The sequence below is a fragment of the Paenarthrobacter sp. YAF11_1 genome (assembly GCF_052113445.1).
Taxonomy (GTDB): Bacteria; Actinomycetota; Actinomycetes; order Actinomycetales; family Micrococcaceae; genus Arthrobacter.
This window is the reverse complement of record NZ_JBFRDF010000015.1, coordinates 1-103,207: the sequence shown is the minus strand read 5'-3', so window position 1 is coordinate 103,207 and position 103,207 is coordinate 1. Positions and strand designations below refer to the sequence as shown.

Below are 103,207 nucleotides of genomic sequence, written 5' to 3'. Positions count from 1 at the left end.
GTCCCATTCCGAACCCGGAAGCTAAGACCCACAGCGCCGATGGTACTGCACCCGGGAGGGTGTGGGAGAGTAGGACACCGCCGGACACACATTAGGCAAGAGCCCCGACCACAGGTCGGGGCTCTTCCCCTTTAACCACCACAACACAAGAACTCGGGTCCACCACGGCCGGCTGAGTCATCGCGCAACACCAACAACCGAGCAAATTAGCATCTTTGCCACGCCTTCAAGCAGGCTGTTGGAGCGGCTGTGAGACTTGCCACGGGAGGCCACTATTCGGGTCCAGGCGTTCGGTGGTCGTGGTGACGTCGAATAGAATTGCATAAGACATACGAGTCGGTAGCTGAGTGCTGCCGGCGGCGTGACAACGAAATAAGGGTTATGAGCGACTACGCACGCGCCAGTGGTCGGCTCGCAACAGGAGGAATCCACCATGGCTGAGCACAACGGCGGCAATCGCGGCGGTAATCGCGGAAACTTCGGCGGTAACCGCGACGACCGCGGTTCGTACCGCCCCAACAACAACTCAGGCGGGGACCCTCGTGGGTTCCGTTCCAGGGAGAACCGAGACGGCAGTGACCGTCCGGCCCGTGATGGTGAGCGTCGTCCGTTCAACAACGACCGTGGTGACCGTAAGCCCTTCGGTGATCGCAGTGACCGTCCGGCCCGTGATGGTGAGCGTCGTCCGTTCAACAACGACCGTGGTGACCGTAAGCCCTTCGGTGATCGCAGTGACCGTCCGGCCCGTGATGGTGACCGTCGTCCGTTCAACAACGACCGYGGYGACCGTAAGCCCTTCGGCGACCGTCCCGAGCGTGGACCGCGGAACTTCGACGGCCCCCGTCGCGACAGCGATGACCGCCGCCCGTTCAACAACGACCGTGGTGACCGTAAGCCCTTCGGCGATCGCAGTGACCGTCCGGCCCGTGATGGTGACCGTCGTCCGTTCAACAACGACCGTGGTGACCGTAAGCCCTTCGGCGATCGCAGTGACCGTCCGGCCCGTGATGGTGAGCGTCGTCCGTTCAACAACGACCGCGGTGACCGTAAGCCCTTCGGCGACCGTCCCGAGCGTGGACCGCGGAACTTCGACGGCCCCCGYCGCGACAGCGATGACCGCCGCCCGTTCAACAACGACCGCGGTGACCGTAAGCCCTTCGGCGACCGCAATGACCGCGGTAACTCCTGGGAAGAGCGCCCGGCCAGGGTACCCAACGCCAAGGACATCCGCAGCTCAAACCGTCCTGACCGTGAGCGGTCTCCCGAGATCGATGAGGATGTCACCGGCAAGGAGCTCGACCGCGCCACGGGTCACCAGATCAAGACGCTCGAGGAGCAGAGCGCGGGCTGGGTCGCCAAGCACTTGGTCATGGCTGGCCGCCTGATCGACATTGAGCCCGAGTTGGCTTTCCAACACGCGTTGGCTGCAAGCCGTCGTGGCGGACGCCTTTCTGTTGTTCGTGAAGCCGTGGGCCTGACCGCTTATGCCGCGGGCCACTACGGGGAGGCGTTGCGTGAATTCCGTACGTACCGCCGCATCAGTGGATCCAACGTGCACCTGCCTGTGATGGCTGACTGCGAGCGAGGCCTCGGACGTCCGGACCGTGCGCTGGATATGGTTCGCTCTCCAGAAGCCCAGGACCTGGATGCTCCGGGCAAGGTGGAGCTCGCGATGGTGGCTGCCGGTGCCCGTGCGGATCTCAAGCAGTTTGATGCTGCTGTCACTGAGCTGGAGATCCCCCAGTTGGACATCAACAGGGCCTTCTCTTACAGCCCGCGGCTGTTCCGTGCCTACGCTGAAGCACTCAGCGCTGTGGGTCGCACGGAGGAAGCGGACAAGTGGGCCCGCCAGGCTTTGGTGGCTGAGAATGCTTTGGGCGTCGGCGACTTCGCTGAGCCGGAGATCCTTGACCTCGGGTGGGATGAGCAGGAAGAAGCAGCCGCGAGCAAGCCGCGCTTTGTCAAGTCGGCTCCGGAATCCGACGTCGTGAAGCCTGAGACCGAATCGGTTATTGCGGAAGCCGCAGCGGCTGACGTTGATCACGATGACGTTGAACTTGATGACGCCGAATCTGACTACTTCGAGTCGAACGACGCGGAGTCGGACATCGACTCCGCAGAAGACGACGCTGAGGAAGAAGAAGCAGAAGCCAAGGAAGAAGACGCCGCAAACCAAGGCACCGACTCCCAGCATGGCTGATTCACTCATCTCCTTCTTTGATGCCGTCCTCTCCGATCTGGATGGTGTGGTCTACGCAGGACCTCACGCCATCCCGGGGGCTGTGGAGTCGTTGCAGCGTCTCGAAACCGTCGGCGTGGGGCTTGGTTACGTCACCAATAACGCCTCACGCACCCCGGCCCAGGTCGCTGCGCACCTGCGTGAGCTCGGTGCGCCGGCAGAGGACCATCAAGTGGTCAGTTCCTCCCAGGCAGCAGGGGAGCTTCTGGCTTCCATGCTGCCTGCGGGGGCGCATGTGCTCATCACCGGCAGTGCGGCCCTGGCCCATGAAATCGAATTGGTGGGACTTAAGCCGGTACACAGTGCAGCTGAATCGCCGGTTGCGGTCGTCCAGGGATTCAACCCTGAGATCGGTTGGAAGGATCTCGCTGAGGCGTCCTATGTAGTGGCCGGTGGAGCCATGTGGTTTGCCACCAACACGGACATGTCCATCCCGCAGGCCCGCGGCATGGCACCTGGGAATGGAACGCTGGTTGCGGCCGTGGCGGCTGCCACGGGAAAGACTCCTTTGGTGGCGGGTAAACCTGAAGCGCCGCTTTTCCACGCCGCAGCAAAACGGTTGAACGCCGATCGTCCGCTGGTTGTGGGCGACCGTCTGGACACGGACATCCTGGGCGGGAATCGCGCGGGATTTGCGACGGCGGCCGTCCTCACCGGTGTGGACACCACCTACACCATCCTTGCGGCGCGGACCGACGAGCGCCCCACGTATCTTTTGGCCGACTTGGAGGGCCTTTACGCGCCCTATCCTGAGGTCACCAGCGACGACGGCACTTTCCGTTGCGGTGCAGCATCGGCAGTCGCCGGGGATGGGACCGTCACGGTCACCGGTGATGAGGGCGACCTTGACGCTTGGCGGGCGGCTTGTGCGGCATGGTGGGCCAGGCACCCCGACATCGCCGTTGCCCAGGCGCCGCAGGTGGAATGGCGAACTCACTAGACTGGTGCGATGACCGAGCCCATTAATCTACCGGCATCCGCGCCAGAAGCCCCGGAAGCGCCAGAAGCCCCGGAGGCGCCAGAAGCCCCGGAAAGCCTCGCGGGCCAAGACGGCCTCGTGCCGGAAAATTTGGGGCCGGCGCGTCCGGAGGTCCAGTGGCCCGATGCAGCCAGCTCCACGGGGGACCCGCTGGTGGACAGGGCCCTCGATGTCCTGGACAACGTGCCTGCGACCTCCGTGGCAGAACACGGAGACCTGTACGCAGCCATCCATGACTCCTTGCTGGAGGCCCTGGACGCTGAACCCGGTCTCCCTGCCGCGCCACAAAGTACTCCCCGCCCGGAAGGCGACAGCTAGCGTATGGCACGACTCGACCAGGAACTCGTCACCCGTGGGTTGGCGAGGTCACGCACCCATGCAGCAAAGCTCATCAGCGATGGCAAAGTCAGCTCCGCGGGGACTGTCCTCGCCAAAGCCGCACTCCAGGTGGACTCGGCTACGGACTTGGACGTAGAGGCCCATCTTGAGGACATCTACGTCAGCCGCGCCGGGCATAAGCTGGCAGGCGCGCTGGAGGCGTTTCCCGCCGTCGTGGTCGCCGGAGAGCGGTGTCTCGACGCCGGCGCCTCCACAGGTGGCTTTACCGATGTCCTGCTGCGGCAGGGGGCGGCAAGTGTGGTGGCGGTGGACGTAGGACACGGCCAGTTGGTGCCACACCTGCGGGATGACCCGCGCGTGGACGTCCATGAGGGTATGAACGTCAGATACATGGCCCCGGAGCAGATCGGTGGGCTCGCAAACCTGACGGTTGCGGACCTGTCCTTCATATCGTTGACCCTTGTGGTGGCGCCGCTGGCTTACTGCACTGAACCCGGCGGGGACATGGTCCTGATGGTCAAGCCGCAATTCGAGGTGGGCAAGGAACGGCTGAGCCGAACCGGCGTGGTGTCATCGGACGATGAGCGACGCCGGGCCGTCGCCCAGGTTGCCCGGGCGGCGGTGGATGCAGGGCTCGTCCTGATGGACCTCGCGGCCAGTCCGCTGCCGGGCCAGGACGGAAATGTTGAATACTTCCTGTGGATGAAGCGCGGGATGTCCGCGGTGTTGCCTAAGATCGAAGAGCGGGACGGGGACGTTGCTGCATTGATCAAGAAATTCTGGCCAAACCACTAGAAAGCAGAACCCGATGAGCAGGCGTGTACTTGTCCTTGCCCACACAGGGCGGGAAGAATCGCTCCGCGCAGCGTGGGATGCCTGTACGCAACTGCATTCCTCCGGCTTGGTTCCTGTGCTGCAGAAGTCCGAACTTGCCGATATTGAACGGTTCTTCGGTGCGTTGGATACACCCATCGAGATCCTCAACGACCACGTCAACCTGGAGGACGTGGAGTTGGTGATGGTCCTGGGTGGGGACGGAACCATCCTGCGGGCCGCGGAACTCGTGCGTGAGGTGGACGTCCCGTTGTTGGGAGTGAACCTGGGGCACGTGGGCTTCCTGGCTGAAAGCGAGCGTGCCGACCTGGCACAAACAGTGGAATGGATCGCGAGTCGCCAGTACACGGTGGAAGAACGCATGACCATCGATGTCCAGGTGTGGGTCAAAGGACAGAAGATTTGGCACACGTGGGCGTTGAACGAGGCTGCCATTGAGAAGGCCAACCGTGAGCGCATGCTGGAAGTGGTCACGGAGGTGGACGAGCGTCCGTTGACCTCCTTCGGCTGTGATGGCGTGGTCCTCGCAACTCCCACGGGTTCCACCGCATACGCGTTCTCCTCGGGAGGGCCTGTGGTGTGGCCGGAGGTGGAAGCGCTGGTGATTGTTCCGATCAGTGCCCATGCCCTGTTCGCCAAGCCGCTGGTGGTATCGCCGAGGTCCAAGCTGGCCGTCGAAATCATGAACCGGACCGAAGCCATAGGTGTCCTTTGGTGCGATGGCCGGCGTTCCGTGGACCTGCCGCCCGGGGCACGTGTTGAAGTGACCCGTTCAGCCACGCCGGTGCGGTTGGCGCGCACCCACAAGACACCCTTTTCTGCGCGACTCGTCCGCAAGTTTGAACTCCCCATCCACGGTTGGCGTGGACCGGCTCCCCGGAGCGGGGAAGTCCACACGGGCCCGCTTCCGGTCATCCGGACCCTGTCACCGGCTCCGTTGCCCAGTCCTCGGGATGTAGAAGGTCCCCGGGACGGTGACCCTTCCGACCCCACGAATGCGAAGTGAACCATGCTTGAAGAACTCCGAATCCGTGACCTTGGCGTCATCACCGATGCCGCCCTGCCGCTGGGCCCTGGCCTGAGCGTTGTCACCGGCGAAACCGGTGCGGGCAAGACCATGGTGGTGACCGCCGTCGGGCTCCTTCTTGGTGCCCGATCAGATGCAGGTGCCGTCCGTAGTGGAGCCAAGTCGGCGTCCGCTGAAGCGGTCTTGAAGCTCGATCCGGCGCACAGCGCTGTTGAGCGCGCCAAGGAGGCAGGCGGTGAGGCTGAAGAGTTCGACGGCGTTGCTGAGCTCCTGCTGGCCCGTACCGTGGGTGCCGATGGGCGCAGTCGTGCCTACGTTGGCGGGCGCGCCGCGCCTGTGGGGGTCCTGGCTGAGTTGGGAGAGAGCCTGGTGGTGGTCCACGGGCAGTCGGACCAGATCCGGCTCAAGAGCGCCACTGCGCAGCGGCATGCCCTGGATCGGTTCGCCGGTGCGCCCCTTGCCAAGACGCTGGGGGAGTACCAGGAGCTGTACAACCACTGGAAGAACATCCAGTCCGAACTTGAAACGCTGCGCAGCGAAGCCCGGGAGCGGCTGCGGGAAGCTGAGTCCCTGGATGCGGCCCTGAAGGAAATCGACGAGGTGGATCCCCAGCCGGGGGAGGACGAAACACTCAAGGCCGAGGCGGTGAAGCTCGCCAACGTCGAAGAACTCCGATTGGCCGCAGCTGCAGCCCATGAGTCCCTCATCGCCGAGGAATTCGGGGACGCCGGCGACGCAACCACCATGGTGGATGCTGCCAAGAGGACACTGGAGCACGTTGCCGATCACGACGAAGAGCTGCGTTCCGCCGCTGCCCGGCTCGCGGAGGTCGGGTTCCTCCTCAACGACATTGCAACAGAGCTGTCCAGCTATCAGGCCGCCCTGGATACCGAAGGTCCGGAGCGGCTCTCCGAAATCGAGGAGCGCCGGGCCGCCCTTGCCAAGTTGATCCGCAAATACGCCCCCAGCATTGACGAAGTGCTGGAGTGGGCGGCGACCGCAAGGACCCGGCTGGACGAGCTTCAGGATGATTCCAGCCGCATCGAATCCCTGGATGCTGAGGTGGCTTCGACGGAAGCGACTCTTCGGAAGCAGGCCGCGGCTATCTCCAAGGCCCGCCTCAAAGCTGCCAAGGATCTCTCAGCCAGAGTCAGTGCTGAGCTCAAGGCGCTGGCCATGGCTGACGCCACGCTGGTCATTGAGGTCGATGGGAATGGATCGTTGGGCCCTTGGGGCACCGACGAGATCGCTTTCCTTCTCCAGCCGCACTCCGGGGCTCCGGCCCGGCCTCTGGGCAAGGGAGCCTCGGGCGGTGAACTGTCCCGGGTGATGTTGGCCATCGAGGTGGTTCTCGCCGCGGTGGATCCTGTGCCGACGTTCGTGTTCGATGAGGTGGACGCGGGCGTGGGTGGCCGGGCCGCCGTCGAAATCGGCCGGAGGCTGGCCATGCTTGCCCGGCACGTCCAGGTGCTGGTGGTAACTCACTTGCCGCAGGTTGCTGCCTTCGCCGATCAACACATCCGAGTGACAAAAACTTCCGTGCGCGGTGCTGACGGTAAGACAACCACCGGGTTCACCTCCAGCGACGTACAGTTACTGAGCGACGACGAGCGCGTCAAGGAGTTGGCCCGCATGCTGGCAGGGCAAGAGGATTCCGAATCGGCGCAGGCCCACGCCCAGGAGTTGCTGGACGACGCGAAGCTCCTGCCGCAGCGCGCATAGTGCTGTTGGCCGGAATGCGAGCACCATCACATCGGCACACTTAATCCCGCCCGGCTCTTGCTTGGAATGCGGTGGTGAGCAACTATTGACCATTTGGGGAATCCGAACAGACGCGTGGAAGGCGTAATTGATGATAAGCTCGAATTCCGTGGTGCAGCGATCAAATTCCCGTGTAAATTCCCGGTTCCCGGGCTCGTCCAAGACGACCAAACACATCTTCGTCACCGGTGGTGTGGCGTCCTCGCTCGGTAAGGGTCTGACGGCTTCCAGCCTCGGTCACCTGCTGCGGGCACGCGGTTTGTCTGTAACTATGCAGAAGCTCGATCCCTACTTGAATGTGGATCCGGGCACGATGAACCCCTTCCAGCACGGCGAAGTATTCGTCACGGACGACGGCGCCGAAACCGATCTCGACATCGGACACTACGAGCGCTTCCTCGATGAAAACCTCGAAGGTTCGGCCAACGTCACAACGGGCCAGATCTACTCCACCGTCATCGCCAAGGAACGCCGCGGCGAATACCTCGGAGACACCGTCCAGGTCATTCCCCACATCACCGATGAAATCAAGCGCCGCATGCGCCTGCCTGCCGAGGGCAAGAACGCTCCGGACGTCATCATCACCGAAATCGGTGGCACCGTGGGCGACATCGAATCGCAGCCGTTCCTTGAGTCGGCCCGCCAGGTCCGTCAGGATGTTGGCCGCAACAACGTCTTCTTCCTGCACGTGTCCCTGGTTCCGTACATCGGACCGTCCCAGGAACTGAAGACCAAGCCGACGCAGCACTCCGTGGCAGCCCTTCGCTCCATCGGCATCCAGCCTGAAGCGATCGTGATCCGCTCCGACCGCGAAGTGCCCGACGCCATGCGCGAGAAAATCGGCCGTATGTGCGACGTCGACATCGACGCCGTAGTCAACGCAGCTGACGCCCCCAGCATCTACGACATCCCCAAGACCCTGCACTCACAGGGCCTGGACTCCTACATCGTCCGCGCACTGGACCTGCCGTTCAAGGACGTTGACTGGAGCAAGTGGGACAAACTGCTCGAAGCAGTGCACAACCCCAAGCACGAGGTCGAGGTTGCCCTGGTGGGCAAGTACATCGACCTCCCGGACGCGTACCTCTCGGTCACCGAGGCCCTTCGTGCCGGCGGTTTTGCCAACGAAGCCAAGGTCAAGATCCGCTGGGTCCCCTCCGACGAGTGCGAAACCCACGCCGGGGCTACCAAGGCCTTGGCCGGTGTGGACGCCATCTGCGTGCCGGGTGGCTTTGGTATCCGCGGCCTCGAAGGCAAGCTCGGCGCCTTGAAGTTCGCTCGTGAATCCAAGCTCCCGGTCCTTGGCTTGTGCCTCGGCCTGCAGTGCATGGTGATCGAGTACGCCCGCAACGTGGTTGGCCTCGAAGGTGCCTCCTCCAGCGAGTTCGAGCCCGACTCCAAGTACCCGGTCATCGCCACCATGGAAGAGCAGTTGGACATCGTGGAAGGCAAGGGAGACCTCGGCGGCACCATGCGCCTGGGCCTGTACGAAGCCAAGCTGGACGAGGGCTCGGTCATCGCCGAGACGTACGGCACCACCACGGTCAGCGAACGCCACCGTCACCGCTACGAGGTCAACAACAAGTACCGCGACCAGATCGCAGCAGAAGGCCTGGTGTTCTCCGGTACGTCGCCTGACGGCAAGCTGGTGGAGTATGTGGAACTTCCCCGCGAGGTCCACCCGTACTACGTGGCCACGCAGGCGCACCCGGAGCTCAGCTCGCGCCCCACGCGCCCTCACCCGCTGTTCGCAGGTTTGGTCAAGGCTGCCTTGGAGCGTCGCGGAGGTGCCCCCGTGGCCACCAAGACCGGTGCCCGCACGGTAGCTGCCAAGTAGACGCAAGTACTAACGAAGGACGGCGCGATGCCCGGTATTTCTGAAACCCCCCGCACATCAAGGCAGGTTTCGGACATGCCGAGCCCGCGCCGTCTTTTGTCTACCAGCAAGGTCTACGAAGGCCGTATCTGGGATGTTGTCAGCGACTCGTTCCAACTCAGCGATGGCACGGACACCCTTGTTCGTGACTACATTGACCACCCAGGCGCAGTAGCGGTGCTCCCCATGAACGTGGACGGTGAGATCCTGCTGCTGAAGCAATACCGGCATCCGGTCGGCATGGATCTGTGGGAAATCCCAGCCGGCCTTTTGGACGTCGAAGGAGAAGACTTCGTGGTGGGGGCGGCCCGGGAGTTGGCGGAGGAAGCTGACTTGGTCGCGGCTACGTGGAACGTCCTGGTGGACTTCTTCAACTCGCCCGGTTCGTCCAGCGAAGCAGTCCGGATCTATTTGGCGCGTGGCATCAGTGACGTTCCCGTGGCGGACCGCCACGTCCGCACCGATGAAGAGGCCGAAATTGAACTCCACTGGGTGCCGCTTGATGACGCCGTGAAGGCAGTGTTGGAAGGCCGCCTGCACAATCCGTCGGCGGTGCTGGGCATCCTGGCGGCCGCAGCTGCGAAAGCCGATGGGTTCACTGGGCTTCGTCCCGCCAATGCGCCGTGGCCGGCTCACCCGAGCCAGCGCTGAGCATGGCCGAGGCTGCCACCAGAACTCCCACTGGCATTGACCGCGCAGTAACCGACTACCTGCAGCATGTGGGTGTGGAGCGCGGCCTGGCAGCGAACACCCTTGCGGCGTACCGCCGGGATTTGTCGCGGTACTCCAACTTCCTCCAGGACCAGGGCGTGGAACGGCCCGGCGACATCACCCGGCATCATGTGACCGCCTTCGCCCAGGCGTTGTCGGATGGAAGCGATGGCGCCGCTGTGCTGGGTGTCCGCTCCGCTGCACGTACGGTGGTGGCGGTCCGCGGACTTCACAAGTTCTGGGCACTTGAAGGAACCACGACGGCGGACCCCGCCAGCGATGTCCACCCGCCCATGCCGGGCAAACGGCTTCCCAAGGCCATCAGCGTCGACGAGGTCACGCGGATCCTGGAAGCTGCCGGAGCCGACTCGCCCACAGGGCTCAGGGACCGTGCTCTCCTGGAATTCCTCTACTCCACAGGTGCCCGCATCAGCGAAGCCGTGGGGTTGGACGTCGATGACATTTCCCTCGAAGACACAGATGGGGATCCCGCGATCGTCAGGTTGTTCGGCAAGGGCTCCAAAGAGCGCTTGGTGCCCCTCGGCTCATACGGAGCCCGCGCCGTCGGAGCCTATGTTGTCCGAGGCAGGCCGCTGCTGGCATCCAAAGGCAAGGGAACACCGGCGCTGTTCCTCAACGCCCGCGGCGGTCGGATCAGCAGGCAGAGCGCCTGGACCATCCTCAAAGCGGCGGCTGAGAAAGCCAACATCACCAAGGACGTCTCGCCGCACACGCTCCGCCACTCCTTCGCCACTCATCTGCTGGAAGGCGGAGCTGACGTCAGGGTAGTGCAGGAACTGCTGGGGCATGCCTCCGTGACAACCACTCAGGTTTACACGTTGGTCACCGCAGACACCCTGCGCGAGGTCTATGCAGCGGCACACCCGAGGGCGCTGGGCTAAGAGGGCATTGGGCTAAGAGGGCGCTGACCCAAGCGTGTTCCGCGAACTACCCGAGCACGTCCAGCGTCAACTCCACGGCGTCCACGAACAGCGCCAACAGCGACGTCCCCAGGCCGGCCACCAGCAGGAGCCCCGGATGTGCCAGGCCCACCACAACGCGCTTGAGCCGGGGCCGTCCTTTGAGGAACTTCTTGGGAACCCTGGTCTTCACCGGCACCTGCCGCCAGCCGCGCAAGCGCCGCAGGAACCATGCACAACGCACAATGAAGGCCATCCAGAGGATGGAGAGCACCAGTGGAACGGCAGCCAGCATGAGGTTGAAGCCCAACGCCGTGACTTCCTTTTCGGAATCGCCGATCAGGGTTTGGACGGTGGTGGAGATTGAGGCGCTCATCACCACTGAGGCGGCCCACACCATGAACGCCGCCACGAGCGCCAGGAACCGTACAAAGAAGTGACCCAGTACTGTTGCGTCCACTGCCCTGAGATGGCTGCGGGGCGTGGCGTGCAGCACCGCCAGCGTGGAAATCAACGTGGGCAGTGCTGCCACGAGGACCAGCAGGTACCAGGTCCATCCGGCCAGGTCCACCACTTCGTCCAAAACGATCAGCCCGGCCCACACCACGGTCCAGGCCCACCCTGCGTAGAGGGGGTGTGCCACCAGCCAACGGGGTAGCCATGGGTCGCGTCCGGGCGTCGCTTTTGTGGCTGTTTCGGCAGCCGTGCTTCCGCCGGCGGACGGAGGAGCTGCAGCGTCATCGACGGCGGCCACATTGGCTGGCCGGTTACCCCCACCTTCAGTCATGGGCTCACTGTAGCAATGGCGGCAGTGGCAGGGGAGATCAGGTTAAGGTTGGCAGCATGACTGCAGCCCATGTGACTTTGTGCTTCCTCCTCCGTGACGGCGTGGACGGCGAGGATGTCCTCCTCGGAACCAAGAAGACCGGCTTCGGCAGGGGCAAGGTGGTGGGGGTCGGCGGGCACGTGGAGCCGGGGGAGACCGCCTCTGAGGCCGCATGCCGGGAGGTCATGGAGGAAATCAATGTGGTGGTTGCCGCAAAGGACCTGATTCCGGCAGGCACTGTTGACTTTGTGTTTCCGGCAAGGCCGGAGTGGAACATGGCCACCACTGTGTTCCTGACCCGTACGTGGGAGGGGGAACCTTCGGAAAGCGACGAGATCGCCCCCGACTGGTTCCCGGTGATGCACCTTCCCGTGGACCGGATGTGGGCCGACGCTGAACACTGGCTGCCGGCCATGATTGCCGGCCAGCGTATTGCGGTGCGGGTGGATTTGGCAGCAGATAACGAAAATGTGGCTGACGTCCACACCATCGATTGGGTGGACCAGCCGTAGCAGGAAACGTGGAAAAAACGACGCCGGGCCGGTCGCCTTTCGGTGACCGGCCCGGCGTCGTACGTCTCGTGGACTAACGGGAAACGTTAGGGAACGTGCCGTTCTTCCGGCCCGTTGTATTCGCTCAGGGGACGGATGAGGGAGTTGGAGGCTACCTGTTCCATGATGTGGGCGGTCCAGCCGGTGATGCGGCTGGCGACGAACAGCGGGGTGAACGTCTGGGTGTCGAAGCCCATCAGGTGGTATGTGGGGCCGGCGGGGTAGTCGAGGTTGGGCTTGATGGCCTTTGCCTCGTCCATGGCCTGCTCCAAGCCGTTGTACAGGCCCAGGAGTTCCGGCCGGCCGTAGTGCGCGATCATCTTGTCCAGAGCGGCTTTCATGGTGGGCACGCGGGAGTCGCCGTGCTTGTAGACGCGGTGCCCAAACCCCATGACCTTCTTCTTCTGGGCCAGGGCGTCTTCCATCCACGCCCGGGCCCGGGTGGCGGCTTCCTCCAGGGTCTCTTCGCTGCGGATGCCGATCTCATCGAAGGTGTGCATCACTGCCTCGTTCGCGCCGCCGTGCAGCGGGCCCTTGAGGGCGCCGATCGCGGCGGTCACCGCAGAGTGCAGGTCAGCGAGCGTGGAGGTGACGACGCGGGCGGTGAACGTCGAGGCGTTGAAAGAGTGCTCCGCGTACAGGATCATCGAGACGTTGAACGCCTCCACCACCTCGGGCACCTGCTCTTCGCCGAACGTCATCCAGAGGAAGTTTGCCGAGTAGTCCAGGTCCTCGCGCGGTTCCACGGGTTCCTGGCCGCGGCGGCGGCGTTGGTCATAGGCAACCACGGAAGGCATGGCAGCCCAGAGGTCGATTGCCTTCTTCATGTTTGCTTCGGGTGATGAATCTTCAGCCAGTTCATGCCGGGCACCGAGCACGGATGCTGCCGTGCGGCACACGTCCATAGGATGCGCGGTGGTGGGCAAGGTATCCACCACTGACTTGACCACGGGGTCCAGCGCACGGCCAGCGCGTTCCCGGGCGGTGAATTCAGCAAGCTCTGTTTCGTTGGGCAGTTCGCCGTTCCACAGCAGGTAAGCGACTTCCTCGAAGCTGCATTTGGCGGCCAGTTCCTGGACCGGATACCCGCGGTAGAGCAGCGAGTTGGTGTCCGGGTTGACCTTCGAGACTGCGGTGTAGTCCACCACGACTCCGGCAAGGCCTTTTTTGATGTCAACAGCTGCCATGCTGCTCTCCTTCGTTCATAATGCAGGCGCTCCGGTGTTCCGGACTGCCTGCTTTCCCCTTGATTAATCCGGTGCCTAGCGGACGCCAGGAACCTGGAAGTTAAAAACGCCGGTATCGAATTGGTTATAGGCCTCGTAGTCGACGAGTTCGTAGAGGCGTGCACGCGTGAGCATGTTTTCCACTTCCGCCTCTTGGGTCCCCGCAGCCCTGATCGATTCCAGAGTACGCTCTGCAGCGCCCATGGCAATGCGGAGGAGGGTGACGGGGTAGATGACCATGTTCACGCCCACTCCTTGGAGTTGGTCCACGGTGAAGAGCTCGCTTTTGCCGAACTCGGTCATGTTGGCCAGGATGGGCACGTCCACGGCATCGCGGATGGCTTGGAACTCGCCCAAATCACGCATGGCTTCGGGGAAGATCGCGTCAGCACCGGCGTCTACCAGGGCTCTTGCGCGGTCCTGGGCGGCCTTGATTCCTTCGACGGCGCGGATGTCGGTGCGGGCCATGATGAGGAAGTTCGGGTCGCGGCGTGCGTCTGCCGCAGCACGGATGCGTTTGGTGGCGGTGTCGATGTCCACGACGTTCTTGCCGTCCAGGTGGCCGCATCGTTTGGGGTTGAATTGGTCCTCGATGTGGCAGCCGGCCAGGCCCGCGTTCTCGAGTTCCTGGATGGTGCGGGCCACGTTCATGGGCTCGCCGAAGCCGGTGTCCGCGTCCACCAGGGAGGGCAGGTCCGTCATGCGGGCGATCTGTCCGGCCCGGGTGGCCACCTCCGTCAGGGTGGTCAAGCCGATGTCCGGGAGGCCGAGGTCGTTGGCCAGGACGGCGCCGGAGATGTAGACCCCGGCGAAGCCTTTTTCCTCGATTAGTCGTGCCGAGAGCGGGTTGAACGCTCCCGGGAACTGCTGCACAGTCCCGGAGGCCAGCAATTCCCGCAGCTTCAGCCGTTTCTGTTCCGGCGTGACTTTTGAGTACAGCATTTAGAACAGTCCCTTGGGTGCGTTGCTGAGGTCGATCACGCCGGGTGCTGCGGTGATGTTCAGCTGGTCCAGTTCGCCGTCACCGAGTTCGGTGACGCGTTCGACGGCGGCGAGGAACCTTTCGATTTCGGCTTCCTCCACCAGTCCGGCAGCGAGGGTGCGGAACTTGTTGATGTATTGCTCGCGGGCGAACGGCCGGGCTCCGAGCGGGTGGGCGTCGGCTACCGCGATGTCGTCGGTGATGACTGTGCCGTCGTTGAGGGTGATTTCAACAGTGCCGCCGAAGGCTTTCTCAGCGATGTCCAGGGAGTGGTACCGGCGGGTCCATTCAGGGTCTTCGACGGTGGTGACCTTGTGCCAGAGTTCCACGGTGTCCGGGCGGGCAGCGCGTTCGGGGGCGTAGGAGTCCACGTGGTGCCAGGCGCCGTCCTGCAGGGCGACGGTGAAGATGTACGGGATGGAGTGGTCCAGTGTTTCGCGGGACGCCGTGGGGGAGTACTTCTGGGGATCGTTCGCGCCGGAACCGATCACGTAGTGGGTGTGGTGGCTGGTCTTGATCAGCACGGACTTCACGTTGGCCGGGTCCGTGGTTTCCGGGTGCTCTTTGTTGAGCTTGCGGGCGAGGTCGATCCACGCCTGGGCCTGGTACTCGGCGGAGTGTTCCTTGGTATAGGTGTCCAGGATGGCGCGCTTGGCTTCACCGGGCAGGGGCAGCGGAACCTCGTAGGAGGCGTCCGGGCCGTCCAGCATCCAGGCGATCACGCCGTCTTCGCCTTCGTAGATCGGCACGGGTGAGGTCTGGCCGCGCATGGAGCGGTCCACGGCTTCGACGGCCATCTTGCCTGCGAAGGCCGGGGCGTGGGCCTTCCAAGTGGAGATTTCGCCCTTGCGGGACTGCCGGGTGGCGGTGGTGGTGTGCAGGGCCTGGCCCACGGACTGGAAGATCGTCTCCACATCCAGGCCAAGAAGGGTGCCGATGCCCGCGGCGGCGGAGGGTCCGAGGTGGGCCACGTGGTCGATCTTGTGCTTGTGCAGGCAAATGGCCTTGACCAGGTTCACCTGGATCTCGTAGCCGGTGGCGATGGCACGGACCAGGTCGGCGCCGCTGGAGCCGACGTGCTGGGCGACGGCGAGGATCGGCGGGATGTTATCTCCCGGGTGGGAGTAGTCCGCGGCCAGGAACGTGTCGTGGTAATCAAGTTCACGGACGGCCACTCCGTTGGCCCAGGCGGCCCACTCGGGGGAGACCTGATCGGTAATGCCGAACACGTGGGCGCCCTTGCCGTTGGCACTCGGGGAGTGGGTCAGTGCCTGCGCGCGGGCCGCGACGATCGGAGCGCGGTTCAACGAGGCGATGGCCACCGAGGCGTTGTCGATGATCCGGTTGATCACCATGTCAGTGACCTCGGGGGTGACGTCGACGGGGTCGGCGGCGACCACGGCGATCTTGTGCGCCAACTGCTCCGTGCGCGGGAGGTTCTCTTCGCTCTTGTAGACGCGGACGTGGTGGTTCTTAACCATGGTGCTCCTTCTAGTGAGGGGTGTGGGTGGCCTTGACGTGGGTGAGGCTGCGGTGCAGGTGGACTGTGGTGGCGGCTTCTGCCAGCCGGGGGTTGCCTGCGGCGATGGCCTCGGCAATGGCGGCATGCTCGGCGGCCGCGGCATGAAGCCGGGCGGTGTCGTCGGCTGCGAGGCGGCGGACTCTGACCAGATGGACGCGCAGGCCGCGCATGGCATTGGCCAGGTAAGAGTTGGAGATCGCGGCGTCAATGGCATCGTCCAGGCGGCTCACCAAGGCGTAGTACTCGTGCCGTGCGGGATCCTCGCTGCTGAGCAAATCAGGGGCCCGCAGCAATTGAGTGTGAAGCGCGGCGAACACCCCCGGCTCGCCTCGTTCGGCAGCGAGGGCGGCGGCCCTGACCTCCAAAGTTTCGCGAACCTCGAACAGTTCGTCGATGCTGTCCAGCGAGATATCGGTGACGACGACGCCGCGGCCGCCTGCCGCCGTCGTCAATCCTTCCGCAGTGAGCCGGCTTAGGGCCTCCCGGACCGGTGTTCGGGACACACCGAGCCGTTCGGACTGCTCCACTTCCGCAAGGACGGTTCCCGGCCGAAGACGCCATTCAATGATGTCTTCACGGAGGGCGTTGTAGGCCCGATCACTGGCGCGCATATCCCCAGTGTATACACAGGACGGGCTTGGCGGCACCTAAAGGGACAAATATTCATCTTTTGTATACATTAAGTCTCTGCGACGTTGTACGCCAGGACGGGATCCCAGGGCGCAACTACTGCCTAAGCGCGGTTCCATCCATACTCGTTTTCCGGCCGGCCCGGGGTACCGTACCGGGGCGCCCTGGTGACCGTTCCGGCGTCGGCAAGGTATTCCAGATACCGGCGGGCGGTGACCCGGGACATGCCCAAGGCGTCCATGACTTCGCTGGCGGAGACTGCTTCATGCCGCGCCCGCATCAGGTCCTTCACCGCTTCCAGGGTGGACCCCGAAAGGCCTTTCGGCAGCGGCAGTTCCGTCGGCGCGCGAAGGCTGGCAAAGGCCTGGTCCACGTCGCTTTGGGAGGCTCCTGCCTTGGAGATTCCTGACATTGAACCGGCCAGCTGTTCACGGAATGCCCGGTAGCTGCTGAGCTTGTCCGCGAACGTTGCATACGTGAACGGCTTGATGAGGTACTGCACGACGCCGATGGAGACGGCGCTGCGCACGATGTTCAGTTCCCGGACGGCCGTGATGGCAATGATGTCGGCAAAAACTCCTGCAGACCTCATGCGGCGGGCCACATCGAGGCCGTGAAGGTCAGGGAGGTTCATGTCCAGGAGGACCAGGTCCACGGGGGAGCCCGACGCAGCGAACTCCCCGAGGATGCGCAGCGCCGACTGGCCGTCCGGGGCCGTGCCCACCAGTGAAAACCCGGCCAGACGGCCGACATAGACGGAGTGGGCGTCCGAAGCTATGGGCTCGTCCTCCACTACCAGGACACGGATGTCTGTCATGCCTTCTCTTCCTCGGGAACCGGCGCGGGCAGCACGACGTGGAATTGTGCTCCGCCGGGATTGCTGATGGTCATCGTACCGTTGAGCCGGTCCACGGCCTGGCGCACCAAGGCAAGGCCAACGCCTCGCCCGTGGGAACCGCGCGGATTCTTGTCCGGAGACTTCGTACTGAAGCCGTACTGAAGTACGTCATCAATGGACTCAGAATTGATGCCGCTCCCGGAGTCCCGGACCGTGAACTCGACGGCGGCAGGTCCGGCTTCCACGTCCAGCTCCACCTTCCGCGGGAAATCACCGGCCGCCGCAGCATCAATCGCATTGTCCAGCAGGTTGCCGAGAATGGTCACCAGGTCCTGGATCTCCAAGCCGCGCACACCGGAGCTCCCTGACGTCCGGACCTCCAACTCCACCCCGCGTTCGTGGGCTTCTGACGCCTTGCCCATCACCAACGCACTCATGACCGGCTCATCCACCGATGCCACCATGTCGTCGGTGAGTTGCTGGCTGAGTTCAAGATCCTTGGTGGCAAAGTCCAAGGCCTGGGGTGTGCGGCCCAGTTCCAGCAGGGAGACGATCATGTGGAGCCGGTTTGCGTGTTCATGTGTCTGCGCGCGCAGCGCATCCGAGAGGGTTTTCATGGTCTGGAGTTCCGTGCCCAGGGATTCGATCTCGGTGCGGTCGCGGATGGTGGCCACGGTGCCGTAGACGGCGGGTTTCTGTCGGCTGCGCTCAGGGACCGGCCCTACTGCAGGGGCCTGGTTCACCACCAGGATCCGTGAGCCGGTCAGATGAATCTCGTCGTGTGCGGGTCTGCCCGATTCGAACAGCGCCCGCAGGCTGCCGTCGAAGGGAAGATCAGCGAGCTTCGGGGCATCGTCAGGGGAGCGGTCGGCGTCGGAAGGCTGCAGGCCCAGCAACTCGGCGGCTTGGTCGTTGTACATCACCGCCTTGCCGTGGGTATCGATCAGGATGACACCCTCACGTACCGAGTGCAGCACCGATTCGTAGTAGGCGAAAAGCTGAGCCAGCTGTTCCGGTCCCCAGCCTCGCGTCACCGATCTCAGATACCGCCCAAGGAGCCAGGAGGCCACGGACCCAAAGCTCAACACCACCAGGGCAATGCCGCCGATGACGCCCAGGCGCTCGGCCACATCCGTGTCTACTGTCCGGACGGTAACCCCCGCTGCCACGAGGGCTTTGACGGTCCCGTCAGCAGCTATGACCGGTGCGATGGTTCGGACCGACGGACCCAAGGTGCCCGCGGTGACCTCCGTGAACGTCTCGCCCCGCAGCGCGGGCTCAATCGTTCCGATGTAGGGCTTGCCGAGCTCCTCAACCCTTGGGTGCGTCCAGCGCGTCCTGTCGGGAGCCATGATGGTGATGAAATCGGCGTCAGCATCGTCCATGACGTCCAGCGCGTAAGGCTGCAATGCTGCTGTGGGCTCCGCAGCGGATGCCGCTTCCAGTACCAACGGATTGTCGGCAATGGATGTAGCCACTGCCAGCATTCGCCCCCCGGCGTTGTCATAGGCCCTGTCCCGGGCTTCCACCACGGAAAAGGCTCCAAATACCGCCGTCAGGACCAGGACAAACAGCAGGTTTGCCACAAACAGTCGGCGGGCGATGCTCCAGCTGTGAAACACGTGGACCTCCATGACCAATATGACCGCAACGGTGATGTGTGTCACCAACGGCTCAATGATGGATATCACACAAGGGCAGCGGATTGGACATCAGTGCAGGACCGCAGCGCCTTACACAGTATCCAAAGGAGAATCCCATGACCTCTCAACGAGGAGAGTCGGCAGTAGCTGCCAAAGCTGGACGCAAGGGGCTCGACAAGTCGCATTACTTGTACATCGCGGTCATTCTGGCCGTCGTACTCGGCGCCGTGATCGGCCTGGTGTTCCCCGAAGTTGGTAAGTCACTCAAGCCACTCGGCGATGGCTTTATCAAGCTCATCAAGATGATGATCGCCCCGGTCATTTTCTGCACCATTGTCCTGGGCATCGGCTCCATCGCCAAGGCTGCCACGGTTGGCAAGGTGGGCGGCCTCGCCCTCGGTTATTTCGTAGCCATGTCAACCTTCGCCCTGGGCATCGGCCTCGTCGTGGGCAACCTGATCCACCCGGGTGAAGGCCTCAAGCTGACCCCGTACGATCCCACCAAGAAAGCGGACACCAACAGCACCGTTGACTTCCTTCTTGGCATCATCCCCGGTGACATCCCGGTCCTGCCTACGCTGCTTGCTGCGATCCTGGTCGGGTTCGCCTTGCAGAAGATGGGCAAGCAGGGTGCTCCCATCCTTAACGCGATCGGACACGGCCAGCGCCTCGTCTTCCGCATCCTCATCATGATCATGTGGCTGGCTCCCGTTGGTGCGTTCGGTGCCATCGCCGCCGTCGTCGGCGCCACCGGTGCCCAGGCGATCCTCAGCATGTTCACCCTGATGCTTGCCTTCTACATCACCTGCGCACTGTTCATCGTGGTCATCCTCGGTACGCTGCTCCGCGCAGTGGCCGGCGTCAATATCTTCAGGCTCATGAAGTACCTGGCCCGCGAGTACCTCCTGATCTTCTCCACTTCCTCCTCCGAAGCTGCACTGCCCCGCCTGATCGCCAAGATGGAGCACTTGGGTGTGTCCAAGCCAGTGGTTGGCGTCACCGTTCCCACGGGCTACTCCTTCAACCTTGACGGCACGGCGATCTACTTGACCATGGCTTCGCTCTTCGTCGCCAACGCCATGGGCACCCCGCTGGATCTCGGCGCCCAGGTCTCCTTGTTGGTCTTCATGATCATCGCTTCAAAGGGTGCCGCCGGTGTCACGGGTGCCGGTCTTGCAACACTTGCCGCCGGTCTTCAGGCACACAAGCCGGAGCTCCTTGGTGGAGTCGGCATGATCGTGGGCATCGACCGCTTCATGTCGGAGGCCCGGGCCCTGACCAACTTCACCGGCAACGCAGTGGCGACCGTCCTGATCGGTACCTGGGTGAAGGAAATCGACAACGGCCAGGTAGAGCGCGTCCTCTCCGGCAGCGAGCCCTTCGATGAGCAGACCATGATCGCCCATGGCGGCGAAGAAGAGGCCGCTCCCGAGGCTGAAACCCGCGAAAAGGCAACCGTCTGACCCAAGCAGGGATCAACGCATCGCATCGCAGCCGAAGGCCGGCACCTCTCCAGGTGCCGGCCTTCGGCATGTGGCCGCCACTCAGCGGCTACGGGGGCAACCTTCTACCTCAGCTAGAGGGTAAAGGCTCACGAGCCGGACAAAGTCAAGTTCCCCAAATAACCGTGTCGGGCGCTGTAGCCTAGGTGGGTAGTAGCGCTGTAGCTGGGGGCCAGCGGCAGGGAAGATCGTCGTCGAAAGAGTGGTTAGATACGTGAGCATCGAACGGGGAACAGCTACGCTGGGAGGCACCGAGCTCGATCTGGAAGACGCCATCATGGGGCCAACAGGCCGCCCTTACCGCGAATTTCCGGAACCAGCTCCACTTGCTTCCCATGGCCCGGCAAGAGTCATCGCCATGGTCAACCAGAAGGGTGGCGTGGGTAAAACCACCTCCACCATCAATCTCGCTGCTGCGCTCGCCGAATATGGCCGGCGTGTCCTCCTGGTGGACTTTGATCCCCAGGGCGCCCTCTCCGCAGGTCTCGGCGCCAATCCGCACGAGCTCGACCTCACCGTGTACAACGTCCTGATGGACCGCAAGGTGAGTATCCGCGACGCCATCCAGCAAACCGGCGTCGAGGGAGTTGACCTTCTTCCCGCCAACATCGACCTCTCCGCCGCGGAAGTCCAACTCGTCAACGAAGTGGCACGCGAGCAGGTACTGGACCGCGCGCTCAAGAGCGTCGAGGACGATTACGACGTCGTGCTGATCGACTGCCAGCCGTCCCTGGGGCTGCTGACCGTCAACGCACTGACTGCCGCGCACGGCGTCATTATTCCGCTGATCTGTGAGTTCTTCGCCTTGCGGGCGGTGGCCCTTCTGGTGGAAACCATCGAAAAGGTCCAGGACCGACTCAACCCGCGGCTGCAGGTGGACGGCGTCCTGGCCACCATGTACGACGCCCGCACGCTGCACAGCCGCGAAGTCATTTCACGCCTCGTGGAAGCCTTCGGCGACAAAGTCTTCGAGACCGTTATCAAGCGCTCGATCAAGTTCGCGGATGCAACCGTGGCCGCCGAGCCCATCACCAGTTATGCGGGCAACCACATTGGCGCCGACGCCTACCGCCGGCTCGCCAAGGAACTGATCTCGCGCGGCGGCGCGCCCTAACCGACCGTGGGACCGTCTCTCGCTCCGGCTGCGGAAGCGGGCACTGCCGCTATTGCGGAAGCGCCCGACGCCGTTACCACCGAAGCCCGCAAACCCGGCTTTGAGGTACGGCTGGCCAACTTCACCGGCCCGTTCGATCTTTTGCTTGGCCTCATTTCCAAGCACAAGATGGACATCACTGAAGTGGCTTTGGCCACAGTCACCGATGAATTCATCAAGTACATCCGCCGGCTCCAGGAGTTGGGGGAGGACTGGGCGCTGGACGAAGCCAGTGAGTTCCTGGTCATCGCCGCTACGCTGCTGGATCTCAAGGCTGCGCGCCTTCTGCCCTCAGGCGAAGTCGAGGACGCTGAGGACATCGCGCTCCTTGAGGCCAGGGATCTGCTGTTCGCCCGCCTCCTGCAATACAAGGCCTTCAAGCAAATCGCCGGAATCCTCGGCGAAACGCTGGAACAGGAGGCGCGTCGTTACCCGCGCCAGGTTGCATTGGAAGGCCACTTCGCCGCGCTGCTGCCCGAACTCGTATGGCGCCATACACCGGAACAGTTCGCGGAACTTGCCGCCAAAGCGCTGAAACCCAAGGACTCCGCTCCTGCCGAGGTGGGCTTGGACCACCTGCACGCTCCGCCCGTAAGCGTCAAGGAGCAGGCCGAGATCATGGGCTACCGCTTGAAGCTGGGCGCACCTTTGTCCTTCCAGACGCTGATAGCCGACGCCGAAACCACGCTGGTGGTAGTGGCACGCTTCCTTGCGTTGTTGGAAATGTTCCGGGACCGTGTGGTGGCTTTTGAGCAGCCCGAACCCTTGGCGGAGTTGACCGTCCGCTGGACGGGCGACGACGACGGGTGGGACAGTTCCAGCCTGAGCGAAGAGTATGAGACCGGTGTGGTGCCGGACGGCAGGGAGAACAGCAGTGAATGAGCAGGAGACGGCACAGGATGGCTTGGCTGAGCTGGCAGCGATGCCCGGCGGCGCGCGGGCAGCCTTGGAGGCAGTGCTCATGGTCATTGACGAGCCCGCTACCTCGGAAGAGTTGGCCGCCGGACTCAACGTGACGGTGTCCGTCGTCGAGGATTTGCTGCATGACCTGCAGCGGGAGTATAGCGGCTATACTGTTAAAGCCCCGGACGTGGATGCTGTCGGCTTTGCCGATGCCAGCACTGCACCCCGGGGTTTTGAATTGCGGAATGTCGCCGGAGGGTGGCGCATCTATTCACGGTCGGATTTCGCCGACATCGTGGGCAGGTTCGTGCTCGAAGGGCAGACCACCAGGCTCACTCAAGCAGCGCTTGAAACTCTGGCGGTCATTGCCTACCGGCAACCGGTCTCCAGGGCCCGGGTGTCTGCCATTCGCGGCGTCAACGTCGATTCTGTGGTCCGGACCCTCACCCAGCGGGGTTTGATCGAGGACTCCGGAAACGATCCTGAATCCGGGGCTGTTCTGTACAGGACAACCTCGTACTTCCTGGAGCGGATGGGCATCGGCTCAGTGGCTGAACTGCCACAGCTTTCGCCGCACCTTCCAGGTCTGGAAGGTATTGACGATTACTACGACGCCAGCCGGATGTAGCCACAGGCCGCGCCCGGCACCGCAAGAGAACTTCATATGGATTCACGGCACCTTCAGGGTGCACAGCGACAAGGGGCAGACGATGTCTGCCCGGCTGGCTAGTGTTGATTGCAGCACGGAAGCCGGCCATTACTACACAAGGACGGGTCATGACACAGGCGGGACGCCAGAGTTCACCACGTAACAGTTCGGGACGCAACAGTTCTGGACGCAATGAGGCCAAGGGTGGCGCAGGTCGCCCCAACGCCGGCGGCTTCCCCGGCCGCGGCGGCAGCGCCGGCGCTGGAAAGCGCAACTTCACCCAGGGCGAGGGCCGCCCTTTCAAGGCTCCGAAGCCGCGCGAAGCGGCACCTTTCGATCCTGACAACCCCACAACTGCGGGCGATTTCGACCGCGGCCAGGCAGCCAGGCCCGCGAAGCCCTTCCGTAAGCCCGGCTCCAACAAGCCCGGCTTTGGCAAGGCACCTGGTACGCCGGGCGCATTAAAGCCCAAGGCCAAGCCGGCCAGGCAGTACGGTTCCAAGGCATTCGGCAGCGAACGGTTCGGTCAGAACCTGGGACCCATCCGCAAGCCAGGCCGCAACCGCGGTCCGCGTCAGGAAGTCCCGCAGTCGGACCTTCACGATGTTGACGGCGTACGCCTGCAGAAGGTCATGGCCCAAGCCGGCGTGGCTTCGCGCCGCGTCTGTGAGGAAATGATCCTCGAGGGACGCGTCGAGGTTGATGGCGTAGTGACCACCGAGCTTGGCATGCGCGTGGACCCCACGGCTGCCGTGATCCACGTCGATGGCATCCGGATCCAGCTCGACGAAACCCTCGTCTACATGGTCTTCAACAAACCCAAGGGCGTTGTCTCCACCATGGAGGACCCCGAAGGCCGTCCCTGCATCAGCGACTTCCTCAAGAACAACAAGAACAAGGGCGAACGCCTCTTCCACGTTGGCCGTCTCGACGTCGCCACTGAGGGGCTGCTGCTGCTGACGAACGACGGCGAACTCGCCAACCGCTTGACGCACCCTTCCTATGAGGTACCCAAGACGTACCTCGTCCAGGTGCGTGGCCCGTTCCCGCAGGGCGTGGGCGCGAAGCTGAAGAACGGCGTCGAGCTCGAAGACGGTGTTGCCGCAGTGGATTCGTTCCGGTTGGTGGACTCCACCCCGGGGCACGTCCTCATCGAGGTTGTGCTCCACTCAGGTAAGAACCGCATTGTGCGCCGTATGTTTGATGCCGTCGGGTTCCCTGTGGAGCGTCTTGTCCGCGTCAAGGTCGGCCCCATTGGTTTGGGCGACCAGCGCCAGGGCAGCATCCGCAACCTCGGCAGGCAGGAAGTCGGACACCTCCTGGCATCTGTGGGGCTCTAGGGCATGTCGGCATTCGGTACGCACGGCCGGGGCCATCTTGATGGCCCGGTCGTCGTTCTCGGTACAGGCCTGCTGGGGGCCAGCATCGGCCTCGGCCTGCGTGGCCGCGGCGTTCCGGTCTTCCTGTCCGATCCTTCGCCCACCAATCAGGCGGTCGCTGTGGATATCGGAGCGGGACGGCCGTTGGGCGAGTTGGGCGAAGAACCTCAGCTGGTAGTTGTCGCGGCTCCGCCGGACGTTACCGCCGACGTCGTGCAGAAGGCCTTGGCGGACTACCCGTCCGCCGTCGTGGTTGACATCGCGAGCGTGAAAGCGACCATTCAGGCGCAGCTGCGCGAGCGTGGTGTGGACCTGACCCGCTATGTGGGGACGCATCCGATGGCCGGCCGTGAGAAGTCAGGTCCAGTTGCTGCACGGGGTGAGCTTTTCACCTCCATGCCGTGGGTAGTCTGCCCGTCCGAGGAAACCTCGGATGGGGCGGTTCAGGCTGCCCGCTCGCTGGCCGGGGATCTTGGGGGCATCGTCTCCCAGTTCACGGCGGACGAGCACGATGAAGCTGTGGCACTGGTATCGCATTTGCCCCAGATCATGTCTTCCCTGCTGGCCAGCCGGCTGCAAGGCACGCCCCTGCCTGCCCTTTCCCTGGCGGGCAACGGGCTTCGCGACACCACCCGCATCGCCGCCAGCGATCCCACCCTTTGGGTGCAGATCCTGGGCGGCAATGCGGAGAAGGTGGTTTCCATCCTGCACGGCGTCCGCGAAGACCTGAACCGCTTGATCGGAACGCTTGAAGAGCCGCTGGCGCCCGGCGCCCGGCTGGATCTTGCGCAGTTGATCAGTGAAGGCAATGCAGGGCAGGCGAGGATCCCGGGCAAGCACGGCGGACCTCCTCAGGCCTACTCGTGGCTCACCATCCTGGTGGACGACAAACCGGGCCAGATCGCTCACCTCCTCACGGAGATCGGCGAGATTGGCGTGAACCTCGAGGACCTCCGGCTCGATCACTCCTCGGGACAAAACGTGGGCATGGTGGAGCTCTCCGTGCTTCCCAGCAAGCACGACCTCCTTGTTGAAGCTTTGACTGACCGTGGATGGCGGGTACTCCAGTAATGACGCGTGAATTTTTTGGACCGGAGACGGTAGCCCGCCCGGGCAAGCCGCTGGTGATTGCCATCGACGGCCCTTCCGGATCGGGTAAATCCAGCGTCAGCAAGGAAGTTGCCCGGCGCTTGAAGCTGGCTTACTTGGATACGGGCGCCATGTACCGGGCCCTGACCTGGTACTGCCTCAAAACAGGCGTTGACCTTCAGGACGGCGCAGCAGTGGAGCAGGCTTCCAAGGCCATGCCTTTGGAGATCAGCACAAGCACCGCTACGGAGTATGTGGCAGTGGATGGCACCGACGTCACGGACGAAATCCGGGATCCCTTGATCTCCTCGTCCGTCAGCGCTGTTGCTACTACGCTCGGTGCCCGCACCGAGCTCATCCGCCGCCAACGCGAGCTGATCGACCAGCACCACCACCGCATGGTGGTCGAAGGCCGCGACATCACCACCGTCGTCGTGCCCAATGCCGAGGTCCGCATGCTCCTGACGGCCAGCGAGGAAGCCAGGCTTCGGCGCCGGGGTATTCAGCTGGGTGGCACCCAGAGCAAAGAGCAGTTGGCAGCCCAGGTCATCCAGCGTGACGCCAAGGACTCCACGGTGGTGAACTTCACCCAGGCGGCTGACGGCGTGGTGACGCTCGATTCCTCGGACCTGAACTTCGAGGAAACAGTGGAGACCGCCTTGGCGATCGTCAGCAAGGTGATCTATGGCGACTAAGGAACAAGGACACGGGCTTCCCGCTCCGTGGACCAAAGTGTGGAGCCGCCCCGTCGGGTGGTTCCTCGATCACGTCATTTACCGGACCGTCGTGACGGGCAAGGGCAACATTCCTGCCGGCGGACCGGTGATTTTCGCTGCGAACCACATCAGCTTCCTTGATGGTCCCGTGATGTTCGGCGCCTCCCCGCGGTCCATGCACATCCTCGTCAAGAAGGAGATGTTCAGGGGTTTCCTTGGATCTGTCCTGCGGGGATCCGGACAGATTCCGGTGGACCGTACGGGGGACCGCGCCGCCCTGCACCTCGGCAAGCAACTGCTCGACGACGGCCGCTGTGTCGGGATTCTTCCGGAAGGCACGCGGGGGAGCGGTGCAGCCGAAAGCATCAGCAACGGGGTTGCCTGGCTTGCCATCAACTCCGGAGCAACAGTCATACCGGTCGCCATCCTCGGAACCCGCCAGGGCGACGAGCACCGCGACCATATCCCCAAACCACGCCGCAAGCTCCACGTGAGCTTCGGCGAACCCATTACGGTGAAGCGCCGGAAGGGCGAACCGGGGCGTGTTTCAATGGACAGGGCGGCTGCGGAAATCCGTGAAGCCCTGGCCGATCACGTCCAGGATGCCATCCGGGCCACAGGCCAGGGCCTTCCCCAGGATCCTGCGCCCGGAGAATCCACTCCGCAGCACCGCCATACAGCAGTAGCCGGGACGCCGGCAGACCACCCCTAAGGAAAGTGCAATGAGCGATACGACTCAAAAATCCGGCCTCCACGGAGCCGGCGACGACGAATACACGCCCACCGGCACCGACCAGGTGGCTGAAAACCTGGCTGCCCTGGACGATGACGAGGCCGAGCTCCGCGCGGCCACCCTCCGGGCCGGCTTGGACGACTACGATCTCGACGACGAAGATGCCGCACTTCTCAGCGGCGAATACGGCGACGAAGGCGACGAAGGTCCCCTCAAGCTGGACCCGGTCCTGGCCATCATCGGCCGCCCGAACGTGGGTAAGTCCACGTTGGTCAACCGCATCCTGGGCCGCCGCGAAGCCGTTGTCGAGGACACCCCGGGTGTTACCCGCGACCGCGTGATGTACTCGGCCCGCTGGAATGGCCGCAACTTCACCTTGGTTGACACCGGTGGATGGGAGCACGATGCCAAGGGCATCCATGCCCGCGTAGCCGAGCAGGCCGAGATGGCTGTTGAGCTTGCTGACGCCGTTCTCTTCGTGGTGGATTCCGCCGTTGGCGCCACGGCCACGGACGAAGGCGTCATGAAGATGCTCCGCAAGAGCAAGAAGCCGGTCATCATGGTGGCCAACAAGGTGGACGACTTCGCGCAGGAAGCTGACTCCGCAACGCTGTGGGGCCTGGGCTTCGGCGAACCGTACCCGGTGTCGGCACTGCACGGACGTGGCGTCGCCGACCTCCTGGACCACGTCATGGATACCCTTCCCGAGTTCTCCCTGGTGGAAGGCGTCGAGCGCTCCGGCGGTCCGCGCCGTATCGCCTTGATCGGCCGCCCGAACGTTGGCAAGTCCTCGCTGCTGAACAAGCTCGCAGGCTCCGAGCGCGTCGTTGTAGATCCGCTGGCCGGTACAACGCGTGATCCTGTGGACGAATTCATCGAACTTGGCGACCGCACCTGGCGTTTCGTGGACACCGCAGGTATCCGCCGCCGCCAGCACATGGCCCAGGGCGCCGATTTCTATGCTTCCCTGCGTACGCAGGCCGCGCTCGAAAAGGCGGAGGTCGCCGTCGTGCTTCTTGCGGTCGACGAGGTCCTCAGCGAGCAGGATGTCCGCATCCTTCAGCTGGCGATCGAATCCGGCCGTGCACTGGTCCTCGCCTTCAACAAGTGGGACCTCCTGGACGACGAACGCCGCCGCTACCTGGAGCGCGAGATCGAGCAGGACCTGGCGCACGTTGAGTGGGCGCCCCGCGTCAATATCTCGGCCAAGACCGGCTGGCACAAGGACCGCCTGGTTCCTGCCCTGGACATTGCACTGGAGAGCTGGGACCGCCGCATCCCCACGGGGCGCCTCAATGCGTTCCTGGGCGAGCTCGTCGCTGCGCACCCGCACCCGGTCCGTGGTGGCAAGCAGCCCCGCATCCTCTTCGGCACCCAGGCTTCCAGCCGCCCGCCGAAGTTCGTGCTCTTCACCACCGGGTTCCTGGATCCCGGATACCGTCGCTTCATCACGCGTCGCCTCCGCGAAACATTCGGCTTCGAGGGCACGCCCATCGAGGTCAACATGCGCGTTCGCGAGAAGCGTGGCAAGAAGCGCTAAGTGAGACGGGCATCACAGCCGAGTTTGGCTGTGATGGCGTCTCCGACCTCCAACTTCGTGTAAGCTTTTGGAGGTGGTTCGGCCGGACTGCTTAGGTGGGACTCTTCGGAGGAAAACTTAGGCGGAGAACGGTGGAACCAGCGGGCTGTAGCGCAGCTTGGTAGCGCACTTGACTGGGGGTCAAGGGGTCGCAGGTTCAAATCCTGTCAGCCCGACAATGAAGGACCGGAATCACGCGGAAACGCGGGATTCCGGTCCTTTTTTGTTTCCGGCCTTGTTCGTTTCACCCGGCGTTCAGCGGCGGGTGAAACGAACGAGGCCGGGGAAAAGGCTAAACCCTTTGCAGCGCTCCGAGTGCCCGCACCAGTGGTTCAAGCTCCGGGACGGATTCGGCGGCCTCAAGGGCGGAGGCCAGCGTCTCATCATGCACAGGCTTGGCGGCCTCGAGCAGTTTCTGGCCGGTCACTGTGAGCTCGGTGTAGATGCCGCGGCGGTCGTCGGCGCACAGGATCCGCGTGAGGAGGCCGCGGTCCTCCAGTCGGTTGACCAGACGGGTGGTGGCACTGCTGGACAGGGCGGTGGCCCGGGCCAGTTGCTGCATCCGCATATGCCAGCCGTCCTGGCGGCTCAGGGCATCCAACACCGTGTACTCCACTACCGACAGGTCACTTGAGGCCTGGAGCGCCTTCTCCAGTTCCGCCTCGATGCTTCCGTGCAGGGCGGCAAGGGTCCGCCAACCCTGTGCCCGTACTTCTACGGCGTCATCCTTGATGCCCATTTTTGCTGTGCTCCTGCCTTGATGTCGTGTAGATCGAGACGCCGTAAACTAGTTGCTTGCGCAAGTATCTAGCGTGTGCAACTATATATAGAGCGTCTGCAACTATATTCTACGGTTCCTGGCGGCGCACTTCCACTTCACGCGGGAACCAAACCATCTAAGGAGCTCCACATGCCCGCAGGGTTGATTGCCCTTGCCCTCGGCGGATTCGGCATCGGACTGACCGAGTTCGTGATCATGGGCCTCTTGCCCGAGGTTGCCGCCGATTTCCAGGTCAGCGAGGCTTCGGCCGGTTGGTTCATCTCCGGCTATGCCCTCAGCGTCACCGTGGGTGCCCTCCTGGTCACCGCCGCCGTCACCCGGCTGCCGCGCAAGCCCGTTCTCATCGGCCTCCTCGTCTTGTTCATCGCGGGCAACTTCCTGTCCGCAATCGCCGACAGTTACACGGCAATGCTCCTGGGACGCATTGTGGCCGCGCTCTGCCACGGCGCTTTCTTCGGCATCGGTTCGGTGGTGGCTGCCAGTCTGGTTCCGGCCCACAAGAAGGCCGGGGCCATCGCCATCATGTTTACGGGCCTCACCGCCGCGAATGTCCTGGGTGTGCCGTTCGGAACCTTGCTGGGCCAGAACTTTGGCTGGCGTTCAACGTTTTGGGCTATCACCATCATTGGTGTGATTGCCCTGGTGGGAATCGCGGTCATGGTTCCCAAGGCCTCCACTGAGCCCGCCAAGGGACTGCGCAGTGAACTCGGTGCCTTCAAGTCCGGCCAGGTGTGGCTTTCGATTGCCGTGACCGTTCTCGGATTCGGCGGCATGTTCGGCGCCTTCACGTACATCKCGTTCACGTTGACAGAAGTATCCGGATTCGAGTCCGGGGCTGTGCCATGGCTCCTGGTGCTCTTCGGCGGCGGCCTCTTTGCCGGCAACTTCCTGGGCGGCAAAGCTGCCGACAAGGCCCTCGACACCTCGCTCATTGCCATCCTCGCCGGACTGGTCGTGGTGCTGGTCTTCTTTGCGCTCACAGCGTCCAGCAGTATTGCCACGCTGGTATCCCTTGCGCTGATGGGCGGCTTCGGGTTCGCCACGGTTCCAGGTCTCCAGATGCGCGTCATGCACTTTGCGTCCACTGCACCTACGTTGGCGTCCGGCGCAAACATCGGTGCGTTTAACCTGGGCAACGCCCTCGGGGCGTGGTTGGGCGGCGTGACCATCACCGCTGGCCTGGGCTACACCTCGCCCATCTGGGCCGGTGCCGGCATAACAGTCGCTGCGTTGCTGGTGATGGTCTTCGCTGCCGCGGCCGCCAAGCGTGGGCGCGTTGCGTTGGCTGCTGCAACGCCCGACGTCGAGCGCGAGCCCCGCGAGGCCACCGTCGCCTGAGGTTTGCCGGAAGCAAAAGAAGCCCGCCACGGATTGTTCCGTGGCGGGCTTCGTGTTCTGTGGGTGGGTCTACGCGCTGGGCGCAGGGCCCTGCGTCTCTGTTGCAGCGGTCTTCGCGGCCTTGATGCGTTGGTTCTCCGCTTGCTTCAGGGCCTTCATTTGCTTGCCCCGCCGCCGCCAAAGAGCCCACAGGACTGTGACGGCGATGAATACCACCACTGCGGCAATGGCAGAAACGGCAGTCCAGGTTGTAAAGAAGCCGGCGTCCACGCTCAAAGTCCGCTGGCCCGCATGGGCTGATTCCGTGGTGCCAAAGGCAATGCCGGCCGTCAGGAGGTTCGGGGTGGCGATGGCAACTGCTACCAAAAGAATGGCGATCTTCCACGGCCAGGCGACTGCCTTCCGGGTGGCCTGCCAAGCCACAAGCAGTGGAATGAAGGTGAAAACAAAACCATAGAACATGCCTACCAGGACACTGGCTCCGAGATCCCGCTTGATCTGCCCGGCAATGACATCGGACCACCAGCGGGGGAGAATGGCCCCCAGAATAAAGTAGGCGGCCACAGCGACAAGCAATGCCACCAGGATCAGGATTATTTTGACGCCCCAATTGCGCTTTTTCTGAGCTGGTACTTGTGCTTGTTCAGTCATGGGTCAATCATGGCAGAGACCCCCTTGGGCGCAGGGGAAATGTGCCTATACTTTCAGCGGTGGCCACCAGCACAGGCCGCCGTCGAGGTTCGTCATTGTCCCGATGAAAGGCCACCCGTGAGCAATATTCCAGAAGAACTTTCCTATACCGCGGAGCACGAGTGGGTTACCGCTCCCGATGCCGAAGGTGTTGTGCGGATTGGTATTACCGACTTTGCGCAGGACGCACTGGGCGACGTCGTCTACGCCCAAATGCCTGAGCCCGGGACAAAAGTCACCGGCAATGAGGTGGTGGGGGAAGTTGAGTCCACCAAGAGCGTCAGCGACATTTACGCTCCCGTGAGCGGCGAGGTCATTAATCGCAATGACGCTTTGGACACCGATCCTGCGCTGATTAACTCGGATCCTTACGGCGAAGGGTGGCTCATGGAGGTCAAGCTCGCAGAAGCAGATGCAGTGGATTCCCTGCTCAGTGCATCAGAGTACGAACAACAGGTAGGCTAAAGTTATCTGGCCCGCCAGGCTGAATTTCCTTAGCAGGAAAAGTGCGACGGCGGGCCAGCAACCGATTTGCCCGGCGGTACCGGGATGCGGAAGTGGCTGGCAGGTATGTGAACTGCCGGCAGATGAGGAGGAAATTCCATGGTTGGCGGCGAACAGAACCAAGCCAATGTCGGGAACGGCGCGGAGGAACAGCCTACGTCGGAGACCACCTCCATCAGCATCACGCCAACGTGGGACGAGCCAAGCATCGCCCCCAAGTTGGCCCCTGAAGAGCGCGCATCCGTGGAAGCACTTCCGCCCAACTCGGCTTTGCTCATTGCCCATAGCGGGCCAAACGCCGGAGCACGGTTCCTTCTGGATGCGGATACCACCACTGCGGGCCGGCACCCGGACGCGGACATCTTCCTGGACGACGTCACAGTGTCCCGCAAGCACGTCCAGTTTCTTCGCACGGCATCAGGCTTCGAACTGGTGGACATGGGCAGCCTTAACGGAACGTACGTCAACCACGACCGCGTTGACCGCGTACACCTGAAGAGCGGCAACGAGGTACAGATCGGCAAGTTCCGGTTGACCTATTACCTGAGCCCTGTCCGCGCAGCAGGCCAAGTCTGACGGGGAACCTGCCTGTGGCTATCGCCCAGCCGGACCGCCGCGGACCGCAGGTCCTGAACATTGGGGAAGTCCTCGCCCAGTTGAGTGACGACTTCCCGGGCATGACTGCGTCCAAAATCCGTTTCCTGGAGGAAAAGGGGCTCATCAATCCCAAGCGGACCGCTGCCGGCTACAGGCAGTATTCGGACAGCGACGTCGAGCGCCTCCGTTTCGTCCTTGCGCTGCAGCGCGATCAGTACCTTCCGCTGAAAGTCATCAAGGATTACCTGGATGCCATTGATCGCGGAGAGCGCCCGGAGAATCTGCCACCGGGCATGACTGTGGCGCCTCAAGCTGTCTCGGCCGGAATGGCTGCCGAGATGCAGGGGCGGGCGCGGGCATTGACCGAGGAGCAGCTGCGCTCTGAGTCAGGTGCGAGTGTGCCCTTGCTGGAATCACTCCTGAGCTTTGGGCTGATCAGCCACATCGGCGGGCGCTTCGATGAACACGCCCTCCAAGTGGCGCGGGCCTGCGTGCAATTGGAAGGACACGGCCTCGAACCGCGGCACCTTCGTCCTTTCCAGGCTGCGGCAGACCGTGAGTTCGGCTTGGTGGAGCGGGTCGTAGCGCCTCTGACATCCCGCCGCGACGCCGCATCCCAGGCCCGCGCGGCTGAAGCTGCCCGTGAGATCAGTGAGCTTTGCCTTACCCTTCACAGGGCGCTCGTCCATGATCGCATCTCCCGGATGGACAGTTGATGATCGAAGTCGAAATCGTGGGCGTCCGCATTGAATTGCCGTCCAACCAGCCTTTGGTGCTTCTTCGCGAACTCAATGGCGAACGGCATGTGCCTATCTGGATCGGGACCCCTGAGGCCAGTGCCATCGCCTTGGCCCAACAGGGCGTGGTGCCGCCCCGCCCCATGACTCATGACCTCCTGGTGGACGTCGTGGAATCGCTGGGGCATTCCATCATCAGCGTCAACATCGTTGCTGTTGAGGACAACATCTTCTATGGACAACTGCAGTTCGACGACGGCACTGTGGTCAGTTCCCGGGCTTCGGACGCCCTGGCGCTGGCGCTCCGGGCCAAGTGTCGTATTTGGTGTGCGGACGCCGTGATGGAAGAAGCCGGCGTCAGGATTACCGAACACGACGAAGGTGAGGACTCCGAACCGGATCCCAGCGTGGACGAAGAACGGGAAATGCGCCGTTTTCGTGAGTTCCTGGACGACGTGGAACCCGAAGACTTCGAAGGCTGAGACACCCTAAGCCTAAAGTTGAGGGTGAAAGTTTCGACACGACTGGAAATTGGGGCCGAGGTCTTTGACCTCGGCCCTCGACGGGCCTAACGTCGAAGATATCAAGTTCCCGTTGCATACACTGCCTGCGCAAGTCACACTGGAAGGTGCGGACTTGTGGGAATTACACTGCTGCATTTCAGTGTTGTGCCAGAGTATGCACCGTCCCCAAGGGAACTGAGAACAAGGAGGTCACGTGAGTCCGAAAGGCGAAGCAGGCGAGCTGAAGCAGGCCTCGACCGGCATTGCTGCGCCCGCATCCGGCGCCCAAGGTTTACTCTTCACAGAGGACCTTCCTGTGCTGGACGAGGACGCGGGCTACCGCGGTCCCACTGCATGCAAAGCCGCAGGTATCACGTACCGCCAACTCGATTACTGGGCCCGTACGGGTCTGGTGGAGCCGGCTGTACGCGGCGCGGCCGGATCAGGGTCCCAGCGGCTCTACGGATTCCGCGACATCCTGGTTCTTAAAGTGGTCAAGCGACTCCTTGATACAGGTGTTTCCCTGCAGCAGATCCGAACCGCCGTGGAGCACCTCCGCGAGCGGGGCGTTGAGGACCTTGCGCAGATCACGCTGATGAGCGATGGCGCGAGTGTCTACGAATGTACCTCGGCTGACGAAGTCATTGACCTCGTCCAAGGTGGACAAGGCGTCTTCGGCATCGCAGTTGGGCGCGTATGGCGGGAAGTAGAGGGAAGCCTGGCCGCGCTTCCGAGTGAGCACGCCGTGGAGCAGTCCTTTCCCGACGACGAACTGAGCAAGCGCCGCGTGGCCCGCCGCATCAGCTAGACAACGGCACGCCGCAGCGAAAACTTAAAGAGAAAAAGCCTCTTCCCTTGAGGGAGGAGGCTTTTTCTGTTGCCGAAACTCTGCAGTTGTTCGGCCGTTCTGCTTCTCTTAGCGCTGGCGGCGGTCCCGCAAGGAAGGTTGTCCCGCCAGGAGGCTCTCCAGAAGCGCATCGAACAGCTTGGCGGAGTTCTTGGCCGAATCTCCGGGCCAGTGGTGCACAGCGTGGGCTGCACCCTGGATTTGCTGCCAATTCGCCTGTTCGGGAATGTGGGGAGTCAGCAGCAAGTCACCAAACATGGACTCCATCTCAGACAGGCGGAAGGTGTGCTCTGCGGACCCTGTCCGCACTCGGTTGGCTACGATGCCGGCGGGTGCCAGATGTGGAGCGAACTCCTGCCGGAAGAGTTGAATGGCCCTCATGGTGCGTTCGGTACCGGCAACGGAGAACAGCCCGGGCTCAGCCACAAGGACCACCCGGTCACTGGCGCTCCACGCCATGCGGGTTAACCCGTTGAGGGACGGCGGGCAGTCCACCAGGACCAGTTCGTAGTTGGTGGTGCCGGCCAGTACTGCTGACAGCCTGCGGAGGTCGCGCCGTCCCAGGTCCGGGCGGTCATAGATTCCAGTGAACGCCGACCCTACTGCGACATCAAGGGTGCCGCCGCTGGAACCGTTGGAGACCCAGCTGCTGCCCGCCACGTTTTCCTGGAGCCGGGCCTTACGGGGGCTTTTCAGCATCCGGCCGATATCCAGCTGTGCGCCCGGTTGGACACCCAGTGCCGTGGTGGCGTCGGCGTGGGGATCGAGATCGACCACCAGGGTAGGAATGCCGGCGGCAAGGGCCGCGGACGCCAGACCGGTGGTCACGGACGTCTTTCCCACTCCACCTTTGAGGCTGCTGATGCTGACTACTTGCACTTGAAAACCCAAAACCTAACGCCGGTTGCCGTATCGCGCTGATTCGGCTCCGGAAGCGCCGGAGCCGGGGCTTGCCGAAGCCCCCTCAACATCATATGGTGCATCGCGGCCGAATCCCGCTTTCTACGCGCCCGGCCGCGGGAGACAAGGCAGGCAATAGCATGCCGTCGGATCGCGCGCACGCATATACAGCCCAGATGACGATTCCTTTGTGATGGTTGCCACAAAGATTTGTGTTTGATGCTGGCGGCACTACACACTGTGACCACCGACCGATCCACCCGCAATGATGCAGGAGAAGTATGTTTTCGAAAATTCTGGTGGCCAATCGCGGCGAAATCGCGATCAGGGCGTTTCGCGCTGGTTACGAACTGGGCGCCAAGACCGTAGCCGTCTTTCCGCACGAGGACCGTAACTCGATCCACCGGCAGAAGGCCGACGAAGCTTACCTGATCGGCGAGGTGGGCCATCCCGTCCGCGCCTACCTTGACGTGGAGGAGGTTGTCCGCGTCGCCAAGGAAGCCGGCGCAGACGCCATCTACCCCGGCTATGGCTTCCTCTCGGAGAACCCGGACCTCGCCCGTGCTGCCAAGGCAGCAGGAATTACCTTTGTGGGTCCGCCCGCAGAGGTGCTGGAACTGGCCGGCAACAAGGTTGCAGCACTGGAAGCAGCCCGCAAGGCCGGCGTGCCCGTCTTGAAGTCGAGCAAGCCGTCCAAGGATCTTGACGAGCTCATCGCGGCCGCGGACGTCATTGGGTTCCCCATCTTCGCCAAGGCTGTCGCCGGTGGTGGTGGCCGCGGTATGCGCCGTGTGGAGACGCGCGAAGCCCTCCCCGAGGCCTTGCAGTCCGCCATGCGTGAGGCCGACGCCGCGTTCGGCGATCCCACCATGTTCCTTGAGCAGGCTGTGTTGCGTCCCCGCCACATCGAAGTGCAGATCCTGGCTGACGCCGAGGGCAATGTCATGCACCTCTTCGAACGTGACTGTTCACTGCAGCGCCGCCACCAGAAGGTGGTGGAAATCGCTCCCGCGCCGAACCTAGATGAGAACATCCGCCAGGCGCTCTACCGCGATGCCGTTGCTTTCGCGAAGGCCCTCAACTACGTCAACGCGGGAACCGTGGAGTTCCTCGTGGACACCGAGGGTGAGCGCGCCGGCCAGCACGTATTCATCGAAATGAACCCCCGTATCCAGGTGGAGCACACTGTCACTGAGGAAATCACGGACGTGGACCTCGTGCAGGCGCAGATGCGCATCGCTTCGGGTGAGACCCTGGCGGACCTTGGACTGAGCCAGGAGACCGTTTCCATCAAGGGCGCCGCGCTGCAGTGCCGCATCACCACGGAGGACCCCGCCAACGGGTTCCGTCCGGACGTCGGAAAGATCACGGGTTACCGCTCTGCCGGCGGTGCCGGTGTCAGGCTCGACGGCGGTACCGTTTACTCGGGTGCCGAGATCAGCCCGCACTTTGACTCCATGCTGGTCAAACTGACCTGCCGTGGCCGGGACTACCCGGCAGCAGTGGCCCGTGCCCGCCGCGGCCTCGCAGAGTTCCGTATTCGCGGCGTGTCCACCAACATCCCCTTCCTGCAGGCTGTCCTTGCGGATCCGGACTTCAACGCCGGCAACGTGGCCACTGACTTCATTGACAAGCGCCCGGAGCTGCTGAAGTCGCACATCTCCGCCGACCGTGGCACCAAGCTGCTCACCTGGTTGGCCGAGGTGACTGTGAACAAGCCGAACGGTGAGCTCACGGTCCGCTCGGACCCGGCCAGCAAGCTGCCGGCGATCGAGGGGCCGGTGCCTACCTCGGGTTCGCGCCAGAAGCTGATGGAACTCGGGCCCGAGGGCTTCGCCAAGGCACTTCGCGAGCAGCAGGCCCTGGCCGTCACGGACACGACCTTCCGTGATGCCCACCAATCGCTCCTGGCCACCCGTGTCCGCACCCGTGACCTCGTTGCGGCCGGACCGGCGGTTACTGCCCTGATGCCGGAACTCCTTTCCGTGGAAGCCTGGGGCGGTGCCACGTACGACGTCGCCCTGCGCTTCCTCGGTGAGGACCCCTGGGACCGTCTGGCTGCTTTGCGTCAGGCACTGCCCAATACCTGCCTCCAGATGCTCCTCCGCGGGCGCAACACCGTTGGCTACACTCCCTACCCTGAGGAAGTGACTGAGGCTTTCGTTAATGAAGCAGCAGCCACCGGCATCGATATCTTCCGTATCTTCGATGCCCTCAACGACGTCAACCAGATGGCTCCGGCCATCCGGGCAGTGCGGGCCACCGGAACCGCCGTTGCAGAAGTGGCGCTCTGCTACACGGGCAACCTCCTTGATCCCAACGAGGACCTGTACACCCTTGACTACTACCTGGACCTCGCCCAGAAGATCGTCGACGCCGGTGCACACATCCTTGCCATCAAGGACATGGCAGGCTTGCTGCGTCCGGCTGCAGCCACAAAGCTGGTCACGGCGTTGCGCGAGCGCTTCGACCTGCCGGTACATCTCCACACGCACGACACCGCCGGCGGGCAGCTCGCGACCCTCCTGGCCGCCGTCGAAGCCGGCGTGGACGCTGTTGACGTCGCTGCTGCCTCCCTTGCCGGGACCACCAGCCAGCCTGCCGCTTCCGCCTTGGTGGCAGCCTTGGCCAACACCCCGCGCGACACCGGCCTCAGCCTGACCAACGTCGGCGCCATGGAGCCTTACTGGGAAGCTGTCCGCCGCGTTTACGCGCCCTTCGAGTCGGGACTTCCGGGCCCCACAGGCCGTGTCTACCAGCACGAAATCCCGGGCGGCCAGCTGTCCAACCTTCGCCAGCAGGCTATCGCCCTGGGGCTGGGGGAGCAGTTCGAAGCCATTGAGGACATGTACACCGCTGCCGACCGCATTCTGGGCCGGCTGGTCAAGGTGACGCCTTCTTCCAAGGTGGTGGGAGACCTTGCCCTGCACCTGGTTGGCCTGAACGCCGATCCCGCGGACTTCAATGAGAACCCGCAGAACTACGACATCCCGGACTCCGTCATCGGTTTCCTGTCCGGCGAACTTGGAAATCCTCCCGGAGGCTGGCCCGAGCCGTTCCGTACCAAGGCACTCCAAGGCCGCAGCGTCAAGGTCCGCGATGTGGACATCAGCGCCGAGGACAGCGCTGCGCTCAAGGGTGATTCCAAGACGCGCCAGCACACGCTGAACCGTTTGCTCTTCGCGGGCCCCACCAAGGACTACCTGAAGAGCGTGGAGACCTACGGCAACATTTCCGTGCTGGACACCCGGGACTACCTCTACGGTTTCCAGCAGGGCTCAGAGCATGTGATCGAGTTGGAAAAGGGTGTCCGCCTTATTGCCCAGCTTGAGGCCGTGTCCGAAGCCGATGAGAAGGGCATGCGCACGGTGATGTGTACGCTCAACGGCCAGTCCCGTCCGGTGGTTGTCCGTGACCGTTCGGTGGTCAGCAACGTCAAGGCAGCAGAGAAGGCCGACGCTGCCCAGCCCGGCCAGGTTGCAGCCCCGTTCGCAGGTGCCGTGACCGTCACGGTCAAGGCGGGCGACGTCGTCAACGCCGGCGATACCGTGGCCACCATTGAGGCCATGAAGATGGAAGCATCCATCACGACGCCGGTAGCCGGCACGGTCTCACGCCTGGCTATTTCGTCGGTGGAGCAGGTCCAGGGTGGCGACTTGCTGCTGGTGATCGGCTAGCAATCCGCCCATAAAAGTACCCCGTCCGGAAACGTCCGGACGGGGTACTTTTTTGTTGTGGATTTCTACGACGCGCGCGGAGCCGAGTACATTTCCTCGATCACGGCGTCGAAGTCCTTCATGACCTGTGCCCGCTTGACCTTGAGGGACGGCGTGAGGTGCCCTGAGGCTTCGGTGAAGTCCGCCGGGACAATCCGGAACGACTTGATGGCCTCTGCCTGGGACACTGACTGGTTGGCCTTGCTGATGAGTTCCTGGACCGCAGCTTTTACTACTGCGTGGTCTGCGGCCTGGCCCAGCGTGGTGCTTGATGGCAGCCCGTGGCGTTCCAACCAGCCGGGGAGGGCTTCCTCATCCAGGGTGACCAGGGCACCGATGAACGGGCGGTTGTCTCCCACCACCAAAACCTGGGAGACCAGTGCATCAGCGCGGATCTGGTCTTCAAGCAACGCAGGAACCACGTTCTTGCCCCCGGCAGTCACAATGATCTCCTTCTTGCGGCCGGTGATCTTGAGGAATCCGTTGCTGTCCAGCTCACCGATATCGCCGGTGCGGAACCAGCCGTCGGCGAAGGTTTCTGCCGTGAGGTCTTGGCGCTTGTAGTAGCCCCGCATGACGCAGACACCCTTGGTGAGGATCTCGCCGTCGTCGGCTATCTTGACGGAGTTTCCGGGCAAGGGGGCGCCCACGGTGCCAATCCTGATCATGGAGGGCGTATTGACGGAGATCGGCGCTGTGGTTTCGGTGAGACCGTAACCTTCCAGGATCTGCAGGCCGATGCCCTGGAAGAAGTGGCCAAGGCGCTCACCCAGCGGGCCGCCGCCGGACACAGCATGGGCCACCTGCCCACCCATGGCCGCGCGGAGCTTGCCGTAAACGAGTTTGTCGAACACTGCGTGCTTGATCTTCAAGCCGAGGCCCAGGGACCCTGACTCGCGGGCCTTGGAGTAGGCGATCGCGGTGTCCACTGCGCGGTGGAAGATGGCTCCCTTGCCTCCGTCTTCGGCCTTGGTCAGCGCCGAGTTGTACACCTTTTCGAAGACGCGGGGGACAGCGAGGATAAACGTCGGTTGGAAGCTTTGGAGGTCGGCCAGCAGGTTCTTGATGTCCGGGGTGTGGGCTACCTGGACGCCGCCGGCCACTGCAAGCACGGAGATGAACCGTGCAAAGACGTGGGCCAGCGGCAGGAACATGATGGTCTTTCCCGACTCATTGATGATCTCGGGAAGGGACGCGCGGGCATTCTCGGAGAGCTCCACAAAGTTGCCGTGGGTCAATTCGCAGCCCTTGGGCCTGCCGGTGGTGCCGGAGGTGTAGATGATGGTGGCGAGATCGGCCAGGCCCGCGGAGGAACGGCGGGACTCGAGTTCGTCGTCGGGCACCCCTGCACCGGCTGCCCGCAGGGCATCCAGCCCCGCACCCTCAAGCTGCCAAACGTGGGCCACAGAGCTGATGTCCTCGGCTGCCACTGCCTGGCGTATGACGTCCTCGTGGTGTGCTGCTTCGCCGAAGGCTGCCACGGCACCTGAGTCTCCCAGGTTCCAGGCCACCTGGGAGGGAGATGACGTTTCGTAGATCGGCACCGAGACTGCACCGGCGAACCAGATGGCGAAGTCCACCAAGGACCATTCGTATCGCGTCCGGGACATGATGCCCACCCGGTCGCCGGTGGCCACGCCGCTGGCAATCAGGCCCTTTGCCAGGGCCCTGACGTCAGCGAGGAAGTCCTTGGCCCGGATGTCCTGCCACTGCCCATTGCTGTCCAGCTTGGAGAACAACGCTGGGTTTGAGGCCTTTTCAGCCTCCCGGATCACGAAGTCCGTGATGTTGGTTTCCGGGGCGATATTGACGAGGGGAGGAACACTGATTTCACGCACGGTAGCTCCTTTGATATCCACGGGCCACGAGGGGCTGCTTTCACTCTAGTATGCCCGCTCGCGGAGGTGTGTCCTATTTCACCTACTGGCGAGTAACTTTACGGTTGTGCCGTCATTTCAAGCAACTCGGGGCCTCTCCGACCCGCCGATGCAGGGGCCCGCAGTCCAGCGGAATATGATGATGGGATGCCCGCACTACGGTCCACTTTTCGTGCCAGACCCAAGCCACCGGCCTCAGCATGGAAGGACGTGCCGTGGGCTGCCCGCCGCAGCCATTTGGGCCGTCGCGGCCTGGCGATTGGAATAGACATCGGCGGCACCAAAGTTGCGGCCGGAGTGGTGGACGCCGAAGGGCGGGTCCTCGCCGAAGCCCGCAGATCCACTCCCGGTGCCGACCCCCGGGCCGTGGAACAGACCATCGTGGAGCTGGTGGATGAACTCAGCGCTGAACACCGCGTGGCCTCCGTCGGAATCGGCGCAGCGGGATGGATGGATCTCGACGGCGGGACGGTGCTGTTCAGCCCGCACCTTGCCTGGCGCAATGAGCCGCTCCGGGCCAGTCTGCAGAAGCTGCTGCGGCGTCCGGTCCTCCTGACGAACGACGCCGATGCCGCCGCCTGGGCTGAATGGCGCTTCGGCGCCGGCCAGGGTGAGAGCCGGCTGGTGTGCGTGACGCTGGGTACGGGCATTGGCGGAGCCATGGTCATGGATGGCCGGGTGGAACGTGGACGTTACGGCGTTGCCGGCGAATTCGGGCACCAGATTATCTTTCCCGGCGGACACCGTTGTGAATGCGGGAACCGCGGGTGCTGGGAGCAGTACGCGTCCGGCAACGCCTTGGGTCGCGAGGCCCGCCAACTTGTCCGGACCAACTCACCGGAAGGCCGGGCCCTTTTGGAAAAGGCCGGTGGAACGGCAGACAACCTCACAGGGGCAGCCGTTACGGCGTTGGCACTGGAAGGTGATGCGACCTCCCGCGAACTCCTGGCAGATCAAGGCGAATGGCTGGGATTGGGACTGGCCAACCTGGCCGCTGCCCTTGACCCCGGGATGTTCGTGATCGGCGGGGGACTCTGCGATGCCGGGGAATTGCTGGCCGGCCCGGCCCGGGAGTCGTTTGCGAAGAACCTCACCGGCAGGGGGTTCCGGCCCATGGCGGGGATTGAGCTCGCGGCCCTTGGTCCACGTGCCGGCATGATCGGCGCCGCGGACCTTTCACGTGTCAGCGGACGTGCCCACAGCTAAGCCGTTCGCCGCAGAGGGGGCGTCGGCACCTAGATGCGGGCGCCGTCGTCGTCCTCATTCTTTTCCTGCGGAAGCCGCATGATGAGGAAGACCACCGACGCCACAAAAGCGGCAACAATTCCCAGGATCGCAACAAGGGGAGCGGACCGCCAGAACATTGCGGTGAAGAGCAAGGCGATGGGTCCTCCCACTGCACCAACCCACGCCAGCATGGTCAAGGGCTCCGTGCCGGCAAGACTCGGAGGCTCCTCGGGAACGAAGGCGTCATCGTCGTCGTCCTCGACCTCGAAGTCACGTGGTCCCAAGGGGCGGCCGGCACCTTCGGAAGATTCGGGAACCGCGGCCGCTTCAGCGGGCGGTGTGGACAATCCCAAGGGGTCGAAATCCCTGAAGGCCTTGCTGGATTCACGCGGGGGCCTCCCGGCGTCGCCGGGAACCGGGTCCAGGGGGCCTGTCGACGGCGGGTTCCCGGCTTCGGAGGTTCCTGTCCCCTCCAGCCGGGCCACCAAGTCCAGCCACACGGCGTCGTCGTCCTTGTTGGCGCTCTGATCGGCAGAGTTGGCATCAGGCCTGTTCATGGGCTGTGTCCTTTTCGGGGGAGGGCCCGTGTCCGGCCAGGGTCGCTACGGTTTGTTGAATGAATTCCACGGTACCCGCGAAGATCTCCGGGGCATCGTTGTCAAGAGTCGCCACGTGGTAGCTGTTGTTGAGGTACCTGACGTCCACCGGTGCGTTGACCCGGGCGCGCAGGAAAGCCAGGCTCGCCTCCGAAATCACGTTGTCCACTGTGGATTTGTAGACCTGGACAGGGGAGTGGATGCGGGGCAGGATCGCGGCCGTGTCCTTGTACATCTTCTTCAATTGGTGCGCTGCGGCAACAGGTGTGCGGGCGTAGGCGCCTTCATTCTGGTCCGGTTTGAGGATGTCGTTGGCAATGGCCGGCGTTGTCTTCACCACATACTTAAGAGCAGCGACGATGACCGCCCGTGGATCATCGAGGACCAAACCGGGGTTGACCACCACGGTTCCTGCCACAGGGCGCGTCGCCGCGATGCGCAGCGCCAAAGTGCCGCCCATGGACAGGCCGGTGCTGAAGACGTAGTCGCATTCGGCGGCCAGTTCAAGGTAGGCGTCATCCACTGCGCGGTGCCACTCCTGCCATGAACGCGTCGCCATGTCCTGCCACGTGGTGCCGTGACCGGGCAGCAAGGGCAGCCTGACCGCATATCCGGCTGCGGCCAGGTGCTCGGCCCACGGCCTGACGCTGTGCGGACTGCCGGTAAAACCGTGGGACATGACGACACCGACGCGGGGGCCTATCCCGTTCCAACTGCTGAGGAACGGCGAGAAATCCGGAAGCATTTTCATGATGACTCTGAGGCTACTCTGTCCCCGGCGTGCTGACGGAAAAACGAGGCTGATTGTTCGAAAATGGTGGGCGCATCGACATCCAGTGTGGCCACGTGGCCGCTGTGCGGAAGCGTCACCACTTTCAAGCGGGAGGACGCAATGTGGCGCTCAATGGCGGCTACGGAACTCGGTGGTATGACACCGTCCACTGAGGACTTGAACACTAATGCCGGAGCCTGCACCGTGGGCAATCCCCGGGTCGCTGCGCGGAAGAGCTTCTTGAGTTCGTGCACTGATTTCAGGGGCGTCTTGGAATAATCGCCGGTCTCAGCCGTGGCCGGGGCCGGCGAGTCCTCCACTATGGGTGTGGTGGTGCGCATGACGTACTTGAGGGCGCCCACATACCTCACGCGCCGGTCATAGAAGCTGAGGCCCGGATTGACCAGGACCAGTCCTGGAACATCATGCAGTGAGGCTACCCGAAGGGCCAGTGCGCCTCCCATGGACAGTCCCGCGACAAAACAGCTCTCGGTCCGAGCGGCGAGGTCCAGATAGCTTTGCTCAAAAGTCCGGTACCAGTCCTGCCAACGTGTGGTCGCGAGATCCTGCCAACTGGTGCCGTGGCCGGGCAGGAGAGGTACGGAAACAGCAAATCCCTGGGAGGCCAAGTACTCAGCCCAGGGGAGCATGCTCAGCGGACTGCCGGTGAATCCGTGGCAGATGGCCACTCCGGTGCTGGCATTGGGGCCGTGCCCGGCATGGTGGAAGGCAAGCGGCGCTGCAGGTGTGTGGCGTTCCGTCATGTGTCCCATCGTGTCACTGTTCCGGACATTTCTCACTGGAGTAGGGTTGCAGTTGAGTGCCGGCCGGGTTGCCGGAAGCATGCCAACCGTCGGCCGTGGGAGGACAACCGTGTTCTATTGGGTCATGAAAAGGATCTTCCTGGGTCCCATCCTCAAACTCCTGTTCAGGCCATGGGTCAAGGGCCTGGACAACGTCCCTGAAAGCGGCGCCGCAATCCTGGCGTCCAACCACCTGTCTTTTTCGGACTCCATCTTCCTGCCTCTGATGGTGCACCGGCCGGTGATCTTCCTGGCCAAGTCCGAGTACTTCACCGGCAAAGGCTTCAAGGGGCGGCTAACGGCGCTGTTCTTCAGGCTGAGCAACCAGCTCCCCATGGACCGTTCCGGAGGGGCGGCGTCCGAGATGTCGTTGCAGGCCGGCAAGGATGTCCTCGCCTCCGGGGGCCTGCTGGGAATTTACCCTGAAGGCACCCGCAGCCCTGACGCCCGGCTCTACCGCGGCAAGGTGGGTGTAGCGAGGCTCGCACTGCAAACGCGGGTCCCAGTGGTGCCGGTCGCCATGATCGGGACGGAGAAAGTCCAGCCCATCGGTAAGCGGCTGCCCAGCATCCGCCGGGTTGGCATCATCTTTGGACAACCCCTGGACTTCAGCCGCTACTACGGCCTAGAGGACGACCGCCTGGTCCAGCGGGCTGTGACGGACGAAATCATGTACGCCTTGATGCGTCTCTCCGGCCAGGAATACGTTGATGAGTACGCCGCCGTGGTCAAGGCCCAGCTGGCCGGCAAGGGCCCGGAGCCTGTCCACCAGCTCGAGGTGACGGAGGAGGCCACCGAAGACATTGCGGAGGACAGGGATGAACCGGGGGCCGGCGGGGACGGGGCGTCACGGAAACTGTGACGCGGGCGGCAGCATCGGTTACGGCCACTGTCCCGCAACCTTGCCGGAGGCTACTACTCTTGAAGGGTGACTGAGCTAACCGCGAACACCGCATCCCCCACAGCAGATCCCCTCGCCAGCACCGCCCAAAGCGGGGCTGCGAACTATCCCGGGCTCGACGCCTGGCGGGACCTGCCGATTTCCCAGCAGCCCACTTGGTCCGACGCCGGCGTTTTCGAGGCTTCCGTCAAGGAACTTTCCGTGGTGCCGCCGCTGGTTTTCGCCGGGGAAGTGGACGTTCTCCGCGAGCGTCTGGCCGCTGCGGCACAGGGCAAGGCCTTCCTCCTGCAGGGCGGCGACTGCGCCGAGACGTTTGAGGCCGCCACCGCGGACAAGATCAGCGCCCGCGTCAAGACAATCCTGCAGATGGCGGTGGTGCTCACCTATGGTGCTGCCATGCCCGTCATCAAGATGGGCCGCATGGCAGGCCAGTTTGCCAAGCCGCGCTCGTCCAATGACGAGACCCGCGACGGCGTGACGCTTCCGGCCTACCGCGGCGACATCGTCAATGGCTACGACTTCACCCCGGAGTCCCGCGCCCATGACGCAGGCCGCATGCTGAAGGCTTACCACACCTCTGCTTCCACACTGAACCTCATCCGTGCGTTCACCCAGGGTGGCTTCGCGGACTTGCGGCTCGTTCACCAGTGGAACAAGGGCTTCACAGAAAACCCGGCGCACGCCCGCTATGAATCGCTGGCACGCGATATTGACCGTGCCATCAGCTTCATGGACTCCTGTGGTGCCGACTTCGAGGCCCTGAAGCGGGTCGAGTTCTTTGCCAGCCACGAAGCGTTGCTGCTCGACTACGAGCGTGCCCTGACCCGCATCGATTCACGCACCGGCCTGCCTTATGACACGTCTTCACACTTCCTGTGGATCGGCGAGCGGACCCGTGAACTGGACCATGCCCATGTCGATTTCCTCTCCCGTGTCCGGAACCCGATCGGCGTCAAGCTTGGCCCCACCACCAGCGGTGACGATGCTTTGCGCCTGATCGACAAACTGGACCCCAACCGGGAACCGGGTCGCCTGACGTTCATCACGCGCATGGGCGCCACGAACATCCGCGAAAAGCTGCCCGCCGTCGTCGAGCGTGTCACGGCCTCGGGTGCGCAGGTGCTGTGGGTCACCGATCCCATGCACGGCAACACCGTCACGTCGCCGAACGGCTACAAGACGCGCAACTTCGACGACGTCATTGATGAGGTCCGTGGCTTCTTTGAGGTCCACCACTCGTTGGGTACTGTCCCCGGCGGCCTTCACGTCGAAATGACCGGCGACGACGTCGCCGAGTGCTTGGGCGGTGCCGATCCCATCGACCAGGACGCTTTCCTGGACCGTTACGAGTCAGTGTGCGATCCCCGCCTGAACCACATGCAGTCCCTCGAGATGGCCTTCCTGGTGGCAGGAGCCCTCTCCAAGCAGTAGGCAATGCATCAAAAAGGCGCGGTCCGGATGAATCCGGACCGCGCCTTTTTCATGTATTCAGGTAACTGGAGTGGAATGCTAGACGACAGTCAGCGTGACAACGGAGTCTTCCGGCACTTCAGTATTGACGGGGCTTTGGTCACGGACGGTTCCGAAGAATCCGCCGAGGATCTTGTTGGTCTCGACCTTGAACCCAAGCTTCTTCAACTCCCTTTCAGCTTCGTCGGCCTGTTTGCCAATGAAGCTGGGAACCTTCACCATCTTGGGCCCCTTGGATACGGTCAGCGTCACGGACCCGCCTCGGATGAGAGTGCCGTTGGCCGGGGCCTGGGAGACCACGGCGCCCTTGGGGACCGACTTGTCGTTGACGGTCTCCGGAGCTATCACTGCTTTGAGCCCGGCGTCCTGGAGGGCCTTGACCGCGGCGTCCTGTGCCATGCCGCGGACGTCCGGCACTGGAATCGGCTGCGGACCCTTGGAAACCACCAGCGCCACGGGGGTCCCGTGCCGCACTTCTTTGCCCTTGGCTGGGTCCTGGGAAATCACGACGCCGGCAGGAACCTTCTCGTCAAAGGCTTCGGTGACGTTCCCCAGGGCCATTTCAGCGGCATTGAGTGCCGTCTTGGCCTCGTCCAGGGTGCCGCCGGTCAATCCCGGCAGCGCGAAGAGCTGGGCCCCTTTGGAGACGAAAAGGGTGATGGGCTGGAACTTCCGCACCTCAGCACCGGATTCCGGCTCCGTTCCGACCGCGAGTCCGGCAAGGATGTCGTCGTCGAAGACATCGCGTGGCTCCGATTGGAAACCCGCAGTACGGAGAAGCTGCTGTGCCTCCGCGACGGTCTTGTTCTTGACTTCGGGTACGGTCCCGGGTGAGCCCGGCCCCATGCCGAAGAACCACCCGGCGGCTGCCGCGAGCATCGCCAGAATGATGATCACGACGGTCCAGATCACACCACGGCGGCGGGGATTGCCTTCCCTGAGGGGGCGGACAGGGGTCGCCGCAGCGCGTGCGCGGTCCTTGGTCTGCTGCCTTTCGAGCCTCTTCAGCTCACGCTTGCCGGGCTGGCGAAGATCCTGGTCAGCGTCCATGCCTGCCGCTGCCTGGGAGTGCTGAAGGGCAGAACCGCCGGCGGCCATGATGGTGGTCGGGTTGCTCTGGTGGCTGATGAACTCGGTGGGTGAGGCAGTGGTTGCCAGCGCTTCCGTGGGATTCCCGGCGCCGCTACCGGTCGCGGTGGTTGCGGGCGCGGCAGGGAAGGGGGCGGGTCCTGGGTTTTGCCGGTGGTCCAACTGCTCGTCGGTCAGTGTGGTTCGGATGTGGCGGAGTTCGGCCAGGAGGGCAGTGCCGTCCACGGGCCTGTTTTCTGCATCGGCTGCCGTGCACCACTGCACCAGTTCGTCAAGGTCTTCGGCCAGTCCGGGAACAACGTCCGAGGGGCGGCCCACCACTGCGTTGACGTGCTGGTAGGCCACCTGGATGGGGGAGTCGCCGGCATAGGGCTGCTTGCCGGTCAGCATTTCGTACAGCATGATGCCCGCCGAGTAGATGTCGCTGCGGGCATCTGCGGGTTGTCCGAGTACCAGTTCGGGAGCCAGATAGGCCACGGTGCCGATCAGGGCGCCGGTACTGGTGTTGGCTGAGACCGCCCGGGCCAGGCCAAAATCGCCCACCTTGATCCTGCCGTCGTCGGCGATCAGGACGTTCTCGGGTTTGATATCCCGGTGGATCAAGCCGGAGCCGTGGGCGGCGGCCAGTCCTTCTATCACGGGATCAATCAGTGCCAAGGCAAGCCTCGGCGCCAGGACGCCTTGCTCGGTGAGGACGTCGCGGAGGGTGTGGCCCTTGACGTATTCCATGACCAGGTAAGCGATGTGTCCGTCTTCGCCTTGGTCCAGGACGCCCACAATGTGGGGGTGGGAAAGGCTGGCGGCGGCTTTTGCTTCGCGGCTCAGCCGCTGCAGGAAGGTGGGATCGTTTGCCAGGTGTGGGTGCAGGACTTTGAGGGCCACGTCGCGCTCAAGGCGCTGGTCCGTGGCCAGGTAGACGGTGGACATTCCGCCCTTGGCGAGGCGGGAACGGACCAGGTAGCGGCCGTCCACCATAGTCCCAATGAAGTGGTCCTGCGTTGGTTCTTGCACCATACGATCCTAAACGAGGCAGGGAAGGGGCCCGAATCCACATTGGTTTGGCCAATGGGATCCGGGCCCCTTCAGAGGTGCTGCTGAAGCCTAGCCGAACGTGCGCTGGCGGGCCTTGATCGATTCGACGTAACGCTTGGTGTCGTCGTACATGCCGTACTTACTGACTGAGTACTGGCCCTGGTAGTAACCGGCAATCGCGGTGTCCAGGTCCTTGCTCGTGGCAATCAGTGCGCGGATGATCGCGACACCTGCTGTGGCGTTGTCGTACGGGTCCAAAAGGTTCAGCTTGCGACCCACCAGGTCCGAGGCCCACTGGCCGGACGACGGAATGACCTGCATGGTGCCGATGGCGTTGGCAGGTGATACCGCCCGCTGGTCAAAGCCGGATTCCTGTTCCGCGAAAGCAAGTGCCAGGGAGGGGCTGACACCCATGCGCCTGGCCGTATCTGCCACGATGCTCTTCATTTCGGCCCGGCTGGGCACCGGCGACGCATTGAGGAGGGCCTTGTTCTCGTTGGCCGAGCTCACCACAGCCGCCGGGTAGGTGAAGCCCAGGAAGGTGCTGGGAACCAGCGGCTTGGTCTCACCGGCCGGCTGAAGTCCGGGGCCTGGGATGCTGAGCTTCTGGCCCGGGTAGATGACCGTGGTGGCAGAGACCTTGTTGGCGGTCATCAGCGCGCTCAGGGAGACGCCGTGGCGTGAGGCGATGGAGCTGAGGGTATCGCCGGCCTTGATGGTGTAGGAACCTGTGCTGGCCAAGGGGGCAGGCGAGGGCGCAGGGGCCGGCGCGGGAACAGCGGGCGTGGAGGGTGCGGAACCGCCGCTGATCTTGATCTTCTGGCCCGGATAGATGATGGAGCTTCCATTGAGGTTGTTCCAGCTGAAAATGCTGGACAGGGGCACGCCATGCTTGGCGGCAATCGCGCCCAGGGTGTCACCGGAGACCACTGTGTAGATGGTGGCGTTGCTTGGGGCGCTCGGAGCCGCCGGCGCGGAGGGCTGGGCCGGCGCGGGCGTGGCCGTGCCCGTGAGTTTGATGGTCTGGCCCGGGTAGATCCACGTGGTGGCCGCGAGCTTGTTCAACTGGAGGACCGCAGCGGTGTCCAGATTGAAGCGGCGGGCGATCGCGCTGATGGTGTCGCCACGAACGATCGTGTACGTATCCGGAACCGAAGGGGCCATGGGGCGCAGGGCTGCGGGCAGCGTGGCCGCAACAGCCTGTGCGGGAATGACGGTGCCGGCATTGACGGCTTGCGCCTTCATTGCTGCAGCAAGCGTGGCCGGGACTTTGCGGGGCTGGGGTGCCGGGGAAGCCATGGTGGGCTGGGCCAGGGCAAGCGAGGACAAGACCACGGCGGGAAGCGCAGCCGTGGTTGCCGCGATGACCGGCAGGCTCATGGTTCGTTTCGGCGAGCGGGGCGTCGTCATGAAAGTGTCCTCATCTCAACAGCGGGTGTTGGGTGGCGCTGTTGTCAGTGTTGCCAATGTTACTGATGTTATCAATGGTGCAAGTGTGATCAGTGTGAATCTCTCACACTTATTCAATCGACACAACAATTCCTGTCGTTCGGGATTATGGGGACGGAATTATTGCCAATGAAATGGCGATTTAAAGCCGTTTGCCGGAAGCCGCCGTCGAACCCGGCTAGGCGCCGGGCAGTGTGGCATGGCAACCTTGTTCCGTGAGTAATGTAGAAAGCCTTGTTTCCGACTGGCTCCCGCTGCCGGATGTCTCCGAGCTGCTGGAAGTTTCCATCACCAAAGTCCACGGACTTTTGGATGAACGTGCACTGGTAGCCATCAGGCGGGGAGAACGGAATATCCGCTCAGTCCCGGCCTTGTTTATCCAGGATGGGCATGTTGTTGACAGCTTGAAGGGAACCATTGCGGTTCTCAGCGATGCCGGCTACAACGACGAAGAGTTGATCATCTGGCTCTTCACCCCGGATGAATCACTCCGCGGCCGTCCCATCGACGCCCTGCGTGAGGGACGAAAAACGGAAATCAGGCGTCGCGCCCAGTCTCTGGCCTGGTAATAGTGCCGCCCCGGCTGGAGAAGTCCGCCGGGAACTGAATTAAAACGACGACGACGGCGGGTTCCCCCGCCGTCGTCGCGTCATGTCCTTTCGGAGCCGGTCCCCACCCGCTGAACCGCCCTGAAGATGCCGGGCGCTATGCTGCCCGGCTGACGGCGGCCTCGGCCAATTGCCTCAATGCTGTGAGCGGTACGTCATCGAGTGGCAGGCGTTCCAGCGCTTCAAAGGCCTGGTCGCTCAGCGCGGCAATTCGGGATTCCGTGGCATCCAGAGCGCCGCAATGCACCATGATGCGGCGGATACGAGCTACATCGTCTTCGCCCAGGTCCGGATTACCCAGCATTCGATCAAGGTATTCCGCTTCCTCGGCGGTCGCCTGGTTCAAGGCAAATCCAACAAGGACAGTGCGCTTGCCTTCCAACAAATCATCGCCTGCCGGTTTGCCGGTGGTCTCGGGATCGCCAAAGACTCCAAGGACATCGTCCCGCATTTGGAAAGCCTCACCGAGGGGCAAGGAAAACTCCGAGTACTTCTTCAGCAGCCCCGAAGGGGCGCCGGCAAGTGCTCCGCCCAATGCCAGCGGATGTTCCGTGGAGTACTTCGCTGATTTGTAGCGGATGATCGATTGTGCGCGATCCACCGAGCCGGCCCGGTCGCGAACAGGGCCGGCCACCTCCTCAAGGATGTCGAGGTACTGGCCGGCCATGACCTCGGCCCTCATGACATTGAAAATGCGGCGCGCGGGGGTTCCCGCCGCGGCCCTGATGCCGATTTCGGTAAAAGACTCCTCGCTGAAGGACAAGCAGAGGTCTCCCGTCAGAATGGCGGCGGCATCCCCAAAACGCCCGCTGTCCAGAGCCCAGCCATTCATCTCATGGAGTTGGCTGAAGCGTTTGTGCACGCTGGGTCCACCGCGGCGGGTATCGGATCGGTCAATAATGTCGTCGTGGATCAGGGCCGCTGCCTGGAACAGTTCCAGCGCGCAACCGGCAGTAACGATGTCAGGGTCTCCGGAGTGTCCGCCTGCGCTCCTCCAGCCCCAGTAGCACATCAGTGCACGAAGGCGTTTGCCGCCAGTGACGAGGTTGGAAATTGATCCGATCAGAGGTTCGACGTCCGGGGACACCGTAGCCATGACTTCCTGTTGCTCTGACAGGAAGTCTCCCAGCTTGCCCGCAACGCCGCTGATGAATTCCGTCTGTTCGGACGCCACTTGGGAAAATGCCGTCACTTGATGGACCCGGACGCCACGTTGGCGCCAACGGTGAAGGTGGACACGCCTTCCTTCTGCCGTATTGACACGTTCACGGTCTCGCCGTCGCCCCTGATGAAGTCCAGTGAGGTGACGTTGCCCACGGCTTCAGGGCCAGGAACAAGCTTAAAACCCTGCGCCTCCAGGGACGTCTTGTAGTAGTCCACCACGCCCTCCGGCGGGGCCTTGACGGTTCCGACCAGCGCGACAGTGGCCAGCGAGGTGCCCTTGTCAAAACTGCTGGAACGGACGGAAGTCTTGGGCATGACGGGGATCAGCTGCTCAGGGAAGCCCGGAACAAGGGCGTTTACCGTTGCCGTTGCGCCGGGCGCCGGGGTGGCCGGCTCCGTCGCCGTTGCAGTCTCCGGCGCGGAGGCGGAGGCGGAGCCTGAGGCGCCTGACGTGGACGGTGACGCCTGGGATGAAGAATCCGTGGGGGAGGGGGCGGCCGAGCCTCCAGGCGACGGTGTGCATGCCGAGGCCGCTACGGCGAGACTTGCTGCGAGYAGGGCAAACCCTCGCGATCGAGGAGTTCCAAAGAGCTTCACAGGGTATCCTTCCGGGGGCTGAGCCTGACAGTGCCTCCAGTTTAGTCAGTGGCCGGGCATAGTATTGCCGATGTGAGGCAGGAAGCATTCGGCAGCGGCCCAGGGGCTGGCCATGAACCCTCCCGCAGCGCTGGTGATGCCCTGCGGGAACTGAGGCGAACCAGCATACTCCACGTCGACATGGACGCGTTCTTCGTCTCCGTTGAACTCCGCAGCCGCCCCGATCTTCGGGGAAAACCCGTCATTGTCGGATTTCCCGCCGAACGGTCAGTGGTGCTCTCTGCTTCCTACGAGGCCCGGGCCACCGGAGTGAAGTCCGCGATGCCGATGTCCATAGCCATGAGACGCTGTCCCTCCGCTGTGATCATCAACCCGCGGCACACGGTGTATTACGAAGTGTCCGGCCAGATCATGGAGATCTTTGCCTCCATTACGGATCTGGTGGAACCCCTCAGCGTCGACGAAGCCTTCCTCGATGTTGGCGGCGCGATTCGCCGGCTCGGTCCGCCCTTGGACATCGGCCACCTCATTCGGCGACGGGTCCAGTCGGAACTTGGCATTACGGCATCCGTGGGAATTGCAAGCACCAAATTCGTGGCCAAGATCGCGTCCACCCGGTGCAAGCCCGACGGCATCCTTCAGATCAACGCCGAGGACACCCTTGGGTATCTCCACAGCCTCCCTGTCAACGCATTGTGGGGCGTGGGTGGAAAGACCGGTGAAGTGCTTGCCAGGCTCGGCATACGCACCGTGGCAGATGTGGCTGCCACCCCCTTGGCCTCCTTGAAAAAGGTCCTGGGGGCCAGCGGCGAACACGTCCACCGACTCTCCATGGGGGTCGATCCGCGACCGGTGACCCCCACCAGGCTGGAGAAGAGCATCGGAGCGGAGGAAACGTTCTCCAACGACACCGGAGATGATGCCCTCTTGCACAAGGAACTGCTGCGCCTTTCGCACCGAACGGCGGGCCGGTTGCGGAGTTCAGGCATGCTGGCCAGGACCGTCGCCTTGAAGCTGAGGTACTCGGACTTTTCGACCGTCACGAGGAGCCGGACCGTCCACGCCCCGGTGGACAGCGCCCAGATGATCTACCAAGTGGCTGTGCAACTGCTGGAGTCCCTGGGCCCGCGGTCCATGAGTGTCCGCCTCGTAGGGGTACGGGCCGAGCAGCTCGAACCTGCCGGACAGACGTCCCTGCAGCTGAGCCTGGATCGCCGGGACGACAATTGGAGGGCAGCGGAGCAGGCATTGGACCGCGTTTCTGAACGTTTCGGTTCCAAGACGCTGCTCCCTGCGAGGCTCCTGGAACCGGGAAAGCCCCCCACGGGTACGTGATCAGCTGTGAGCTTGGTCCCGCTGGGCCCCGGGCGTCTTTCAGAACGGCGTCGGACAAACTATCCTATTTATTACAGAGATTTAGATCGTCTGGACAAACTGTTTCCTGAACAGTCGGCCCTGAGATGCCCGCTGAACCACGAGGGAATTTTGGGAACGATTTTCTTGGTCCGATCGTTGTGGGAAACAGACGCACAGAAAGCGTTATGTCCAGACGCTGGCTGACTAAAGGAGGTCGCGATGCCCCTCTCGGAGCACGAACAGAAGCTGCTTGAGCAACTGGAGAAGCAACTTCATGAGGACGATCCGAAGTTTGCCAGCACCATGGGCTCGGATCCCATTCGCAGTTGGTCAACCCGGCATGTGATTATCGGCGTGCTCGGCGCCATTGCCGGCATCCTCCTCCTGCTCGTGGGAGTGTCGATGCAGGCGATACCTGTGGGTGTCCTCGGCTTCGTCGTCATGGGTGCTGGCGTTTACTTCGCCACGCTGCGCGGAGCAGCCTTTGGCAAAGCCGGCAAAGGCAAGCCCGCAAAGGGCAAACCCAAGAGTTCGTTCATGAGCAGCCTGGAAGAGCGCTGGGACGAGCGGCGCCGCGACGATTCCTAAGCGTTCGTTCCACTTTCCACCGGCTGTGCCGGCCACCCTGCTTCACGCACGTCCCTGACGCTTCATCGGGGATATCGAAAGACCCGCAAACTGCGGGTCTTTTTGCGTTTAACCACGTGTGGGGGCAGTCCTCCACTTCCCACCCCCGGACCCACTTTCCACCACTAAACACCGGCAAACTGCGTCGATGTCCGGAGTGAATGCCTGGACCCCCTTCTGCACACCGACGCGCCGAACCGCTGGGGCGATCACCCCTCCACTTCCCGCCACGGGCCTGAAAGCCGCGCCGTTTCGGTCATCTTAAAACTCAAGGTGGTGGAGAAACGCCCCATACTGCGTTGACTGTGGGGCTTTGTGGAGTAAAGTGGAGCGCATAAGAGGGTAGTGGCAGTGTTGGGAATGAACGGGCACCTTAACTGAGGGGCGGTGGGGCCAGATGTTTCTGGGCACTCACTCGCCGCGTCTCGATGAAAAGGGCAGGATCATCCTTCCCGCAAAGTTCCGTGAGGAGCTTGCGGAGGGGCTGGTCCTCACCAGGGGCCAGGAACGCTGCATCTACGTCTTCAGCCAGAAAGAATTCGAACGTATTCACGAATCGATGCGGGAGGCGCCACTGTCTTCCAAGCAGGCCCGTGACTACATTCGCGTTTTCCTGTCTGGAGCCTCTGATGAAGTACCTGACAAGCAGGGGCGCGTGACGATTCCGCCGGCGCTCCGGGCGTATGCAGGCCTCGGTAGGGAACTGGCCGTGATCGGTGCCGGTACCCGGGCGGAGATCTGGGATGCCGATGCCTGGAATGAGTACCTCAACGAGAAGGAAGCAGCCTTCTCGGAAACGGATGACGACAATCTGCCCGGATTCATCTAGCCGGTCGGAGGAAGCAGCATTACCGCTTCTTGAATGGGATCTCCAGCCGCCCATCGAACAGTCTTCCTGGCTCAACTTCCCCTGAGCCAGGCCGGCCGAACGATAGGCGCGGATGGGGATCCGATTCAAGAAACAACAGGCAAGCGATTGAGGAAAGAGGAGGCAGCGTGGAAGAGCAGGACGCGGCAAAGCCCACATCGGAGCGCCACGTACCCGTCCTCAAAGACCGCTGCATCAATCTGCTCGCCCCCGGCTTCGAAGCTGCCATGAAACGTGGAGCGACCCCGGTTGCCATTGACGCGACCCTGGGTATGGGAGGTCACTCCGAAGCCATGTTGCAGCGTTTTCCGGACCTGCACCTGGTCGGCATTGACCGCGACGAGGAAGCCCTTGCCTTGGCCGGCGCACGCCTGGAGCCCTTTTCGAACCGGACGGACCTGGTTCACGCCGTCTATGACGAAATCGAAGACGTCCTGGCAGATCTGGGGATCCCGGAGGTCCACGGCATCCTCATGGATCTGGGCGTGTCATCGCTGCAGCTGGATGAGCGCGAGCGTGGTTTCGCCTACTCCTACGACGCCCCCCTGGACATGCGGATGGACACCAGCCGCGGCCAGACGGCTGCCGATGTAGTCAACAACTACAGCGAAGACGAGCTGGTACGGATTATTCGTAAATGGGGCGAAGAGAAGTTTGCCGGGCGTATCGCCAACAGGATCGTGAATTCACGAACAGAGAAGCCTTTTGCAACCACCGGCGAACTCGTGGAGCAGATCCGCAGTGTTGTCCCCGCCGCAGCCGCGAAGAGCGGTGGCCATCCCGCTAAACGCACGTTCCAGGCGTTGCGGATTGAGGTCAATGAGGAACTGGATGTTCTGGAACGGGCCGTTCCTGCAGCCGTTGCCTCTACGGCCATGGGGGGCCGGATTGTAGTGATGTCATATCACTCGCTGGAGGACAAGATTGTGAAGTCGGTTTTCCAGACCGGATCCAAATCCTCAGCCCCACTTGGTTTCCCCGTGGAACTTGAAGAACACAAACCCGAACTAAAGACCATCACCAAGGGCACGGAAGTGCCTACGGCAGCAGAAATCGCTGAGAATCCCCGCGCGGCGTCCGCCCGTTTGAGGGCAGTAGAGCGCATCAAACCGAGGAGAGACGCATGAGCAACGCCGCAGCGAAGACACTGCCCTCCGTGGTGGGCAATACCGCCCGTGCGCTGCCCGCTCCTGCCGGAAAGCCCGACGCCGGACGCAAGGCCCGCACTCCGCTCTCCCTGGTGCGCACCGCTCCGGGCAAACGCCGGACACCTTTCGTGGTCCTCTGCTTCGTGGCCATGGCAGCCGCCCTCCTGACCGTACTTGTCCTGAACATCTCAGTTTCCACTGCCCAGTACCAACTGGTGCAGCTCAAGGCTGAGGCAGCCACCCTGAACAAGGAAAACCAGGACCTGACACAGAAGAAGCAGAATTTCGAAGCTCCCCAGAATCTGTCGGCAAAGGCTGCAGAATTGGGGATGGTTCCTTCCACTGTCAAGGGACAGATTGATCTGAATACGATGACCGTCACCGGAAAGGCAACGCCGGCAGTTAAGGGAGATGCTCCTTTGGCCCAACTTGCTCCTCCGGCCGTCGCGGGGATGCTGGACGTGGTTCCCTCGGTGACAACCAAGGATCCGCTGGAGAACCTCAAACCGGTAACACCGGTGGCACCGGCCACTCCAGCGGCGCCTGCTGCAACCACCGCACCACCGGCAGCCGCACCGCCGGTTGAACTCAACGGGGGATCAGTCCCGGCCCCCCAGCAGAAGGCACCCGGGCAGTAATCCATCAGTCCACTGAAGCTAGGCCAGCAGCAAGGAATCAACGTGGCTCAGAACCCCGGCACATCGAAAAAAACGAAGACGCCGGCGGCAAAAAAGCGGCTGCGTGTTGGTCTTGGCATCATGCTGACCCTGCTCCTGGTTGTGGGTGGGAAGCTCTTCATGGTCCAGGGCCTGGACATGGGAGGAATGGCCGAAGCCGCACTGGCGAAGCGCCTCACTCCCCAGGTCCTGCCGGCAGAGCGCGGACAGATTGTGGACGCGAATGGAACTGTGTTGGCCAGCAGCGTCATCCGCTACAACCTGGTGGTCGATCAGGTCTTGAATACGAACACAGCCTCTTTCAAGCGCTATAACGAGAAGACCGACGAGATAGAGACCATTACCAGGGACCAGGGCATCTCGGAGCTTGCTACGCTCCTGGGGTCTGACGTGGAGAAGATCCGTGAGGCCCTGACCGGTGAGAAGAAGTACTTCGTGGTCGCCAAGGACATCAAGCCCGAACTTGAAGACCGCATCTCCAAACTGAACATCCCGGGAGTGGTCCCTGAAGGCGTCAGCAAGCGCGTGTACCCCAACGGCAGCGTTGCCGGTGGCGTGGTGGGTTTCCTCCAGGACGGGATCACTGGACAAGCGGGCATCGAGCAAACCCAGGACGAGATCCTTCGCGGTGTTGAAGGGAAGCGGGTCTTTGAGATCGGCGCTGACGGCCTGAGGATTCCGGTGGCCACCGATGAACTGACTCCGGCCGTGGACGGCAGCGACGTCAAGCTGACCATCAACACCGACATCCAGTACTTCGCCCAGCAGGCCATCCAAAGCCAGGTGAACAAGATGAACGCGGAGTGGGGGTCCATCATTGTGATGGACACCAAGACCGGCAATCTGGTGGCCTTGGCTGATACCAACGCCCCGGATCCCAACGATCCTGGAAAAGTGGACGCCAAGGATCGGGGCGTGCGCTCCGTGACGGCAGCCTACGAACCCGGGTCAGTGCAAAAGATGATCACCGCAGCAGCTGTCATCGAGGAAGGCAAGTCCTTCCCCTTGGATCACTTCACCATTCCAACGGCCTACACCATCGACGGACAGACGTTTACGGATGCCTTTGAGCACGGTACGGAGGAACGCACCCTGGCGGGCATCCTGGGATGGTCCATGAACACCGGAACCGTCATGGCAGGCAGCAGGTTGACCAAGGAACAGCGCTACGACTGGCTGAAGAAATTCGGCATTGGAGAGCAGACGGACATCGGGTTGCCGGCTGAAGCCACGGGCATCCTCGCCAAGCCTGAGCAGTGGGACGAACGGCAGCAATATACGGTGCTGTTCGGCCAAGGCGTTTCCCAATCCACCCTCCAGACAGTCCGGGCGTTCCAAAGCATCGCCAACGACGGCGTGATGCTGCAGCCCAGGCTTATTGACAGCTACGTCACCCCCGAGGGGGAGGAACAGAAGGTTGCCGCCAAGGATTCGCGCCAGGTGGTGTCCAAGGACACCGCGCAGCAGGTCCGGGACATTCTCGAGAGTGCCGTGACCGAGGGGCAGATCAAGGACGCGGCCATCGATGGCTACCGGGTTGGTGCCAAGACGGGAACCTCCCAGGCGCCCCGTGAAGACGGTTTGCCCGGCTTCGACGGCTATACCGCCTCGATGGTGGGCATGGCACCGATGGACGACCCGCGTTTCATCGTCGAAGTGGTCCTGCAGCGTCCCAAGGGAAACATCTACGGCGTCACCAACGGGCCGGTGTTCCGATCGGTGATGGCGCAGGTACTGCGGACCTATAACGTGGCTCCTTCCACGGGAACTCCCGCGCGCCTGCCCCAGTTCGTCAAGTAAGCTTCTTGGGCGTCTGTTTCGGCCAAAATTCGATCCACCACTAACGGCCCGGGCGCCGCTGGCCCCCAGCCGGTCGTTCCACGAGCACCAACGGAGAACCACGTGTCAGAGCACAATGAGGCAGCCAACAACGTCACGACGCCGGATGCAGGCCGGTCCGGCTTTCGCCCCGGGTCTGTGGCAGCGGTGCCTTTGGCCACCATTGCGGAGGTCCTTGGCGTTGCTGCCCCGGAGGGATTCCAGTCCGGGGGAGTAACGGGTATCACGCTCAACTCCAGGGCTGTGGAACCCGGTGATCTCTATATGGCTTTGCCGGGGGCTTCGCGCCACGGTGCCGACTTCGTTCCCCAGGCAGTTGCGGCCGGTGCAGTCGCGGTGGTGACGGACGACGACGGGGCGCGCCAGCTTGCGCTGGCCGGCGAACAGCCGGTGCCTGTCCTGATCATTGACGAGCCGCGCACGGCGGTGGGTCCTTTGGCAGCCCTGATCTACCGCAGCCAGCCGGCCGAGGGTGGTTACCCGACGCTCTACGGTGTCACCGGGACCAACGGCAAGACAACCACCACCTACTTCATCAACTCGCTGCTGCGGGCCCTGGGCAAGAAGCCGGGGCTCATTGGCACCATCGAGATCGTGGCGGGCGGCGAACCGATCCCCAGCCTGCTGACCACACCGGAGTCCACAGACGTCCACGCCCTGCTGGCTTTGATGCGGGAACGAGGCTTGGAGGCTGCCTCCATGGAAGTGTCATCCCATGCGATCTCCTACCGACGTGTGGATGGTGTGATGTTCGACGTCGCGGGCTTCACCAACCTCACCCAGGACCACCTGGACCTGCATGGGAGCATGGAGGAGTACTTCCGCACCAAGGCAGATCTTTTCACCGCAGGCAGGGCCCGGCACGCCGTTGTCACCGTGGACGACGAATGGGGACGCAAGCTCGCGGAGGCAGCCGGCATCCCTGTCACAACCCTCTCGGCCAAAGACTCCAACACCGTCGCTGACTGGCATGTCGCGGAGGTCTCCGCACGAGGACTCGGCTCGGAGTTTGAACTCCGGCACGTCGGTGGACGCGCCCTGCGCGTCCATACGGGTCTGCCCGGGGACTTCAACGTCGCAAATGCAGCCCTTGCAGCCGTCATGGTCCTGGCCTCCGGCGTCGATGAGCAGACTCTGCAGGCAGCGTTGGATGCCCACGATCCTTTTACCGTTGGTGTTCCGGGACGAATGCAGTTGGTGTCGACCGAACCGGCGGCCGTTGTTGATTTTGCCCACAATCCCGATGCTTTGGCGCGTGCCCTGGAGGCCGTGCGTTCCCCCCAGGAGGGCTCCAGGGTCATCGTGGTCTTCGGCGCCACTGGCCAGCGCGATCAAGGTAAGCGGCCCACCATGGGTGCCATTGCCGCGCGCCTGGCTGACGTAGTGATTGTCAGCGATGACGATCCCCATGACGAAGATGCCGGCTCCATCCGCGCCGAGGTCCTGCAGGGCGCCCACGCGGCGCGCGATGCCGAGGGTCTGTCCAGCGAGATCATCGAGTCCTACCCCAGGGACGCGGCGATCCGGCTGGCCGTGGAGATGGCCACAGTCAGCGACACCATCCTGATAGCCGGACGTGGCCACGAAGTGTGGCAAGAGGTCAAAGGCGTCAACCTGGCGCTGGACGACAGGGTGGAATTGCGCGCCGCCTTGACATCCAAGGGATTCAGCGTTTCAACGGACCAGCGGATAGAGTCCTAAACCGAGATGATTGCACTTACTGCGGCGGAGATCGCCGACATCACCCATGGCCGATTGACCGGAGCTCCCGACGTCGTGCCCACCTCCGTCGTCACTGATTCACGGGAAGCGACACCCGGTTCCCTGTACGTGGCCAAGCCCGGCGAGCACGCCGACGGCCACGACTTCGTTGATGCCGCGTTCGAGCGCGGCGCCGTACTGGTCCTCGCCGAACGTGAAGTGGCCGATGCCGCCGGAAGCCCTTTCCCCGCCGTCGTGGTTGACGACGCGGTCTTGGCCATGGGCGCGCTGGCAGCGGAGAGCGTCCGGCGCATCCGGGCTGAACGTGCGCAGCGTGGCGAGGACTTTACCGTCATCGGCATCACGGGCTCGGCCGGCAAGACCACCACCAAGGATCTCCTCGCCGGAGTGCTGACGGAGGCCGGCAAGACGGTGGCCCCGCAGGGTTCCTATAACGGTGAGGTGGGTGTGCCGCTGACGGTTTTCGCCGCTGACGCAGACACCCGGTACCTGGTCATCGAGATGGGCGCCACTGGATTGGGCCACATCAAGTACCTTGCGGACATGGTCAAGCCGGACATCGGCGTTGTCCTGGTAGTGGGCACGGCGCACGCAGGTGAATTCGGCGGCGTCGAAAACATCGCCCAAACCAAGGGCGAACTCGTTGAAGCCCTCAGCGAGCACGGCACAGCGGTCATCAACCTGGACGACGGCCGCGTTGCAGCCATGCGCAGCAGGACCAAGGCCAAGGTCCTGGGCTTCACGTCGTCACCGGCGACTACCGAGGAAGTCGAAGCCCGCAACGTAGTGGTCAATGACCAAGGGTTCCCGGAATTTGATCTTGTACTGCCCGACGGCGGGCCTGCCGTCGAGGTGCGAAGCCGCCTGATCGGTGGTCACCATGTGACCAATCTGTTGGCCTCCGCGGCAGCCGCGTTTGCCGCAGGCATCCCGGCCGCCGCTGTTGCCGCCTCCTTGAGCTCACAGTCTGCGGCCAGCCGCTGGCGCATGGAGCGGACGGAACGCGCGGACGGCGTGACCATCATCAATGATGCCTACAATGCCAATCCCGAATCGATGCGGGCAGCGCTGCGGACCCTTGCAGACCTCGGGCAAGGCAGGAGGACCTGGGCGGTCCTTGGGGCCATGCTTGAACTGGGGGAGGACTCCATCCGCGAGCACACCGCAGTGGGCACGCAGGTGGTCCGCTTGAACATTTCACGGCTGGTGGTGGTGGGACGCGAAGCACGTGCCCTCTACGTCTCAGCCATCCAGGAAGGATCCTGGGGTGACGAATGTTCGTTCACCGAGACAGTGGAAGAAGCCTACGAGCTCCTTCAGAACGAGCTTGAACCCGGTGACCTGGTGCTGTTCAAGTCCTCCAACGGAGTGGGGCTGCGGCATTTGGGTGATCGGATAGCATTACCTCCACGGGCCGAGCCCACCGGAGTCAACGCGGCTGAAGCGGCCGCAAGCGAAGGGAACGAGCTGCTGTGATTGCACTTTTGATCGGCGCCGGCGTCGCCCTTCTGGTGGCCCTGATTGGGACACCCCTGTTCATCAAGTTCCTCGTGGCCAAGAGCTACGGGCAATTCATCCGGGACGACGGTCCGACGTCCCACCACACCAAACGCGGCACCCCCACCATGGGCGGAACTGTGGTGGTGGCGGCCGTCCTCATCAGCTACTTCGTGACCCACCTGATCATGTGGATGATGAACCCCCGCTCCCCGGGGCCATCGGCGTCCGGGCTCCTGCTGCTGTTCCTCATGGTGGGCATGGGTTTTGTGGGCTTCCTGGATGACTACATCAAGATTTCCAACAAGCGAAGCCTGGGCCTGAACGCCCGCGCCAAGCTGATCCTCCAGGCAGCGGTGGGGATCATCTTCGCTGTCCTGGTATTGCAGTTCCCCAACGAGGACGGCTTGCGCCCGGCATCCACCCAGATCTCGTTGGTTCGCGACATCCCCTGGCTGGACCTCGCTTTTGGGGGAACCGTGCTCGGTGCGATCCTCTTCATCGTGTGGTCCAACCTGATCATCACCGCGGCCACGAACGGCGTGAACCTGACTGACGGCCTGGATGGTCTGGCCGCGGGTGCCTCCATTATGGTCTTCGGGGCGTACACGATCATGGGGATCTGGCAGAACAACCAGGCCTGCGGATCGCCGCGTGAAGCGGGCAGTGGCTGTTACCAGGTCCGGGACCCCATGGACCTTGCCCTGCTGGCAGCGATCCTCAGTGCCGCCCTGGTGGGCTTCCTGTGGTGGAACACGTCACCGGCCAAGATTTTCATGGGTGACACGGGGTCCTTGGCGATCGGCGGCGCAGTTGCGGCCTTCGCCATCCTGTCCCGCACTGAACTGTTGCTGGCCTTCATCGGTGGGCTCTTTGTCCTGATCACCCTTTCGGTCATCATCCAGGTGGGCTTCTTCAAGCTCAGCGGCGGCAAACGTGTCTTCAAGATGGCGCCGCTCCAACACCACTTCGAACTGAAGGGCTGGGCGGAAGTCACCGTGGTGGTCCGTTTCTGGATCCTCGCCGGCCTCTTCGTGGCCGCCGGCCTTGGAATTTTCTACGCTGAATGGGTGGTACTGCTGTGAACGGAAGCCCGGAGACAACGCCGTCCGCCGTGGACAGGCTCAACGGACTTACAAGCTGGGACGCTGACTGGAGCGGCCTGCGGGTGGTGGTAACGGGAATCGGCGTGTCCGGCTTCTCGGCTGCTGACACCCTGATCGAGCTTGGAGCCAAGGTAGTGGTGGTTGATGCGGCCACCACACCCAAGGCCAAAGCCCAAGCAGACACCCTGAAAATTGTTGGCGCGGTGGATGTGTTGCTGGGGGAAGATGCCGTCAGTGCCTTGCCGTTGATCGATGATTCTCAGCCTGAACTCGTTGTTACCTCGCCGGGATGGCGGCCCGACCAAGCGTTGCTCGCTGCCGCCAAGCGCAAGCACATCCCCGTCTGGGGAGATGTAGAACTGGCCTGGCGACTCCGCGTCCGCGAGGGACGCAAGACGGCGGATTGGCTCACCATTACCGGTACCAACGGCAAGACCACCACCGTGGGCATGACCGAATCCATGCTGCAGGCGGCGGGGCTCAAGGCCATCGCCGTAGGCAACGTGGGAACCCCCATCCTCGATGCGCTGCGCGATCCGGTGGACTACGACGCCTTTGCTGTTGAGCTCTCCAGCTTCCAACTCCACTGGAGCCACTCCTTGTCACCTGTGGCCAGCGTGTGCCTCAACGTCGCTGAGGACCACGTGGACTGGCACGGATCGTATGCCTCCTACCTTGCGGACAAGGCCAAGGTGTATGAGAACACCCAGAAGGCTGCCGTCTACAACGCGGAGCAAATCGAAACCGAACGCATGGTGGAAAATGCCGATGTGGTGGAGGGGTGCCGTGCCATTGGCTTCACCACCAACACACCTGCCATCAGCATGCTGGGTGTGGTGGACGGACTGCTGGTTGACCGTGCCTTCATTGCCGAGCGCAAAGACTCCGCAGCGGAGTTGGCCGCGATGTCCGACCTCGGGCCCGTGGCGCCGCGGCACATGGTGGCCAACGCGCTGGCAGCCGCTGCGTTGGTCCGCGCTTACGGGATTGAGCCGGCAGCGGTGAAGCAGGGCCTGGTCAACTACCTGCCCGGCGCCCATCGCATCCAATTGGTGGCCAAGCAGAACGAGGTTCTGTGGATCAATGACTCCAAAGCCACCAACCCCCATGCTGCGTCCGCTGCGTTGTCTTCCTTCCAGCAGGTTGTGTGGATAGCGGGAGGACTGTCCAAGGGAGTCAACTATGACGACCTTGTCAAAGAACATGCGCCCCGACTGAAAGCTGTTGTGCTCATCGGTACCGATACCGAGGCGCTGGAAGGCTCCCTCCAGCGACACGCACCGGATGTCCCCGTGATAGCGCAGGCGAAGGGCGACACTGAAAAAGTGCAGACCGTAGCCGGCAATGCCGCTTCGCCCATCTACGGCGAGGCCATCATGGCCCAGGCCGTGGCGTCGGCGGCCCAACTGGCCATGCCAGGGGACACCGTCCTGATGGCACCCGCGGCTGCATCCATGGATCAGTTCTCTTCCTACGCTCACCGCGGCGATGCTTTCGTCCAGGCAGTTCGCGAGCTTGTGGAAGGGCAGGCACCGACCACCGAGGAGTAACAATGGTCAGCACGCCCACCCGCACCCGCGGCAAGGACCCCCGGGACGGGAAACCCAAGGCTCCGGCCAAGCCGGGGAAGAAGCCTTCCGGGCTCCGCGGACACCTGCGCAACTTTTGGGACAGCCTGGAAGGCAAGGACAAGGCGCCCAACAGTTCCACCTACTACCTCATCCTGGGGTGTGCCTTGGCCCTCACTGCCATCGGAATCATGATGGTCTTGTCCGCTTCAAGTGTCGAGGCGATTTCCGAAGGGAAATCGCCCTATGCGGATGCCTTGAAGCAAGCCGGGTTCGGCGTGGTCGGTCTGATAGGTATGTATGTCATTTCGCGGACCAACGTAAACTGGATGAAAAGGCTGTCCTGGTGGGCCCTCGGTGCGGTGGTGGTGCTCCTGGTCCTGGTCCAGGTTATGGGCAACACCGTCAACGGCAACAAGAATTGGATCGACCTTGGCGGGATAACCCTCCAACCGTCAGAGATGGCAAAACTGATCCTCTGTATCTGGATCGCTGCTGTACTTGCGCGCAAGCAGAAATTCCTCCACCGCTGGTGGCATGTCATCATTCCCGTGGTACCCGGAGCTGGAATGGTCATCGCCTTGGTGATGCTGGGCAACGACCTCGGGACGGTCATAGTCATCGCGGCCATCACAGCCGCAGGACTCTACTTCGCTGGAGTGCCGGGGAAGATGCTGGCCATCGCCGGTGCCGTTGGCGCAGTGGGCGCCGTCCTGGGAACCATCAGCAGCGCCAACCGCATCTGCCGCATTACCTCGTGGCTGGGCACGGCTTCAGCCTCTTGTACGGAAAACTTCGACTTCGACTTCCAGTCCACCAACGGCATGTACGGCCTGGCGCAGGGAAGCTGGACCGGGCTGGGGCTGGGCCAAAGCCGGCAGAAGTACAACTGGCTTCCCGAAGCCCACAACGACTTCATCTTCGCCATCATCGGAGAAGAGCTTGGACTGGTGGGGACCCTGGTGGTGTTGGTGCTGTTCGCGATCCTCGGCATCGCCATCTTCCGGGTGGTGGTCCGGCAAACCGACCCGTTCCAGCGCACGCTTGCCGGTGGGATCATGGTTTGGCTCCTGGGCCAGGCCAGCATGAACATGGCGGTCGTGACACAGCTCCTCCCCGTGGTGGGCGTGCCCCTTCCCTTCATCTCCTACGGTGGTTCAGCACTGATCATGTCACTTTGCGGTATCGGCGTAGTCTTGTCCTTGGCCCGAGGCCAGTTGCCGCCGCAGCAGCGCCCCCGGTTCCTGCCGCGCCGTTCTCCGAAAACCGCACGAAAGCGTACATAGCACTTCATGACTCCTGATTCCCGCACTGCGTCCAAGCCTTTGTCCGTCGTCCTTGCAGGCGGCGGTACTGCCGGGCACGTGAGCCCACTGCTGGCCATCGCCGATGCCATCAAGGACAAGCGTCCGGATGCTTCCATCCTGGCTGTCGGCACGCCGTCGGGCATGGAAACGCGGCTCATCCCGGCGGCCGGATACGAACTCGCCACGATTGACCGGGTTCCGTTTCCGCGCCGGCCCTCCCTTGACCTGATCAAGCTGCCGGGCCGGTTGCTGGCCGCGGTCTCCCAGGCCAGGCGGATCCTGAAGGATGCCAACGCGGACGTCCTGGTGGGTGTTGGCGGCTACGTTTGCACTCCGATGTACCTCGCCGCCCGCAAACTCGGCATCCCCGTGGTGATCCACGAGGCCAATATGAGGGCCGGTTTGGCCAACCGCGTGGGAGCCCGGTTCAGCAACCACGTTGCAGTGGCCTTCTCCGGCACCCGGTTGAGGGGCGCCCGTCATGTTGGCATGCCCATGCGGCGTCCCATTTCCGGGCTGCACCGGTCAACGGCGGCGCCTGCCGCCAAGGAAGCCTTGGGCTTTGCCCCGAACCGACCCGCGTTGATCGTCACCGGCGGTTCCTCGGGAGCCATGAGCATCAACCGATCCATCGCTGCCGCTTTGCCGGCATTGGCGGCCAGCGGTATCCAGACCCTGCACATCACCGGCAACGGTAAAGCGCTCCTCAACGACGACGGCGGCCTGCTCGCAGCCGAGGGATATCGCCAGGTTGAGTATGTGGATGGGATGGAGAACGTCTACGCAGCGGCCGACGTCCTTCTGGCACGCGCCGGCGCAGGAACGGTCAGTGAAGTGGCGGCGGTGGGAGTCCCGGCCGTGTTTGTGCCGCTGCCCATCGGCAACGGGGAACAGGCGCTGAATGCTGCTCCGTTGGTGGATGCGGGCGGGGCGCTCCTGGTTGAAGACAAGGACCTCAGCCCGGAATGGCTTGAAAGAGAACTCATTCCCCTGCTCTCGGACCACGGCCGGCTCGCCGCCATGGCGCGCAAATCCGAAGCCCTTGGTATAAGAAACGCCGATCAGCGCATGGCTGATCTTGTCCTGGAAGCGGTATCCGCATGACCACCAGCATCGCCCCCCTCGAGTCCCTGGGCCGCGTCCACTTCATTGGCATCGGCGGCGTGGGAATGTCCGCCGTCGCCCGGATCATGGTGGCCCGCGGCGTCCCTGTCAGTGGTACCGATGCCAAAGACCTTCCAGTCATGCACGACCTCTCCTCGGCAGGGGCGCGCATCGCGGTGGGGTACCACCAAGGCAATCTGGCAGACGCACAGACGATCGTCGCGGGCTCAGCCATCCGCGCCGACAATCCGGAACTCGCCGCAGCGCGTGCCGCCGGGCTGCCGGTGTTGCACCGTTCCGAAGCTTTGGCAGCCACCATGGCCGGCCACCGCGTGGTGACAGTGGCGGGCACGCACGGCAAGTCCACCACTACCTCCATGATCGCCGTCCTGCTCAAGGAAGCCGGAGTTGATCCGTCTTTTGCCATCGGGGCCAACGTCCCGGCGTTGGGAGTGAACGCAGCCCATGGTGACTCCGACATCTTTGTTGCCGAGGCGGACGAGTCCGACGGTTCCTTCCTCAATTACCGGCCGCTGATCGCGGTAGTGACCAACGTCGAAGCCGACCACCTGGACCACTACGGAACACCGGAAGCGGTCTTCGCGTCCTTTGACAACTTCGCGGCGCTCCTTCCCGCTGACGGCGTTCTCCTGGCCTGTGCCGACGACGCCGGCGCCCGTGCCCTGGCCGAGCGCACCGCAGGCCAGGGGACCACGCGGGTACTGACGTACGGGACCTCGGACGACGCCGACATCCGGCTCTTCGACGGCGGCCCGGGTGACGTTTCGGTGGCCATCGGGGACCAGGTCCACAAGGTTGAATTGCAGGTTCCCGGACGTCACAACGCCCTGAACGCGGCAGCCGCGTTCGCGGTCGCCGTCGAACTTGGTGTGGAACCGGAAGCTGCCGCCGCCGCGCTGGGCCATTTCACCGGCGCCTCGCGAAGGTTTGAGCTCAAAGGCCAGGGGAGGGGAGTGCGGGTCTATGACGATTACGCCCACCACCCCACAGAGGTTCGCGCTGCCTTGTCGGCGGCCCGCTCGGTAGCAGGCGGCTGTAAAGTCCATGTCCTGTTCCAGCCGCACCTGTTTTCGCGTACGCGTGAATTTGCCAAGGAGTTCGCCGCGGCATTGGACGCAGCGGATACTGCCTTGATCCTGGATATATATCCTGCCCGCGAGGATCCGCTTCCCGGCGTTACCAGTGCCTTGATCGCCGACCAGCTGGCCACGGGACGGCTGGTGGCAGCTGACGAAGCAGTGCAGGCCCTGGCAGCCGTCGCCCACGACGGTGACGTTATCCTGACCGTGGGAGCCGGCGACGTCACTGCCTACGGGCCAGTGATCGTGGAGGCCTTGGGTGGCTAGCACCCGCAAGCCGACGTACAGGCCGGGAACAGAATCCCGACCGGGCACCCCACGGCCGGGCAGCGGAGCCGACCCCGTCATCAGCGCGCAACGCTCCATTGACCCAGAGGCGAATTCCGTCACGGTTGCGCCGCCGCCGGCCACCGGTAAATCCGCCACGTCCGGCGCATCGTCGGACAACGTCATTGTCTTTCCGGAGCCGAAACGGCGGCGCCAGCGAAGACTGCTGATATGGACGCTGTCCATTGTGGCGGCTGCCGTGGCGGCCTTGATCGCCGGAGCGGTCTTCTCGCCCGTGCTGGCAGTCAGGACCATCACGGTTGACGGCACCTCGCTGTTGACTCCGGAAGCGGTGCAGAAAGCTCTTTCCGGACTCGAAGGCAAACCCCTGCCCCAAGTGGGTGAACAAGAGATCAACGAGCTCTTGAAGCCACTGGTGCAGGTTCGCTCCGCCACGATGGAGGCGCGGCCGCCGTCGGAGTTGCTGGTGCATGTCAACGAACGCGTTCCGGTGGCCTTGCTGAAGCAGGGAGACTCCTACGTGATGGTGGATGTGGACGGTGTGCAGCTCGGGGCAACCAAGGACCAGTCAGCGGTGGCGCTGCCCTTGATCGATGCCGGGGCCGGAGCCACCAACACGGAGTTGTTCAAGGCCATCGCGGCGGTCCTTGACACCCTGCCTGCCGATGTCCGGGCCAAGATGTCCACGGCCTCGGCAGCCTCTCCGGACGCCGTGGAGCTGAAATTGGTGGATGGAAAGACGGTAGTGTGGGGCAATGCCGAGGACAGGGAACTGAAGGCGAAGGCACTGGAAGCGCTGCTGAAGATGCCTGCGGACCCTAAGGTTCAAGTGAGTGTCTACGACGTCAGCGTTCCGCGGCACCCATTCACAAAATAAGCAGCGTTGAGGACGTAACCTACGACCGGCGGGGGCCTTATTTCGCGGCAATCACACGACACGCGCAAGCGGAGATTGCATGTGCGAAGCATAGGAAATACCGTCGCAGTAGAGTTACTTGACATAACAATAACCTTCAACTAGAGGGTTAAGGTCCAAGAATTCAAGTTGGACTCGATCAGTTTCGCTATAGGACACAAGCAAGGGGCACGAAACGTGGCAGCACCGCAGAATTACTTGGCCGTCATCAAGGTCGTCGGCATCGGCGGCGGTGGCGTGAACGCAGTCAACCGCATGATCGAGGTAGGCCTTCGGGGCGTCGAATTCATCGCGATCAACACTGACGCGCAGGCGCTGCTCATGAGCGACGCCGACGTCAAGCTTGACGTTGGACGTGAACTCACGCGTGGCCTTGGCGCCGGCGCGAACCCCGAGGTCGGCAAGCAGGCCGCCGAGGACCACGCCGACGAGATCGAAGAAGTTCTCCGCGGTGCTGACATGGTCTTCGTTACCGCCGGCGAGGGTGGTGGCACCGGCACCGGTGGCGCCCCCGTGGTGGCACGCATAGCCCGCTCGCTGGGCGCGCTGACCATCGGTGTGGTGACACGGCCCTTCACCTTCGAGGGTCGCCGTCGTGCAGGTTCGGCTGAGGCCGGCATCGACGCCCTGCGTGACGAGGTCGACACCCTGATCGTCATCCCCAACGATCGCCTCCTGTCCATCAGTGATCGCAACGTCTCCGTCCTGGACGCCTTCCGTTCCGCGGACCAGGTGCTCCTCTCCGGTGTCCAGGGCATCACGGACCTCATCACCACTCCGGGCCTGATCAACCTTGACTTCGCTGACGTCAAGTCCGTCATGCAGGGCGCGGGCTCTGCCTTGATGGGTATTGGGTCTGCCCGCGGCGAAGACCGCGCGGTCAAAGCTGCCGAGTTGGCCATTGCCTCCCCGCTCCTGGAAGCTTCCATCGACGGCGCCCACGGCGTCCTGCTCTCCATCCAGGGTGGATCGGACCTGGGCCTCTTCGAAATCAACGAGGCCGCCCGTTTGGTTCAGGAAGTGGCCCACCCCGAAGCCAACATCATCTTCGGCGCAGTCATTGATGACGCCTTGGGTGATGAAGCACGCGTGACCGTCATCGCGGCAGGCTTCGATGACGTGAAGGCTACCTCTCCCTCCATGGACCAGTCGCGTCCGGCCCAGAACCCCGTACCCTCAGATCGTCCCGCTGCCCCGAGCAGCGCACCGTCGAGCGCCGCTGCACCGCAGCACGCAACGGCCGGAATCGGTGCCGCGGGCTTGAGCAACTGGGGTCAGCAGCGTCCCTCTGCGCTCCCTGCCGACTCAGGCTTCGACGTCGATCTCCCGGCGGTAGTAGAGCCGGATCTTTCGGGCAGCCGTTCGGACGACCTCGACGTCCCCGACTTCTTGAAGTAAGCCGCGTTCGGAGAGTCAATTCCTGGTGTTCTGGTGGCGCAATGAAGTTCGGCCCGGCGTCTCTGTAGCCTTCACGGATACAGGCGCCGGGAACCTGGCTCTCCACGTGGAAGACAACCCCGAGGAGGTCCTGGCCCGCCGCGCTCAAGTTGAACAGGCCGCCGGACTGGAAGCCCGCAAGTTCCAATACATGGATCAGGTCCATGGCAGCGCCGTGGAGTTCATTGACGTCCACGGGGCAGGGCCCACCGCCGACGCCATGGTTTCAGCCGCCACCGCTTCCGGCACTGCCTCCCGTGCCGCGCAACCGTTGGCCGTCATGGTGGCCGACTGCGTACCCGTGGTTTTCGTGGGTAACGGTGCAGGCGCCGGCCCTGTGATTGCCGTGGCCCATGCCGGGCGTCCCGGTGTGGCTTCCGCAGTTGTCCCCGCAACCGTTGAGGAAATGCGCAAGCGCGGTGCACTGGATATCCACGCCTGGCTGGGGCCGTCCATCTGCGGATCCTGTTACGAGGTGCCCGGCGGGTTGCGGGACGAGGTCGCGGCCCGGGTTCCTGCCGCGTGGTCCTCCACATCCTGGGGCACGCCCTCCTTGGACCTTCCCGCCGGCGTCAGGGCCCAGTTGGAAGCCATGGATGTCACCGTGGAGTACTCGGGGGAGTGCACGCTGGAGCACAATTCACTTTTCTCATACCGCCGGGACTCCCGGACGGGTCGATTTGCAGGTTTGGTGTGGACTCATGATTAGCCTTGGTCGCGACGACGAAAAGCGCGAGGGCCTGACGGGCGATGCCCGGACCGCCGAACTCTCCCACCGGCTTGACGTGGTCAGGCGCCGGATCGAAGCGGCTGTTGCTGCTGCCGGACGGAATGACCCGCCACGGCTGATCGTGGTGACCAAGTTCCATCCCGCAGACGATGTCCGCCGACTGGCTGCACTCGGAGTGACCGATGTTGGAGAGAACCGTGATCAGGAAGCGGCCGCCAAGAGCGCTGGGCTTCCCGACGTCGACGTCCGGTGGCATTTCATTGGGCAACTCCAAAGCAACAAGGCCAAGTCGGTAGCCAAGTATGCCGCGTCGGTTCAGTCGATCGACAGGCTTCAGGTTGTCGACGCCCTGGCCAAGGCTGTTGCGAGGGAACAGCATGCTACCGGGCGCAGTCACCTCGACTGCTTCATCCAGGTTGGTTTGAACGACGACGCCGGCGCCCACCGTGGTGGCGCCAACCCCTCCGACGTCGGGGTGTTGGCGGAGAGGATCGAATCGGCCTCCGGCCTGAACTTGTCCGGGCTCATGGCCGTAGCGCCGTTGGGAGCGGACCCGGAAGCGGCATTCGAGAAACTTGCCGGTATTTCCGAGGCCCTCAGGGCCACTCATCCAGCCGCAACTGCGATATCCGCAGGGATGAGCCAGGACCTCGAAGCGGCAGTGAAATTCGGGGCGACACACCTGAGAATAGGCTCCGATATTCTCGGTTCCCGTCCGGCCGTGGGGTAGCGTCAAAGTATTGGAATGACGGGCCGGGGTTCCAATATGTCACGTCATGGCGGCCCGCCTACTGCAGAAACGATAGGAGTGCACCATGGCTGGCGCTCTGCGCAAGACAATGATCTATCTTGGGCTCGCCGACGGCGATGAACACTACGAATCTGAGCAGGCCGTCGCCTCGCACCACGACGAAGAACGCCCCCAGGCACAGGAACGGGAAGAGCGCAGGGCGCCTGCTCCCGTCCGGGAAGTTGTCCGTGAAATGCCCACTGTAGATGCCGAAGAGGAATACCGCGCACCCGTGACACCCATCAAGCGTGCGGCCTCCAGCCGCGAAGATGCCTCTGGCCTGAGGCAGATCACCACCGTTCACCCCCGTTCCTACAACGACGCCAAGGTCATTGGTGAGAGTTTCCGGGATGGCATTCCCGTCATCATGAACGTCACCGACATGGGTGAAGCCGATGCCAAGCGCCTCGTGGACTTCTCCGCCGGCCTGGTGTTCGGCCTTCACGGCAGCATCGAGAGGGTGACCAACAAAGTCTTCCTGTTGTCGCCGTCGTATGTCGAGGTCATCGGAGATGACAAGAAGGCCAGCGAAACCCAAGCCAGCTTCTTCAACCAGAGCTGACAACGATCTTTTGCGGATGCCAGGCGGGTCACCCTGCCTGGCATCTGTGTTGCAATAGTAGGGACCGATCCGCATTCCGGAACAAGTGGGAGATCTGAGCTAACTCGTGGGCATTGTCTTCGGCCTTATTTATATTGTGTTGTTACTGTTCTTCATTGCCCTGATCATCCGGCTCATCTTCGAATGGGTCCAGATGTTTGCCCGCCAGTGGCGGCCACGGGGTGTGGCGTTGGTTACAGCGCATGTGGTCTACTCCGTGACGGATCCTCCGCTGGGGAGGCTCCGGAGGCTGATACCGCCCCTCCAGTTGGGCGGAATCTCCTTGGATTTGGGCTTCCTGATCCTGATTATTGCCGTCAGTATTGCTATGGCGGTAACCAGCAGCCTGGCGTAGCTGCTCCGCGGAACCCGGACCACCGATGGTTCAAAGGCCGCAAATTCTCCAAATCAACACGATGGTGTTGAATTGGAGGAACAAGATGATATTTAGGTACCGTAGTTTTGAACGGCCGGAAGGCCTACTGACTAACTAGACCAACGAGGTGACCAGATGGCTTTGACGCCAGAAGACGTTGTCAACAAGCGCTTTCAGCCGACCAAGTTCCGCGAAGGCTACGACCAGGACGAGGTAGATGACTTCCTCGACGAGATCGTGGTGGAACTTCGCCGCTTGAACCAGGAAAATGACGAACTTCGCAAGAAGCTCGGCGAAGCCGGTTCGGCAGTGCCTGCTGCAACTGCTGCGGCTCCGGTGGTTGAGAAGGTTCCTGCCCCCGTCAAGGTCGACAAGGAAGCTGAAGCCAAGGCAGAGGCCGAAGCCAAGGCTGCAGAAGCTGCCAAGAAGAAGGAAGCCGAGCAGGCTGCAGCGGCTTCTGCCGCTGCTGCGAAGGCTCCCGCTGCGAACAACAGCGTCACACCCTCCGCTGAATCTGCTGCAGGTCTGCTGGCCATGGCCCAGCAGATGCACGACAAGCACGTCTCCGACGGTGCGCAGCAGAAGGAAAAGATCATTGCCGAGGCTCAGATCGAGGCTTCCAGCCTCGTCAACGATGCCCAGGAGAAGTCCCGCAAGATCCTTGGTGCCCTGGAGCAGCAGCGCTCCGTCCTTGAGCGCAAGGTTGAGCAGCTCCGTGGCTTCGAGCGCGATTACCGTTCACGCCTGAAGGCCTACATCGAAGGCCAGCTGCGCGACCTGGACGCCCGTGGTTCTGTTGCCGCCCCTGAGGTCGGCGAAGCAACCGCAGACGTTTAGCAAGTATTCTGAAAGCCGGTGGCTGAGGACTCCTCGGCCACCGGCTTTTGCTGTTAAAGCCCATGACAGCGCCCGCCACGCTTCCCGAATGAAAGCACTATGACCGATTTCACCGATGACGCCCCGCAGCCGGCGCCCGCCGCCCGCCGCAAGTGGCGCCCGGCCATGCTCTGGCTGTTTGCCGGCTTCGCCGTGTTTGCCTACGCCTTTGACCAACTCACCAAGCTTTGGGTGACCAGCAATATGACGGAGGGCGAGCGGATTCCCGTACTTCCCCCGCTGCTGCACTGGTACTACATCCGGAACTCGGGTGCTGCGTTCTCCATCGGCGAGAACGTGACGTGGATCTTTACGATTGTCATGGCCGTCGTATCCGTGGCGATCCTGTTCCAACTACGGCGCCTGGGATCGGCCTGGTGGGCCTTGTCGCTGGGCCTGCTCCTCGGGGGAGCGCTGGGCAACCTCACAGATCGATTGTTCCGGGAACCATCCTTTGCCATGGGACACGTGGTGGATTTCATCCAGCTGCCCAACTTTGCCATTTTCAACATCGCCGACTCAGCTGTGGTGTCCGGCGTCGTCATCATCTGCCTCCTGACGCTTCGCGGCATCGGCATGGATGGGACACGTCAGGCGCCTGCTCCCAAGCCGGCTGATGACGGCAAGCCTGCCAATGACGCCAAGCCGGCCGGCGGTTCCACGGGGGAAACTGCCGGTGAGTAGCACCGTTGTAGTGCCCGACGAACTTGCAGGTGTGCGGGCTGACGCCGGCCTGGCCCAATTGCTTGACATTTCCCGTTCTGCGGCGGCGCTGCTGATCGCTGAGGGCAACGTCACCGTAGGCGGCGTGCCAGTGGGGAAATCGGCAAAGCTGGCCGCCGGCTCGGTGCTGCATGTCACCGTCCCTGATCGGCGGGACCCCTTGGAAGTGGTGGAGGAAGTTGTGGAAGGCCTGAAGATCCTGCTGGACGACGAGGAATTCGTTGTCATCGACAAGCCGGTGGGAGTCGCAGCCCATCCCTCACCAGGGTGGGTGGGACCCACAGTAGTGGGAGGTCTCGCCGGCGCCGGGTACAGGATCTCGACATCCGGAGCGCCCGAGCGCGCCGGGATCGTCCACAGGCTCGATGTCGGCACGTCGGGGGTCATGGTGGTGGCCAAGACTGAACACGCGTATACGGTGCTGAAGCGCGCTTTCAAGGAGCGCACGGTGGAGAAGGTCTACCACGCCGTGGTTCAAGGACTGCCCGACCCCCTGGAGGGCACCATCGATGCTCCGATCGGTCGCCACCCCGGCCACGACTGGCGGTTCGCGGTGATCGAAGGCGGCCGGCCATCAGTGACCCACTATGAGGTATTGGAAGCCTTCGGCAAGGCAACCCTGGTGGAAGTGCACCTGGAGACCGGCCGGACGCACCAGATCCGCGTGCACTTTTCGGCCTTGCGTCACCCGTGTGCCGGAGATCTCACCTACGGTGCGGATCCCCGTCTTGCAGCCACCCTTGGATTGACCCGGCAGTGGTTGCACGCACGTCAGCTTGGATTCACCCACCCCGGCACCGGTGAGTGGGTGGAGGTCAGCAGCGAGTATCCGGCGGACCTCCAGTACGCCTTGGATCTCCTCGCCACCGGTTCAGCGTAGGGCACCGCCGGCCAGGGGTCCCTGCCCCGCGCGGGCAGGGACGGTAGACTGTCGTGGTGACTTCCAGCAATGATTCGTTCGTCCACCTGCACACCCATACCGAGTACTCCATGCTGGATGGAGCGGCCAGACTGGGTGAGCTGTTCGATGAAACCGAACGTCTCGGGATGCCCGCCCTGGCCACCACGGACCACGGCTACCTGTTCGGTGCGTTCGACTTCTGGCGCAAGGCCACCGACCAGGGCATCAAGCCCATCATCGGCGTCGAAGCCTACGTCACGCCCGGCACCGCCCGGGGTGACAAGGAACGAGTACGCTGGGGCGACGAAAGCCAGCGCAAGGATGATGTTTCCGGTGGTGGCTCGTACACCCACATGACGCTCCTGAGCTACAACAACGTGGGTATGAGGAACCTGTTCCGGGCCTCGTCCATTGCTTCCCTCGACTCCGTTTTTGGTAAGTGGCCCAGGCTGGACCGGGAACTGCTTAACACCTACTCCGAAGGTTTGATCGCCACCACGGGCTGCCCTTCCGGGGAAGTCCAGACCAAGCTGAGGCTCGGCCTTTACCGCGAAGCCGTTGAGGCCGCAGCGGAGTTCCGCGACATCTTCGGGGCAGAGAACTACTTCCTAGAGCTGATGGACCACGGCCTGGACATTGAACGCCGCGTCACCGGCGACCTCCTGCGCCTGGGCAAGGAGCTCAATCTCCCGCTGGTGGCCACCAACGACCTCCACTACACGCACGAGCACGATGCCAAAGCCCACGAGGCCCTGCTGGCAATCCAGTCCGGTTCCACGCTCCTGGAACCAACGTATGACAACGGCGGCTCCCGCTTCGCTTTCTCGGGCAGCGGCTACTACCTGAAGTCGCCGCAGGAAATGCGGGAACTGTTCCGCGACCACCCCGAGGCGTGCGACAACACGCTGCTCATTGCAGAGCGCTGCGAAGTTTCCTTCAATACGGGCGCCAACTACATGCCGCGTTTCCCTTGCCCGCCCGGCGAAGACGAGACCTCCTGGCTGGTCAAGGAAGTAGACACCGGGCTGAAGTACCGTTACCCCCAGGGCATTCCGGACAAGGTCCGCAAGCAAGCGGACTACGAGCTCGGCGTCATTACCTCCATGGGATTCCCGGGCTACTTCCTGGTGGTTGCCGACTTCATCAACTGGGCCAAGAACAACGGGATCCGGGTAGGTCCCGGCCGTGGTTCCGGTGCAGGCTCCATGGTGGCTTACGCCATGCGCATCACCGACCTCGACCCTCTGCAGCACGGCCTGATCTTCGAACGCTTCCTGAACCCGGACCGCGTTTCCATGCCCGACTTCGACGTCGACTTCGATGATCGGCGCCGCTCCGAAGTGATTGACTACGTCACCAAGAAATACGGCGACGAGCGTGTGGCGATGATCGTCACCTACGGAACCATCAAGACCAAGCAGGCGCTCAAGGACTCCTCCCGCGTGCTGGGCTACCCCTTCAGCATGGGTGAGACCCTGACCAAGGCGCTTCCGCCTGCCGTCATGGCCAAGGACATTCCGCTGGCCGACATCCAGAACCCGGAGTCCAAGCGCTACAGCGAAGCGGGCGATTTCCGCCAGCTCATCGCTACCGATCCGGAGGCCGCCAAGGTCTTCGAGACCGCCTTGGGCATTGAAGGCCTGAAGCGCCAGTGGGGTGTCCACGCCGCTGGTGTCATCATGTCCTCGGACCCCATCATCGATGTCATTCCGATCATGCGCCGTTTCCAGGACGGCCAGGTCATCACCCAGTTCGATTACCCGACGTCCGAGGGCCTCGGCCTGATCAAGATGGACTTCCTGGGCCTCCGAAATCTGACGATCATTTCGGATGCCCTGGAAAACATCAAGATGAACCGCGACGTCGAATTGGACCTGGAAAACCTGGAACTCGACGACGCCGCTTCCTATGAACTCCTTGCCCGCGGTGACACCCTGGGCGTGTTCCAGCTTGACGGTGGACCCATGCGGTCCTTGCTCAAGCTGATGAAGCCCGACAACTTCGAAGACATCTCTGCGGTCCTGGCGCTGTACCGGCCGGGTCCCATGGGCGCCAACGCCCACACTGACTACGCGCTGCGCAAGAACGGGATCCAAGAGGTCATCCCGATCCACCCGGAGCTGGAAGAACCCCTCAAGGAAATCCTCGGCGGCACCTTCGGCCTGATCGTGTATCAGGAGCAGGTTATGGCCGTGGCACAGAAGCTTGCCGGATACTCGCTGGGCCAAGCTGACATTCTCCGCCGCGCCATGGGCAAGAAGAAGAAGTCTGAACTGGACAAACAGTTTGCCGGCTTCTCCCAAGGCATGCAGGACAATGGCTACTCCATGGCTGCCGTGAAGACCTTGTGGGACATTCTGCTTCCGTTCTCCGATTATGCCTTCAATAAAGCCCACTCGGCTGCGTATGGCGTGATCTCCTACTGGACGGCCTACTTGAAGGCGCACTACGCGCCGGAATACATGGCTGCACTGCTGACCTCGGTGGGCGACGACAAGGACAAGTCGGCCATCTACCTCAACGAGTGCCGGCGCATGGGCATCACGGTCCTGCCGCCGGATGTCAACGAATCCTCGCTGAACTTCACGCCTGTGGGAACGGACATCCGTTTCGGCATGGGTGCCATCAGGAACGTCGGCGTCAACGTGGTGGACGCCATGGTCTCAACGCGGGCAACAGAGGGCAACTACACCTCGTTCAAGGATTTCCTCTTGAAGGTTCCGGCCGTGGTGTGCAACAAGCGCACCATCGAATCGCTGATCAAGGCCGGCGCTTTCGACTCGCTGGGGCACCACCGCCGGGCTTTGGCCATGATCCACGAAGAAGCCATCGATTCGGTGATCACCCTCAAACGCAACGAGGCGATTGGCCAGTTCGACCTCTTCGCCGGCTTCGAGGACCAGGAGCCCGAAGCGTCGCTCACCACGGAAATCCCGGACCTGCCCGAGTGGGAAAAGAAGGACAAACTGTCCTTCGAACGGGACATGCTGGGGCTTTACGTTTCAGATCATCCCCTGCAGGGGCTGGAGGGCGTTCTCAGTCAGCACGCGGAACAGTCCATTACCTCGATCATCGGTGAGGACGGACCGCACGACGGCGCGATTGTCACCATCGCGGGCATGATCACCTCGTTGAGCCGCAGGATCGCCAAGGCCAGCGGCAACGCCTACGCCCGGGCCGAAATCGAAGACCTCGGCGCTTCCATGGAGGTCATGTTCTTCGGCCAGGTCTACGGTCCCATCGCCTCCGTACTGGCGGAGGACCTCATTGTGGTGGTTAAGGGCAGGCTGCAACGCCGGGACGATGGCGCAGTGACGCTGAACTGCATGGAGCTTTCAGTCCCGGACCTCAGCGAGAGCGTTAATGGTCCCGTCATCATTACCATCCCCACGTTCAAGGCCACCGAAGCGGTAGTGACGGACCTGCGCGATGTGCTGCGCACCCACCGCGGGAACTCCGAAGTCCGGCTCAAGCTGATGGGTGATACCAAGGTGGAGGTCATGGGGCTGCCCGTGCATATGCGGGTCAACCCCAGTCCGTCCCTTTTTGGCGACCTGAAGGTCCTGCTGGGCCCGGCCTGCCTGGACAACTAGCGGCCCGCGGCCGCCGGGGCCGAAGCCGCCGGGTAGGATTCCACCCGCTCAGATTTCGTAGTCGAGCGGGGCGGGCTTGCTGTAGCCACCGCCGTGGTAGAGCAGGGGAGTGCCCTCACCGCCGACTTGCCCGTCGACAACCTCCACCACTACCACTGCATTGTTCTCGAACGAGAGCCGCATCTGGATCCTGCCCACAAGCCAGCCGCTGACGTCCTTAAGGATGGGGACGTCATGGGGGCCCGGTTCCCAGTGGTCGCCGTCGAACCGGTCTCGTGTTCGGGCGAAACGGTTGGCGAGGGCTTGGTTCTCGAGCCCGAGCATGTGGACGCCGATGTACTCGGCATTCGCCACGGCCGGCCACGAACTGGAGCTCCTGGCCATGTTGAAGGTGAACCGGGGCGGCTCAGCGGACAGCGACGCCACAGAAGTGGCCGTGAAACCGAAAGGCTTTCCGTTCAAGTTCGCCGTGATGATGGCAACTCCGGCCGCATGCCGGCGGAACATCTCCCTGAAAGTCCGGTCAAAGCCGGATGGTTCGCTTGTCACGTGGATGAATCTCCTGGACTGGGGGCTGAGTCTCCCTTCAGAGTATTCCTCCGGCGCTGGCGGGTCCTCATTTTGTGGGGCCTGCATGAACCTTTGTTAATGTGAGGGGTATGACCGAGCCAACCGTGCACGTCCCTGCTGTTGCCGAACCGGCTTCGGCCCCTCCTCCCGGCAGTTCCAAGGAGACTCTCTGGCTTGTCCTTCCGACAGTTGCCGGCGTCGTTGTTGGCGTGCTCTGGTGGCTGCTTGCTCCCGGTGGGCTCAACTTTGTTTCCGGCAACCCCGCGCTTGCCGATGCAAGCAATCCGGAGTCCTGGCTTCCACGCGACCTGGTCCTGGCAGGTTTGGTGCTCGTGGCGGGCTGCTTCACCGGCGTCATGCTGGACGGGAAACTGCAGGGCCACAACGTGGGACGCCGATTAACGTTCGCACTTGCAGGTGGCGCATTGGGTGGCCTTGTGGCGTGGTTGGTTGGCTTGCTGGCCGCGCAGCTGTTTGGCCCGGCTCCCAACCCCGCCCTGGGCCCCGGATATGGATTCACCCTCCGTTCCTATGCTGTGCTGCTCCTGTGGCCGGCTGCGACGGCGTTCATCACGTTCGTCCTGGCGCTGTTCGGGGTTCTTTCCAAGAAGCCCGTAAAATAGCCACGTGACCACTTCTTCGGATACTTCCGCCCGCGCCGCCGCTTCCCTCGATTTCCGGAGCATCGATTTCCGGGGCCGCCACCTCTCCTTGGCTGAGTTGCGTGCCGCAGTCCCCAGGGCGCGCCATCAGACCATGGCCGACGCCGAACAGAAGGTCCAGGACATCATCTCGGCCGTCCGCGGTCGCGGCTTTGCGGCCCTCGCTGAGCTGGCGAAGAAGTTCGACGGCGTGGAACAGTCCCACCCGCGCGTGCCGGCCGAGGTGCTGACCCAGGCCTTGGCCCGGCTGGATCCCGACGTCCGCGCTGCTTTGGAAGAGTCCATCAGCCGAGCCCGCCAGTTTGCAGAGCAGCAGCGTCCGGCCAATGTGGATGTTGCCCTGGCCGATGGTGCCGTCGTCAGCCAGAATTGGATTCCGGTGGGCCGTGTTGGGCTCTATGTGCCCGGCGGGCTCGCTCCGTTGGCTTCCTCCGTGATCATGAACGTTGTACCGGCCGTAGCGGCCGGAGTTGAGTCGATTGCGCTGGCTTCCCCGCCGCAGAAAGACTTCGACGGCCTTCCGCACCCCACCATCCTGGCGGCCGCAAAGCTGTTGGGCATTGATGAGGTCTATGCCATCGGCGGTGCACAGGCCATCGTTTCCTTCGCGTACGGGATCCCGGGCTCAGCGGATGAGTTGCCCATCGAACCTGTGGACGTGGTGACTGGCCCCGGAAACATCTTCGTAGCCACAGCCAAGAGGCTCGTCAAGGGCGTGGTGGGCATCGACTCCGAGGCCGGCACCACCGAGATCGCCATTCTTGCCGACTCCACTGCACAAGCTCCCCTCGTGGCCGCCGACCTCATCAGCCAGGCAGAGCACGATCCCAAAGCAGCTTCGGTCCTGGTGACGGACTCCGCTGACCTGGCTGACGCGGTGGTGCGTGAACTTGCACGGCAGGCTGCCGTCACCAAGCACAGCACCCGGGTTCTGGAGGCATTGTCCGGGTCTCAGTCCGGTGTGGTGCTGGTGGACGATCTTGATCAGGGGATCGCGGTCTGCAATGCCTATGCGGCTGAACACTTGGAAATCATGACGGCGGATGCTGCGGCTGTGGCGTCGCGGATCCGCAATGCCGGTGCCATCTTTGTAGGTGACTACAGCCCCGTGAGCCTGGGTGATTACTGCGCCGGATCCAACCACGTATTGCCCACCAGTGGGACAGCCGCCTTCTCTTCAGGCTTGAACGTCACCACGTTCCTCCGTGCCGTGCAGGTCATCAACTACAACCGTTCGGCGCTGGAACAGGTCAGCGGCCACATCGTGAGCTTGTCCGGTGCCGAGGATCTTCCCGGCCACGGCGACGCGGTACGGATCCGCTTCGCGTAAGCGTCCAACCACTACATATAAGGGTGCCCACCACTACATGTAGTAATTACACGCTTGTCATTACGTACTGAACAAACGTAAACTGGTGCCGGAAGTTAAACTTCCGGCACCTTTTGCGTTTCCGGCAACCCGCCGGGCCCGTTTCGTGCCGGATCTGTCAGGGGAGGCCCAGCGTGTATTGTCCGTTCTGCCGGAACCCCGACTCCCGCGTCGTTGACAGCCGCATGGCCGACGACGGCTCTTCCATCCGCCGCCGCCGTCAATGCCCAGAGTGTGGTCGCCGATTCACCACAGTGGAGACCACCAGCCTGTCCGTCATCAAACGGTCCGGCGTCGGCGAGCCCTTCAGCCGCATCAAGGTCATCAGTGGTGTCCGCAAGGCATGCCAGGGACGCCCGGTCACTGAGGACGATCTCGCCATGCTGGCTCAGGAAGTCGAAGAGAACATCCGGTCCTCGGGTGCAGCGGAAATTGACGCGCACGAGGTAGGTTTGGCCATTCTTGGCCCCCTGCGGAAGCTGGACGAGGTGGCGTACCTGCGCTTCGCCAGCGTCTACCAGGCTTTCGAGTCCCTGGAAGATTTCGAATCGGCCATCTCACTGCTTCGCCACGAGCATCAAGAGCATGCGAAGGCCGGCGCCAAAGAGGCCACGGGTTCAGAGAAGAGCCCGCTCTAGCTCCGGTGGCGGTGCGGAGGGGAAGCCGCACCCGCCACCGGCACCAGGACCGAAGCGCATCGGGGTACGCCTTTCCGGCACGCCGGTCAGCGTCCGCCGGAAACAGGAAGCACAGCGCCGGTGATGTACCCCGCCTCAGCGGACATCAGCCACAGGACTGCCGCCGCCACTTCTTCGGGTTCGGCCCCGCGCCCCATGGGAATGGTGGAGTTCAGTCTTTCCACCCGGTCCGGCATCCCCGCGGCGGCATGCAATCCGGTGTTGGTGCTGCCGGGGGCCACCGCATTGACCCGGATGCCCTGTTTGGCCACCTCGGCCGCCAAACCAACCGTGAGGACATCCACAGCCCCCTTTGTGGCAGCGTAGTGGACCCACGTTCCGGGGGAGCCCGCCTTGGTGGCGGTAGAGGAGATATTGACGATTGATCCACCGCTGCCGCCGTTGTCCGTGGAGAGTCGTCGCACGGCTTCCTGGCACGTGTAGATCATCCCGGACACGTTGACGTCAACGACCCGTTGGACGGTCTCGGCCGGGACCTCCACCAAGGTGCCGATCAGGTTGCCAGTGATGGCCGCGTTATTGATGACAGCGGTCACCTGACCCAGGCCTGCGGCTTCGTCGAACAAACGCACGACGTCGGCAGGGCGGCTGATATCTGCCTGGACGGCCAGTGCCCTGCCGCCCACGCCGATGATGTCCTCCACCACGGTTTTGGCTCCGGCACTGTCCTCGGAGTAATTCACCACCACCGCGTATCCGGCGCGGGCTGCAGCGAGTGCCACGGCAGCGCCGATGCCTCGGCTGGCTCCCGTCACGATAGCCGTACCTACCTCCAGGACCGTGCCCCCAGCCATCCCGCGGACTACTTGGCGAGCTTGTGGTGCAGGGCGACCTCAAGCGCGGCACCGACAATGCCGGCGTCGTTCTTCAATTTTGCGGTCACGATCTTGGTGCGCAGGTCCAGATGCGGGAAGTACTCGTCGGAGCGCTTGGAAATGCCGCCGCCCACAATGAAAAGTTCGGGAGAGAACAGGAATTCCACGTGTTGAAGGTAGCGGTTAAGCAGGACGCCGTACTCGTCCCAGCTCAGGCCATCGCGTTCACGGGCTACCGCGGAAGCCTTGGTCTCGGCGTCGTGTCCATCCACCTCCAGGTGGCCCAGTTCGGCGTTGGGGACCAGTTGGCCGTTGAAAATGAAGGCAGAACCAATGCCGGTTCCCAGCGTGATGACCAGGACCGTTCCGTCCACGCCTTCGCCGGCTCCGTAGCGGGCTTCCGCGAGACCGGCTGCGTCGGCATCGTTGATGACCTCCACGGGACGGCCAAGACGCTTGGTAAACGTTGCGTCGATGTCAGTGCCGAGCCAGGTCTTGTCCACGTTCGCTGCTGAGTTGACCACGCCGTGCTGGATGATACCGGGGAAGGTTACACCCACCGGGGAGTCTGCAGCCGGGGCGTCCGGACGGCTGGAGAGTTCTTCGACAATCTGGGCTACGACCCCGGCGACTGCCTCGGGAGTTGCGGGCTGGGGTGTGGGAACGCGGAAGCGGTCACCAATCAGCTTGCCTTTTTTCAGGTCGACAATGCCGCCCTTGATGCCTGTGCCACCGATGTCGATACCGATCAGCGGTGCGTTCTTGTGGGTCTTCTCATCCTTCTTGGACAATGCAATTCCGATCATGGCAGGAGGGGATGGGCATGGCGCAGCCGCCCGGGCTGCTGGACCTTCCGAAGAGCTCAGGGAAGGGTAAGGATTTCCGCGCCGGTCTCAGTAACCAGCAGGGTGTGTTCGAACTGGGCCGTGCGCTTGTGGTCCTTGGTGACGACTGTCCAGTCGTCGGCCCACATGTCCCATTCGATGGTGCCGAGCGTCAGCATGGGTTCAATGGTGAAGACCATGCCTGCCTCGATCACGGTGTTGTACGCCGGGGCTGCGTCGTAATGCGGAATGATGAGGCCCGTGTGGAAGGCCTCACCCACGCCGTGGCCAGTGAAGTCCCGCACCACGCCGTAGCCGAAGCGTTTGGCGTAGGACTGGATGGCACGGCCGATTACGTTGATTTCGCGGCCAGGGGCCACGGCCTTGATGGCCCGGTTGAGCGACTCCTGCGTACGCTCAACCAGCAGACGGGATTGCTCATCCACGTCGCCAACCAGGAAAGTGTAGTTGGTATCCCCATGGACTCCACCGATGAAGGCGGTGATGTCGATGTTCAGGATGTCGCCGTCCTGCACCACGGTGGAATCGGGGATCCCGTGGCAGATGACTTCGTTCAGCGAGGAACACAACGACTTGGGAAAGCCACGGTAGCCAAGCGTGGAGGGATAGGCCTTATGGTCCAGGAGGAACTCGTGGCCGATTTTATCCAGGTAGTCCGTGGTGACGCCGGACTCCAGGTGCTTGCCGACCTCGACGATCGCCTGGGCAGCGATTTTGCCGGCGATGCGGATCTTCTCGATGGTCTCCGCCGACTTCACCTCGGAACCTGTGAACTTGGCCGGCGCCTTCTTGCCGACGTACTCGGGCCGCGGAATAGAGGCCGGGACAGGCCGCTCGGGGCTGACGGTTCCCGGTGTGAGGGCGCCGATGGGTGCAGTCGAAGCAAGAGAAGGCATAGATTGATCATATAAGGCACACAAGAGACGTAAGTAACAAAGGGTGGCTGGGTTCCTGTGACCCCGCCAACGTTACGCGTCCAGCCGCCCGAGGACCGAGGAGGAGACGTGACGGAGTACTGGTACAACGTCAAGACGCACGAGATCGAAGAGGACGCCATGTCCGATTGGACCCAGCTGATTGGCCCCTATAAAACCAGGGAAGAAGCCGAGCACGCCTTGGAAAAGGTTAAGGCCCGAAACGATGCCTGGGACGCCCAGGACGACGACTAGAAGGAATGCTCAGGTCCGGGAAACTGCCCGGACCTGACGTCCTCACCGTAGGCTGCGGCTGCGTCGCCCAGGGTGGTGCGGAGATCAGCGTATTGCTTGACGAACTTGGCCATTTTGCCTCCCCGCAATCCCGCCATGTCCTGCCACACGAGGACTTGGCCTGTAGTGGTGTTGCCCGCACCGATACCTACGGTAGGTACCCGCAGCGCGGCATCGACGGCGGCTGCCGTTTCCGCCGGAACCATTTCCATGAGCACGCTGAAAGCTCCGGCGTCCTGCAACGCAACGGCGTCGTCCACGAGGCGTTGTGCGTCGTCTCCGCGGCCCTGGACGCGATAGCCGCCCAAAGAATGTTCGCTTTGCGGGGTAAAGCCAATGTGGGCCATGACGGGGATGCCGGCCTGGACCATGGCTTTGACGGTGTCCGCGTAATAGGCGCCGCCCTCGATCTTGACCGCGTGCGCCAGGCCTTCTTTGAGGAACCTGACGCCTGTAGCAACTGCGTGCCCTGGCGAAACCTCGTAGCTTCCGAAGGGAAGGTCCGCCACGATCAGGGCCCGCTTGGCCGCCCGGCTCACCGCTCGTGTCAGGGGCAGGAGTTCGTCCACAGTGACCGGCAGGCTCGTCTCGTTGCCGAAGACGTTGTTGGATGCCGAGTCGCCGACGAGGAGGACTTCGATTCCGGCTTGGTCAAAGATCTCCGCGGTGTACTGCTCATAGGCAGTCAGCATGGCGAAGCGCCCGCCATTGTCCTTGGCCTGCTGGAGGTGGTGGATCCTGACTCTGCTGATCGGCTTTCCAGTGCTTGAAGCGGGCGTCGTGGCAGCAGTTGCCGGGCCGGTCCCGTACGGTGCGGGAACTTCGGCGGGCGTGGTGGACTCAGGGAGGTTGCTCGGGGCCATGGGTAGAGCCTAAGGGGTGCCGACGACGCCTGCCACCAGTGTGCCAAGCGTCACTGAATGTAAACGCTGTGTTACGCGCGGGTACTGCTGCGGCATAAGCACCGAAGTCTTAGTAGAGTGAAGGCTGAGTTGTCGTGGCTCCAAACCATTGGAACCAGCGGCATGGACACTGAATCGGAAAAGAGGCCCTATGGACCGCCAGCAAGAGTTCGTTTTGCGGACGATCGAAGAGCGTGACGTGCGCTTCGTACGCTTGTGGTTCACCGACGTCGTGGGTTCCCTTAAATCGGTGGCGCTTGCGCCTGCCGAGGTTGAAGGAGCCTTTGAAGAAGGCCTCGGCTTTGACGGTTCAGCAATCGAGGGCCTCGCCCGCGTCTTTGAGTCCGACATGCTCGCCCAGCCGGATCCGTCGACTTTCCAGATCCTGCCGTGGCGCGGTGAGACGGAGCAGACATCGCGCATGTTCTGCGACGTCCTGACTCCTGATGGTGAACCCTCTGCCGCTGACCCCCGCAACGTCCTCAAGCGGACCCTGGCCAAGGCTGCAGACATGGGGTTCACGTGCTACACCCACCCCGAGATCGAGTTCTACCTGCTCAAGTCCAAGGACCTCGGCCCCGATGGCTCTCCGGTTCCCGTGGATGAGGGAGGCTACTTCGACCACGTTCCGGGCGGCGTTGCCCAGGACTTCCGCCGTACGGCTGTCACCATGCTCGAATCCGTCGGCATCTCCGTGGAATTCAGCCACCATGAAGCCGGCCCGGGCCAGAACGAGATCGACCTCCGTTACGCGGATGCGTTGCAGACCGCTGACAACATCATGACCTTCCGTACGGTCATCAAGGAGGTCGCGCTCCAGCAGGGGACATACGCCACCTTCATGCCCAAGCCATTCACCGACCACCCCGGCTCCGGCATGCACACCCACTTCTCCCTGTTCGAGGGCGATACCAACGCGTTCTTCGAAGCCGGAGCTGAGTTCCAGCTGTCCAAGACGGCACGCCAGTTCATCGCGGGAATCCTGAAGCACGCGCCCGAATTCACGGCAGTCACCAACCAGTTCGTGAACTCCTACAAGCGGCTTTGGGGCGGCGGCGAGGCGCCGAGCTACCTGAGCTGGGGACACAACAACCGCTCCGCCCTTGTCCGCGTTCCGCTGTACAAGCCCGGCAAGGGCCAGTCGGCGCGCATCGAGTACCGCGGGATCGACTCCGCCACCAACCCTTACCTGGCCTACGCTGTCCTGCTGGGCGCCGGATTGAAGGGCATCGAGGAAGGCTACGAACTTCCCGCTGCAGCAGAAGACGACGTCTGGTCGTTGACCACCGCTGAGCGCAGGGCCATGGGGCATGCGCCGTTGCCCGCCAGCCTCCACGACGCCATCCGCGCCATGGAGGAATCAGAGCTTGTGGCCGAGATCCTGGGCGAGCAGGTCTTTGAGCACTTCCTGCGCAACAAGCGCGCGGAGTGGCAGGATTACCGCCTCCAGGTCACGCCGTACGAGTTGCAGCGCAACCTCGGCATTCTGTAGGCAGGGCCAATGAGCCTTGCACGTCGGCTCATTTCAGCCGGTTTCAGTGATCTCGAAAAGGCAGAACGTTTCCTTGCTGCTCCTGAGCTTGAGGGCATTGACCAGGAAGCGCTCTTTGCCGGGCTCTCCATGTCGGCGAGCCCGGACACGGCGCTGCAATCGCTGGTCCGGCTCCTCGAGAAGAATCCCGGGCTGAAGAAGCTGGCTGCGGCGGAGCAGGACACCAGCGAGCCCATGTACCGTCTGTTGGGCGCTTCCGAGGCGCTGGGGGAGTTCCTCATGCGTCGGCCGGAACATCTGGATGTCTTCGATGTCCGCGTCAGCCCGGAGCCCCTCCAGGCCTCCAGCGAAGAGCTCCGGGCCATGCTGCTCCGTTCCGTGAAGGCCGAACCCGGAGCCCAGCGCCCCGTGGCCGGGATAACGGGGATGCCGGCCTATGCGGCCCTTCGAAGCGCCTATCGACGCGGTCTGACAGAGCTGGCCATCAAGGATCTTTGTGCCGCATCGCCCCAGGACTTCATGCCGGCTGTCGGAGCCGAGCTGGCCGACCTTGCCGGTGCCGCCATCGAGGCTGCCCTCGCCGTGTCCCGGGCCGAAGCGGCCGGACAGTACGCTGCAGCGGAGATCGCCGACGTCGGGCTTGCCGTCATGGGGATGGGCAAATGCGGCGCCCGCGAACTGAACTACATCTCCGACGTCGATGTCATCTACGTCATTGAGGCAGGGGAGCTGGAGGACGCGCGGGCATCCACCATTGGTACGGCCCTGGCGTCCGGGATTTCCCGTGCGATTTCCTCGTCGGCGCCGGAGCCCGGGCTGTGGGAAGTCGATGCCAACCTCCGTCCCGAAGGTAAATCGGGGCCGTTGGTCCGAACCTTGCCCTCCCATCTCAGCTACTACGCACGCTGGGCAGAAAGCTGGGAGTTCCAAGCGCTCCTGAAGGCACGGACCATCGCCGGCGACCGCGAACTGGGCCAGCGCTATGAGAAGGCAGTGGAACCGCTGGTGTGGGCCTCCGCAGGCCGTGAGGGGTTCGTCGAATCTGTGCAGGCGATGCGCCGCAGGGTCACCGATTACATTCCCGCGGCCGAGGAACAGCGCCAGATCAAGCTGGGGCGGGGCGGCCTTCGCGATGTCGAGTTCACCGTCCAGTTGCTGCAACTGGTCCATGGAAAATCCGATGAATCCCTTCGATGCAGGGACACCACGTCAGCCATTGCCGCACTCTCTGCCGGCGGCTACATTGGCCGTTCGGATGCGGCCGCTTTCGACAACGCCTACCGGTACCTGCGCTTGCTGGAGCACCGGATCCAGCTTTTCCAGTTGCGGCGAACCCACCTCATGCCTGTGACAGAGGACGCCCAACGGTTCCTTGCCAAGGCCGTCCTGGGGCCCTTCTCGCTGGAGCGGCCCCATCCGGACCAGCTGATGGCTACGTGGCAGAAGACCAAAAAAGCCGTGCGGGAGCTGCACGAGCGCATCTTCTACCGCCCCCTGCTCAATACTGCGGCCAAGCTGAGCAGCGAGGATGCCAAGCTCAGCCCCGAGGCAGCGCAAGGCCGGCTTGCTGCCCTGGGTTACTCGGATCCGCAAGGAGCCATGCGGCACATTGAAGCACTGACGGCCGGAGTCAGCCGGCGGGCGGCGCTGCAGCGGCAGCTTCTTCCCATTTTGCTGGGCTGGCTCGCAGAAGGCGTGGACCCCGACGCCGGTCTGCTCGCCTTCCGCAGGGTCAGCGAAGCGCTTGGAACCACGCACTGGTATTTGGGTCTGCTGAGGGATTCGCAGGCGGCGGCGGAACGCTTGTGCCAGGTGCTGGCCAATTCCCGGTTGATTTCTGACCTGTTGGAAGTGTCCCCGGAATCCGTAGCCTGGCTGGGCAGCGACAAAGAGCTGGTGCCCATCAGCTTCGAAGCCCAGTGGCAGGAGATCCAGTCCAAGCTTTCCCGCCACCCGGATCCCGAAAGCGCCATGAGGCTCATTCGCTTGATCCGGCGCCGCGAGATTCTGCGGACAGCGATTGCCGACAGCTCCGGATTGCTGGACCAGGACGCGGTTGGTCTTGCTCTGGCCGAAACGGACCGGGCCGCTGTCCTGGGGGCGCTTCATGTAGCCGAATCCGTCATTGCCGGCGATGGTCCGCTGAAAACCGATGTCCTGGTGGTTGCCATGGGGCGGCAGGGCGGACGGGAGATCGGTTACGGCTCGGACGCCGACGTCATCTATGTGCATCGCGCCCGGCCCGGGTTCTCTGATGCAGAGGCCCAGGAGCAGGCGACGGCGATTGTCGCTAAAGTCTCCAGCTTCCTCACCCAGCCACTCAAGCCGGCCATCATGGCCGAACGTGTTCTCATGGTGGACGCGGACCTGCGGCCCGAAGGCAAGAACGGTGCCATGGTCCGGTCGCTGGAGTCTTATGCGGAGTACTACCGCCGGTGGTCGCTGATCTGGGAGGCCCAGGCGCTGCTGCGGGCGCGCCCCATGGCAGGTTCTGATGAGCTGGCTGCCGATTTCGTCAGGCTTATTGATCCGATCCGTTACCCACGTGAGTTGGCGGAGCAGGATGTGCGGGAAGTCCGTCGAATCAAAGCGCGCGTGGAGTCTGAACGTTTGCCGCGAGGTGCTGACCCTGCGCGTCACGTCAAGCTTGGGCGCGGCGGGCTGAGCGACGTCGAGTGGTTGGTCCAGTTGATCCAGCTGCAGCACGCCGGCCAGCATCCGGAGCTGCAGACCAGTTCGACGCTTGAGGCCCTCGCCGCGGCGGAAAAGCTGGACTTCATTGGCCACGACGACGCTGCGCTGCTGCGGGATGCATGGCGGTTTGCCAGCCGGATACGTTCAGCGAATGTGATCGTCACGGGACGGGCTTCGGACCTTTTGCCGTCATCTCGCAAGGACCTTGAGGCTGCGGCGCGGTGGTGTGGATATGCGCCGGGAAATGCCGGCCAGTTCGAAGAGGACTACTTACGGCTCAGCCGGAGGGCCAGGGGCGTGTTCGAGAAGGTCTTCTACGGCAATTAGCCAAGGGGAAGGGCCGCGTCGGCCTTTTCCCGGGCATGCCGCAACATGGAGACCACCGGAACGCCGGGCACCAGCTTGCCGTTGACCACGTAGCCTTCTTCGCGGTCCCGGAGTGTCTCCACCATCCGATCCCGCCAGCGGTGCAGTTCAGCGTGGCGCGCGGGGTCGTCGGCGAGGTTAAAGCGTTCCTGCGGGTCGGCGTCGAGGTTGAACAGTTCTTCTGTTCCTTTTCCGGACCCCCAAATGTATTTGTGGTGTCCGTCGGTCAACCAGTGCAGGTTCTGCCCCCAGTAGACGTGTTCGCCGTGCAGGACGTCCCGGACGGATTGGGTGTTCTCGCCCCGCACCAGTGGCGCAAGGGACTTCCCATCCACGGAGTCCGGGATGGACAACCCGGCAAGATCCAGCAGGGTGGGCATGATGTCCCGCAGTTCCACCACGTGGTCCACCACGGCCCCACGCGCTGAGTCCTTTGCTGCAGGTGAGTTGGCGATAATGAAGGGAATGCGGGCGGAACCTTCGTAAGGCACGGCTTTGCGGAACATGTGGTGGTCGCCCATCATTTCACCGTGGTCGCTGGTGAAGGCTATGACGGTGTTGTGGTCAAGGCCAAAATCCGCCAAGGACTCTTTGATCCGGTTGATCTGCAGATCGATCTGCGCCATCAGGCCGTAGTACCCAGCCCTGGCACGGTGGACCACATGGTCCGGCATTCTGCCATAGCTTGCTTGGTAGTCGCCGTCCCTCCGGTTCTCATCCCAGTGGTGCTCCCAGTTGCCCACCACGGCCTCATAGTCAGGGATGCCGAGGTACTGCTCAAACGCCCACGACGGCGGGTCGTACGGTGGGTGCGGACGGTGGAAGGAAAGGTAGAGGAAGAAGGGCTTCACGGGATCACGGCGTTGCATCCATTCAATGGCCTGCGTTCCGATCCACTGTGTAGGGTGCAGGTTCTCCGCCTTGTCCCAGGGCCGGGCGACAATTGAGTTGCAGTTCACTCCGTGATCGAAATACTCGGCATCCGGGCCTATCCCCGGTTGCCTCCGGAGCCACGGGACGTAGTCATCAAACATGGCGAAGTGCTGTTGGTGTTGCCGCCGCGCGTGGTGAAGGTAGCCATCATGGAGGATCACGTCGTCGAAGCCGAGCCTTGAGCGTTCGGGCCACACATGCATCTTTCCGATGGCTTGGGTGTGGTAACCGCCCTTCCTGAACTCGTCCTGTACGGTCACCGGGTGGACAGCGTGAAACGGTATGCCGTCGTTATACCCCACCCGGCCGTGCCGTTCCTGCGACTGGCCTGTAAACAGGGCCGCGCGGGCAGGGACACAGGATGGCGTAGCAGAATAGCCTTTGGAGAACCGCACGCCGCTGCGGGCGAGTTCGTCAAGATGGGGTGTTTCGACGTGGGGATGGCCGCCCGAGGACAGGCAGTCGCCCCTCCATTCATCCACGCAGATCAGAATGACGTTCGGCCGGTTCATGGAGAGGTTCCTTCGACGTAGGGAACTGTTGTGACAACCTTAGTAGGAAGACCCCGGAAAATGCTCGAATATGACTCGGAAGATCTGTTTTCGAGCGTGAATGATCACCATGGTGTGGGTGATGTGTGGCTTATTCCCCTAAAGCTTCTGGACGATGACGCGCGGGCCATTCAGCTGGGTGCCGTGGCTGCGCTGTCCATCGAGGCGGGGCAGCGCGAGTTCGTTGGCGACCCCCTCCGGATGATGCTGCTGGGCATGGAGGAAGAGTCCCGCCTGCCGTACGTCATTGAGTCAGGGGGGCTGGCGGTGGGTGTACTGACCCTCCAATGCGGGGCTGGGGGATTGGCGGGTTGGTCCGACGACGATTCAGCGTGGCTTCTCAGGGGCTTCCTGATCGACTCGGGAAGCCAAGGGCGCGGCCTGGGAACAAGGGCCGCGCGTGCGGCAGTGGAGGAGGCGCGCAAGCTGACGGCCCGGCTGGGCGGCGGCCAGGCCGGCGTCGTGCTGTCCGTTAACGAACGCAATCCGGCGGGCCATGTTGCTTACGGCAGGGCCGGCTTCGTCGATGCAGGCAGGTACCTGGGCGGCAGTTCCGGTCCGCAGCGGATCATGTACAGGGCCTTCGACTGATGCTGGTGTCAACATTGGTTGACGGTCTCCATGTTGTCAACTATGGTTGACGACATGGAGGTGGATCGAATGAAGACACTGGTGGGATCGATGGATGGAATGGGCCCGGCTGAGGCACTTTACGCTGTAGCGGAACTTCAGAAGGAAGTGGGGCGGCGGGAAGCTTCGCTGGTACGTGCGGCCAGGCAGTCCGGGTTGTCATGGGAGGCGATAGCCCTTTGCCTGGGCGTCAGCAAGCAGGCGGTGCACAAGAAATACGGCAAGCAGTAGAAGAACTATCCCTGCTGAGGGTCTGGTCCCGGGCGGCTGGGGTCGTTTAGGATTCTCCCGTGACAATCAGTGTGGATTCCGATGGTGCAGCTTTCTCCAACATGTGCTGTTTCCGCTGCGAGCAGGCAGGGCCGCACTGGTCCTCTCGTCACGGCCGTGCCGGTACTTTTGTCTGCCGGCGCTGCTTTGCCACCTTCTCCGATAACGAACCTGCTGCCATGGCCGGGGGAGTTGTCAGCCCGGATCCGGCGACCTTAGATGAGCTGCGTTTTTACGAATCCAAGTAGTCGAGGCGCCTGGCAGCCGAAAAAACGAGTACACGCTACTCGTGTCCCCGCTATTGCCGCGGGGGCAGCATGGTGGTTATGACAACGTATGTGATTGAACCAGCGGCCCTGCTCCATCGCTGCCAGTGCTGCGGCGAAGAAACCGACCGGGTGTTCTGCACTGACTGTGCGGCGCCGGAAGTCCCGGGACAGGCGCCCAGAACCGAGCACTGATCGCGTCGCGCCCGTGAGTGCCGCCGCTGCCGGGTCTTGGTGGGGCATCAAGCTGCGCAGACGCTAAGTATCCTTATAGACTTCTTGTGTCACTGTTCACTGTTCACGAGGCAGAGGAAAGTCCATGGAATACAAGGGAAGTTCGACAGAGAAGACCGTCCTTGCCGGGGAGTTGGACCGGCGCCATGTGGGTCAGTCCGTGAGCTTTCAGCCCAATGACTTCACTGTGGTTTTCGGAACCATCGCAGGCATTGCGCGAACCGAAGCGTTGGTCTACCTGTCGCTGGATGGAGTCGGCGGYGGTACCCACCTGAAGGATGAATACGACCTCCCGATAGACCACAAGGTCTACCTTCAGCTGGATCCGCTCGGCAGCGCCGAAAAGGGTCTGTCGGAAGCTGCCGGTTTCGTCAAGGAGAAACTGGATGAGATCGCAAGGAACATCCGCGAACGCGATCAGGATAAGACTGAGTAGTTGGCTCACTAAAAAGGCGATCCCCGGTCCATGTGGACCGGGGATCGCCTTGGTTAATGCTTGTGGTGGAGCTTAGACGCCGTAGTAGAGCTCGAACTCGTACGGGTTCGGGCGCAGCGACAGCGGGCGGATCTCATTCTCGTACTTGTAGTCGATCCAAGTATCGATGAGGTCCTGGGTGAAGACGCCGCCGGCCTGCAGGAACTCGTTGTCCTCGCGAAGGGCCTCAAGAGCTTCTTCCAGGGAGCCCGGAGCCTTGGGGATGTCCTTGGCTTCCTCGGCCGGGAGCTCGTAGAGGTCCTTGTCGATGGGAGCCGGGGGTTCAATGCGGTTGCGGATGCCGTCGATGCCGGCCATCAGCTGGGCAGCGAACGCCAGGTAAGGGTTGGACGAGGGGTCCGGTGCGCGGAACTCGATGCGCTTGGCCTTCGGGTTGGTGCCCGTGATGGGGATACGGATACCTGCGGAGCGGTTACCCTGCGAGTAGACCATGTTCACGGGGGCTTCGAAGCCCTTGACCAAACGGCGGTAGGAGTTGACCGTCGGGTTGGTGAAAGCCAGGACTGCCGAAGAGTGCTTCAGCAGGCCGCCGATGTACCAGCGGGCCATGTCAGAGAGGCCTGCGTAGCCCTTCTCGTCATAGAACAGCGGGTCGCCGTTGCTCCACAGCGACTGGTGGCAGTGCATGCCCGAGCCGTTGTCGCCGAAGACAGGCTTCGGCATGAAGGTGACGGACTTGCCCCAAGCATCGGCAGTGTTCTTGATGATGTACTTGAACTTCTGCAGGTCATCAGCAGCCGCGGTCAGCGTGGTGAACTTGTAGTTGATCTCAGCCTGGCCGGCGGACCCAACTTCGTGGTGGGAGCGCTCAACCTCAAGGCCGGCCTTGTCCAGCTCGATGCACATGGCGTCGCGAAGGTCGGCCTGCTTGTCCGTGGGGGAGACCGGGAAGTAACCGCCCTTGACGGGGGTCTTGTACCCGAGGTTTCCGCCCTCTTCCTTACGGCCGGTGTTCCAGTGGGCTTCTTCAGAGTCGATCTTGTAGAAGCTGCCCTGCGGGGAGGACTCGTACTGGATGTTGTCGAAGACGAAGAACTCGGCTTCAGGAGCGAAGAACGCGGTGTCGGCGATGCCTGTGGAGGCCAAGTAGGCTTCAGCCTTCTCGGCTACGCCACGGGGGTCGCGGTGGTAGGGGTCACCGGTGCGGGGGTTCACGATGGAGAAGTTCAGCGCAAGCGTCTTCTCGATGCGGAACGTGTCGATGAAGGCCGAGGTCACATCCGGGATGAGCTGCATGTCGGACTCAGCGATGCCCTGGAAGCCGCGGATGGAAGAACCATCGAAGAGCTGGCCATTGACGAAGAAGTCAAGGTCAACGCTCTTGGCCGGCACATTGAAGTGCTGCTGGACACCAGGAAGGTCGGTGAAGCGGATATCGACGAATTTGACGTCTTCGTCTTTGATGAACTTGAGGACTTCGTCCGCAGTCTTGAACATCTATGCTCCTTATGCATATCAAGTAACAGGCCCGGAAGGCCGCGTGGTGCAGCCCATGCCAAAGCTCCGGAGACACAAAACATCCCCTTGCAATGGTGGCTGGCAACTCATACCACCATAGGGAGATGGGATTTCCCGGGGGTGTCAGTATTGTTTCCGGCAGGTTACAGAATCATCTGTTGTGTAAACGGTAGTCGGCTTCCCGGTGTCTGGTCCACGTCGGTCCGGTGGGCGAACACCGCCGCCCAACAAACAACCCTGGCGGCCGCTTCCGGAGCTGTGGGAGGTCGGACACCGAGCAGCCCAGCCGTTAGGCTTAAGGGGTGGTTGACAGAAAAGACATTGGCTCTTGGTTGAGCGGTCCGGATACGTCCGGAATCTCCAAATATCCCGGCGAGAGACTTGGGTTGCCGGAGTCGGGTCCCGGCTCCACCGCGCGCGCTGGTCGCCGTATCCTGGGCATCGTTGTGGATTGGACCATTGCGTTGGTCATCAGCAACTTCGCCTTCGGCGGCAACCAGTGGGCTACGCTGGCCATTTTCGCCGTCGAGCAGATTCTCTTGATTGGCACTCTGGGCTACAGCATCGGACACAGGATCGTCGGTATCCACGTGGTTCGTTTGGGTGGTGCTCCGGCCGGCCCGGTGGCCGCAGTGGTACGGACGATCCTCTTGTGCTTGGTTATCCCGGCGGTCGTCTTTGATCCCGACCAACGTGGCCTGCACGATAAAGCCATGAACACCATCCTCATACGGATGTAGGCATCCTTCCCGGCAACGGGACGACAAAAAACCGCTGCTCCCCGATTCGGGGAGCAGCGGTTTTTTCGTAGCCACGAACAGTGTCAGCGTCCGCGTGCGGCCTTGCGGTCAGGGCGCGCTTTGTAGGGATCGATGCCCTTGGGGATCGGCAGGCGGTTCCCCAGGGAGTTGATGCGCTTGCTGACTGCGTTCACTTCAATCTTGGTGAGCTCGTTCTTGAGCTTGCCCATGGTTTTTGCCAGCTTGTTCAGGGGCACTTGGCCTTCTCCGCGTCCGGATTCCAGGACGTGGATGGTGACGTTCGGGAGAATCCGGGCAAGGCGCTTGCGCTCTGCATCCACAAGGGGCTTGACACGGTGCGTGGGGCCTTCGCTGACAAGGACAACGCCCGGGCGGCCAATGGCCATGAAGACTGCGTCCTGCGTGCGGGGGTTGACAGCTACAGGCTGGTCCTGTGTGACCCAACCGCGGCGGAGGGTTCCCAAAGCGGCACCAGAAGCGCCCGGCTGGTTCTCGATCTGCGCGAAGGCGGCCTTTTCGGCCCTCCGGGAAAGGATGAACACCGCTGCCAGAAGACCCAGCGGAATACCAATGATCAGGCCTGTGACCCAGTTCTCCAGGATGAAGCCGATCAAGAATGCGACAGCTACCACGGCAAGGAACGCCAGCACCATGATCCACACGACCTGGGGATCATTCCGTCGGGTCATTTTGAAGACTTCAGCGATTTGCTTCAGCTGGCTAGGCTTCTTTGCCTTGGCTTCCTTGGGCTTGCGCTGGAACAGCCCACGCTTGGGTGCGTCGGCCGAAGGGGTCGAGTTGCTGGAATCAGGGGAGTTCGCCATAGTGCCTTAATTCTACGTGATGTACGCCCAGACACCGGACGCCTTGTGGAACCTGGCCGGGCCACAGGCGATTCATTCTTAAATTCTTCGTCATGATCCAGCCCGCTGTGTCACTTGGTTTAAGTGACTCCCAAGCGCCGGAGTGACTCGATACTGCGCATTTCCCACGTTCGATCCCCTAGGAACCACATGCCCGATTTGCCGCCACTGCTCACCATCGTCCTGGAGGAAACCGGACAACTCGACCGCGAGTCAGCCATGTACCGGCGATTGATAGCTGCGCGCCTACGCCTTGAATCGCATTTCGTTGTCCTCCATGTGGCCGAGTCCTTGACGACGGCCGTCATTGCCAGGCTTTGCCGGCAGATCGACAGCAAGTACGTCATCTTCATGCGGACATCCCATCTCTTGTCTGCGAACTACGTGGCCACCCTCTTCGAATACCTCAAGTCGCGCACCGTCTATCTTGCCGAGCCCGTCATGTACACAGGCCCCATCCCGAAGAACGTAGCCGGAACCAAGCTCGACGACGCCTACCACTACGCCCGCGACACCGACGTCTTTGGCAGTGCCTTCAACACGAGGAGACTGTCCGACGCGCTGGAGGCGCTCGGGGATGTGGATCGCTCCGCCATCTACACCAGCTATCGGATGTATTGGTCCATAGCGAAGGTCAGGCCGCTCACCACAGGTTTCTCAGTGGCATCGGACACCAAGGCAGCGATCGGCCTGAGGATTGCTGCTGAAGCCAACCGCCTGTTGCCGGTGATGCCCGTTCACTCCAAGGAAATCAGGCTGCAGGTCCTGCGCTATGTTGCACTGTTCCTCAGGGGGATCCGGGGGCAGAAAGCGACGTCCATTACCTTGAACCATCTTCGGGACTTGGTCAGCGGCTTCGAGCTGATGGAGCTACTGGCAATGGTGGAGCCGCTGCAACCTTTCGAAGCCGCCTGGATCCGCTGGCTGGATGACCCGGCAGACGGCAGGCAGTTCTACAAACAACTCAGCAACAAAGACTCCTACCTGGTTTTCAGCCATAAGCCAGATGACACCGGCAGCGGGATCCCGCTGTATGAGTTGCTCTTTAACGAGGAAATCCTGACGATCGGAAAGTGTTATCTGGCACGCAACCTCAGGTCCGGCCATGCCAGGCCAGGGAGCTACAACTTCTATAACAGGCCAATCCGCCCCTCCTCGACCATCCTTTTCTTCGACCGGCCACATCAAGCAGACGACAATGCCGAGCATCTGTATGAGTACTTCACTGCGAAGCATCCCGAATTCGCCCATGCGTATTTCGCGATCAACCCCAAGTCGCCCGATTGGGAGCGCCTTGAGGCCAAGGGCTTCAACCTGATCTCCATTTTCACCAAAGAGTTCTATGAGAAGTTCCTCATATCAGACCTTGTGGTGTCCTCTCAGATCTACAACATCAGGTACCGGGGAAAATCGTTCGCCAACTCCCGGTTTGTCTACCTCCAGCATGGAATCCAACTCAACGACATGTCCGACTGGGTGCTCTCCAAGTACTTCGACGTGTTCGTCGCCACGGGCAGGATCGAAGCGGACTACATGAGCAAATTGGCGCCGGTTGAGACCCTGAACAGCGGATTGCCGCGATATGAGTCCCTGGCCCGTGATGTCCACGGACAACAGCATCTTCTCTTGATGCCCACATGGCGTTTCAACCTGCACCAGGCATCGACTGAGCACTTTGTCCAGTCGAGCTACTTCCATGCCATTGATGCCTTGCTCTCGGACCCACGGCTCATGAAGTTCCTTGAGGACACAGACCGGATCATGCACGTGAAGCTGCACCCCAACGTAGAAAAGCGTGCAGGCCAGTTCAGGTTCACAGACCGCATTGTGAGGTCTGATTTGACCTACAGGGAGGCCATACGCGCCGCTGAACTCGTAGTGACCGACTACAGCTCCGCGGCTCTCGACGCGGCCTTCGTTGGCACCCCCATCGCGTATTACCACTGGGATGCAGTGGACTTCTTCAACGACCAACCCTACGAAAGCCGCCTCGATTACACCGAGGACGGCCTTGGCCCGGTGTTCAGTGAGCACTCCGAGCTGGTGAACCACATCGTCGGGGAGGGATTCGCCGTCGAGGACCCCAAATACATCCGGCGTCGTGAGCGCTTCTTTGAGGGAGTGGACCCAGCACGCATCAACGAAAAGATCGTCGAAAGGATGTTGAGTCTCTGATGGCGTTGATTCATGGCTTCAAGAGGAGCATCACCAAAGCGGGGCGGGCGGCGGCCTACTCACCTGCCGGGCTGGAGGTTGCCAGGGCAGTCCTGGCAACCCGTGCTGATTCACCTGTGCGGCGCTTCATCAAGGCCAAGGGCCTGGAGGGGAGGCTCCGCCGGGTGGCCTCCGAAAGCCTCCCGCAAGGGGTCTACTTTGCCAAGCTGACCCTGGGCAATTGGGAGGCGTGGAACGGGCAGCAATTCAGGCTTCTCCAGGACGGGAAAGTTGTCTATGGAAACATGGTGGAACCACCGGCCCGGGGCTTCCCCCTTGAATACCGCAATATCATGGTCACCTCGGACGATGTCTCCCGCTTCGCCGTCGATATCGACGCGCCATATGAGCTGATGATCGGGCGGGGCGCGTTCACTACGCAACAGCAGGTTGCCTACGATGAGCAGTATGGTGTGGAGCAATACGGGGACGTGTTTTACTCCTTGCGCGGCAACACAACAAACCCGAAAAAGATGCTCATCACCTTCCCCGGGTTTGGCCCCTCGACAACGCGGATTTCCTACGCGGTAAGTTACCTCAAGGACCTCACGGAAACGGACCTGCAGGACACCTTGATGGTGTGCTTCCAAGACCGCTACCTGGTGGCCGGTTCCTACATGATGGTGGACAACGCGGGCAGGTCTTTGGAGAGTCGCGTTGGGGGAGCCATTGAGGGGCTGCGGAGCCGGTTCCACATTGATCGAAAAGAGATGCTCTTCTTCGGAGCCTCCAAGGGCGGTTCCATTGCCATCCACTATGCCAAGGACTATCCCGGTGCTGCCATGCTGCTTGCAGTGCCGCAAATGAACCTGCCGTACTACTTTAACAAGCCGTTCTTCAAGGACAACCTCTTGCAGAACCGTGCCCTGCGCGATGTCGGGCAACCAGAGGACCGCCTCCGCCGGTATTTCGCGGAAGGACGCAAAATTGATTATTTTTATTCGAACTCCGATGAGCTGAGCAACCACTCACTGATCGAGTTGGCCTCCGACATACCCAATCTCTCGAAATACCGCATCAATGGCGGACACTCCGATGTCGCCAGGGCCGCGCTTCCTGCCATGTTGTGCATCATCCGGAGTTTCCTCAGCCACCAGGTGAAGGAACACTTCGCCTGCGAAGAGATGCGTACCTTCCGCTACGGCCAGACCCTCCAGGTGCAGGTCCGGATCGACGCCGAAGCCTCCATGGTCGCTGGGGCCAACTGGTTCATCGCCGGGAGCTCGGGGAGAACACGGTTCCTGCAGCTGATGACGGACCATTCCTACCACTTCGTTAAATACACCGCAGGGGAGCAGAGCCTCTTCCCGGCCTATGACCCCGTTACCCAGCTCTCCGAGGTCATCGCCATGAAGGCCGACGGAACCACGTGGACGGCCGCTCTGCCTGCGGCTGTAAAACCGGGAACCCAGGTGCAAAAGACGAACTTAAGTTTCCAGCCGCTGACTCTTGAGACAGAAACCACGCAAGAGTACGCAATACTCGACGGCGACACCGTCGCCCGCTTCCGTTATGACTGCCGTGCTCTGGCCGGTGACGGAGACACGATGGAAATCCATTTCGTTGCCACTACAGATTCAGTGAGTGCAGACGTCCCTGACTGCAGCTCTCGAAGCGCTTTCAAGGCTGTAGTTCAACCACTTGATGGCTGGGCATTGGCGGACATCGCAGCGCTGAGGTTTGTCATCGCCGCCGGAGTCCAGCGCTTGTTGTTGATCGTCCACGAAGACACGCACGCCGATGCTGCGGAGGTCCTGTCCGGCATCGACTGGGAAGACACCAGTGTTGTGCTTGCTGACTCCGGGGAGGTGTTGGCCGGTGCAGGACACCACTGATTCACCCAGCAGTGCCCAAGCGCCAAAAAACCAGATCATCCGGTCTTACGCGGACGTCGCCGCGATTCAAGACAACGTAGTGCACCTCAAGGAAACGCCCGGTTCTGAATTCACCTCATCCAGCGTGGAATTCGCGGGAACCGGAAACGTTCTGTTCATTGAGGACGGAACAAGGCTGCGGAACACAAGGCTCCGTTTCCTGGGGAACGACGCCGTCATCCATCTCCGGAAATCCCATGGGTTCATCAGGCTGATTGTGACGGTATTCGAAGAGTCCGTGTTCTATTTGGGGCCCGGTGCTACTTTCACGGCCGAAGCACGCGTCCTCCCCACTGAACGCAAGCACGTGATCGTGGGCCGGGACGCAATGTTCTCGTCGCGGGTTGCCTTCAGGACGGCCGACCCTCATTTGATCTACTCAGTGGAGCACCATCAGCGGGTCAATCCAAGTGAATCCATTTGGGTGGGAGACCATGTCTGGTTGGGGGAAGACACGCTCCTTCTCAAGGGAGCCAAGGTGGGTTCCGGCAGCATTCTTGCTGCCCGTGCCTTGATTACCAAGAATGTCCCATCCAACGCTACTGCCGCAGGTGTGCCCGCCAGGATTGTCAGTAAAGGCATCTTCTGGACCCGACCATCCGTGCACGGGTACACGGCGGCCCAGACGGAAAAGAGCCTTATCCACACGGGGGACGAGTTCATCTTCGCCCCCGACGAACAGGTCATTGACGTCCCCACCTTGGAACGCAGCTTGGACGCTGCTACCTCTGGCATCGGGCGGGCCGCTTGGTGCTTCCAGTTGGATCACATGGGCGCCAGGAACCGGTTCTACCGCGGGTGAAACAACTCAGCCGCGCCGCCTGGTGGGGCGACGCGGCTGAGGGCGGTTTGCCTACTTGTGGGCGGCGAGGATGGTGGAGGCTTCTTGGCGGGTGGTGCCGGAGGATTCGATATGGGCCAGGGCGGCCGGGATTTCCCAGCCCTTCTTCCGCATCGCGGTGGCCCAGAGGCGCCCGGCCCGGTACGAGGACCGCACCAACGGCCCGGACATCACACCAAGGAAACCGATCTCCTCGGCCTCGTGCTGGAGGTCCACGAACTCCTGCGGCTTGACCCACCG

The 103,207-nt window shown here is 62.7% G+C and carries 93 protein-coding genes, 1 tRNA gene, 1 rRNA gene and 1 pseudogene; 69 read left to right on the top strand and 27 right to left on the bottom strand.

The window, feature by feature from the left end; all coding sequences use genetic code 11:
• The 10 genes from rrf to xerD all read left to right on the top strand — a co-directional run.
• Nucleotides 1-86, top strand: a 5S ribosomal RNA gene (gene rrf / locus AB4Y77_RS19795); the annotation flags it as partial.
• A gap of 347 nt (nucleotides 87-433) precedes the next feature.
• Nucleotides 434-2,200, top strand: a complete 1,767-nt coding sequence (locus AB4Y77_RS19790) for a hypothetical protein (protein WP_442015073.1) — start codon at nucleotides 434-436, stop codon at nucleotides 2,198-2,200.
• The gene (locus AB4Y77_RS19785; RefSeq protein WP_311214372.1) at nucleotides 2,193-3,179 is read left to right on the top strand and encodes an HAD-IIA family hydrolase; all 987 of its coding nucleotides are present in this window, start codon (nucleotides 2,193-2,195) and stop codon (nucleotides 3,177-3,179) included. The genes AB4Y77_RS19790 and AB4Y77_RS19785 overlap by 8 nt, the downstream gene beginning before the upstream one ends.
• Before the next feature lie 9 nt (nucleotides 3,180-3,188).
• Nucleotides 3,189-3,536, top strand: coding sequence for a hypothetical protein (locus tag AB4Y77_RS19780; protein WP_442015072.1), 348 nt, complete (start codon nucleotides 3,189-3,191; stop codon nucleotides 3,534-3,536).
• A gap of 3 nt (nucleotides 3,537-3,539) precedes the next feature.
• The gene (locus tag AB4Y77_RS19775) at nucleotides 3,540-4,352 is read left to right on the top strand and encodes a TlyA family RNA methyltransferase (protein WP_442015071.1); all 813 of its coding nucleotides are present in this window, start codon (nucleotides 3,540-3,542) and stop codon (nucleotides 4,350-4,352) included.
• Nucleotides 4,353-4,365: 13 nt separating this feature from the next.
• Nucleotides 4,366-5,397, top strand: a complete 1,032-nt coding sequence (locus AB4Y77_RS19770) for an NAD kinase (protein ID WP_311214375.1) — start codon at nucleotides 4,366-4,368, stop codon at nucleotides 5,395-5,397.
• Between the two features lie 3 nt (nucleotides 5,398-5,400).
• The gene (recN, locus tag AB4Y77_RS19765) at nucleotides 5,401-7,140 is read left to right on the top strand and encodes a DNA repair protein RecN (protein ID WP_311214376.1); all 1,740 of its coding nucleotides are present in this window, start codon (nucleotides 5,401-5,403) and stop codon (nucleotides 7,138-7,140) included.
• 130 nt (nucleotides 7,141-7,270) lie between these two features.
• Nucleotides 7,271-9,016, top strand: coding sequence for a CTP synthase (locus tag AB4Y77_RS19760; RefSeq protein WP_442015070.1), 1,746 nt, complete (start codon nucleotides 7,271-7,273; stop codon nucleotides 9,014-9,016).
• Between the two features lie 27 nt (nucleotides 9,017-9,043).
• A complete protein-coding gene (locus AB4Y77_RS19755) occupies nucleotides 9,044-9,706 on the top strand; it encodes an NUDIX domain-containing protein (RefSeq protein WP_207597080.1) in 663 nt (220 codons plus the stop codon).
• 2 nt (nucleotides 9,707-9,708) lie between these two features.
• A complete protein-coding gene (gene xerD / locus AB4Y77_RS19750) occupies nucleotides 9,709-10,668 on the top strand; it encodes a site-specific tyrosine recombinase XerD (protein WP_311214444.1) in 960 nt (319 codons plus the stop codon).
• Between the two features lie 46 nt (nucleotides 10,669-10,714).
• Here the strand turns inward: xerD and AB4Y77_RS19745 are convergent, their stop codons facing one another.
• Complete coding sequence (locus tag AB4Y77_RS19745; protein WP_311214377.1) at nucleotides 10,715-11,473, bottom strand: hypothetical protein; 759 nt, start codon at nucleotides 11,471-11,473, stop codon at nucleotides 10,715-10,717.
• Between the two features lie 56 nt (nucleotides 11,474-11,529).
• Between AB4Y77_RS19745 and AB4Y77_RS19740 the strand changes: the two genes are divergently transcribed.
• Nucleotides 11,530-12,024, top strand: coding sequence for an 8-oxo-dGTP diphosphatase (locus tag AB4Y77_RS19740; RefSeq protein ID WP_311214378.1), 495 nt, complete (start codon nucleotides 11,530-11,532; stop codon nucleotides 12,022-12,024).
• Nucleotides 12,025-12,110: 86 nt separating this feature from the next.
• Here the strand turns inward: AB4Y77_RS19740 and AB4Y77_RS19735 are convergent, their stop codons facing one another.
• The 6 genes from AB4Y77_RS19735 to AB4Y77_RS19710 all read right to left on the bottom strand — a co-directional run bounded on the left by AB4Y77_RS19735 (nucleotide 12,111) and on the right by AB4Y77_RS19710 (nucleotide 18,883).
• Nucleotides 12,111-13,250, bottom strand: coding sequence for a bifunctional 2-methylcitrate synthase/citrate synthase (locus tag AB4Y77_RS19735; RefSeq protein ID WP_311214379.1), 1,140 nt, complete (start codon nucleotides 13,248-13,250; stop codon nucleotides 12,111-12,113).
• A 75-nt stretch (nucleotides 13,251-13,325) separates the two neighbouring features.
• Entirely contained in the window at nucleotides 13,326-14,231 is a 906-nt protein-coding gene (gene prpB, locus AB4Y77_RS19730; RefSeq protein WP_442015069.1) for a methylisocitrate lyase, read from the bottom strand.
• Entirely contained in the window at nucleotides 14,232-15,752 is a 1,521-nt protein-coding gene (locus tag AB4Y77_RS19725; protein ID WP_442015068.1) for an MmgE/PrpD family protein, read from the bottom strand.
• Nucleotides 15,753-15,762: 10 nt separating this feature from the next.
• The gene (locus tag AB4Y77_RS19720; protein WP_442015067.1) at nucleotides 15,763-16,404 is read right to left on the bottom strand and encodes a GntR family transcriptional regulator; all 642 of its coding nucleotides are present in this window, start codon (nucleotides 16,402-16,404) and stop codon (nucleotides 15,763-15,765) included.
• 122 nt (nucleotides 16,405-16,526) lie between these two features.
• A complete protein-coding gene (locus tag AB4Y77_RS19715; RefSeq protein WP_311214383.1) occupies nucleotides 16,527-17,240 on the bottom strand; it encodes a response regulator in 714 nt (237 codons plus the stop codon).
• Nucleotides 17,237-18,883, bottom strand: a complete 1,647-nt coding sequence (locus AB4Y77_RS19710) for a sensor histidine kinase (RefSeq protein WP_442015075.1) — start codon at nucleotides 18,881-18,883, stop codon at nucleotides 17,237-17,239. The genes AB4Y77_RS19715 and AB4Y77_RS19710 overlap by 4 nt, the downstream gene beginning before the upstream one ends.
• 137 nt (nucleotides 18,884-19,020) lie before the next feature.
• On the opposite strand from AB4Y77_RS19710, the gene AB4Y77_RS19705 reads away from it, so the two are divergent.
• The 10 genes from AB4Y77_RS19705 to AB4Y77_RS19660 all read left to right on the top strand — a co-directional run bounded on the left by AB4Y77_RS19705 (nucleotide 19,021) and on the right by AB4Y77_RS19660 (nucleotide 28,783).
• On the top strand, nucleotides 19,021-20,367 hold the full coding sequence (locus tag AB4Y77_RS19705) for a cation:dicarboxylate symporter family transporter (protein ID WP_311214384.1): 1,347 nt from the start codon (nucleotides 19,021-19,023) through the stop codon (nucleotides 20,365-20,367).
• 253 nt (nucleotides 20,368-20,620) lie between these two features.
• On the top strand, nucleotides 20,621-21,520 hold the full coding sequence (locus tag AB4Y77_RS19700; RefSeq protein ID WP_089594468.1) for a ParA family protein: 900 nt from the start codon (nucleotides 20,621-20,623) through the stop codon (nucleotides 21,518-21,520).
• 6 nt (nucleotides 21,521-21,526) lie between these two features.
• A complete protein-coding gene (locus tag AB4Y77_RS19695) occupies nucleotides 21,527-22,441 on the top strand; it encodes a segregation and condensation protein A (RefSeq protein WP_311214385.1) in 915 nt (304 codons plus the stop codon).
• Nucleotides 22,442-22,481: 40 nt separating this feature from the next.
• On the top strand, nucleotides 22,482-23,090 hold the full coding sequence (scpB, locus tag AB4Y77_RS19690) for an SMC-Scp complex subunit ScpB (RefSeq protein WP_442015074.1): 609 nt from the start codon (nucleotides 22,482-22,484) through the stop codon (nucleotides 23,088-23,090).
• 149 nt (nucleotides 23,091-23,239) lie between these two features.
• Entirely contained in the window at nucleotides 23,240-24,451 is a 1,212-nt protein-coding gene (locus AB4Y77_RS19685; RefSeq protein WP_442015066.1) for a pseudouridine synthase, read from the top strand.
• Between the two features lie 3 nt (nucleotides 24,452-24,454).
• Nucleotides 24,455-25,561 (top strand): prephenate dehydrogenase, encoded by a 1,107-nt coding sequence (locus AB4Y77_RS19680; protein ID WP_442015065.1) that lies wholly within the window; start codon nucleotides 24,455-24,457, stop codon nucleotides 25,559-25,561.
• On the top strand, nucleotides 25,561-26,274 hold the full coding sequence (cmk, locus tag AB4Y77_RS19675; protein ID WP_089594473.1) for a (d)CMP kinase: 714 nt from the start codon (nucleotides 25,561-25,563) through the stop codon (nucleotides 26,272-26,274). The genes AB4Y77_RS19680 and cmk overlap by 1 nt, the downstream gene beginning before the upstream one ends.
• Nucleotides 26,264-27,007: a lysophospholipid acyltransferase family protein gene (locus AB4Y77_RS19670; protein ID WP_442015064.1), complete on the top strand. Its 744-nt coding sequence runs from the start codon at nucleotides 26,264-26,266 to the stop codon at nucleotides 27,005-27,007. Before cmk ends, AB4Y77_RS19670 begins: the two co-directional genes overlap by 11 nt.
• Nucleotides 27,008-27,017: 10 nt before the next feature.
• Nucleotides 27,018-28,568, top strand: a complete 1,551-nt coding sequence (gene der, locus AB4Y77_RS19665) for a ribosome biogenesis GTPase Der (protein ID WP_089594474.1) — start codon at nucleotides 27,018-27,020, stop codon at nucleotides 28,566-28,568.
• Nucleotides 28,569-28,709: 141 nt separating this feature from the next.
• A tRNA-Pro gene (locus tag AB4Y77_RS19660) sits at nucleotides 28,710-28,783 on the top strand.
• 116 nt (nucleotides 28,784-28,899) lie between these two features.
• Here the strand turns inward: AB4Y77_RS19660 and AB4Y77_RS19655 are convergent.
• Complete coding sequence (locus AB4Y77_RS19655) at nucleotides 28,900-29,346, bottom strand: MarR family winged helix-turn-helix transcriptional regulator (RefSeq protein WP_311214389.1); 447 nt, start codon at nucleotides 29,344-29,346, stop codon at nucleotides 28,900-28,902.
• 171 nt (nucleotides 29,347-29,517) lie between these two features.
• Between AB4Y77_RS19655 and AB4Y77_RS19650 the strand changes: the two genes are divergently transcribed.
• The gene (locus AB4Y77_RS19650) at nucleotides 29,518-30,726 is read left to right on the top strand and encodes an MFS transporter (protein ID WP_442015063.1); all 1,209 of its coding nucleotides are present in this window, start codon (nucleotides 29,518-29,520) and stop codon (nucleotides 30,724-30,726) included.
• 69 nt (nucleotides 30,727-30,795) lie between these two features.
• Here the strand turns inward: AB4Y77_RS19650 and AB4Y77_RS19645 are convergent, their stop codons facing one another.
• A complete protein-coding gene (locus tag AB4Y77_RS19645; protein WP_311214391.1) occupies nucleotides 30,796-31,377 on the bottom strand; it encodes a hypothetical protein in 582 nt (193 codons plus the stop codon).
• Between the two features lie 117 nt (nucleotides 31,378-31,494).
• Here AB4Y77_RS19645 and gcvH point away from each other — a divergent pair, with 117 nt between their 5' ends.
• From gcvH to AB4Y77_RS19620, 5 genes are all read left to right on the top strand, one after another.
• Nucleotides 31,495-31,881, top strand: coding sequence for a glycine cleavage system protein GcvH (gcvH, locus tag AB4Y77_RS19640; RefSeq protein WP_311214392.1), 387 nt, complete (start codon nucleotides 31,495-31,497; stop codon nucleotides 31,879-31,881).
• Between the two features lie 138 nt (nucleotides 31,882-32,019).
• The gene (locus tag AB4Y77_RS19635; protein ID WP_089594479.1) at nucleotides 32,020-32,496 is read left to right on the top strand and encodes an FHA domain-containing protein; all 477 of its coding nucleotides are present in this window, start codon (nucleotides 32,020-32,022) and stop codon (nucleotides 32,494-32,496) included.
• 20 nt (nucleotides 32,497-32,516) lie between these two features.
• Nucleotides 32,517-33,233, top strand: a complete 717-nt coding sequence (ftsR, locus tag AB4Y77_RS19630) for a transcriptional regulator FtsR (RefSeq protein WP_311214447.1) — start codon at nucleotides 32,517-32,519, stop codon at nucleotides 33,231-33,233.
• The gene (locus AB4Y77_RS19625; RefSeq protein ID WP_026548570.1) at nucleotides 33,233-33,736 is read left to right on the top strand and encodes a bifunctional nuclease family protein; all 504 of its coding nucleotides are present in this window, start codon (nucleotides 33,233-33,235) and stop codon (nucleotides 33,734-33,736) included. The genes ftsR and AB4Y77_RS19625 overlap by 1 nt, the downstream gene beginning before the upstream one ends.
• Before the next feature lie 235 nt (nucleotides 33,737-33,971).
• Nucleotides 33,972-34,565, top strand: a complete 594-nt coding sequence (locus tag AB4Y77_RS19620) for a MerR family transcriptional regulator (protein ID WP_089594480.1) — start codon at nucleotides 33,972-33,974, stop codon at nucleotides 34,563-34,565.
• 108 nt (nucleotides 34,566-34,673) lie between these two features.
• On the opposite strand, the gene AB4Y77_RS19615 is transcribed toward AB4Y77_RS19620, so the two are convergent.
• A complete protein-coding gene (locus AB4Y77_RS19615; protein WP_311214393.1) occupies nucleotides 34,674-35,483 on the bottom strand; it encodes a ParA family protein in 810 nt (269 codons plus the stop codon).
• 302 nt (nucleotides 35,484-35,785) lie between these two features.
• Between AB4Y77_RS19615 and AB4Y77_RS19610 the strand changes: the two genes are divergently transcribed.
• Nucleotides 35,786-39,181: a pyruvate carboxylase gene (locus AB4Y77_RS19610; protein ID WP_442015062.1), complete on the top strand. Its 3,396-nt coding sequence runs from the start codon at nucleotides 35,786-35,788 to the stop codon at nucleotides 39,179-39,181.
• Between the two features lie 65 nt (nucleotides 39,182-39,246).
• On the opposite strand, the gene AB4Y77_RS19605 is transcribed toward AB4Y77_RS19610, so the two are convergent.
• Entirely contained in the window at nucleotides 39,247-41,058 is a 1,812-nt protein-coding gene (locus tag AB4Y77_RS19605; protein ID WP_442015061.1) for an AMP-dependent synthetase/ligase, read from the bottom strand.
• Nucleotides 41,059-41,244: 186 nt separating this feature from the next.
• Between AB4Y77_RS19605 and AB4Y77_RS19600 the strand changes: the two genes are divergently transcribed.
• Nucleotides 41,245-42,303: an ROK family protein gene (locus tag AB4Y77_RS19600; protein WP_442015060.1), complete on the top strand. Its 1,059-nt coding sequence runs from the start codon at nucleotides 41,245-41,247 to the stop codon at nucleotides 42,301-42,303.
• Between the two features lie 29 nt (nucleotides 42,304-42,332).
• Here the strand turns inward: AB4Y77_RS19600 and AB4Y77_RS19595 are convergent, their stop codons facing one another.
• Genes AB4Y77_RS19595 through AB4Y77_RS19585 form a run of 3 tightly spaced genes read right to left on the bottom strand, consistent with a single transcriptional unit; the run spans nucleotide 42,333 to nucleotide 44,456 of the window.
• On the bottom strand, nucleotides 42,333-42,881 hold the full coding sequence (locus AB4Y77_RS19595; RefSeq protein ID WP_311214397.1) for a hypothetical protein: 549 nt from the start codon (nucleotides 42,879-42,881) through the stop codon (nucleotides 42,333-42,335).
• Nucleotides 42,868-43,671 carry an alpha/beta hydrolase gene (locus AB4Y77_RS19590; RefSeq protein WP_311214398.1) on the bottom strand — a complete coding sequence of 268 codons (804 nt, stop codon included), beginning with the start codon at nucleotides 43,669-43,671 and terminating at the stop codon, nucleotides 42,868-42,870. Before AB4Y77_RS19590 ends, AB4Y77_RS19595 begins: the two co-directional genes overlap by 14 nt.
• A complete protein-coding gene (locus tag AB4Y77_RS19585; RefSeq protein WP_311214399.1) occupies nucleotides 43,668-44,456 on the bottom strand; it encodes an alpha/beta hydrolase in 789 nt (262 codons plus the stop codon). Before AB4Y77_RS19585 ends, AB4Y77_RS19590 begins: the two co-directional genes overlap by 4 nt.
• Nucleotides 44,457-44,565: 109 nt before the next feature.
• Here AB4Y77_RS19585 and AB4Y77_RS19580 point away from each other — a divergent pair, with 109 nt between their 5' ends.
• On the top strand, nucleotides 44,566-45,357 hold the full coding sequence (locus AB4Y77_RS19580) for a lysophospholipid acyltransferase family protein (protein WP_311214400.1): 792 nt from the start codon (nucleotides 44,566-44,568) through the stop codon (nucleotides 45,355-45,357).
• A gap of 66 nt (nucleotides 45,358-45,423) precedes the next feature.
• On the top strand, nucleotides 45,424-46,827 hold the full coding sequence (locus tag AB4Y77_RS19575; protein WP_311214401.1) for a class II 3-deoxy-7-phosphoheptulonate synthase: 1,404 nt from the start codon (nucleotides 45,424-45,426) through the stop codon (nucleotides 46,825-46,827).
• A gap of 78 nt (nucleotides 46,828-46,905) precedes the next feature.
• Here the strand turns inward: AB4Y77_RS19575 and pknB are convergent, their stop codons facing one another.
• Together pknB and AB4Y77_RS19565 are read right to left on the bottom strand one after the other, a co-directional pair.
• A complete protein-coding gene (gene pknB, locus AB4Y77_RS19570; protein WP_442015059.1) occupies nucleotides 46,906-48,969 on the bottom strand; it encodes a Stk1 family PASTA domain-containing Ser/Thr kinase in 2,064 nt (687 codons plus the stop codon).
• A gap of 87 nt (nucleotides 48,970-49,056) precedes the next feature.
• Nucleotides 49,057-50,397, bottom strand: a complete 1,341-nt coding sequence (locus AB4Y77_RS19565; RefSeq protein ID WP_442015058.1) for a LysM peptidoglycan-binding domain-containing protein — start codon at nucleotides 50,395-50,397, stop codon at nucleotides 49,057-49,059.
• 254 nt (nucleotides 50,398-50,651) lie between these two features.
• Here AB4Y77_RS19565 and AB4Y77_RS19560 point away from each other — a divergent pair, with 254 nt between their 5' ends.
• Nucleotides 50,652-51,005, top strand: a complete 354-nt coding sequence (locus AB4Y77_RS19560) for an Rv2175c family DNA-binding protein (RefSeq protein WP_311214404.1) — start codon at nucleotides 50,652-50,654, stop codon at nucleotides 51,003-51,005.
• 136 nt (nucleotides 51,006-51,141) lie between these two features.
• On the opposite strand, the gene AB4Y77_RS19555 is transcribed toward AB4Y77_RS19560, so the two are convergent.
• Nucleotides 51,142-52,236 carry a polyprenyl synthetase family protein gene (locus AB4Y77_RS19555; protein WP_442015057.1) on the bottom strand — a complete coding sequence of 365 codons (1,095 nt, stop codon included), beginning with the start codon at nucleotides 52,234-52,236 and terminating at the stop codon, nucleotides 51,142-51,144.
• Complete coding sequence (locus AB4Y77_RS19550; protein ID WP_311214406.1) at nucleotides 52,233-52,805, bottom strand: hypothetical protein; 573 nt, start codon at nucleotides 52,803-52,805, stop codon at nucleotides 52,233-52,235. The genes AB4Y77_RS19555 and AB4Y77_RS19550 overlap by 4 nt, the downstream gene beginning before the upstream one ends.
• Nucleotides 52,806-52,877: 72 nt before the next feature.
• On the opposite strand from AB4Y77_RS19550, the gene dinB reads away from it, so the two are divergent.
• From dinB to dnaE, 23 genes are all read left to right on the top strand, one after another.
• Entirely contained in the window at nucleotides 52,878-54,140 is a 1,263-nt protein-coding gene (dinB, locus tag AB4Y77_RS19545; protein ID WP_311214407.1) for a DNA polymerase IV, read from the top strand.
• A 240-nt stretch (nucleotides 54,141-54,380) separates the two neighbouring features.
• Nucleotides 54,381-54,749 (top strand): DUF3040 domain-containing protein, encoded by a 369-nt coding sequence (locus AB4Y77_RS19540; protein ID WP_089594493.1) that lies wholly within the window; start codon nucleotides 54,381-54,383, stop codon nucleotides 54,747-54,749.
• A gap of 436 nt (nucleotides 54,750-55,185) precedes the next feature.
• The gene (gene mraZ, locus AB4Y77_RS19535; RefSeq protein ID WP_018779285.1) at nucleotides 55,186-55,617 is read left to right on the top strand and encodes a division/cell wall cluster transcriptional repressor MraZ; all 432 of its coding nucleotides are present in this window, start codon (nucleotides 55,186-55,188) and stop codon (nucleotides 55,615-55,617) included.
• A gap of 167 nt (nucleotides 55,618-55,784) precedes the next feature.
• Nucleotides 55,785-56,783 carry a 16S rRNA (cytosine(1402)-N(4))-methyltransferase RsmH gene (rsmH, locus tag AB4Y77_RS19530; RefSeq protein ID WP_311214409.1) on the top strand — a complete coding sequence of 333 codons (999 nt, stop codon included), beginning with the start codon at nucleotides 55,785-55,787 and terminating at the stop codon, nucleotides 56,781-56,783.
• Nucleotides 56,780-57,442, top strand: a complete 663-nt coding sequence (locus tag AB4Y77_RS19525; RefSeq protein ID WP_311214410.1) for a hypothetical protein — start codon at nucleotides 56,780-56,782, stop codon at nucleotides 57,440-57,442. Before rsmH ends, AB4Y77_RS19525 begins: the two co-directional genes overlap by 4 nt.
• 42 nt (nucleotides 57,443-57,484) lie before the next feature.
• A complete protein-coding gene (locus tag AB4Y77_RS19520; RefSeq protein ID WP_311214411.1) occupies nucleotides 57,485-59,281 on the top strand; it encodes a peptidoglycan D,D-transpeptidase FtsI family protein in 1,797 nt (598 codons plus the stop codon).
• 102 nt (nucleotides 59,282-59,383) lie between these two features.
• Nucleotides 59,384-61,021 carry a UDP-N-acetylmuramoyl-L-alanyl-D-glutamate--2,6-diaminopimelate ligase gene (locus tag AB4Y77_RS19515; RefSeq protein ID WP_311214412.1) on the top strand — a complete coding sequence of 546 codons (1,638 nt, stop codon included), beginning with the start codon at nucleotides 59,384-59,386 and terminating at the stop codon, nucleotides 61,019-61,021.
• A gap of 6 nt (nucleotides 61,022-61,027) precedes the next feature.
• The gene (locus AB4Y77_RS19510; protein ID WP_442015056.1) at nucleotides 61,028-62,518 is read left to right on the top strand and encodes a UDP-N-acetylmuramoyl-tripeptide--D-alanyl-D-alanine ligase; all 1,491 of its coding nucleotides are present in this window, start codon (nucleotides 61,028-61,030) and stop codon (nucleotides 62,516-62,518) included.
• Complete coding sequence (gene mraY, locus AB4Y77_RS19505; RefSeq protein WP_089594499.1) at nucleotides 62,515-63,624, top strand: phospho-N-acetylmuramoyl-pentapeptide-transferase; 1,110 nt, start codon at nucleotides 62,515-62,517, stop codon at nucleotides 63,622-63,624. The genes AB4Y77_RS19510 and mraY overlap by 4 nt, the downstream gene beginning before the upstream one ends.
• The gene (gene murD / locus AB4Y77_RS19500; protein WP_311214414.1) at nucleotides 63,606-65,195 is read left to right on the top strand and encodes a UDP-N-acetylmuramoyl-L-alanine--D-glutamate ligase; all 1,590 of its coding nucleotides are present in this window, start codon (nucleotides 63,606-63,608) and stop codon (nucleotides 65,193-65,195) included. The genes mraY and murD overlap by 19 nt, the downstream gene beginning before the upstream one ends.
• A gap of 2 nt (nucleotides 65,196-65,197) precedes the next feature.
• Nucleotides 65,198-66,499 carry a putative lipid II flippase FtsW gene (gene ftsW, locus AB4Y77_RS19495; RefSeq protein WP_311214415.1) on the top strand — a complete coding sequence of 434 codons (1,302 nt, stop codon included), beginning with the start codon at nucleotides 65,198-65,200 and terminating at the stop codon, nucleotides 66,497-66,499.
• A gap of 6 nt (nucleotides 66,500-66,505) precedes the next feature.
• Nucleotides 66,506-67,624 carry an undecaprenyldiphospho-muramoylpentapeptide beta-N-acetylglucosaminyltransferase gene (gene murG / locus AB4Y77_RS19490; RefSeq protein ID WP_311214416.1) on the top strand — a complete coding sequence of 373 codons (1,119 nt, stop codon included), beginning with the start codon at nucleotides 66,506-66,508 and terminating at the stop codon, nucleotides 67,622-67,624.
• Nucleotides 67,621-68,991: a UDP-N-acetylmuramate--L-alanine ligase gene (gene murC / locus AB4Y77_RS19485; RefSeq protein ID WP_311214417.1), complete on the top strand. Its 1,371-nt coding sequence runs from the start codon at nucleotides 67,621-67,623 to the stop codon at nucleotides 68,989-68,991. Before murG ends, murC begins: the two co-directional genes overlap by 4 nt.
• Nucleotides 68,984-69,889 (top strand): cell division protein FtsQ/DivIB, encoded by a 906-nt coding sequence (locus AB4Y77_RS19480; RefSeq protein WP_311214418.1) that lies wholly within the window; start codon nucleotides 68,984-68,986, stop codon nucleotides 69,887-69,889. The genes murC and AB4Y77_RS19480 overlap by 8 nt, the downstream gene beginning before the upstream one ends.
• Nucleotides 69,890-70,105: 216 nt before the next feature.
• Nucleotides 70,106-71,326 (top strand): cell division protein FtsZ, encoded by a 1,221-nt coding sequence (ftsZ, locus tag AB4Y77_RS19475; protein WP_011774419.1) that lies wholly within the window; start codon nucleotides 70,106-70,108, stop codon nucleotides 71,324-71,326.
• A 25-nt stretch (nucleotides 71,327-71,351) separates the two neighbouring features.
• Complete coding sequence (locus AB4Y77_RS19470; RefSeq protein ID WP_311214419.1) at nucleotides 71,352-72,074, top strand: polyphenol oxidase family protein; 723 nt, start codon at nucleotides 71,352-71,354, stop codon at nucleotides 72,072-72,074.
• A complete protein-coding gene (locus AB4Y77_RS19465; protein WP_442015055.1) occupies nucleotides 72,067-72,825 on the top strand; it encodes a YggS family pyridoxal phosphate-dependent enzyme in 759 nt (252 codons plus the stop codon). Before AB4Y77_RS19470 ends, AB4Y77_RS19465 begins: the two co-directional genes overlap by 8 nt.
• Before the next feature lie 85 nt (nucleotides 72,826-72,910).
• Nucleotides 72,911-73,447 carry a cell division protein SepF gene (locus AB4Y77_RS19460; protein WP_026542515.1) on the top strand — a complete coding sequence of 179 codons (537 nt, stop codon included), beginning with the start codon at nucleotides 72,911-72,913 and terminating at the stop codon, nucleotides 73,445-73,447.
• 106 nt (nucleotides 73,448-73,553) lie between these two features.
• Nucleotides 73,554-73,841: a YggT family protein gene (locus AB4Y77_RS19455; RefSeq protein WP_017200850.1), complete on the top strand. Its 288-nt coding sequence runs from the start codon at nucleotides 73,554-73,556 to the stop codon at nucleotides 73,839-73,841.
• A gap of 156 nt (nucleotides 73,842-73,997) precedes the next feature.
• Nucleotides 73,998-74,699: a DivIVA domain-containing protein gene (locus AB4Y77_RS19450; RefSeq protein ID WP_311214421.1), complete on the top strand. Its 702-nt coding sequence runs from the start codon at nucleotides 73,998-74,000 to the stop codon at nucleotides 74,697-74,699.
• Between the two features lie 99 nt (nucleotides 74,700-74,798).
• Nucleotides 74,799-75,422, top strand: a complete 624-nt coding sequence (lspA, locus tag AB4Y77_RS19445) for a signal peptidase II (RefSeq protein ID WP_311214422.1) — start codon at nucleotides 74,799-74,801, stop codon at nucleotides 75,420-75,422.
• Nucleotides 75,415-76,341, top strand: coding sequence for an RluA family pseudouridine synthase (locus tag AB4Y77_RS19440; protein ID WP_442015054.1), 927 nt, complete (start codon nucleotides 75,415-75,417; stop codon nucleotides 76,339-76,341). The genes lspA and AB4Y77_RS19440 overlap by 8 nt, the downstream gene beginning before the upstream one ends.
• 56 nt (nucleotides 76,342-76,397) lie before the next feature.
• On the top strand, nucleotides 76,398-79,955 hold the full coding sequence (dnaE, locus tag AB4Y77_RS19435; protein WP_442015053.1) for a DNA polymerase III subunit alpha: 3,558 nt from the start codon (nucleotides 76,398-76,400) through the stop codon (nucleotides 79,953-79,955).
• 48 nt (nucleotides 79,956-80,003) lie between these two features.
• Here dnaE and AB4Y77_RS19430 read toward each other — a convergent pair whose 3' ends face one another.
• A complete protein-coding gene (locus AB4Y77_RS19430; RefSeq protein WP_442015052.1) occupies nucleotides 80,004-80,504 on the bottom strand; it encodes a flavin reductase family protein in 501 nt (166 codons plus the stop codon).
• A 110-nt stretch (nucleotides 80,505-80,614) separates the two neighbouring features.
• On the opposite strand from AB4Y77_RS19430, the gene AB4Y77_RS19425 reads away from it, so the two are divergent.
• The 3 genes from AB4Y77_RS19425 to nrdR all read left to right on the top strand — a co-directional run bounded on the left by AB4Y77_RS19425 (nucleotide 80,615) and on the right by nrdR (nucleotide 83,194).
• Nucleotides 80,615-81,148 (top strand): hypothetical protein, encoded by a 534-nt coding sequence (locus AB4Y77_RS19425; protein ID WP_442015051.1) that lies wholly within the window; start codon nucleotides 80,615-80,617, stop codon nucleotides 81,146-81,148.
• A 4-nt stretch (nucleotides 81,149-81,152) separates the two neighbouring features.
• On the top strand, nucleotides 81,153-82,517 hold the full coding sequence (gene hisD, locus AB4Y77_RS19420; protein ID WP_442015050.1) for a histidinol dehydrogenase: 1,365 nt from the start codon (nucleotides 81,153-81,155) through the stop codon (nucleotides 82,515-82,517).
• Nucleotides 82,518-82,690: 173 nt separating this feature from the next.
• The gene (nrdR, locus tag AB4Y77_RS19415; RefSeq protein ID WP_311214428.1) at nucleotides 82,691-83,194 is read left to right on the top strand and encodes a transcriptional regulator NrdR; all 504 of its coding nucleotides are present in this window, start codon (nucleotides 82,691-82,693) and stop codon (nucleotides 83,192-83,194) included.
• A gap of 86 nt (nucleotides 83,195-83,280) precedes the next feature.
• Here the strand turns inward: nrdR and AB4Y77_RS19410 are convergent, their stop codons facing one another.
• From AB4Y77_RS19410 to map, 3 genes are all read right to left on the bottom strand, one after another.
• Entirely contained in the window at nucleotides 83,281-84,048 is a 768-nt protein-coding gene (locus AB4Y77_RS19410; RefSeq protein ID WP_311214429.1) for an SDR family oxidoreductase, read from the bottom strand.
• A gap of 8 nt (nucleotides 84,049-84,056) precedes the next feature.
• The gene (gene ppgK / locus AB4Y77_RS19405) at nucleotides 84,057-84,860 is read right to left on the bottom strand and encodes a polyphosphate--glucose phosphotransferase (RefSeq protein ID WP_311214449.1); all 804 of its coding nucleotides are present in this window, start codon (nucleotides 84,858-84,860) and stop codon (nucleotides 84,057-84,059) included.
• Between the two features lie 71 nt (nucleotides 84,861-84,931).
• Nucleotides 84,932-85,810: a type I methionyl aminopeptidase gene (map, locus tag AB4Y77_RS19400; RefSeq protein ID WP_442015049.1), complete on the bottom strand. Its 879-nt coding sequence runs from the start codon at nucleotides 85,808-85,810 to the stop codon at nucleotides 84,932-84,934.
• Nucleotides 85,811-85,918: 108 nt separating this feature from the next.
• Between map and AB4Y77_RS19395 the strand changes: the two genes are divergently transcribed.
• Nucleotides 85,919-86,083: an SPOR domain-containing protein gene (locus AB4Y77_RS19395; RefSeq protein ID WP_011774435.1), complete on the top strand. Its 165-nt coding sequence runs from the start codon at nucleotides 85,919-85,921 to the stop codon at nucleotides 86,081-86,083.
• Here the strand turns inward: AB4Y77_RS19395 and panB are convergent.
• The gene (panB, locus tag AB4Y77_RS19390) at nucleotides 86,080-86,985 is read right to left on the bottom strand and encodes a 3-methyl-2-oxobutanoate hydroxymethyltransferase (protein ID WP_442015048.1); all 906 of its coding nucleotides are present in this window, start codon (nucleotides 86,983-86,985) and stop codon (nucleotides 86,080-86,082) included. The two genes, AB4Y77_RS19395 and panB, sit on opposite strands and share 4 nt — an antisense overlap.
• A gap of 190 nt (nucleotides 86,986-87,175) precedes the next feature.
• On the opposite strand from panB, the gene glnA (AB4Y77_RS19385) reads away from it, so the two are divergent.
• Both glnA (AB4Y77_RS19385) and AB4Y77_RS19380 read left to right on the top strand, forming a co-directional pair.
• Nucleotides 87,176-88,516 carry a type I glutamate--ammonia ligase gene (gene glnA / locus AB4Y77_RS19385; protein ID WP_311214432.1) on the top strand — a complete coding sequence of 447 codons (1,341 nt, stop codon included), beginning with the start codon at nucleotides 87,176-87,178 and terminating at the stop codon, nucleotides 88,514-88,516.
• Nucleotides 88,517-88,525: 9 nt separating this feature from the next.
• Nucleotides 88,526-91,537, top strand: coding sequence for a bifunctional [glutamine synthetase] adenylyltransferase/[glutamine synthetase]-adenylyl-L-tyrosine phosphorylase (locus tag AB4Y77_RS19380; RefSeq protein ID WP_442015047.1), 3,012 nt, complete (start codon nucleotides 88,526-88,528; stop codon nucleotides 91,535-91,537).
• Here the strand turns inward: AB4Y77_RS19380 and AB4Y77_RS19375 are convergent.
• A complete protein-coding gene (locus AB4Y77_RS19375) occupies nucleotides 91,534-93,021 on the bottom strand; it encodes an arylsulfatase (RefSeq protein ID WP_442015046.1) in 1,488 nt (495 codons plus the stop codon). The genes AB4Y77_RS19380 and AB4Y77_RS19375 overlap by 4 nt on opposite strands.
• A gap of 60 nt (nucleotides 93,022-93,081) precedes the next feature.
• Between AB4Y77_RS19375 and AB4Y77_RS19370 the strand changes: the two genes are divergently transcribed.
• From AB4Y77_RS19370 to AB4Y77_RS19355, 4 genes are all read left to right on the top strand, one after another.
• Complete coding sequence (locus AB4Y77_RS19370; RefSeq protein WP_442015045.1) at nucleotides 93,082-93,651, top strand: GNAT family N-acetyltransferase; 570 nt, start codon at nucleotides 93,082-93,084, stop codon at nucleotides 93,649-93,651.
• A gap of 54 nt (nucleotides 93,652-93,705) precedes the next feature.
• A complete protein-coding gene (locus tag AB4Y77_RS19365) occupies nucleotides 93,706-93,921 on the top strand; it encodes a hypothetical protein (protein WP_026542533.1) in 216 nt (71 codons plus the stop codon).
• A gap of 59 nt (nucleotides 93,922-93,980) precedes the next feature.
• Entirely contained in the window at nucleotides 93,981-94,208 is a 228-nt protein-coding gene (locus AB4Y77_RS19360; RefSeq protein WP_442015044.1) for a hypothetical protein, read from the top strand.
• Between the two features lie 337 nt (nucleotides 94,209-94,545).
• Nucleotides 94,546-94,896 (top strand): hypothetical protein, encoded by a 351-nt coding sequence (locus AB4Y77_RS19355; RefSeq protein ID WP_311214437.1) that lies wholly within the window; start codon nucleotides 94,546-94,548, stop codon nucleotides 94,894-94,896.
• 72 nt (nucleotides 94,897-94,968) lie between these two features.
• On the opposite strand, the gene glnA (AB4Y77_RS19350) is transcribed toward AB4Y77_RS19355, so the two are convergent.
• The gene (glnA, locus tag AB4Y77_RS19350) at nucleotides 94,969-96,393 is read right to left on the bottom strand and encodes a type I glutamate--ammonia ligase (protein ID WP_089594519.1); all 1,425 of its coding nucleotides are present in this window, start codon (nucleotides 96,391-96,393) and stop codon (nucleotides 94,969-94,971) included.
• A gap of 323 nt (nucleotides 96,394-96,716) precedes the next feature.
• Between glnA (AB4Y77_RS19350) and AB4Y77_RS19345 the strand changes: the two genes are divergently transcribed.
• Nucleotides 96,717-97,154 carry an RDD family protein gene (locus AB4Y77_RS19345; protein WP_311214438.1) on the top strand — a complete coding sequence of 146 codons (438 nt, stop codon included), beginning with the start codon at nucleotides 96,717-96,719 and terminating at the stop codon, nucleotides 97,152-97,154.
• An 83-nt stretch (nucleotides 97,155-97,237) separates the two neighbouring features.
• Here AB4Y77_RS19345 and AB4Y77_RS19340 read toward each other — a convergent pair whose 3' ends face one another.
• Nucleotides 97,238-97,999, bottom strand: a complete 762-nt coding sequence (locus tag AB4Y77_RS19340) for a DUF4191 domain-containing protein (RefSeq protein ID WP_442015043.1) — start codon at nucleotides 97,997-97,999, stop codon at nucleotides 97,238-97,240.
• Nucleotides 98,000-98,188: 189 nt separating this feature from the next.
• Between AB4Y77_RS19340 and AB4Y77_RS19335 the strand changes: the two genes are divergently transcribed.
• The 3 genes from AB4Y77_RS19335 to AB4Y77_RS19325 are packed head-to-tail and all read left to right on the top strand — an operon-like array spanning nucleotide 98,189 to nucleotide 102,928.
• Nucleotides 98,189-100,213 carry a CDP-glycerol glycerophosphotransferase family protein gene (locus tag AB4Y77_RS19335; protein WP_442015042.1) on the top strand — a complete coding sequence of 675 codons (2,025 nt, stop codon included), beginning with the start codon at nucleotides 98,189-98,191 and terminating at the stop codon, nucleotides 100,211-100,213.
• Complete coding sequence (locus tag AB4Y77_RS19330; protein ID WP_442015041.1) at nucleotides 100,213-102,087, top strand: hypothetical protein; 1,875 nt, start codon at nucleotides 100,213-100,215, stop codon at nucleotides 102,085-102,087. The genes AB4Y77_RS19335 and AB4Y77_RS19330 overlap by 1 nt, the downstream gene beginning before the upstream one ends.
• Nucleotides 102,071-102,928 carry an acyltransferase gene (locus AB4Y77_RS19325; protein ID WP_311214442.1) on the top strand — a complete coding sequence of 286 codons (858 nt, stop codon included), beginning with the start codon at nucleotides 102,071-102,073 and terminating at the stop codon, nucleotides 102,926-102,928. Before AB4Y77_RS19330 ends, AB4Y77_RS19325 begins: the two co-directional genes overlap by 17 nt.
• 51 nt (nucleotides 102,929-102,979) lie before the next feature.
• Here the strand turns inward: AB4Y77_RS19325 and AB4Y77_RS19320 are convergent.
• Nucleotides 102,980-103,207: pseudogene (locus AB4Y77_RS19320) on the bottom strand (lipoyl synthase); the annotation flags it as partial.

Excerpts from the sequence above, each read along its gene's own strand:
- AB4Y77_RS19785 (WP_311214372.1), top strand. The coding sequence starts at position 2,193 with ATGGCTGATTCACTCATCTCCTTCTTTGATGCCGTCCTCTCCGATCTG.
- AB4Y77_RS19780 (WP_442015072.1), top strand. The coding sequence starts at position 3,189 with ATGACCGAGCCCATTAATCTACCGGCATCCGCGCCAGAAGCCCCGGAA.
- AB4Y77_RS19775 (WP_442015071.1), top strand. The coding sequence starts at position 3,540 with ATGGCACGACTCGACCAGGAACTCGTCACCCGTGGGTTGGCGAGGTCA.
- AB4Y77_RS19770 (WP_311214375.1), top strand. The coding sequence starts at position 4,366 with ATGAGCAGGCGTGTACTTGTCCTTGCCCACACAGGGCGGGAAGAATCG.
- recN (WP_311214376.1), top strand. The coding sequence starts at position 5,401 with ATGCTTGAAGAACTCCGAATCCGTGACCTTGGCGTCATCACCGATGCC.
- AB4Y77_RS19760 (WP_442015070.1), top strand. The coding sequence starts at position 7,271 with ATGATAAGCTCGAATTCCGTGGTGCAGCGATCAAATTCCCGTGTAAAT.
- AB4Y77_RS19755 (WP_207597080.1), top strand. The coding sequence starts at position 9,044 with ATGCCCGGTATTTCTGAAACCCCCCGCACATCAAGGCAGGTTTCGGAC.
- xerD (WP_311214444.1), top strand. The coding sequence starts at position 9,709 with ATGGCCGAGGCTGCCACCAGAACTCCCACTGGCATTGACCGCGCAGTA.
- AB4Y77_RS19745 (WP_311214377.1), bottom strand. The coding sequence starts at position 11,473 with ATGACTGAAGGTGGGGGTAACCGGCCAGCCAATGTGGCCGCCGTCGAT.
- AB4Y77_RS19740 (WP_311214378.1), top strand. The coding sequence starts at position 11,530 with ATGACTGCAGCCCATGTGACTTTGTGCTTCCTCCTCCGTGACGGCGTG.
- AB4Y77_RS19735 (WP_311214379.1), bottom strand. The coding sequence starts at position 13,250 with ATGGCAGCTGTTGACATCAAAAAAGGCCTTGCCGGAGTCGTGGTGGAC.
- prpB (WP_442015069.1), bottom strand. The coding sequence starts at position 14,231 with ATGCTGTACTCAAAAGTCACGCCGGAACAGAAACGGCTGAAGCTGCGG.
- AB4Y77_RS19725 (WP_442015068.1), bottom strand. The coding sequence starts at position 15,752 with ATGGTTAAGAACCACCACGTCCGCGTCTACAAGAGCGAAGAGAACCTC.
- AB4Y77_RS19720 (WP_442015067.1), bottom strand. The coding sequence starts at position 16,404 with ATGCGCGCCAGTGATCGGGCCTACAACGCCCTCCGTGAAGACATCATT.
- AB4Y77_RS19715 (WP_311214383.1), bottom strand. The coding sequence starts at position 17,240 with ATGACAGACATCCGTGTCCTGGTAGTGGAGGACGAGCCCATAGCTTCG.
- AB4Y77_RS19705 (WP_311214384.1), top strand. The coding sequence starts at position 19,021 with ATGACCTCTCAACGAGGAGAGTCGGCAGTAGCTGCCAAAGCTGGACGC.
- scpB (WP_442015074.1), top strand. The coding sequence starts at position 22,482 with ATGCCCGGCGGCGCGCGGGCAGCCTTGGAGGCAGTGCTCATGGTCATT.
- AB4Y77_RS19685 (WP_442015066.1), top strand. The coding sequence starts at position 23,240 with ATGACACAGGCGGGACGCCAGAGTTCACCACGTAACAGTTCGGGACGC.
- AB4Y77_RS19680 (WP_442015065.1), top strand. The coding sequence starts at position 24,455 with ATGTCGGCATTCGGTACGCACGGCCGGGGCCATCTTGATGGCCCGGTC.
- cmk (WP_089594473.1), top strand. The coding sequence starts at position 25,561 with ATGACGCGTGAATTTTTTGGACCGGAGACGGTAGCCCGCCCGGGCAAG.
- AB4Y77_RS19670 (WP_442015064.1), top strand. The coding sequence starts at position 26,264 with ATGGCGACTAAGGAACAAGGACACGGGCTTCCCGCTCCGTGGACCAAA.
- der (WP_089594474.1), top strand. The coding sequence starts at position 27,018 with ATGAGCGATACGACTCAAAAATCCGGCCTCCACGGAGCCGGCGACGAC.
- AB4Y77_RS19655 (WP_311214389.1), bottom strand. The coding sequence starts at position 29,346 with ATGGGCATCAAGGATGACGCCGTAGAAGTACGGGCACAGGGTTGGCGG.
- AB4Y77_RS19645 (WP_311214391.1), bottom strand. The coding sequence starts at position 31,377 with ATGACTGAACAAGCACAAGTACCAGCTCAGAAAAAGCGCAATTGGGGC.
- AB4Y77_RS19635 (WP_089594479.1), top strand. The coding sequence starts at position 32,020 with ATGGTTGGCGGCGAACAGAACCAAGCCAATGTCGGGAACGGCGCGGAG.
- AB4Y77_RS19625 (WP_026548570.1), top strand. The coding sequence starts at position 33,233 with ATGATCGAAGTCGAAATCGTGGGCGTCCGCATTGAATTGCCGTCCAAC.
- AB4Y77_RS19610 (WP_442015062.1), top strand. The coding sequence starts at position 35,786 with ATGTTTTCGAAAATTCTGGTGGCCAATCGCGGCGAAATCGCGATCAGG.
- AB4Y77_RS19600 (WP_442015060.1), top strand. The coding sequence starts at position 41,245 with ATGCCCGCACTACGGTCCACTTTTCGTGCCAGACCCAAGCCACCGGCC.
- AB4Y77_RS19595 (WP_311214397.1), bottom strand. The coding sequence starts at position 42,881 with ATGAACAGGCCTGATGCCAACTCTGCCGATCAGAGCGCCAACAAGGAC.
- AB4Y77_RS19590 (WP_311214398.1), bottom strand. The coding sequence starts at position 43,671 with ATGAAAATGCTTCCGGATTTCTCGCCGTTCCTCAGCAGTTGGAACGGG.
- AB4Y77_RS19585 (WP_311214399.1), bottom strand. The coding sequence starts at position 44,456 with ATGACGGAACGCCACACACCTGCAGCGCCGCTTGCCTTCCACCATGCC.
- pknB (WP_442015059.1), bottom strand. The coding sequence starts at position 48,969 with ATGGTGCAAGAACCAACGCAGGACCACTTCATTGGGACTATGGTGGAC.
- AB4Y77_RS19565 (WP_442015058.1), bottom strand. The coding sequence starts at position 50,397 with ATGACGACGCCCCGCTCGCCGAAACGAACCATGAGCCTGCCGGTCATC.
- AB4Y77_RS19540 (WP_089594493.1), top strand. The coding sequence starts at position 54,381 with ATGCCCCTCTCGGAGCACGAACAGAAGCTGCTTGAGCAACTGGAGAAG.
- mraZ (WP_018779285.1), top strand. The coding sequence starts at position 55,186 with ATGTTTCTGGGCACTCACTCGCCGCGTCTCGATGAAAAGGGCAGGATC.
- AB4Y77_RS19525 (WP_311214410.1), top strand. The coding sequence starts at position 56,780 with ATGAGCAACGCCGCAGCGAAGACACTGCCCTCCGTGGTGGGCAATACC.
- AB4Y77_RS19510 (WP_442015056.1), top strand. The coding sequence starts at position 61,028 with ATGATTGCACTTACTGCGGCGGAGATCGCCGACATCACCCATGGCCGA.
- murD (WP_311214414.1), top strand. The coding sequence starts at position 63,606 with ATGGGTGGTACTGCTGTGAACGGAAGCCCGGAGACAACGCCGTCCGCC.
- ftsW (WP_311214415.1), top strand. The coding sequence starts at position 65,198 with ATGGTCAGCACGCCCACCCGCACCCGCGGCAAGGACCCCCGGGACGGG.
- murG (WP_311214416.1), top strand. The coding sequence starts at position 66,506 with ATGACTCCTGATTCCCGCACTGCGTCCAAGCCTTTGTCCGTCGTCCTT.
- murC (WP_311214417.1), top strand. The coding sequence starts at position 67,621 with ATGACCACCAGCATCGCCCCCCTCGAGTCCCTGGGCCGCGTCCACTTC.
- AB4Y77_RS19465 (WP_442015055.1), top strand. The coding sequence starts at position 72,067 with ATGATTAGCCTTGGTCGCGACGACGAAAAGCGCGAGGGCCTGACGGGC.
- AB4Y77_RS19460 (WP_026542515.1), top strand. The coding sequence starts at position 72,911 with ATGGCTGGCGCTCTGCGCAAGACAATGATCTATCTTGGGCTCGCCGAC.
- AB4Y77_RS19450 (WP_311214421.1), top strand. The coding sequence starts at position 73,998 with ATGGCTTTGACGCCAGAAGACGTTGTCAACAAGCGCTTTCAGCCGACC.
- lspA (WP_311214422.1), top strand. The coding sequence starts at position 74,799 with ATGACCGATTTCACCGATGACGCCCCGCAGCCGGCGCCCGCCGCCCGC.
- AB4Y77_RS19425 (WP_442015051.1), top strand. The coding sequence starts at position 80,615 with ATGACCGAGCCAACCGTGCACGTCCCTGCTGTTGCCGAACCGGCTTCG.
- AB4Y77_RS19410 (WP_311214429.1), bottom strand. The coding sequence starts at position 84,048 with ATGGCTGGGGGCACGGTCCTGGAGGTAGGTACGGCTATCGTGACGGGA.
- map (WP_442015049.1), bottom strand. The coding sequence starts at position 85,810 with ATGCCTTCTCTTGCTTCGACTGCACCCATCGGCGCCCTCACACCGGGA.
- panB (WP_442015048.1), bottom strand. The coding sequence starts at position 86,985 with ATGGCCCCGAGCAACCTCCCTGAGTCCACCACGCCCGCCGAAGTTCCC.
- glnA (WP_311214432.1), top strand. The coding sequence starts at position 87,176 with ATGGACCGCCAGCAAGAGTTCGTTTTGCGGACGATCGAAGAGCGTGAC.
- AB4Y77_RS19380 (WP_442015047.1), top strand. The coding sequence starts at position 88,526 with ATGAGCCTTGCACGTCGGCTCATTTCAGCCGGTTTCAGTGATCTCGAA.
- AB4Y77_RS19375 (WP_442015046.1), bottom strand. The coding sequence starts at position 93,021 with ATGAACCGGCCGAACGTCATTCTGATCTGCGTGGATGAATGGAGGGGC.
- AB4Y77_RS19370 (WP_442015045.1), top strand. The coding sequence starts at position 93,082 with ATGCTCGAATATGACTCGGAAGATCTGTTTTCGAGCGTGAATGATCAC.
- AB4Y77_RS19365 (WP_026542533.1), top strand. The coding sequence starts at position 93,706 with ATGGAGGTGGATCGAATGAAGACACTGGTGGGATCGATGGATGGAATG.
- glnA (WP_089594519.1), bottom strand. The coding sequence starts at position 96,393 with ATGTTCAAGACTGCGGACGAAGTCCTCAAGTTCATCAAAGACGAAGAC.
- AB4Y77_RS19340 (WP_442015043.1), bottom strand. The coding sequence starts at position 97,999 with ATGGCGAACTCCCCTGATTCCAGCAACTCGACCCCTTCGGCCGACGCA.
- AB4Y77_RS19335 (WP_442015042.1), top strand. The coding sequence starts at position 98,189 with ATGCCCGATTTGCCGCCACTGCTCACCATCGTCCTGGAGGAAACCGGA.
- AB4Y77_RS19330 (WP_442015041.1), top strand. The coding sequence starts at position 100,213 with ATGGCGTTGATTCATGGCTTCAAGAGGAGCATCACCAAAGCGGGGCGG.